30 protein-coding genes (1 of these 30 running past the window's edge) are annotated in these 115,343 nt (G+C 65.9%); 25 read left to right on the top strand and 5 right to left on the bottom strand.

Annotated elements, in window-relative coordinates; genetic code table 11:
- The 3 genes in view from mftC to mftD (DK926_RS06705) are tightly spaced (at most 13 nt apart) and all read left to right on the top strand, a layout consistent with a single transcriptional unit that may run on beyond the window.
- A protein-coding gene (gene mftC, locus DK926_RS06715; RefSeq protein WP_068432415.1) for a mycofactocin radical SAM maturase crosses the window boundary here: on the top strand, nt 1–918 show its 3' portion. It extends 315 nt beyond the left edge of the window; only the last 918 of its 1,233 coding nucleotides appear in the window; the start codon falls outside the window, past its left edge; the stop codon is at nt 916–918.
- Nucleotides 919–931: 13 nt separating this feature from the next.
- Nucleotides 932–2,110 (top strand): pre-mycofactocin synthase MftD, encoded by a 1,179-nt coding sequence (mftD, locus tag DK926_RS06710; RefSeq protein WP_114329774.1) that lies wholly within the window; start codon nt 932–934, stop codon nt 2,108–2,110.
- Nucleotides 2,107–3,282, top strand: a complete 1,176-nt coding sequence (mftD, locus tag DK926_RS06705) for a pre-mycofactocin synthase MftD (protein WP_114329894.1) — start codon at nt 2,107–2,109, stop codon at nt 3,280–3,282. The genes mftD (DK926_RS06710) and mftD (DK926_RS06705) overlap by 4 nt, the downstream gene beginning before the upstream one ends.
- An 18-nt stretch (nt 3,283–3,300) precedes the next feature.
- On the opposite strand, the gene DK926_RS06700 is transcribed toward mftD (DK926_RS06705), so the two are convergent.
- From DK926_RS06700 to DK926_RS06685, 4 genes are all read right to left on the bottom strand, one after another.
- Nucleotides 3,301–3,954 (bottom strand): nucleoside/nucleotide kinase family protein, encoded by a 654-nt coding sequence (locus DK926_RS06700; protein ID WP_279387065.1) that lies wholly within the window; start codon nt 3,952–3,954, stop codon nt 3,301–3,303.
- A gap of 6 nt (nt 3,955–3,960) precedes the next feature.
- Nucleotides 3,961–4,656: an aspartate/glutamate racemase family protein gene (locus tag DK926_RS06695; RefSeq protein ID WP_114329772.1), complete on the bottom strand. Its 696-nt coding sequence runs from the start codon at nt 4,654–4,656 to the stop codon at nt 3,961–3,963.
- Nucleotides 4,657–4,665: 9 nt separating this feature from the next.
- Complete coding sequence (locus DK926_RS06690; RefSeq protein ID WP_114329771.1) at nt 4,666–6,228, bottom strand: NCS1 family nucleobase:cation symporter-1; 1,563 nt, start codon at nt 6,226–6,228, stop codon at nt 4,666–4,668.
- Between the two features lie 142 nt (nt 6,229–6,370).
- The gene (locus DK926_RS06685; RefSeq protein WP_114329770.1) at nt 6,371–7,087 is read right to left on the bottom strand and encodes a GntR family transcriptional regulator; all 717 of its coding nucleotides are present in this window, start codon (nt 7,085–7,087) and stop codon (nt 6,371–6,373) included.
- A gap of 88 nt (nt 7,088–7,175) precedes the next feature.
- Here DK926_RS06685 and mftE point away from each other — a divergent pair, with 88 nt between their 5' ends.
- The 12 genes from mftE to DK926_RS06625 all read left to right on the top strand — a co-directional run bounded on the left by mftE (nt 7,176) and on the right by DK926_RS06625 (nt 22,974).
- Nucleotides 7,176–7,865 (top strand): mycofactocin biosynthesis peptidyl-dipeptidase MftE, encoded by a 690-nt coding sequence (gene mftE, locus DK926_RS06680; protein WP_114329769.1) that lies wholly within the window; start codon nt 7,176–7,178, stop codon nt 7,863–7,865.
- Nucleotides 7,866–7,968: 103 nt separating this feature from the next.
- Nucleotides 7,969–9,366: a mycofactocin biosynthesis glycosyltransferase MftF gene (mftF, locus tag DK926_RS06675; protein ID WP_114329768.1), complete on the top strand. Its 1,398-nt coding sequence runs from the start codon at nt 7,969–7,971 to the stop codon at nt 9,364–9,366.
- Nucleotides 9,363–10,847 carry a mycofactocin system GMC family oxidoreductase MftG gene (gene mftG / locus DK926_RS06670; protein ID WP_114329767.1) on the top strand — a complete coding sequence of 495 codons (1,485 nt, stop codon included), beginning with the start codon at nt 9,363–9,365 and terminating at the stop codon, nt 10,845–10,847. The genes mftF and mftG overlap by 4 nt, the downstream gene beginning before the upstream one ends.
- Before the next feature lie 138 nt (nt 10,848–10,985).
- Nucleotides 10,986–12,281, top strand: a complete 1,296-nt coding sequence (locus DK926_RS06665) for a transcriptional regulator (protein WP_114329766.1) — start codon at nt 10,986–10,988, stop codon at nt 12,279–12,281.
- Between the two features lie 95 nt (nt 12,282–12,376).
- Nucleotides 12,377–13,900 carry an aldehyde dehydrogenase gene (gene adh, locus DK926_RS06660; protein ID WP_068432382.1) on the top strand — a complete coding sequence of 508 codons (1,524 nt, stop codon included), beginning with the start codon at nt 12,377–12,379 and terminating at the stop codon, nt 13,898–13,900.
- On the top strand, nt 13,900–14,442 hold the full coding sequence (locus DK926_RS06655) for a DUF779 domain-containing protein (protein ID WP_174551508.1): 543 nt from the start codon (nt 13,900–13,902) through the stop codon (nt 14,440–14,442). Before adh ends, DK926_RS06655 begins: the two co-directional genes overlap by 1 nt.
- A 117-nt stretch (nt 14,443–14,559) precedes the next feature.
- A complete protein-coding gene (locus tag DK926_RS06650; RefSeq protein ID WP_114329765.1) occupies nt 14,560–15,531 on the top strand; it encodes a cation diffusion facilitator family transporter in 972 nt (323 codons plus the stop codon).
- 90 nt (nt 15,532–15,621) lie between these two features.
- Nucleotides 15,622–17,061 carry an ethanolamine permease gene (gene eat, locus DK926_RS06645; protein WP_114329764.1) on the top strand — a complete coding sequence of 480 codons (1,440 nt, stop codon included), beginning with the start codon at nt 15,622–15,624 and terminating at the stop codon, nt 17,059–17,061.
- Nucleotides 17,058–18,470 (top strand): ethanolamine ammonia-lyase subunit EutB, encoded by a 1,413-nt coding sequence (locus DK926_RS06640; RefSeq protein ID WP_114329763.1) that lies wholly within the window; start codon nt 17,058–17,060, stop codon nt 18,468–18,470. Before eat ends, DK926_RS06640 begins: the two co-directional genes overlap by 4 nt.
- Nucleotides 18,467–19,243 carry an ethanolamine ammonia-lyase subunit EutC gene (gene eutC / locus DK926_RS06635; RefSeq protein WP_114329762.1) on the top strand — a complete coding sequence of 259 codons (777 nt, stop codon included), beginning with the start codon at nt 18,467–18,469 and terminating at the stop codon, nt 19,241–19,243. The genes DK926_RS06640 and eutC overlap by 4 nt, the downstream gene beginning before the upstream one ends.
- A 49-nt stretch (nt 19,244–19,292) precedes the next feature.
- Nucleotides 19,293–20,918, top strand: a complete 1,626-nt coding sequence (locus DK926_RS06630) for an AMP-binding protein (protein ID WP_207890762.1) — start codon at nt 19,293–19,295, stop codon at nt 20,916–20,918.
- A gap of 124 nt (nt 20,919–21,042) precedes the next feature.
- Nucleotides 21,043–22,974, top strand: coding sequence for an acetoacetate--CoA ligase (locus DK926_RS06625; protein ID WP_114329760.1), 1,932 nt, complete (start codon nt 21,043–21,045; stop codon nt 22,972–22,974).
- Here the strand turns inward: DK926_RS06625 and DK926_RS06620 are convergent.
- On the bottom strand, nt 22,971–23,399 hold the full coding sequence (locus DK926_RS06620) for a thioesterase family protein (RefSeq protein WP_114329759.1): 429 nt from the start codon (nt 23,397–23,399) through the stop codon (nt 22,971–22,973). The genes DK926_RS06625 and DK926_RS06620 overlap by 4 nt on opposite strands.
- A gap of 41 nt (nt 23,400–23,440) precedes the next feature.
- Here DK926_RS06620 and DK926_RS06615 point away from each other — a divergent pair, with 41 nt between their 5' ends.
- The 10 genes from DK926_RS06615 to DK926_RS06560 all read left to right on the top strand — a co-directional run.
- Nucleotides 23,441–24,889 carry an amidohydrolase family protein gene (locus DK926_RS06615; protein ID WP_114329758.1) on the top strand — a complete coding sequence of 483 codons (1,449 nt, stop codon included), beginning with the start codon at nt 23,441–23,443 and terminating at the stop codon, nt 24,887–24,889.
- The gene (locus tag DK926_RS06610) at nt 24,886–25,494 is read left to right on the top strand and encodes a TetR/AcrR family transcriptional regulator (RefSeq protein WP_114329757.1); all 609 of its coding nucleotides are present in this window, start codon (nt 24,886–24,888) and stop codon (nt 25,492–25,494) included. Before DK926_RS06615 ends, DK926_RS06610 begins: the two co-directional genes overlap by 4 nt.
- Nucleotides 25,495–25,503: 9 nt before the next feature.
- Entirely contained in the window at nt 25,504–25,941 is a 438-nt protein-coding gene (locus DK926_RS06605; RefSeq protein WP_068432343.1) for a PPOX class F420-dependent oxidoreductase, read from the top strand.
- 419 nt (nt 25,942–26,360) lie between these two features.
- Nucleotides 26,361–56,561 (top strand): non-ribosomal peptide synthase/polyketide synthase, encoded by a 30,201-nt coding sequence (locus DK926_RS06600; RefSeq protein ID WP_125833383.1) that lies wholly within the window; start codon nt 26,361–26,363, stop codon nt 56,559–56,561.
- A 166-nt stretch (nt 56,562–56,727) separates the two neighbouring features.
- Nucleotides 56,728–70,590, top strand: coding sequence for a non-ribosomal peptide synthetase (locus DK926_RS06595; protein ID WP_114329755.1), 13,863 nt, complete (start codon nt 56,728–56,730; stop codon nt 70,588–70,590).
- Nucleotides 70,591–70,845: 255 nt separating this feature from the next.
- Entirely contained in the window at nt 70,846–84,414 is a 13,569-nt protein-coding gene (locus DK926_RS06585) for a non-ribosomal peptide synthetase (RefSeq protein WP_243636688.1), read from the top strand.
- Between the two features lie 288 nt (nt 84,415–84,702).
- A complete protein-coding gene (locus DK926_RS06580) occupies nt 84,703–90,510 on the top strand; it encodes a non-ribosomal peptide synthetase (RefSeq protein ID WP_243636687.1) in 5,808 nt (1,935 codons plus the stop codon).
- A gap of 298 nt (nt 90,511–90,808) precedes the next feature.
- Nucleotides 90,809–109,810, top strand: a complete 19,002-nt coding sequence (locus DK926_RS06575; RefSeq protein ID WP_114329752.1) for a non-ribosomal peptide synthase/polyketide synthase — start codon at nt 90,809–90,811, stop codon at nt 109,808–109,810.
- Between the two features lie 177 nt (nt 109,811–109,987).
- Entirely contained in the window at nt 109,988–111,007 is a 1,020-nt protein-coding gene (locus DK926_RS06570; RefSeq protein ID WP_114329751.1) for an alpha/beta hydrolase family protein, read from the top strand.
- A 190-nt stretch (nt 111,008–111,197) separates the two neighbouring features.
- Nucleotides 111,198–115,343, top strand: a 4,146-nt coding sequence (locus tag DK926_RS06560; RefSeq protein ID WP_125833382.1) for a non-ribosomal peptide synthetase, incomplete at its 3' end; no start/stop codon positions are given.

Here is a 115,343-nt window from a genome sequence, read left to right as displayed (position 1 = left end):
AAGTTCTCCACCAACGGCGTGAAGATCAACAAGGAGGTCGCCGCACGTCTCGCGGCGTCCGACTACGTCGATGTGCAGATCTCCATCGACGGTGCGACTGCCGAGGTCAACGACGCCGTTCGCGGTCCCGGTTCGTTCGACATGGCCTGCCGCGCATTGGAAAACCTGCGTGAAGCAGGCTTCAAGGACGCGAAGATTTCCGTCGTCGTCACCCGTCACAACGTCAGCCAGCTCGACGAGTTCAAAGCTCTCGCCGACAAGTACGGTGCGACGCTGCGCATCACGCGCCTGCGTCCCTCGGGGCGCGGCGCCGATGTGTGGGACGACCTGCACCCCACGTCCGCTCAGCAGCGCGAGCTCTACAACTGGCTCGTCGCCAACGGCGAGGGCGTGCTGACCGGCGATTCGTTCTTCCACCTGTCCGCGTTCGGTGACGCCCTTCCCGGTCTCAATCTGTGCGGTGCGGGGCGCGTGGTCTGCCTGATCGACCCGATCGGTGATGTCTACGCCTGCCCGTTCGCCATCCACGAGCAGTTCCTTGCCGGCAACATCGTCCGCGACGCGAAAGACGGTATGGGCGGATTCCAATCCGTCTGGCAGACATCGGAATTGTTCCAGGAATTGCGGTCGCCGCAGACTTCGGGCGCGTGCACCAAGTGCTCGCATTTCGACGCGTGCCGCGGCGGCTGCATGGCAGCGAAGTTCTTCACCGGCCTGCCCATGGACGGTCCGGATCCCGAATGCGTGATCGGCAACGGCGAATTGGCGTTGGCTGCGGCGGGGGAGATCCCCAAGTCGAGCGTCGACCATTCCCGTTCCGGAAACCGAAAGACACCCCGCAAGTCGGTGCCGCTCACGTTGATGATGCGGCCGCCGGCCAAGATCTGCGACGAAAACCCGCTCGCAGGAATGGAATAGGAAGCAATCAGCTATGGCCAAGAGTGCGTGGTTCGAGACCGTTGCCGAAGCGCAGCGGCGCGCCAAGAAGCGTCTGCCCAAGTCCGTGTATTCCGCTCTGGTGGCGGGCTCGGAACGTGGCATCACCGTCGACGACAACACCGCCGCGTTCGGCGAACTCGGATTCGCGCCGCATGTCGCGGGCCTGTCCGACAAGCGTGATCTCGCGACAACGGTCATGGGACAACCACTCTCGTTCCCGGTCATGATTTCGCCGACGGGTGTGCAGGCCGTGCACCCGGACGGGGAGGTCGCTGTCGCCAGGGCCGCGGCTGCACGCGGAATTCCGATCGGCCTGTCGTCGTTCGCGAGCAAATCCGTCGAGGAAGTCGCCGCAGCCAACCCTCAGACGTTCTTCCAGATGTACTGGGTGGGCTCGCGGGAGGTGCTGCTGCAACGGATGGAGCGTGCACGTGCGGCGGGCGCGGTCGGGTTGATCATGACGCTCGACTGGTCGTTCTCCAACGGCCGCGACTGGGGCTCACCGTCGATCCCGGAGAAGATGGATCTGAAAGCGATGGTCCAGTTCGCGCCCGAGGGCATCACGCGCCCGAAGTGGCTGTGGGAGTTCGCCAAGACGGGCAAGATTCCGGATCTCACGACCCCCAACCTGACTCCGCCGGAGGGCGGCGTCGCGCCCACGTTCTTCGGTGCATACGGCGAATGGATGGGTACCCCGCTCCCGACGTGGGACGACGTCGCCTGGCTGCGCGAGCAGTGGGGCGGACCGTTCATGCTCAAGGGCGTCATGCGTGTCGACGACGCGAAGAAGGCCGTCGACGCCGGCTGCACCGCCATCTCGGTGTCGAACCACGGCGGTAACAACCTCGACGGCACCCCGGCGCCGATCCGAGCTCTGCCTGCCATCGCCGAGGCCGTCGGCGATCAGATCGAGATCACGCTCGACGGCGGTGTCCGACGTGGCAGCGATGTGGTGAAGGCACTCGCACTCGGCGCTCGTGCCGTCCTGATCGGACGCGCCTACCTGTGGGGTCTGTCCGCGAACGGGCAGGCGGGTGTCGAGAACGTGCTCGACATCCTGCGTGGCGGCGTCGATTCCGCTGTTCTCGGTCTCGGTCACTCGTCGGTGCACGATCTGTCGCCGTCCGATGTCGTGATGCCGCTCGGTTTCGATCGGAGGCTCGGAGTCTGAGCAACAGCGTGTGGTTCGAGACCGTGGCGGAGGCGCAGCGGCGGGCCGAGAAGCGCCTGCCGAAGTCCGTCTACGCGGCGCTGCGGGCAGGCTCGGAGCGTGGAATCACGGTAGGGGACAACACGGCAGCGTTCGACGAACTCGGCTTCGCCCCTCGCGTCGCCGGGTTGTCCGATACGCGTGAGTTGTCGACAACCCTGATGGGACAACCGCTTTCGTTTCCCGTCATGATCTCGCCGACGGGTGTGCAGGCCGTGCACCCGGACGGTGAGGTCGCCGTCGCGCGGGCCGCTGCGTCGGGCGGAGTTTCGATGGGTCTGTCGCTGTTCGCGAGCAAGCCCATGGAAGAAGTCGTCGAGGCGAACCCGCAGACGTTCTTCCAGCTGCACTGGGTCGGATCCCGAGACGTCATGGGGCGTCTCGTCGAACGTGCCCGTCATGCGGGAGCGGTGGGCTTGATCCTGACGATGGACTGGTCGTTCTCCGAGGGGCGCGACTGGGGTTCACCGTCGATACCGGAGAAGGTCGATGCGAGGACGATGATCCGTTTCGCGCCGGAGGGGCTGTCGCGTCCGAAGTGGTTGTGGCAGTTCGTGAAATCGGGTGGCATTCCGGACCTGACTGCACCGAACATCGCGGGGCGCGACGGTTCGGCGCCGACGTTCTTCGGCGCGTACCGCGACTGGATGGCCACGCCGCTCCCGAGCTGGGACGACCTCGCCTGGCTACGCGAGCTGTGGGGTGGGCCGTTCATGCTGAAGGGCATCTCGCGCGTCGACGATGCCCACCGCGCAGTGAATATCGGATGCGACGCCCTGTCGGTGTCCAATCACGGCGGGAACAACCTGGACGGCACCCCGGCATCGATACGACTGTTGCCTGCCATCGTCGACGCCGTCGGCGATCAGGTCGAGATCACCTTGGACGGCGGGGTTCGTCGCGGAAGCGATGTGGCGAAGGCGCTCGCTCTCGGTGCCCGTGCGGTGTTGATCGGTCGTGCGTATCTGTGGGGTCTGGCGGCGAACGGTCAGGCGGGAGTGGAGAACGTTCTCGACATCCTGCGAGGGGGGCTCGATTCCGCGGTGCTCGGGCTGGGGCGGTCGTCGGTGCACGAGCTCACGCGATCGGATGTCGTGATGGCGGCTTCGCCGCCCGTGCGCGCGAATACATAGAGGGCTGTACATTTCTGCTCACGGGTGGCGGAACCGCCGGTCTGCGCGAGACGCCGTGGACGCGACGAGGCGTGCATTGGCCTCGTCGGTCCCGTGCACCCACGCGTGAGCGTCGTCCTCGCTTTTCCCGAACATGGTGTGCCGCTGCACGAGTCGTCGACGCCGCTCGTCGTCGTCGAGATCGATGTACCAGATCTCGGTCATGGCGGCGCGAGCCCGAGGCCAGCTTCCGTCGTCGAGCAGTAGGTAGTTGCCCTCGGTGACGACGAGCGGAACGTCGGCCGTGACCGGGATGCTGCCCGCGACGGGTTCTTCCAGAGTTCGGTCGAAGTGCGGTGCGTAGATCACTCCCGTCGTCTGCTCGGCGAGACGTTCGAGCAGATGGGCATAGCCGGCGTCGTCGAACGTGTCGGCAGCGCCCTTGCGAGCCGAGCGGCCCAGCCGTAGAAGTTCCGATTGCGCCAGATGGAATCCGTCCATCGGAACGACCACTGCGAGACCGCGGCCGAGCTGGTCGACGATAGCGTCTGCGACCGTCGATTTGCCTGCACCGGGTGGCCCGGTGATCCCCAGGACCGTCCGGCCGGGTCGTTCGGCGAGACTGCGCGCCCGTGAGATCAACTCGTTCATTCTTTGACGATAGGCGCTTCGCGCATGTGCGCGGAAATGTATAGCGGGCTATGTATTTTCGCGCACGTGCGACGGAGCCGCACTCGCGGTGCGCAGTCCCATCGTGACGAGCGATTGCACCGTCGTCGTCGCCGCGGCCACGCCGTCGACGACGGGCCTACCGATTTCCCTCTCGATGTGTGCGCGCAGATCGGCCATGCCTGCGCAGCCCAGGACGATGGCGTCGCTGCCGTCCTGCAGTGCCGCGCGCCGGCAGGCTTCGGTGATGATCGTGCGAGCGTCGGGATCGGTTTCGAGCTCGAGAACCGGAATCTCGCAGGCGTGAACGCCCCGGCACTGCCGCGCGAAACCGTAATTCTCCGCGAGATCCCATGCTCGTCCGGTCGTCCGCCCCACTGTGGTGACGACAGAAAAGCCGCGGCCGAGGAAGGTTGCCGCGTGCATGGCGGCCTCGGCGATTCCGACGACCGGACCGGACGCGGCTTCACGTGCCGCGTCGAGACCCGGGTCTCCGAAGCACGCGATGACGTAGCCGTCGGCACCCTGTTCCTCGCCGAGAGCAATCTGTTCGAGAATGCCGGGCACACAGAGGGCTTCGTCGATGTGAGACTCGATGGACGCAGGCCCCATCGTCGGACTGACCGCGTCGATCAGTGTGCCCGGGCTCGAGACGGCCCGGGCACACTGACCGATCAACGCGGTCATCGACCATGTGGTGTTCGGGTTGACGACCTTGATCAGCACTTGAAATTCCTAGACCTTCGCTGTGTCGTCGAGGTGGTTCGTCACTGCGAGCTTCGTCTTGGTGGCGAGCAGGAAGTACAGGCCGAATCCGATGCCGCATCCGATGAACCAGCTGTACTTCGACGCGGTGGCCATGCCAGCGATCTCCATGCCGTCGATCGCGCCGTTGAACAACACGGGGAACATCGCGGCCAGGGCGCCGACGACGGTGGCGTACACCGCAGCCGGGTTGTATCCCTTGGAGTACCAGTACTTTCCGGCCGGTGACATCGTGAACAGATCATCGACGACGACCTTCTGCTTGCGGACCAGGTAGTAGTCGGCGATGAGAACGCCGAACAGCGGGCCGATGAACGCACCGAGCGTTTCGAGTGTCAGGTGAATGACCTCCGGATTGTTGTACAGGTTCCACGGCGTGATGAGGACCGAGCCGACGGCGGCGATCATGCCGCCTGCACGCCAGCTGATGCGTTGCGGGCTGACGTTCGAGAAGTCGAACGCGGGTGAGATGAAGTTGGCGACGATGTTGATACCGATGGTGGCGATCGTGAACGTCAGCGCGCCGAGCACGATGGCGAACGTGCTGTCGATCCGGGCCACGGTCTCGACCGGATCGGTGATGAGCTCACCGAAGACAGGAAGAGTCAGCGACGCCGTGACGACGACCAGAATCGAGAACACGAGGAAGTTGAGGGGAAGTCCGAGAAAATTGCCTTTCTTGACGGCACCGTAGGACTTCCCGTAGCGGGAGAAGTCACCGAAGTTGAGCATCGGACCGGAGAAGTACGACACGACGAGGGCGATCGCCCCGAGCATGACCGGAACCGAGCTGAAGCCCGTGTACTCGACCTCGCCGAGGTTCAGATCGATTGCGCCCCAACCGGCTTTCCAGATCAGGTATCCGCACAGTAGGAACATGACGACGTAGACGGCCGGACCGCAGAAGTCGATGAACCTGCGAATCGACTCCATGCCGCGCCAGAACACCGCGGCCTGCAGCACCCACAGGAACAAGAAACTGGCCCACCCGAGCGCAGAAAGACCGGCGAATCCGTAATCGGCGGTCACGGCGTACGGCGCCAGCCCCGGGAACAGTTTGATGAGCACGATGTCGAGAGCAGCCGACGCGAGGAACGTCTGGATGCCGTACCACGCGACGGCGATGAGGCCACGGATGATGGCTGGGATGTTGGCGCCGAGTACGCCGAACGACACGCGGCAGATGACCGGGTAGGGAACGCCCGCAGCCTGGCTGGGCTTGGCGACGAGATTGCAGAAGAAGTAGACGATCGTGATGCCGACGAGGAGCGCGACGAGGACCTGCCAGCTCGCCAGTCCGAGAGCGAACAAGCTTCCCGCCGTGACGTATCCGCCGACCGAATGCACGTCGGACATCCAGAACGCGAACAGGTTGTACGAGGTCCACGACTGCTTCTTCAGCGGGGCGAGATCCTCGTTGGTCAGCCGTGGGTCGTACGAGTCCTTGATCAGGCCTCCGCCGACCGGGTGGCCCGCTGCTTCGACCACGTCACCTACCGGCGAAGTGCCTGGTCCGTGCACTGAATTTGTCATCGATGCTCCTGATGGGCGATGGGCTCCATGCGGACGAAATGCATGGCGAAGGCTCGACCACGACGATGGAGCGAACCTGCGACAAAAGGTAGCGAGCACGTGTTGCGTCCGCGTGACGGCAGGAATATATCTTTCGGGCCGCTCAATCCGTGGTGGGATCTGCGAGCAGACCGGTATCCGCGGGAATGGAAGAAATGACCGTGTTCAAACGTCCGTGATGATATTGCGCGATAGTCGACAGAGCAGCTGCGTCGCGGTCGAGAAATGCATCGAGCATCTGTCGATGATCGGAATGCAGTGTCACGCGATCCGAACCGGCGACGTGCACCATCGGCTGAACAGGCTCGGTGATGTTCCAGGCCGCTTCGAGTATGTGGAGAAGTCTTTTCATGCGTGACGGCCGCGTCAGCGCCATGTGGAATTCACGACTCCGACGGTGATACTCGCGTGGGTCGTCAGCTGTGATCGCTTGTTCCAGAACCTTGTTCGCGATGATCGCGCGCTCACGGTCGTCGTCGGTGGCCAACTCGACAGCAGTCGCGAGCGCGGCGCTTTCCAGGACTTCCCGCACGATGTACATTTCGCATAATTCCGCGGACGTCAATTGCGCGACGGTGTATCCGAGATTGGGCCGGTGATCCACCAATCCTTCACCGATCAGTGTTTTGAGCGACTCCCGAACAGGAATGGGACTGACGCCGAACATATCCGCGACGTCGTTCAATGGAATCGGGGTCGTGGGCGGTGCGTCGCCGGAAAGAATGACGCGTCGCAGCTCGTCGAGAATTGCGTGTTGCCGGCTTCCGGGGGCAGAGATGTTCAATCGATCGAGAAGCACGGATCTTCGACGAGGTGGCACGTCGCTCCCTTCGAAGATCCTCGGGTGAGAACGCTAACCGGTCGATGTTTCGTTCATGTGAAAAGTGCGCTGCACTAGCATCGGGCGAATGACGCACCCGACACCACTGGCCGACGTGGGGTGGCAGCACGTCGGTGGCGTGTCGACGGTCGTCGTTCCGGTGGGGGCGTTCGAACAGCACGGGCCGCACCTGCCGCTGGACACGGACACGCGCATCGCCGTCGCCGTGGCCTCCCGGTTGCCCGACGCGTCCCTGGCACCCGCCATCGGCTACGGCGCCAGCGGCGAGCACGAAGGTTTCCCGGGCACGGTGTCGATCGGCGCCGACGCGCTGCGGACTCTGCTCGTCGAGTACGGGAGGTCGGCGTGTCGGTGGGCGCCCCGCGTGCTGTTCGTCAACGGACACGGTGGCAACGTCCCCACCTTGGTCGACGCCACCACTCTGCTGCGGTACGAGGGACGCGACGTCGCCTGGGTGCCGTGTGCCGTCCCCGGCGCCGACGCCCATGCCGGACACACCGAAACCTCGCTGCTGCTGCATCTTTCACCCGAAGTCGTCGACATGGAACGCGTCGAGGTCGGAAACGTCGAAGCCCTCCCCGACCTGCTTCCGCGGCTACGGGAGGGCGGAACGCGCGCGGTGTCGGAGAACGGTGTGCTCGGCGATCCGCGTCGCGCCACGGCGGAGGAGGGGGCGTCCTTCCTGGACGACATGGTCCGTCGTGCGACGGTGGCGACGGCGCGCTGGATGCCGTCGGCTACGGGGATGTTGGTGTAGTGAAACGGCCGAAAGCCCAGGACGAAAACAGGCGCACGGTATGTTAGTGACTTTTTCGGGCCGTGGATGACACTTTCGTCCCGTGTCCGCTTACGATCACCAAATGGGTCAAGGTCGGTTGCCTGATGGTTTCGGGGTGCGCGTCGATCCGCGCGTACGCACATACTCGGACGGTCGCGTTCTGATCGGGGGATCCCCCACACGCATGCTGAAGTTGGCGCCCACGGCCGCCGCGATGATCGGCGACGGTTTTCTCGAGGTCACCGATTCACAGTCCGCTCTCGTCGCGCGGAAGCTGCTCGATTCGGGCGTGGCGAATCCGCGTCCGATGTCGATCCCGTCGCCCCGCGATGTCACCGTCGTGGTGCCGCTGAAGAACAACGCAGCCGGCCTCGGACGATTGCTGCCTGCGCTGCACGGCCTGAACGTCATCGTCGTCGACGACGGATCGGACGTGCCGGTGAAGCCTCCCGCGATGGAGTGGAGCGTCGGCGGGGTCACGGTTCTGCGGCACGAGACCTCACGCGGGCCGGCAGCGGCGCGCAACACGGGGTTACGCAGCGCCACAACCGATTTTGTCGCGTTCCTCGATTCCGACGTCGTTCCGCGCAAGGGCTGGCTCGAAGTGATGCTCGGGCACTTCTCCGATCCGGCGGTCGCTCTGGTCGCGCCGCGCATCGTGGCACTCGAACCGGAGGGCAACGCGCTCGCCCGGTACGAACACGCCCGGTCGTCCCTGGATCTGGGGCGTCGGGAGGCAGCGGTGCAGGCGGGGAGCTCGGTCTCCTACGTGCCGAGCGCAGCGATGTTGATTCGCCGCCGCGTCGCCGAGGAATGCAACGGCTTCGACGAGTCGATGCACGTCGCCGAGGACGTCGATCTGTGCTGGCGACTGCAGGAGGCCGGGTGGCGCCTGCGGTACGAGCCCGTCGCCAACGTGGCGCACGACCATCGTGTGACGTTCGGCCGCTGGTTCGGACGCAAGCTGTTCTACGGCACCGGTGCCAGCCCACTCGCCGACCGTCATCCCGGCATGGTGCCTCCGATCGCGATGTCCCCGTGGACGCTCGTCGCGTGCCTGCTGGCGGCCAGCCTGACCAAGATCGGGGTGATCGGTGCACTCGCCACGCTGGCCGTCACCATCGGACGCTTGCGCAAGATGTTCGTCGGACTCGACCAGCCGACTCGCATCGCGGCCATCCTCGCGACCGAAGGTTTCGTCGCGGGCCTGTGGCAATTGGCATCGGCGCTGTGCCGACATTATTGGCCGATCACTCTGCTGGCGGTGTTGCTGTCCAGTCGAATTCGCAAGATCGCGCTCGGGCTGGCGGTGGCAGAAGCCGTCGCCGATTGGTACAAGCACCGTGAGCTCGGCGGACTCGACCCGATCCGTTACGCGTTCTTCAAGCGCATGGACGACGTCGCGTACGGTGCTGGACTCTGGCGAGGTGCCGTCGAATCTCGGAGCTTCGGCGCGTTGACGCCTCGTATGGATTCGTGAGCGGTCCCGCCGTCGGCCGATCGGACGTCGTCGACGCGGATGTGATCGTCGTCGGTGGCGGCTCGTCCGGTTCGGTGGTGGCGTCTCGGCTCAGTGAGAACCCGGACTGCAGGGTTGTCGTCGTCGAGGCCGGGCAGGGCGTCTCCCGCGTCCAGGACTACCCACCGGACATCGCCGACGCCCATGTTCTGCCGGTCGGACCTGGCAGTCCGTGGACGTCGTCCTACCCGGCAGAGCTCGCTCCCGGCGTCGAGCGTGAGATCTCGCGCGGCCGAGTGCTCGGTGGATCGGGGGCCGTGAACGGCGCGTACTTCATCCGGGCCCGGCCGGACGACTTTCTGCACTGGCCGTCCAGATGGTCGTACGAGAACGTACTGCCGTACTTCACGGCGTCGGAGACCGATCACGATTACGCGAGTGACCGCCACGGCAGCAGCGGGCCCATCCCGGTGTGGAGAACAGCGCCGAAGGAGTGGAGTGGCGTTACTGCCGCGTTCGTCGACGCGAGCGAGTCGCTCGGGTTCCCGGCCGACCCGGACAAGAACGATCCAAGTCCGGTTGGAGGAACAGGGCCGGTTCCGCTCAACGTCTTTCGCGGAATGCGCATGAATGCTGCTGCGAGCTACCTGATCCCGCGTCTGAGTCGTCCCAATCTCGAGGTTCTCACGGAATCGACCGTTCTGAAGATACTGTTCGACGGCGACAAAGCATGCGGAGTTCGTATCCTCCGTCGCGGCGTGACAACCGACATGCGAGCGAGCCGCGTCGTCCTGTGCGCAGGTGCGGTGCGAACACCGCAGTTGTTGATGTTGTCCGGAGTCGGCCCAGCGGATTCGTTGCGGCACTGGGGAATCGACGTTCTTCTCGACCATCCCCGAGTGGGTCGAGGTTTTTCCGATCATCCCGAAATCGGTGTCTACTACCGTAGTTCGGTACCCTTTCGACCCTCGTCACCGATCGAGGTGGTTCTGCACGTCGGCGACCTCGAAATCCGGCCGTACACAGCGTCGTTCGGATACATGATCGCGGGCATCGGCCCGGTGGATCCCATGATCGGAATCGGATTGATGCGGGCCGACAGTCGGGGGGACATCACGCTGCGCTCGGCCGATCCGCTGGACTCGCCGTTCGTGCGCTATCGGTATCTGGACTCGGCGGCGGACCGTGCGGCGCTGCACGCAGGTCTCGACGTCGTCGACGCGTTGTTGTCGACGGCGCCGATGGCCGCTGTCGCTACGAAGCTCGAGGTAGCCGGCGACAGGTTGCTCGGCCGACTCGGCACGGCTCTGCACCTGTCGGGAAGTTGCGCGATGGGCGGCCCGGACGCGGTACTCGACGACCGATGCCGTGTCCGAGGTGTCGACGGTCTCGACGTCGTCGATACGTCGTCGTTCCCGGTCGTGCCCACGCGTGGTCCGCACGCGACCGTGATCATGCTGGCCGAACGCGCAGCGCGCGACATCGCCGAGGACCTGGGCTGAACGAGCGTCCGTCGATTATCGGCTACGGTCGGCAGCAGTGACCGTAGCGCTGCACCTCCCTCTGGGGGTGTGCGGCTGTACCTGCGTGTGTGAGCTGCGTTACAGTGGTGTGAACGCGTCTGAAAAGGGACTACGTAGATGACAGGAAGAGTGGCAGGACAGGGCAACCCGTGGGTAGCAGTTCGCCCCGGTGACGACGTCGATGTCCTGGCTCGCAAGATGTCGACCGCTCATCGGTCTTTCGTCGAGCACGAATGGCCTGCAGGGGATTCCGTCCGATCCGTCGTCCTCGATTCCTGGATGCGGAGTCGTACCAAGGGAGTCGACCCCAACGGTCGCGACGAGGCCCCGGTGCTGACGGGTGTCGAATTGGAGCGGTATCGCAACGGCCACCCCATGTCGATCATTCGGCCCGTCATTCGCAAACTCCTCGTCGAGGATGCCGCCGATACCGGTCTGCTCGTGGCGATCTCCGACGCGGAGGGCCGCCTCCTGTGGGTCGAAGGTGACACGTCCGCGAAAGACCGTGCACAGACGATGAACTTCGCCGAAGGGGCGGATTGGAGCGAGGAGAGCAAGGGCACCAACGCGCCGGGAACCGCGCTCGCCGTCGACCATTGTGTGCAGATCTTCGCCGCCGAGCACTTCACTCGTACCGTGCACGACTGGAGTTGTTCGGCCGCCCCCGTGCATCACCCGACGAGCGGGCACATCCTCGGCGCCATCGACATCACCGGAGGGCCGCGCGTCGCAGTCCCCGAGGTTCTCTCGTTGATTCGTGCGACCGTCGCCGCGGCCGAGTCCGAGCTCCGCGTGCATCTGATGAACTCGCCGAAGTCGTTGGGCGAGACCGCTCCTCGTCTCGAAGTGCTCGGTTCGGGCAGGCCGGGACTGGTCCGGGGCAGTGGTCGCACCGCATTGTCGCAGCGTCACGCCGAAATTCTGCTGCTGCTGGCGGATCATCCCGAAGGGCTCAGTTCCGATCATCTCGCGGTGCTGCTCGACGAGCAGGAACTCGACTCGGTGACCATCAGGGCCGAGATGTCGCGCCTGCGCAAGACGTTCGGCTCCTCCGGCCTGGCGTCGCGACCCTACCGGCTGGTGGGTGCGCTGACGTCCGACGTCGACGACGTTCGTCGGGCGCTCGATCGCGGCGACGTGGAAGCAGCGTTGCGTATCTATGCCGGCCCGGTGCTGCCCGGATCGGTGTCGCCCGGGATCGAGGAAATTCGCGACGAGCTGCGATCGCGGGTCCAGGCCGCATTACTGCGCGTCGGCGATCCGATGTTGCTGGCGCAATGGACGTCGTCGATCCACGGCAGGAGCGACCTCGTCGCGTGGGAGGCCTACCGGGCGACGCTGAGCACCGATTCCGCGTTGTACGGCCAGGTCAGCGCACGTATCGACCATCTGGATCGCCAGCTCGGCATGTAGTTTCTTTCTGCACGCAGTGCAGCAACGTAGTTGCAACGTTGCAGACTCTAGTGTTCTGAATCACATCAGTTGATGAACGACGAAGGAGTCACTAGATGTCCGTCTATGCCCGCCCAGGTACCGCAGATTCAGTCATGTCCTTCCAGCCGCGCTACGACAACTGGATCGGCGGCGAGTGGGTCCCGCCCGTCAAGGGCCAGTACTTCGAGAACCCGACTCCCGTCACCGGTGAGAACTTCTGCGAGGTAGCCCGCTCCACGTCCGAGGACATCGAGCTCGCGCTCGACGCCGCGCACGCCGCAGCACCCGCCTGGGGCAAGACCTCCGCCGCCGAGCGCGCAGTGCTCCTCAACAAGATCGCCGACCGCATGGCCGAGAACCTCGAGTCCATCGCACTCGCGGAGTCCTGGGACAACGGCAAGCCGATCCGTGAAACCCTCAACGCCGACATTCCGCTGGCGATCGACCACTTCCGCTACTTCGCCGGATGCATTCGCGCGCAGGAAGGTTCGCTGTCGGAGATCGACGACGACACCGTCGCCTATCACTTCCACGAGCCGCTCGGCGTCGTCGGACAGATCATTCCGTGGAACTTCCCGATCCTGATGGCCGTCTGGAAGCTCGCTCCCGCACTGGCGGCAGGCAACGCCGTCGTGCTGAAGCCTGCCGAGCAGACCCCGGCATCGATTCTTCATCTCATCTCGATCATCGGTGACCTTCTTCCTGCCGGAGTCGTCAACGTGGTCAACGGATTCGGCACCGAAGCGGGCAAGCCGCTCGCGTCGAGCCCGCGCATCGCCAAGATCGCGTTCACCGGTGAGACGACCACGGGACGCCTCATCATGCAGTACGCGTCGCAGAACTTGATCCCGGTCACCCTCGAACTCGGCGGCAAGAGCCCCAACGTCTTCTTCTCCGACGTCCTGTCGTCCGACGACGACTACCAGGACAAGGCTCTCGAGGGCTTCACGATGTTCGCGCTGAACCAGGGCGAGGTGTGCACGTGCCCGTCGCGCTCGCTCATCCAGGCCGACATCTACGACGAGTTCCTCGCACTGGCTGCGATCCGCACGAAGGCTGTGCGACAGGGCAATCCGCTCGACACCGAGACGATGATCGGTGCGCAGGCGTCGAACGATCAGCTCGAGAAGATTCTGTCGTACATCGAGATCGGCAAGGGCGAAGGCGCGCAGGTCGTCACCGGCGGCGAACGCGCACAGCTCGGCGGTGACCTGAACGGCGGCTACTACGTGCAGCCGACGATCTTCACCGGCAAGAACGACATGCGCATCTTCCAGGAAGAGATCTTCGGACCGGTCGTCTCCGTCACGTCCTTCAAGGACTACGACGACGCCATCTCCATCGCCAACGACACCCTCTACGGTCTCGGTGCAGGTGTCTGGTCGCGCGACGGTGGCGTCGCGTACCGCGCGGGCCGCGACATCAAGGCCGGCCGTGTCTGGACGAACACGTACCACCAGTACCCGGCACACGCGGCCTTCGGTGGTTACAAGCAGTCCGGCATCGGACGTGAGAACCACAAGATGATGCTCGACCACTACCAGCAGACGAAGAACCTCCTGGTCAGCTACGCCCAGAAGGCTCAGGGCTTCTTCTGATGCCTGCCGCAAGCCGGCCCCCGGCCCGGCTCAGAGCAACCGCCGGGGCGATGGAGCTTCTCCGTCGCCTCGGCGGTAACCACGGCGCGCTGATGATGCATCAGAGCGGTGGATGCTGCGACGGGTCGTCGCCGATGTGTTATCCCGCAGACGAATTCATCGTCGGTGACCGGGATGTCCTGCTGGGGCTGTTGGACCTTCGTCTGAACGTCGGCGACATCCCGACCGACCTTCCCGAGGGCGGCGACGCGGTTCCGGTGTGGATTTCGGGCTCGCAGTTCGAAGCCTGGAAGCACACTCAGATGGTGCTCGACGTCGTCCCGGGTCGCGGTTCGGGGTTCTCGCTGGAAACTCCGGAGGGACTTCGGTTCCTGAGTCGCGGCCGCGCGTTCACGCAGGACGAGTGGGACGTGCTGAAGGACGAGACTCCGTTCGTCGGAGTCGATTGGGAAGAGGGCCGCAGGCCGCCGGTGCCGGACGACGTCATCGTCGTCGCCGAGGCAGTGGACGCCTGTCCGGTGCCAGGGATGTTGCAGGGTTAGGCAGCTTCGCTGCACGTGCGTGGAAATGTATACCCGGCGGGAGCGGAGCCTGCGGAACGACCCGGCAGCACTGTACATTCCCACGCACGTGCGCCGAAGGCGCCTAGAGTCGATCCGGTGAAAAGTTCCACACCTTCGGACGCTCCCGGTGGCGAGAGCCTCCGTACGGTCGTCGTCGCATTCGGTGCCAATCTCGGCGTCGCCGTCGCCAAATCCGTTGCGGCCGTCGTGACCGGGTCGGCTTCGATGGTTGCCGAAGCGGCTCACTCGTGGGCCGACACCGGCAACGAGATATTCCTGCTCGTCGCGAACAAGCGCGGGTCACGCGGTCCCGACCGCCGTCGGCCCCTCGGCTACGGCCGCGAAGCGTACGTCTGGTCACTGCTCGCCGCCATCGGGCTGTTCGTGGCGGGCTCGGCGGTGTCGGTGTGGCACGGAATCACCTCGCTCCTCGGCGGCGAGTCGTCCGCCGAGAACTACACGATCAACTACGTGGTGCTCGCAGTCGCGTTCGTCCTCGAAGGAATCTCGTTCCTGCAGTCCGTCAAGCAGATTCGCGGGGAGGCGAACGCGTACGAGACGGACTTCCTCGACTACGCGCTGGAGACGTCCGACCCCACACTGCGTGCGGTGTTCGCCGAAGATGCCGCCGCGCTGATCGGTCTGGTCATCGCTGCAGCGGGTATCGGACTGCATCAGCTCACCGGCTCCGCCGTGTGGGACGCGCTCGGGTCGATCGCCGTCGGTGTGCTTCTCGGCGTCGTCGCGATCGTTCTCATCGATCGAAATCGTCGATTCCTCACCGGAGAACCCGGGCCCGGCGCATTATGGGACGCGGTGGTGAGTGGCATCGAGAAGTTCCCCGAGGTGGCGTCGGTTCGTTTCGTCCGCATCGAATTCGTCGGTCCGAAACAGATTTTCGTCGTTGCCAGCGTCGACCTTGTCGGTGACGCCGTCGAATCCTCGATCGCCCATGTGCTCCGTCGATTGGAGAGCCGTCTCGAGTCCAACGTAGCCGTCGTCGACGCGGTGTTCACCGTGTCCGATCCGGACGAGGGCGACACCGGAACCGTCTCGCACCGCACGTAATACAGCCGTCATCTGTTGATGACGCCCCGCTTACAGCGTCGGCCTATCTTCGCTGCAGCGAGAAGCGCATTCGATGAAAGAAGGCCACCCATGTCCGTCGCCGAACCGTCAGGCGCTCACCACGACGGGACCGAGTCCCACGTCGAGGGCGGGGATTACCTCGCCAAACGGCAGTTGAAGAAGGGCACCGCGGGCTGGATTCTTCTCGCAGGGCTCGGCGTCAGCTACGTCGTCTCCGGTGACTATTCGGGCTGGAATTTCGGGCTCGAACAGGGCGGGTTCGGTGGTCTGCTGATCGCCGGAATCCTGATCGCCGGGATGTACCTGGCGATGGTGCTGGGCATGGCGGAGATGTCGTCGGCGCTCCCCGCGGCAGGTGGCGGTTACACCTTCGCCCGCCGCGCGCTCGGCCCGTGGGGCGGATTCGCGACGGGCACAGCCATTCTCATCGAGTACGCCATCGCGCCCGCGGCCATCGCCACCTTCATCGGCGCCTACGTGGAGTCGCTCGGACTCTTCGGTATCACCGACGGATGGTGGGTGTACCTGGCGGTGTACGCGATCTTCATCGGCATCCATCTGGCTGGTGCGGGCGAAGCGCTCAAGATCATGTTCGTCATCACCGCGATCGCACTCGTCGGTCTCGTGGTGTTCGCCGTGTCGGCACTGGGACAGTTCGACGCGTCGAACCTCACCGACATCGCGCCGACGGATGCCGCAGGGGCGTCGAGCTTCCTCCCGTTCGGCTACCTGGGCATCTGGGCGGCGGTGCCGTTCGCGATCTGGTTCTTCCTGGCCATCGAGGGTGTTCCACTCGCCGCCGAAGAAGCCAAGGACCCGTCGAAGAACGTGCCGCGCGGCATCATCGCGGCCATGGGGGTGCTCCTCGTGACCGGGGCCGGCGTGTTGTTCCTGGTGACCGGCGCAGGCGGGGCCGAGGCGATGCAGTCATCGGGCAATCCGCTCGTCGAGGCGCTCGGTGACAACTCGGCCGCCAAGGTCGTCAACTACATCGGGCTCGCCGGTCTGATCGCCAGCTTCTTCTCGATCATGTACGCGTACTCCCGTCAGCTGTTCGCACTGTCGCGAGCCGGCTACCTTCCGAAGACGTTGTCGGTCACCAACTCTCGAAAGGCTCCGACGCTCGCGCTGATCGTGCCCGGCGTCATCGGCTTCCTGCTCTCGCTCACCGGCCAGGGTGCGATGTTGCTCAACATGGCAGTGTTCGGGGCCGCGCTGAGTTACGTTCTGATGATGGTCAGCCACATCGTGCTGCGTCGTAAGGAGCCGGCCATGGAGCGTCCGTACAGGACGCCCGGTGGCGTCGTCACCACCGGCTTCGCGCTCGTCGTCGCTGCACTGGCCGTCGTCGCGACGTTCCTCGTCGACAGCACGGCCGCGCTCTGGTGCCTCGGCGTGTTCGCCGCGTTCATGCTCTACTTCGGCATCTACAGCAGGCACCATCTCGTCGCGAACTCTCCCGACGAAGAATTCGCCGCCCTTGCCCGGGCCGAAGCCGAGCTCGAATGACCACCTACAGGCATCAGGTATCCGGCACCACCTACCAGTTCGACGGCCTCGTCGACTTGATGGCCAAGGCCACTCCGCAGCGATCCGGGGACGAACTCGCCGGATGCGCGGCACAGTCCGACGCCGAGCGTGCCGCGGCGCAATGGGCGCTGGCGGATGTCTCGCTCGATACCTTCCTGCACGACCTCCTCGTCCCGTACGAGACGGACGAAGTCACCCGGCTCATCATCGACTCGCACGACCGCGTCGCATTCGGGACGATCTCGCATCTCACCGTGGGCGGTCTTCGAGACTGGTTGCTCGACGCGGCCGCGCGGGAGGACTCGGTGCGAGTTCTGACATCGATCGCATCGGGGCTGTCACCGGAAATGGTTGCGGCCGTCAGCAAGATCATGCGCAATCAGGATCTGATCGCCGTCGCCAGGGCGACGGAGGTCACGTCTGCCTTTCGTACGACGGTCGGCTTGTCGGGAACACTGGCGACGCGGCTGCAGCCCAACCACCCGACGGACGATCCGAAAGGCATTGCCGCAGCGACGCTCGATGGGCTGTTGCTCGGATCCGGTGACGCCGTCATCGGAATCAACCCCGCGACCGACTCGCCGCACGCGACGTCGGACCTGCTGCACTTGCTCGACGAGATCCGTCAGCGCTTCGAGATCCCGACACAGTCCTGCGTGCTGTCCCACGTGACGACGACGATGGAACTGATCGAGAAGGGCGCACCCGTCGATCTGGTGTTCCAGTCCGTCGCCGGCACCGAGGGGGCCAATTCCGGTTTCGGCGTGCATGTCTCGCTGCTGCGGGAGGCCAACGAGGCGGGCCGATCGTTGCACCGCGGAACCGTCGGAAACAATGTCATGTACTTGGAGACCGGGCAGGGTTCGGCGCTGAGCGCGGGTGCTCACGTGGGCATGGACGGCAGACCTGTCGATCAACAGACGCTGGAGGCGCGCGCGTACGCCGTCTGTCGCGATCTCTCGCCGCTCCTGGTCAACACCGTCGTCGGGTTCATCGGTCCCGAATACCTGTACGACGGAAAGCAGATCGTCCGCGCTGGGCTCGAAGATCATTTCTGCGGCAAGCTACTCGGACTGCCGATGGGCGTCGACGTCTGCTACACCAACCACGCCGAAGCCGATCAGGACGACATGGACTCCTTGCTGACGCTGTTGGGAGCAGCCGGGGTTGCGTTCGTCATCGCAGTGCCGGGTGCCGACGACGTCATGCTCGGCTACCAGAGCCTGAGCTTCCACGATGTGCTCTATGTGCGACAGGTGTTGGGGCTGAAGCCTGCTCCCGAGTTCGCTGCGTGGCTCGACCGGTTGGGCATGGTCGACGGAACAGGTCGGCTCCTGGACATCGATGCAGCCGGGTCGCCGCTCCGAGCACTGACGAGCTCGCGATGAGCGGTGTCGAACGGCGGGACGACGAATTCTGGGACGGCTTGCGGCTGACCACACAGGCCCGAATCGGGTTGGGGCGCACCGGCGATGCGCTTCCGACGTCACGAGTGCTCGAGTTCAGGTCGGCGCACGCTGCGGCGCGCGACGCGGTCCACATGCCGTTGGACGTGGAGGCGTTCGCGGCCGAGGTCGAGGCGGTCGGCGTCGGAAAGCCTGTCGCCGTGACGTCGCGTGCGGAGTCCAGGGCCGAATATCTGCGACGGCCGGATCTCGGGCGGCAGCCGAAGGATCTGAGCGCGATCTCGGCAGGCGAATTCGACGTGGGTGTCGTTCTGAGCGACGGCTTGTCTCCGCGCGCACTGATGGATCACGGTACGCAGATGCTTCGCGCCCTCGTGAGCGAACTGTCCGGCGCGTATTCGATTGCGCCGCCGGTCATTGCGACCGAGGCGCGCGTCGCGCTGGGCGACCACATCGCCGAGGCGATGGGGGTGCGGACGGTGCTCGTGTTGATCGGGGAGAGGCCAGGGCTGTCCGTCGCCGACAGTCTCGGAATTTATCTGACGCATCTGCCTGCCCCGGGCAAGTCGGACGCCGATCGCAACTGCATCTCGAACATCCACCCACCGGAAGGCCTCGGCTACGAGCAGTCCGCGAAGATCGTCGCGAGCTTGATCGCGGGCGCCCGAAAGTTGGGTAGGTCGGGTGTCGCGCTGAAGGACACATCCAGGGCCGACGCGCTCGAGAACCTCGACGTGAAGGTGATCTCGGAGTAGCCCCGTTCGGGGGTGGTAGGTAGTGACGGGCGTCACTATCGTTGGTGAAATGGAAACTCTCAGCTACTCCTCCGGGGTGTCGTCCATACCGATGCTGGGCGACACCATCGGTGCCGACCTCGATCGAACTGCTGCCCGACACTCCGGCCGCGACGCTCTCGTGGACGTCGCCACGAACCGGAGGTGGACGTACTCCGAGTTCCTGGCCGACGTCGAGATCTTGGCTGCCGGCCTGCTGGTCAAAGGCGTCGTGAAGGGCGACCGGGTCGGGATATGGGCACCGAACTGCCCCGAATGGGTGCTCGCGCAGTATGCAACCGCCAAGATCGGTGCGATCCTCGTCAACATCAATCCGGCCTACCGGACGCACGAGCTGCAGTTCGTACTGAAGCAGGCAGGGGTGTCGCTTCTGCTTTCTGCGCCCGAATTCAAGGGCGCGGACTACGCGGCGATGATCGAGGAAGCGCGGACGGACTGCCCCGATCTACGCGAGGCCGTCTTCGTCGGCAGTTTCCCGTGGGAATTGATGACCGATCGCGGGCACAAGGCGCTCTCGGAGAACCCGTCGCTCGTGGCCGATGCGCAGAAGCTGTTGAGCGCCGACGATCCGATCAACATTCAGTACACCTCGGGCACAACGGGTTTCCCGAAGGGTGCGACGCTCAGTCACCACAACATCTTGAACAACGGATTCTTCGTCGGCGAACTGTGCCACTACACCGAGGTCGATCGCGTGTGCATTCCCGTGCCGTTCTACCACTGCTTCGGGATGGTGATGGGCAATCTTGCGTGTACGAGTCACGGTGCGGCCATGGTCATTCCGGGCCAGGCGTTCGATCCGGCAGCGGCGCTGAAGGCCGTCGCCCAGGAGAAGTGCACGTCGCTGTACGGGGTACCGACGATGTTCATCGCCGAACTCGCTTTGCCCGAATTCGATTCGTACGATCTGTCGTCGCTGCGGACGGGCATCATGGCGGGCTCGCCGTGCCCGACCGAAGTCATGAAGCAGGTCATCGAACGAATGGGCATGGCCGAGGTGTCGATCTGCTACGGCATGACCGAGACGTCACCGGTGTCCTTGCAGACCCGCAGCGACGACACCATCGACCAGCGCGTGTCGACGGTCGGAGCCGTCGGACCGCACCTCGAGGTCAAGATCGTCGATCCCGTCGACGGGCTGACCGTGCCACGCGGCGAGGCAGGGGAGCTGTGCACCCGCGGGTACTCGGTGATGCTCGGCTACTGGGAGCAGCCGCAGAAGACCGCCGAGGCGATCGACGCGGCCGGATGGATGCACACCGGCGACATCGGGATCATGGATTCGGACGGCTACGTATCCATCACCGGCCGCATCAAGGACATGGTGATTCGCGGCGGGGAGAACATCTACCCCAGGGAGATCGAAGAGTTCCTGTACACCCACCCCGACATCCTCGACGCCCAGGTGATCGGGGTTCCCGACGTCAAGTACGGCGAAGAACTCATGGTGTGGATTCGGATGCGCGAGGGTGCGGAACCGTTGGACGCCTCGGGGATTCGAGCCTTCAGTGAGGGGAAGCTCGCGCACTACAAGATTCCGCGGTACGTCCACGTCGTCGACGAATTCCCGATGACCGTCACCGGGAAGGTCCGAAAGGTCGAGATGCGGGAGAGGTCGCTGGATTTGCTGAGCTGAGATTTCCGCCGACTCGAGATCCTCACGGCGAATCGGGATCCTCCGTCGATGCATCGGCTGAGAATCTCGATTCGGCGTGAAGATTTGCGGGCCGGGTCGGATTTGCTCGAGGGATACTGGGCGCATGACCGAACCGCAGTGGACGCCGTCGTCGGAGGACATCGAGAACGCACGGATCACCGACTTCCAGCGCGTCGTCTCGGAGCGTCACGGGGTCGACACCGCCGACTATCGCGAACTCTGGGAGTGGTCGACGCAGAACGTCGAGCAGTTCTGGCGCACGGTGTGGGACTACTTCGACATCCAGTCGGACACCGAGCCGACCGAGGTGCTCGGAAATTCGAGTATGCCGGGAGCTCAGTGGTTTCCAGGTGTGCAGCTGAACTACGTCGACCAGGTGCGACGGCGCTCCGACAGTGACCGTACGGCGATCGTCCATGCACGGGAGGACGGCTCGCGCGCCGAGCTGTCGTGGCGAGAACTCGCCCGGCAGACGGCCGCGCTCGCTCGGACGCTGCGTGAGGCAGGCGTCGAGCCCGGGGATCGGGTCGTGGGGTACCTACCCAACATTCCCGAGGCCGTCGTCGCATTCCTCGCAAGCGCGAGTGTCGGCGCGGTGTGGTCGGCGTGCGGGCAGGACTATTCCGCGTCGGCGGCCCTCGACAGGCTGGGGCAGCTGGATCCGAAGGTGTTGATCGCCGCCGACGGCTACTCCTACGGCGGCAATCACCACGACAAGCGCGGCGATGTGGCGGTTCTCCTAGACGGATTGACGACGGTCGACACCGTGATTCGAGTCGGCGACGCGGTCGACGGCTCCCTCTCGTGGGAGGACGCGTCGTCCGGCGAGGGTGAGTGGGTATCGGTGCCGGTCGCGTTCGATCATCCACTGTGGGTCGTGTTCTCGTCGGGGACGACGGGTCTGCCGAAGGGTATCGTCCACGGGCACGGGGGAGTGTTGCTCGAACACCTCAAAGCTGTTGCGCTGCAATCGGACATCGGATCGGATGACACGTTCTTCTGGTACACGAGCCCGAGTTGGATGATGTGGAACTTCCAGGTGGCAGGACTGCTCGTCGGTGCGACGATCGTGTGCGCCGACGGCAGCCCTGCATACCCGACGCCCGATGCGCTGTGGGCGATCACTGCTCGGGAAGAGGTGACATTCCTGGGCACCAGTCCTGGCTACGTTCTGTCCTGCATCAAGGCGGAATCGCGCCCGTCGCGCGATCACGATCTGTCCGCATTGCGCGCGATCGGTATCACGGGGTCTGCGATGCCCGCGTCGTCGTCACTGTGGTTGTCCGACAACGTCGGTCGCGACGTGCCGGTGTTCTCGATCTCCGGCGGCACCGACGTCGTGTCGGCGTTCGCGGGTGGGGTCCGTACCGTGCCGGTGTGGCCGGGTGAGCTCTCGGCGCCGTTCCTCGGCGTCGCGCTGAAGGCATTCGACGTCGACGGCCGGCCGGTGACCGACGAGGTCGGCGAGTTGGTCGTCACCGAGCCCATGCCGTCGATGCCCGTGCGATTCTGGAACGACGACGGATCGCGTTACCGCGAAGCGTATTTCGACGCGTACCCGGGGGTGTGGCGACACGGCGACTGGATCACACTGACCGCGCACGGCAGCGTCGTCGTGCACGGTCGTTCGGATTCGACGCTGAACCGCAACGGCATTCGGATGGGTAGCGCCGATATCTACCAAGCCGTCGAAGAGCTGCCCGAGATCGTCGAATCACTCGTGCTCGGGGTCGAACGAGGCGACGGCGGGTATTGGATGCCGTTGTTCGTCGTACTCACCGACGGAACCGAACTGGACGACGCGCTGCGGGCGCGCATCAACACGGCGATTCGTGAGCACGCGTCACCGAGGCACGTGCCCGACGAGATCATCGCCGCGCCCGGCGTCCCGCACACCAGGACCGGTAAGAAGCTCGAGGTGCCGATCAAGCGTCTGTTCCAGGGCGGCGACGCGTCGCGAACTCTGGACCGAACCGCCGTCGACGCACCGGATCTCGTGGATTGGTACGTCGAGCAAGGCCGGGACAAGCGCTAGCGGGTCCACCGTGCGAGGTATGCCTTCTCGTCTGCGGTGATCCGGCGCAGCGACTCCGAGCCGACGTCGACCATCGCCATCTGAGTGGTCGCGACGACGGCAGGCGGTGAACCCGCAGGTGCGCCCGCGGCGCGGACCTCGTAGCCGATCGTGAAGTCGACCGACCGCACCCTCTCGAACCACAACGTGATGTCGAGCGGGCTGTCCGAATGCCGCAGCGGCTTCTTGTACGAGATGTTCACGTTCGCGATCAACGCGCTCTTGATCAGACTCTCGTTGGCCTCACCTGCACTCAGGAGCCACTCGATGCGCGCTTCCTCCAGCAGAGTCACCATGCGCGCGTGGTTGATGTGGTGGAAAGCGTCCATGTCGGACCAGCGCACGGTGACCCGCGCGTGATAGCCGATCTCGTTGTCGTCGGTCACCGCTACACGTTCTCATGACTTCGGTGTTCTAGAGTCCGGGTGTGCTGATCAGAAATGTCGTCCTCGCGCCGGGCGGGCCGGCCGTCGACGTCCAGACGGTCGGCGGCCGCGTCGCCGAGGTGACCGCGACTGTCGCGTCGTCGCGTCCGATCGAAGGCGATGTGTTCGACGGCGGCGGAGCAGCACTGGTTCCGTCGTTCGTCGACAGTCATGTGCATCTGACACAGTGGGCGGCGTCGCTGACGCGCATCGACGTCTCCGGTGCCGACTCCGCCGTCGATCTGGTGGATATTCTCGCCCGTTCCAACGAGCGCCACGGCACGTCCATTCTCCGCGCGCAGGGATTCCGCGACGCGCTGTGGCCCGACGAGCCGCACAAAGAGGTGCTGCAGAACGCGCTGCCCGGTCGCCGTGCAGCGATCACCAGCATGGACCTGCACACGCTGTGGCTGAGCCCGGCCCTGTTGGCGGAGTTGCACATCGACCATCCGACGGGTGTGCTGCGCGACATCGACTGCATGGAAGGGCTGAACGCCCTCGAGCGCTTGGTCGACACGGACGAGGGCGATCGCGTGGCCCTGGCCGCCACGGACGAACTGGCCAGGCGCGGCATCACCGCCGCCACCGATTTCGAGTACGCCGACAACAGGACCGTCTGGTCGCGGCGCAGTGAGATCGCCCGCCCCGCAGTCGACGTGCAGTTCGCGGTGTGGGCCGAATGGTTGGGGCACGAACTGACCCTCGGCGCGCACACCGGCGACCCTGTTGCCGACGGGATCGCACTCGGTCCGCTCAAGGTCATGTTCGACGGTTCGCTCAACACCAGAACGGCGTGCTGTCACGACCCCTACCCGGGCGGCGAGGGGTCGGGACTGCTGTTGGAGACGCCCGAGGATCTCGTCACGCTGATGCGTCGGGCCGCGAGTGGCGGGATCGTGCCCGCGATCCATGCGATCGGTGATCGAGCGAACACACTGGCGCTCGACGCGTTCGCCGCGGTCGGGTGCGGTGGCCGCATCGAACATGCGCAGCAGGTGATGCCCGCCGACATCGCGCGATTCGCGGCGAACGGCGTGACCGCTTCGGTTCAACCGCAGCATGCGATGAGCGATCGCGAGGTCGCCGACGAACTCTGGAGCGGCCGTGCATCGATCGCCTACCCCTATCTGTCGTTGCACAAGTCGGGCGCGCACGTCGTCTTCGGATCCGACGCCCCGGTCAGCCCGCCTTCTCCGCTCGACGCGATCGCCGACGCGGTGTGGCGTACCGACGACGAGCGTGCGCCGTGGCAGCCCCATGAGGCACTTCCGCTCGACGTGGCGTTGGCAGCGGCATCGGGTGGACGCGCATCGGTGGAGGTCGGAGCATCCGCCGATCTGGTGCTCCTGGCCGAGCACCCGGCGTCCCTCGGTAACCGAGACCTGCGTGCCGTCCCGATCGTGGCGACGGTCCGCGGCGGCGTCTGCACGTTCGACGGAAGGTCGCTGTGACCACTACACCGGGAAGCTGGCGCATCTACGAGGGGTCGACGCTGTCCGCACCGCTCGCGGCCGCGCTCGGCGCGTTCGTCGAGCAGGGTTATCACGGAACGTCGGTTCGGCAGATCGCCGGCCGCGCCGGGTTGTCCGTGCCGGGGCTCTATCACCACTACCCATCGAAACAGGCGTTGCTCGTCGGGCTGATGACGGCCGCGATGGACGAACTCCTCGCTCGGTCGAAGCAGGCCGACGCCGAGGCGGGCTCGTCGCCGTCGGCGCGGTTCGACGCCGTCGTCGAGTCGCTGTTGTTGTTCCACATGTATCGGAGCGACCAGGCGTTCATCGGGTCGACCGAGATCAGGAGCCTCGATCCGGAGAACCGGGCGCACTACGTGCAGCTTCGTGACGAGCAGCAGCGGCAACTCGACGGCATCGTGCTGGCAGGCATCGAGTCCGGAGAGTTCGACGCCGACCATCCGGCCGACGCGTCGCGAGCGGTGACGACGATGTGTGTCGGCGTCGCGGGCTGGTATCGGCCCGGCGGCCCGCTCTCGGCTCTCGAACTGACCGAGGTCTACCTGAACATCGCACGGCGAATTGTCGGTGGTGGGCGGTAGCCTCACGCCATGGACTCACCACCAGACCGTTCTCTGACCCCGGAGGTCCGCGAGTTCCTCGAGACAGGCACCAGAACCGGCAAGCTCGGCTGGGTGGCGCCCGACGGTAGGCCCCTGGTGGCTCCCGTCTGGTTCGTGGTCGACGACGATGTGGTCGTGTTCAACACCGGTAGTGGAACGGCCAAAGGAAAGGCCATCGCCAGGGACCCACGTGTCGTGTTGACTGTCGACCTCGAGGAGCCGCCGTACGGGTTCGTGCAGATCCAGGGGGTCGCCGAGACCTCCGAGGACCCGCAGGATCTGCTCGCGTCGGCAACGGCTATCGGCGGTCGCTACATGGGCCGGGACCGCGCCGAAGAGTTCGGTAGGCGCAACGGAGTCCCGGGTGAACTCGTCGTGCGGATCCGCGCAACGAAGGTGACCGCCGCGTTGAATGTCACCGCGTGAGCGTTCCGCGAGGTTCGATTCCGTCGTGTCCGGGAACACGATGACCTGTGCCACTTCCACAGCCCGTCGGTTTTGGATGACGGGGGAGTGTGCCCTGTAGATTGGTCCGGTGCTCAGCGAAGGATGTGGATTCTGAACCATCGTTTTAGTGACGTGTCACGAACCGCTGGCCCGGCATGGCCGGATGCCGAGTGTCGTACCCAGCGAAGGTGGGCAAAGTCCTCGGTCCTGTGTAACGGTGAAGGCTTGGCCGAGAGATGTACCGAGGGGTAACTTCGATCGGCTCCGTGCTGGTGCCAGTTTGTGTTCAAGATGCGTAGTTTCATTGTTTCGAGATCGATGTGTTCGGTGCCCAGAAGGAAAGTCGGTGCGTCCGACTTCTCGCTGGGGGCGTGTGAAAGTGGGAAGAGAGGATTCGATTGAACCCGCTAGGTTTGGGAGGATCGACCGATGGCGAATCCGAAGGGCTCGGGGCACACTCGTCGTTCCCTCTTTCTCCGGCACAGCTCGGAATGTGGTTCGCGCAACATGTCGATCCCTCCGTACCGGCCAACATCGCCCAGTACGTCGAGCTTCGCGGTGACCTCGATCTAGACCTTCTTCGTCGCTCGTCCGCCGCGGCTGCCCTCGAGATGCAGTCCGGCTACATCCGCATCGTCGAGGTCGACACCGAACCCCGTCAGTTCGTCGACCCGACCCTCGACGCGCCGCTCGGTTACGTCGACCTCCGCGAGGAGGACGATCCGGAGCGCGCCGCCCACGAGTGGATGCGGGCCGACTACAGCGCGCCGATCGACATCCTGCACGACCGTCTGATCGCGGCGACGGTCCTGCACCTGGACACCGACCGCTACTTCTGGTTCAACCGTGTCCACCACGTCGTGCTCGACGGGTTCGGCTCGGTCACGTTCATGAACCGCGTCGCCGAGCTCTACACGGCCGAGGTCGAGAAGGTCGAACCGAAACCCAACCAGTCGTCGGACCTGAAGAAGGTCTACGAGATCGACGCCGCGTACCGGGACTCCTCTCGCTTCGAGACCGACCGCCAGTACTGGGCCGATCGCATCGCGGGCATCGAGGAGGCAACCAGCATCGCCGGTCGCACAGCGCCTCCGGCTGCGATCAGCCAGATCGACACCGCGGCGCTCGGCGACAACACGGTCACCCGCTTCGAGGAACTGACGGCGGCGACCGAATCCACGATGGCCACCGTCGTCATCGCGGCGTTCGCCAGCTACCTCGCCCACATGACCGGCCGCGAGGACGTCGTACTGAGCCTTCCGGTCACCGCGCGCACCACAGCGGTCCTCCGCCGCTCCGGCGGCATGGTGTCCAACGTCGTACCGCTGCGCTTGACCGTGGCGCGGGACACCTCCGTCGAAGAGCTCTTGACCAAGGTCACAACCGAGGTGTCCGGAGCGCTTCGTCACCAGCGTTACCGCCACGAGGACATTCGGCGCGACGCAGGCGGGGCGAGCGGCCAGGCGTCGTTCTTCGGCCCGTGGGTCAACATCATGCTGTTCTTCACCGAGGTGCGCCTCGGGTCGATGGTGGGCGGCATCAACATTCTGTCCACCGGCCTGATCGAGGACTTCGGCCTCAATCTGTACCAGAGCGTCGGTGGACAGACGACGCACATCGACTTCGAGTCGAACCCGAACCTGTATTCGGCCGAGGAGTCCGCGCGTAACCACGAACGGTTCGTCGAGTTCCTCGACCGCTTCGTCGCGTCGGATCCATCGAGCCGCGTGTGGGACCTCGACGTCACCACGGGAGCCGAGAAGGCGCTCGTCGTCGACGCCTTCAATGCATCCGACCACCCGGTCGAGCAGCGAACCCTGCTGTCGGACTTCCATGCTCGCGTCGACACGGATCCTGACGCCACCGCGCTGATCTACGAGCAGTCGTCGCTCACGTACGGCCAACTCGGTGCGCGCGTCAGCGCAGTGGCGCGCCGGCTCGTCGAGATGGGCGTCGGTCCGGAAACCCTTGTCGGACTGTCGATTCGACGGTCGCTCGACCTCGTCGTCGCGATGTACGCCATCGTGGAGGCCGGCGGCGCATGGGTTCCGATCGATCCGGACCACCCGGCCGAGCGCACCGCATACATCCTCGAGTCGGCGAATCCGCTGTGCGTACTGGTCACGTCGTACGACGAGGTGGACCTCCCGGCGGGTATCGACGTGCTCGAGGTCGACCGCCTGGACTACGACGCGCTCGACGCCACCCGAGTCACCGACGCGGACCGCCTCGGCCCGGTGCGGCTCGACAACGTCGCCTACGTCATCTACACGTCGGGTTCGACGGGTCGTCCCAAGGGCGTGGCCGTCACGCACGAGGCCATCGACAACCAATTGCAGTGGATGCGTTCCGAGTACGGTCTCGAGCCGTCGGACGTGTACCTGCAGAAGACGGCGACGACGTTCGACGTCTCGCTGTGGGGATTCTTCCTGCCGCTGCAGGTGGGCGCGTCGATGGTGCTCGCGACCCCCGACGGCCACCGCGACCCGATCTACGTCGCCGACAAGATCGCCGAACACGGCGTCACGATCACCGACTTCGTACCGTCCATGCTGACGGTGTTCGTCGCGAACGCGCCGATCGGCACCTGCGGATCGCTGCGCCACGTCTTCGTGATCGGTGAGGCTCTGCCTGCCGAGACCGCCGCGGCGTTCCGTGAACTGAGCCCGGCGGGCCTGCACAACCTGTACGGACCCACCGAGGCCGCGGTGTCGGTGACGTACTACGAAAGCGGAATTCAGGACGTACGCACGGTTCCGATCGGTGTGCCCGAATGGAACGTCAAGGCCTATGTTCTCGACGCATCACTGCGTCCGACTCCGATCGGTGAGCCGGGTGAGCTCTTCCTCGCGGGCGTGCAGCTCGCGCGCGGCTACGTCGGCCGACCGGACCTGAGCTCCGATCGTTTCGTCGCGAACCCGTTCTCGGAGAACGGTTCTCGCATGTACCGCACCGGCGACCTCGTGAAGTGGCGCGCCGACGGCAACATCGACTACATCGGCCGCACCGACTTCCAGGTCAAATTCCGCGGTCAGCGCATCGAACTCGGCGAGATCGAGACCGTGCTGCTCGCGCACGAGGACATCTCGCAGGCCGTGACGCTCGTCGTGCCGACGGCAACCGGTGACCAGCTGGTCGCCTACGTCGTCGCGGCGCCGGGTCGAAACGTGGACCCCAGTGACGCAACGGAATTCGCGTCGCATGCACTGCCGTCGTACATGGTTCCGGCGTCCGTCATGGTTCTGGAGTCGTTGCCGCTCAACACGAGCGGCAAGCTCGACCGCAAGGCTCTGCCCGAGCCCGTGTTCGCCAGCGCGAAGGAGTACCGCGCACCGCAGAGCCACGTCGAATACGTCGTCGCGGGCGTGTTCGAGGACGTGCTCGGGGCCACCCGTGTCGGTCTCGACGAGGACTTCTTCGAACTCGGCGGAAACTCGCTCATCGCAACGCAACTGGTCACACGCGTCGGCACCGCACTCGGCATTCGGATCGGTGTACGCGAACTGTTCGAGGCGCCGACGGTGGGCGCTCTGGCTGCCCGGGCCGAGTCGGCGATGGAGCAGGGCACGAGCGGTCCCGAGCTGGTGGCCGGCCCGAGGCCCGACCTCGTACCGCTGTCGCTCGCGCAGCAGCGTATGTGGTTCCTCAACCGGTTCGATCCGGACACCGCGGCGTACAACCTGCCGTTCATGGTCCGGTTGACCGGTCGGGTCGACGAGAAGGCGTTGTCCACGGCCTTCGCCGACGTCGTCACTCGGCACGAGACGCTGCGAACCGTGTATCCGCTCGTCGACGATTCGCCTCAGCAGGTCGTTCTGCGCACCGAGGACGCGTTCACCGGTCTCAGCGCGACGCGGGTCGACGAGTCCGAGCTGACGTCGAAGCTGATCGATCTGGCACGGGAGAGCTTCGACGTCTCGATCGAGGTTCCGTTCCGCATCGCGCTGTTCCAGCTGGCCGAGGACTCGTTCGTGCTCGCGATGGTTCTGCACCACATCGCCGCCGACGGTTCGTCGTTCTCACCCCTCGCGCGCGACATCATGGTCGCCTACGAGGCGCGCACCAACGGTCGCGTTCCCGGGTGGGCTCCGCTGCCGGTCCAGTACGCGGATTACGCACTGTGGCAGCGCGCGATGCTGGGGTCGGAGAGCGATGTCGCATCGCTGTCGGCGCAGCAGATCGAGTTCTGGGTTCGCACCCTCGACGAGCTTCCCGATCAGCTCGATCTTCCGTCGGACCGGCCGCGGCCCGCGGTGGCAACGAACGCCGGCGCGAAGAGCCGGTTCGTCGTCGACGCTCGCATCCATCAGGGCCTGGCGGAAGTGGCTCGGACGCATCAGGCGTCGCTGTTCATGGTCGTCCAAGCGGCGTACGCCGTGCTGTTGTCACGCCTGTCCGGCACGACCGACATCGCGATCGGAGCACCGATCGCGGGCCGAGCGCACGAGAAGCTCGACGACATCATCGGCATGTTCGTCAACACGCTCGTGCTGCGCGCACACGTCGAGCCGAATGCGTCGTTCGACGAACTGCTCGACCAGGTGCGCAACACCAACCTGTCGGCCTTCGCACACGCCGACATTCCTTTCGAGCGTCTCGTCGAGGTCCTCAACCCGGCCCGGTCGCGGGCGCGTCACCCGCTGTTCCAGGTGGCTCTGTCGCTCGACGCCGCGCGCCAGAACGACATCGGCTTCGCCGGATTGCGCGCGTCCGCATCGGAACTCGACGTTCCGATCGCGAAGTTCGACCTGCAGCTGTGGCTCACCGAGCATCAGGACGAATCCGGTAGGCCCGATCGCATCGAAGCGGTCTTCGAGTACGCCACCGACCTGTTCGACGCAGCGACCGTCGAGGGATTCGCCGATCGGTTCCTGCGCATCCTCGACGCGATCGTCGCGGACGCGTCGGTGCCCGTGGGCGCCATGGACATCCTGGCCGCCGACGAACTCGACGCGCTCACCAGCGTGCACGGCGGCGAGGTTCCGTCGCACCGCACACTGCCCGAGTTCCTCGAGGCGGGAGTCGCCGCGAATCCCGACGGCGTCGCGGTGTACGCGTCGGGCGACGAGCTGACCTACCGTGAACTCGACGACATCACCGATCGCTACGCTCGGTACCTCATCGATCGTGGAATCGGCGCCGAAACGATTGTCGCACTGGCGTTTCCGCGCTCGATGGAGATGGTCGTGTCGATGTGGGCCGTCGCGAAGACGGGCGCAGCATGGGTGCCGGTCGACCCCGAGTATCCGGTCGACCGTGTCCGGCACATGCTCACCGATTCCGGTGCGGCCGTGGGTATCACGTCGTCGGAACGCATACACGAACTTCCCGACACGTGCGAGTGGTGGGCCGTCGACGATCCCGCGTTCGAGCGTGGCGTCGAGCAGTACACGAACGGAGCGGTCACCGACGCCGAGCGGATCGCTCCGCTCCACCTCGACAACCCGGCCTACGTGATCTACACGTCGGGTTCCACGGGCCTGCCCAAGGGTGTGGCCGTGACGCATCGAGGCCTGTCGGGTCTCGTCGACCAGTCGCGTGAGCTCTATCGGGTCACACCGGAATCGCGCTTCCTGCATGTCATTTCGCCGAGCTTCGACCCGTCGGTTCTCGAATGGGCATTGACCGCTTCGGCCGGTGCAACACTCGTCGTCGCGCCGCCGTCGGTGATCGGTGGACCCGAACTGCACCGGTTGTTCGCCGACACCGGTGTCACGCACGCGATCATCACGCCCGCGGTTCTCGGCTCGATGGACCCGTCCGGTCTCGACAGCCTCGAGCTGCTGTCCGTCGGCGGTGAGGCGTCTGCACAGGATCTGGTGTCCAGGTGGGCACGTGGACGACGGTTCTTCAATGCGTACGGTCCGACGGAGACCACCATCGTCTCCACGCGCGGCGAGCTGTTCGCCGGCGAGCCCATCACGGTCGGTGGACCGGTCCCCGGCGTCTCGGCGCTGATTCTCGACGCGCGCCTCCAGCCGGTCCCGGTCGGTGTCGCAGGTGAGCTCTATCTTGCGGGCGACGCCGTCGCACGTGGGTACTACAAGCGTGCAGGTCTGACGTCGGACCGTTTCGTCGCTGACCCCTTCGGTCCTACAGGCACTCGCATGTATCGCACCGGCGACGTCGTGCGCTGGACGAAGGACTTCGCGATCGAGTACGTCGGTCGGTCGGACTTCCAGGTCAAGGTCCGCGGTTTCCGTATCGAACTCGGCGAGATCGACGCCGCCCTCGAAACGTTCCCCGCCGTGACGTTCGCAGCGACGCTCGGGCACGAATTGCAGTCGGGCCAAACGGCTCTCGTGTCCTACGTGCACGGCAGCGACGAGATCGACAAGGCCGAACTGCTCGAGCACGTCGGACGGATGTTGCCGAGCTACATGGTGCCGTCGGTCGTCATGGTGCTCGACGAGGTGCCACTGACGCCGATCGGCAAGCTCGATCGTCGTGCGCTGCCCGAGCCCGAGGTCGGTATCAGCTTCCGCACGTTCCGCGCTCCGACGACTCCCATCGAGGAGACGGTCGCGACCGTGTTCAGCGACGTACTCGGTGCGCCCGTCGTCGGGCTGGACGACGACTTCTTCGAGCTCGGCGGTAACTCGCTCGTCGCCACCCAGGTGGTCGCGCGACTCGGTGCCGCGCTCGACGCGCAGGTTCCGGTGCGCGCCATCTTCGAATCGCCCACCGTCGCCCAGCTCGCCGTTCGCGTCGAGCAGGAGGCAGGCCGGGGCGCTCGGGTGGCGCTCGCACGCGGTGAGCGACCGAGCCGCATTCCGCTGTCGTTGGCGCAGCAGCGTATGTGGTTCCTCAACCGTTTCGACACCGAGTCGGCCACGTACAACCTGCCGATCGCGCTGCGGTTGACGGGCGTTCTCGACGTGCCCGCGCTGCAGGTCGCGATCCTCGACGTCATCGACCGCCACGAGTCGCTGCGGACGCTGTTCCCGGATTCGGCGGACGGCCCGCACCAGGTGGTCCTCGACGCCGCCCAGATCGTGCCGAACCTGATGCCCATCGACACCACCGTCGCCGAATTGCAAAGGGCAATACGGCAGTTGGCGTCGACCGGGTTCGACGTGACGGCCGATGTGCCGTTGCGTGCCCGTCTGTTCGAGATCAGCCCGACCGAACACGTGCTCACCATGGTCGTGCACCACATCTCGGCCGACGGATGGTCGATGGGGCCGTTGGCCCGCGACGTCATGGTCGCCTACGCGGCGCGTACCGAGTGGGAGTCGCCCGCGTGGGCCCCGCTTCCGGTCCAGTACGCCGACTACACGCTGTGGCAACGTGCGACGCTCGGCTCCGAGGACGATCCGACGTCGCTGATCTCCGAGCAGGTCGACTACTGGAAGAGCACCCTCGACGGGCTTCCCGATCAGCTGGATCTGCCCACCGACCGTCCGCGTCCTGCGCGGCAGTCGTTCGGCGGCGGCACGGTCGACTTCGAGATCGAGCCACGCGTGCACCGCGGCTTGCTCGACGTCGGACGCGAACGCAACGCGTCGCTGTTCATGGTCGTTCACGCTGCACTCGCCGTGCTGCTGTCACGGTTGTCGGGCACCGAGGACATCGCCGTCGGAACCCCGGTCGCGGGACGTGGCGAGCAGGCGCTCGACGACGTCGTCGGCATGTTCGTCAACACGTTGGTGCTGCGCACCGAGGTCGACGGACACTCCTCGTTCAACGACCTGTTGGCCCACGCGCGCGAAGCCGCTCTCGGCGCGTTCGCGCACTCGGACATTCCGTTCGAGCGGCTCGTCGAGGTGCTGAACCCGTCCCGTTCGACGGCACGGCACCCGTTGTTCCAGGTCATGCTGTCGTTCGAGAATCTCGGCCCGACGCATCTCGACCTGCCTGCGCTCAGCATCGACAGCGTCGACCTCGATGCGGCCGTCGCCAAGTTCGATCTGCAGCTGACTCTCACCGAACGCCTGACTCCCAGCGGCCAGGCCGACGGATTGTCCGCCGAGTTCACCTTCGCCACAGACCTTTTCGATCAGGCGACGGTCTCGTCGTTCGCGGATCGATTCCTGTACGTGCTCGATGCCGTCATCGAGGACTCCGCGGTCCGGGTCGGCGACATCGAACTGTTCGACGCCGTCGAGCGTGGGCTGATTCTCAAGTCGTGGAACAACACCGCACATGCGCTGGATGCGGGTGCGACGGTGTTGGATGCGTTCGACGCTCAGGTGGCGGCACGTCCGGATGCGACTGCGGTGGTGTTCGAGGGGACAGCTCTGTCCTTCGCCGAGTTCGATGCGCGCGTGAATCGTCTTGCGCGTTACCTGATCTCGGAGGGAGTGGGTCCGGAGCGGACGGTCGCGGTGGCGATGCGTCGTTCGACCGAGATGCTCGTGGCGCTGTATGCGGTGCTGCGGTCGGGTGCGGCGTACGTTCCGGTGGATCCGGACCAGCCTGCGGAGCGCAACCAGTACATTCTCGATACGGCCGGTGTGTCGGTGGTGTTGTCGACGTCGCGGGACGAGGTGGCGTTCGAACATGTTGCGGTGGATCGACTTCCGCTCGAGGGGTTCTCGGCCGGCGCGGTGAGCGACGTCGACCGTATGCAGCCGTTGCGTGCGTCGAATGCGGCGTATGTGCTGTTCACCTCGGGGTCGACGGGTCGGCCGAAGGGTGTGGCGGTGTCGCACGCGGCTGTGGTCAACCAGGTGTCGTGGCTGGTCGCCGAGTACGGTCTCGGCGTCGACGATGTGGTGTTGCAGAAGACTCCGTTCACGTTCGATGTGTCGGTGTGGGAATTGTTCGGTGCGCCCGCGTCGGGTGCCCGGTTGGTGATCGCGGAGCCCGATGGTCACCGCGACCCGCAGTACCTGGTGGCGGTCGTCGAATCCGAGGGCGTGACGGCGACGTCGTTCGTCCCGTCCGTGCTGTCGGAGTTTGTTTCGGCGATCGCGCCGGGCGGATGCAGCACACTGCGCGCGGTGCTGGTGGCCGGTGAAGCCCTGCCGGTGTCGGTGGTGGGGGCTGCCGCGGCAGCGCTACCCGGCGCAGGTATCCACAACCTGTACGGCCCGACCGAGTTCACGGTCCACGCGACGTCGCGGCCGGTGGCAGGCGTTGCGGGGTGGAACATCTCCGGCGTCTCGGTTCCGATGGGCTCGCCTGTCTGGAATTCCCGTGTCCTCGTTCTGGATTCGCGTCTGCGTCCCGTACCGATCGGTGTCGCGGGCGAGCTGTACCTGGCGGGCGAGCAGGTGGCGCGCGGCTACTTCGGCCGCGCCGATCTGACCGCAGACCGCTTCGTGGCATCGATGTTCGACGACGGTGCGCGCATGTACCGCACCGGTGACCTCGTGCGATGGACCGCCGCCGGAGAGCTGGAATACCTGGGCCGCACCGACTTCCAGGTCAAGTTGCGTGGTCTGCGTATCGAGCTCGGCGAAATCGAATCGGCACTCGTGGCACAGGACTCGGTGTCGGCGGCCGTGGTGTTGGTTCGATCCGAGCAATTGGTCGCCTACGTCGTGCCCGCCGCGGGTGCGACGGTGGATTCCGGTGTTCTGCAGTCGGTCGTCGCACGCTCGCTTCCGTCGTACATGGTGCCGTCGGCGTTCGTGGTGCTCGACACGCTTCCGGTCGGTGCGTCGGGCAAGCTCGACCGAAACGCGCTGCCGGAACCGGTCTTCGAGGCCCGAGCCTTCCGTGCCCCCACGACTCTCGTCGAGGAGATCGTCGCCGGAGTGTTCGCCGACGTCCTCGGACTCGATCGCGTCGGTCTCGACGACGACTTCTTCGAACTCGGCGGCAACTCGCTCATCGCGACCCAGGTCGTCTCCCGCGTCGGCTCCGCGTTGAACGCGCGCGTGCCGGTGCGCGTGCTGTTCGAAGCATCGACGGTCGAAAGCCTTGCTGCGCGGGCGGAGTCGCACGTCGGTGGAGACGGACGAGCGGCCCTCGTCGCCGGCCCGCGGCCGGACCACGTGCCGCTGTCGCTCGCGCAGCAGCGCATGTGGTTCCTCAACCGCTTCGACACCGAATCGGCGGTCAACAACCTGCCCGTCGCCATCAGGATGTCCGGTTCACTGGACGTGTCGGCGCTGCAGGCCGCCGTCGGCGATGTGCTGGACCGGCACGAATCGTTGCGCACCGTGTACCCGGAGACGGACGGTGTTGCCGCACAGGTGATTCTGCCGACGGAGAAGGCCGTTCCGGTGTTGACGCCGGTGGCGATCGCCGAGGACGAGTTGATGCCGCGCATCGCGGCCATCGTGGCGACCGGGTTCGACGTCACCACCGAGGTGCCGCTGCACGCAGAGCTCTTCGAACTGTCGGCGACCGAGTACGTTCTCGTCTTCGTCGCGCACCACATCAGTGCGGACGGCTGGTCGATGGGACCGCTCACCCGCGACGTCATGCTCGCGTACGCAGCACGGACCGTCGGCGAGGCGCCGGGATGGTCGCCGCTGCCGATCCAGTACGCGGACTTCACGTTGTGGCAACGCTCGGTTCTCGGTGACGAGAACGATCCGGCGTCGTTGATCGCCGCACAGGCCGACTACTGGAAGACGGCTCTGTACGACCTTCCCGAAGAACTGGTGCTTCCGTTCGACCGTCCTCGGCCCGCGGTGCAGTCGTTCGACGGCGGCACGTCGCGGTTCTTCGTCGACGCCGAATTGCACCGCGAGCTCGTCGCATTGGCTCGGACGACCGGAACGACGCTGTTCATGGTCATGCATTCGGCGCTCGCGGTGTTGCTCGCGCGGTTGTCGGGCACGTCCGACATCGCCATCGGTACGCCCATCGCAGGCCGCGGCGAGGCCGAACTCGACGACGTCATCGGCATGTTCGTCAACACGCTGGTGTTGCGCTCCGATGTCGACGCGTCCAAGGGATTCGTCGATCTGCTGCAGGCCAACCGCGACACCGATCTGAAGGCATTCGGCCACGCGGACATCCCGTTCGAGCGCTTGGTCGAGATTCTCAACCCCGAGCGTTCGACGGCACGGCACCCGCTGTTCCAGGTAGCGCTGTCCTTCCAGAACTTCCCGGAGACCAGCTTCGAGCTGCCCGGACTGAAGGTCAGCGCCGTCGACTTCGACATCGACGTGGCGAAGTTCGATCTGTCGCTGCTGCTGTCCGAGCACACCGATTCGACGGGGGCCAAGACCGGAATCTCCGCCGAATTCACCTACGCCGCATCGCTGTTCGACCACGACACCGTCGAGACGTTCGCGCGTCGTTTCGTGCGCATCCTGCGCGGCGTCGTCGACACACCCGAGCGCCCGGTCGGTGACCTGACCATCCTCGAGGACGACGAGTACGAATGGCTGACGCACGTCCACGGTGACGACGTCACCCACGGTGGAACGCTGCCGGAGATCTTCACCCGCGGAGTCGAGATCAACCCGGACGGCGTCGCAGTACGCGTCGACGGCCGGTCCGTCACGTATCGCGAGTTGGATGCCGAATCCAGCCGCATCGCACGCGTTCTCATCGACCGTGGCGCGGGACCCGACTCGATCGTCGCGCTGTCCTTCCCGCGTTCGTACGAGATGGTTCTGTCGGTGTGGGCGGTCGCCAAGGCCGGTGCCGCCCACTTGCCGGTCGATCCGACGTACCCGGTGGGACGCGTCGAACACATGCTCGGTGACTCCGGTGCCCTGTTCGGCATCACGTCGAGCGAATTCTCGGCACACCTGCCGACTGCGACCGAGTGGATCGAGATCGACGATCCGGCGTTCGCCGATACCGTGGCCGAGCAGTCCGACGCGCCGATCACCGATGCCGACCGGCTCGCGCCGCTCGCGATCGACCACGCCGCGTACATGATCTACACGTCCGGATCCACCGGTCTACCGAAGGGCGTCGTCGTGACGCACAGCGGTCTCGGTGGTGTCCTCGACGCCGCGACCGATCTGTACCACCTGGACTCGGACTCGCGCTTCCTCCACATCTGTTCACCGAGCTTCGATCCGTCCGTACTGGAATGGATGGCGGCGTTCTCCGAGGGGGCGACGCTCGTCGTCGTGCCCGCGTCGATCATCGGTGGCGAGGACCTCGCGGACCTTCTGAAGACCGAGCAGGTCACGCACACCATCATCACGCCTGCCGTACTGGGCACTGTCGACCCGACGGGAGTCGACAGCCTGAAGGTCGCGTCCGTCGGTGGCGACGTGACCACTCCCGATCTGCTGGCCCGGTGGGCGGTGGGACGCAAGTACTACAACGGGTACGGCCCGACCGAGACAACCATCATCTCGACGTTCGCCGAGTTGCGTCCCGGTATGCCGATCACCGTCGGCCGTCCGATTCACGGCATGTCGGCTCTGGTGCTCGACGCCCGGATGAACCCCGTTCCGGTGGGTGCCGCAGGTGAGCTCTATCTCGCGGGCGGCGCACTGGCCCGTGGTTACCACGAGCGCAGGGATCTGACGTCGACGCGCTTCGTCGCCAACCCGTACGGTGCCCCCGGCGCCCGCATGTACCGCACCGGAGACATCGTCCGTTGGACGTTCAATTCCGACGCGGTGTTGGAGGACCCGGCAGCAGTCAACATCGAATTCGTCGGCCGCTCGGACTTCCAGATCAAGATCCGTGGCTTCCGCGTCGAACTCGGCGAGATCGACACCGCTCTCGTCCAGCACGACAGCGTGTCGTTCGCCGCCACCGTCGGACACGAACAGGCCAACGGCACGATGGCTCTGGTCGCCTATGTCCTGCCTGCTCGGGATGCGGTCGTCGACGTCGACGAGCTGTCGGCCTTCGTTGCACGCTCGCTGCCGGCACACATGGTGCCCGCCGCCATCGTCGTGCTCGACCAGGTTCCGCTGACTCCGGTCGGCAAGTTGGACCGCGCGGCGCTGCCCGCGCCGGTGTTCGAGCAGCAGGCGTTCCGTGCTGCGGGCAACGAGGTCGAGAGGATCATCGCCGAGGTGTTCGCCGACGTCCTCGGCGTCGAGCAGGTCAGCGTAGACGAGTCGTTCTTCGCACTCGGCGGAGACAGCATCGTCTCCATTCAGCTGGTGTCGCGAGCACGTGCGCGTGGCATCTCGTTCACTCCGCGCGATGTGTTCGAGCGGCGCTCGGTGGCCGGGTTGGCCGAGGTGGCAACAGTTCTCGGCGACGCAGAAGAGCGTGAAGTCGTTGCCGAACTCCCCGGCGGCGGCGTCGGACTGCTCGCTCTGACGCCGATCATGCACTCGATCGTCGACGGTCCTGGCGGATTCTCCCGTTTCGCGCAGTCGGTCGCGGTGACGCTGCCGACCGGCATCGAACGCGAGTTGCTCGAGCGGTCCATCACTGCGGTGGTCGACCACCACGACGTCCTGCGTGCAGTCCTCGAACGTGCCGAAGGCGGAGAGTGGACGTTCCACACCCGTGAACCCGGCACCTGCGACGTCGACGGCATGATCACCCGCGTCGAGCTGGACGCGTCGATCTCGGACGACGACCTTCTCGCGCGCGCTGAGCACGAACTCGACGCCGCGAAGGACCGGCTCGATCCCGAGTCTGGATGCATGCTCGAGTTCGTCTGGTTCGACTTCGTGTCGGATGTCGACGAGACCCCACGACCCGGCATTCTGCTCATCGTCGCTCACCACTTCGTCGTCGACGGCGTCTCCTGGCGAATCCTGTTGCCGGACCTGGCCATTGCGTGGGGCCAGGCGGCTGCCGATCAGAACGTCGCGCTGGCACCGGTCGGCACGTCGATGCGTCGGTGGGCGCACGGCCTGGTCGACGCGGCACACGACAGTGCGCGCGAAGCCGAAGTCACGTGGTGGACCGAAGTTCTCGCCGGTTCGGATCCGATGCTCGGAAGTCGTCGATTCGATCCGACTGTCGACACGCTGTCGACGACCGATCGAGTCGACGTCGAACTGTCGGAGACGGTCACCGAAGCAACTCTCACGACGGTGCCCGCCCGATTCAACGGCGGTGTCAACGACGGCCTCCTCGCAGCACTCGTCCTGGCGCTGACCGAGTTCCGCGCACGTCGCGGCGTCGAATTGCCCGAAGCGCTCGTCAAGCTCGAAGGGCACGGACGCGAGGAATCGATCGTGCCCGGTGCAGACCTGTCTCGAACGGTCGGCTGGTTCACCAGTGCGTACCCCGTTCGCTTCGACGTCCGCGGGATCGACGTCGCGGCTGCGCTCGCCGCAGGCCCGTCGATGGGTGCCGTCGTCAAGGCAGTCAAGGAGCAGTTGCTCGCGGTCCCCGACAAGGGAATGGGCTACGGCCTTCTGCGCTACATCAACGGCGAGACGTCCCACGTCCTCGAATCTGCCTCTGCCGCACCGCAGGTCAGCTTCAACTACCTCGGTCGGGTCAGCACGGAGGGCATCTCCGAGGAGCTCACCGGTGGTGCGTGGTTGCCGAACCGCCTGCTCGCGGACGTCGGTGCGCCCGGCGACCCGGATATGCCTGCCAACGCGACGATCGACATCAACTCGGCCGTCGTCGACACTGCAGACGGTCCGCGCCTCACCGCGAGCTTCACGTACCCGCAGGGTGTGCTGTCGCGCTCGGACGTCGAGGAATTCGCGGCATTGTGGTCCGACGCTCTCGGCGCGTTGGCCGAACACGTGGCAGGTCCGGATGCAGGCGGCCTGACGCCCTCGGACATCTCGCTGGTGCCGGTGTCGCAGCGCGACATCGACGTCTGGGAGTCCGGCTTCGCAGGCGTCTCCGACATCTGGTCGCTGGCACCGCTGCAGTCCGGACTGTTGTTCCACGCACTCATCGCGACCCAGTCGCTCGACGTCTACACGATGCGGGTGTTGCTGGAGCTGACCGGCGACGTGGATGCGGACCGGCTTCGCGGCGCGTCGCAAGCACTGCTCGACAGGTACCCGAACCTTCGGACCGCGTTCGTTCAGAATGCAGACGGCACGTCCGTCCAACTCGTCCTCGACTCGGTCACGGTGCCGTGGCGTGAGCTGGATCTGAGCGATCGCCCCGCCGACGCGCGAGAGGCCGAATTCGAGGCCGTTCGTGCTCGCGACAAGGCGGAGCACTTCGAGCTGACGTCGGCGCCGCTGATGCGCTTCACGCTCGTGAAGATGGCCGAGGGCGATTACCGCTTCCTCGTGTCCAGCCACCACCTGCTGCTCGACGGCTGGTCCTCGCCGCTGCTGATGCGAGACCTGTTGGCGCTGTACGCACTTCGGGGTGACGCGTCGGCGCTCCCGCGGGTGCGCTCGTACCGCAACTTCCTGGCCTGGGTGGCAGAGCAGGACGCGTCGGTATCGCGGCAGAAGTGGGCCGAGACGCTCGACGGCGTCGAAGAACCCACGATGCTGTCGTCCGTCGACCAGAACCGTGCGGTGTCCGCGGACGCCGACGAGCTTTCCCTCGATCTGAGCCCGTCGTTGTCGTCGGCACTGCAATCCTCGGCCGCACGTCTCGGCGTCACGCTGAACACGATGGTGCAGGCAGCGTGGGGCATCCTGCTCGGACGCACCCTCGGCAGCGACGACGTCGTCTTCGGTGCAACGGTGTCGGGCCGCCCGGCAGGACTTGCCGGTGTCGAGTCGATGGTCGGGTTGTTCATCAACACCCTGCCGATCCGCGTTCGCGTCGACGGGCACGAATCCGTCGAGTCGTTGCTGACCAGACTTCAGGGTGAGCAGGCGGATCTCCTCGATCACCATTACGTGAGCCTGGGCGAGATTCAGCGTGACGCGAAGATCGGTGCGCTGTTCGACACGCTCACGGTCTTCGAGTCGTACCCGGTCGACGAAGCCGGACTTGCGGAGCAGGCGAAGAACATCGACGGCATGTCCGTCGCAGGAGTGGCTCTCGAGGACGCCACGCACTACCCGCTGACGCTGCTCATCGCCGTCGACAGCCAGGTGCACCTGAAGCTGAAGTACCTCACCGATGTGTTCGGCGCAGCCGACGTGGCATCGATGATGGGCAAGCTGGAGCGCATCTTCGAGGCCATCGCAGCCGATCAGACTCAGCCCGTCGGCGACATCGATCTGATCGACGATGCCGAGCGGGTGTTGTTGGCCGGGGTGAACGACACTGCACGCGTGGTGGATTCGGCGGCGACGTTGGTGTCGTTGTTCGATGCGCAGGTCGCGGCGTCGCCGGATGCGGTGGCGTTGGTGTTCGAGGGTGAGTCGCTGACGTACGCGGAGTTCGATGCTCGGGCGAATCGTGTTGCGAGATATTTGATTTCGCGGGGTGTGGGTCCGGAGTCGTTGGTGGCTGTGGCGATGCGCCGGTCGTTGGATTTGATGGTCGGTTTGTATGGCGTGATCAAGGCTGGTGCGGGGTATGTGCCGGTGGATCCGGATCAGCCTGGCGAGCGGGTGGCTTACATTCTGGAGACGGCGCGGGTGTCGACGGTGTTGTCGACGTCGCGGGATGGCTTCGCTGCTGATGGTGTGGATGTCGTTGTCGTGGACGAGGTCGAGCTGGGCGGGTTCTCCGATGAGCCTGTGTCGGATGCGGATCGGGTCCGGCCTCTGCGCCCTGAGCATGTGGCGTATGTGTTGTTCACTTCGGGGTCGACGGGTCGGCCGAAGGGTGTGGCAATCAGCCATGCGGCGATCGTGAATCGTCTGGTGTGGATGCAGGCGGAGTACGCGCTGACCGATTCCGATGTCGTCGTTCAGAAGACGCCGGTGACGTTCGATGTGTCGGTGTGGGAGTTGTTCTGGCCGTTGCAGGTCGGTGCGCGGTTGGTGATCGCGCGGCCGGATGGTCATCGGGATCCGGTGTATTTGGCGTCGTTGATGCGGGATGAGCGGGTGTCGGTGGCGCATTTCGTGCCGTCGATGTTGGCGGTGTTCGCGGGGGAGCCGTCGGCAGCCGAGGCGTCGGGTCTGCGGTGGGTGTTCGCCTCTGGTGAGGCGTTGCCGGTGGCGACGGCGCGGTCGTTCGCGGCGGTGTTGCCGTCGGCTCGGTTGGTGAATTTGTATGGTCCGACCGAGGCTGCGGTGGATGTGACGTTCCACGAGTACACCTCGGATGATGTTGCTGTTGTTCCGATCGGGCGGCCGGTGTTCAACACGCGGGTGCATGTGCTCGATGGCCGGCTGCGTGCGGTGTCGGTGGGCATGGTGGGTGAGTTGTATCTGGCGGGTGTGCAGTTGGCGCGCGGGTATTACGGTCGTCCGGATTTGTCGGCGGATCGGTTCGTGGCGGATCCGTTCGATGTCGGTGGTCGGTTGTATCGGACCGGGGACCTGGTGCGGTGGACTGCGTCGGGTGAACTCGAGTACATCGGTCGTAGTGATTTTCAGGTGAAGTTGCGTGGTTTGCGTATCGAGTTGGGGGAGATCGAGTCGGCGCTGTTGACCGATGATGCTGTCGCGCAGGCCGTCGTCCAGGTCCGACAGGATCAGCTGGTCGCCTACGTCGTGCCGACGTCGGGCGTCACCGTCGACGTGCCCTCGTTGCTGCAGTCGGTCGGTGCACTGGTGCCCGAATACATGGTGCCGGCGTTCGTGCTCGTGCTCGACGAGTTGCCGCTCGGACCGTCTGGCAAGCTCGACCGAAAAGCATTGCCGGACCCGGTCTTCGAGAGCACCGCAGAATTCCGCGACGCCGAGACGGATGTCGAGCGTGTACTGAGCGATGTGTTCGCCGAGGTTCTCGGACTCGACCGCGTGGGCATCGATGATTCGTTCTTTGCGCTCGGTGGCGACAGCATCGTCTCGATCCAGCTCGTCGCACGCGCCCGCGCCAGGGGAGTGGTCATCGCTCCTCGGGATGTGTTCGAGCAGAAGACCGTTGCCGGTTTGGCTTCGGTCGCGACGTCGGACGACGTCGTCGGCAAGGCCGTTCTGGAGGAGCTCGACGGCGGTGGCGTCGGCTCGATGCCGTTGATGCCGTTCGCGCAGTTGATGATCGAGCGGGCCGGGAGTGGAGCCCGCAGGAACGACCCAGAATCGGCCGGGAGTGGAGCCCGCAGGAACGACCCAGAATTAGGCGGTGCCCACGACCGGTTCGTGCAGACGGTCACGCTGGAGCTTCCCGCAGCGATCGACCGTCAGGGCATCGCTCGCACGGTCGCGGCCGTCATCGACAAGCACGATGGCCTGCGCGCGACGCTCGTCGAGAATTCCGAGGGGTGGAGTCTCGAGATTTCCGCACCCGGAACCGTCCCGGCCGACGGACTGATCGACCGCGTCGAGGTCGACCCGGACATCGACGAGGCAGCTGTGCTGTCCATCGCGTCCGATGCGGTGAACGAGTCGATGAGCCACCTCGATCCGCGTTCGGGCAGCATGCTGCGGTTCGTATGGATCGACTTCGGTCCGAGGCGATCCGGTCGACTCGTCGTCGTCGCACATCACCTCGTCGTCGACGGTGTGTCGTGGCGAATCCTCGTGCCGGACTTCGTCGCTGCGTGGGCGCAGGTGTCGCTCGGTAACGATCCGGTGCTTCCCGAGGTCGGTACGTCCGAGCGCCGATGGGCGCACGCCTTGCACGAGGAAGCGCACAGCGCCGATCGTATTGCGGAACTGTCTGTGTGGCAGGCGATTTCGAGTACCGATGATCCAGTGCTCGGCGACCGGCCGTTCGATCCCGTGATCGATGTGTCGTCCACCGTCGAGCGCGTCTCGGCGGTCGTTCCCGCAGACGTGACGAAGGCGTTGTTGACGGCGGTTCCCGACGCGTTCCGCGGCGGCGTGAACGACGGCCTGCTCACTGCCCTCGCGGTGGCGGTCAACCGGTGGCGCGCGGCACGTGGCGTCGACGCGCCGTCCACGCTCGTCCAGCTCGAAGGCCACGGCCGCGAGGAAGAGCTGGTGCCCGGAGCCGATCTGTCTCGCACGGTCGGCTGGTTCACGAGCGTGTACCCGGTTCGGCTGGACCTGACCGGTGTCGACACCGCCGAGGCGCTGGCCGTCGGTGGCGAGATGGCTCGTGCGGTCAAGGCCGTCAAGGAACAGCTGCTCGCCATTCCCGACAAGGGCATGGGGTACGGGCTGCTGCGTTACATGAACCGGGAAACCGGGGCGGAATTGGCGGCACTGTCGGACGGGCAGATCAGCTTCAACTACCTGGGCCGTATCTCGACGGGTGAACTGCCCGAGGGACTCGACGGCTGGGTTCCCGCATCGGATTTCGACGACCTCGTGGTCGTCGGCGACGCGGACATGCCTGCCAACAAGACGGTCGACATCAACGCCATCGTGCGCGGTGTCGGCGACGAATCCGAGCTCGCCGCGACGTTCGCGTTCCCCACGGGCGCGATCGGCCGAGGCGACGTCCAGGAATTGGCCGACCTGTGGGTCGCGGCTCTCGTTGCGCTCGCTGCGCACGTCACCGACGGTTCCGCCGGTGGTCTGACGCCGTCCGACGTCCCGCTCGCGCAGGTCACCCAGCGCGACATCGACGTCGTCGAAACGCAGTACCCGTCGACGACCGACATCTGGTCGCTGTCGCCGCTGCAGTCGGGCCTGCTGTTCCACGCGAAGCTCGCCGGATCCGACCTCGACGTCTACACCATGCAGATGGTGCTCACCCTGACCGGCGACGTGGACGCGCAGCGCCTTCGCGGTGCTGCACAGGCATTGCTGGACCGTTACGACAACCTGCGGACCGCGTTCGTGACGACGGCGGACGGTTCGTCGGTCCAGGTCGTCGTCCAGGATGTGACGGTGCCGTGGACCGAGCACGACCTCTCGGACGTCCCCGAGGCCGAGCGCACCGCGGCGTACGAGCGTCTGCGGGCCGAGGAACAGGCGACGCAATTCGACACGGCCGCAGCGCCTCTCGTGCGATTCACACTGGTGAAGCTGTCGGACGGTGAATTCAAGCTGCTGTTCGCCAACCACCACATCCTCATCGACGGTTGGTCCATGCCGCTGTTGATGAAGGATCTGCTCGTCCTGTATGCGGTCCACGGAGATGCAGGGACGCTGGCACGCGTCCCGTCGTACCGCACGTTCCTGTCGTGGATCGATCGTCGGAACCACGTGGAGTCGGCGGCGGTGTGGGCGCGTGCGCTCGAGGACGCGCCGGAGCCGACTCTGTTGGCGCCGTCGGCAGCGGGCCGGGAGATCTCGTCCCGTGCAGGCGCCGTCGAACTCGCGATACAGGCGGAACTGTCCGCGTCGCTGTCCGCGCTGGGTGCGCGTCTCGGCGTCACCGTCAACACGCTCGTCCAGGCGGCATGGGGAATGCTGCTGTCGGCGTCGACCGGGCGCGACGACGTCGTCTTCGGTGCGACGGTGTCCGGTCGGCCCGCATCGCTCCCCGGAGTCGAATCGATGGTCGGCCTGTTCATCAACACGCTGCCCGTCCGCGTCCGGATCGACTCGTCCGAATCGCTCGAGTCCGCACTGACTCGTCTGCAGAGCGAGCAGGCGGATCTGCTGGATCATCACTACCTCGGCCTGACGGACATCCAGCGTGCCGCAGGCGTCGGCACATTGTTCGACACGCTGACGGTGTTCGAGTCGTACCCGGTCGACGAAGCCGGTCTCGCGGCACAGGCGTCGGACATCGACGGCATGGCGGTCACGGGCGTCGAATCCAACGACAGCACGCACTACCCGCTGACGCTGCTGATCGTCTCCGACGACCGAATCCGATTGACGCTCAAGTACTTCGAGGACTTGTTCGACCGCGACCAGGTGACGGCCATGCTGGCACGGGTACAGCGGATCCTCGGAGCGATCGCCGCTGATCCGACGCGACGAGTCGGCGACGTCGATCTGTTGGATGCGGCTGAACGCGCACTCGTGCTGGACACCTGGAACGACACCGAGCATGACGTCGACGACGCGCTGCTTCTCGATGCGTTCCACGCGCAGGTCGAGCGCACACCCGACGCCGTGGCGCTCACGTTCGAGGGCGAGTCGCTGAGCTACCGCGAGTTCTCCGACCGTGTGGGTCGCCTGGCGCGGTACCTCGTCGGTGAAGGTGTCGGACCCGAGACGACGGTGGCGATCGGCATCCGTCGCTCGTTCGACCTGCTCGTGGCGATCTACGCGGTCGTCGAGGCAGGCGGCGCCTACGTTCCGGTCGATCCGGAACAGCCGACCGAACGCATCGAGTACATCGTCGACACTGCGGCAGCAGCACTGGTCCTGACCACCGGCCGGGATGGCCTCGACGTCGGCGCGGGCGTCCGCATCCGGCACCTGGATCAGCTGGATCTGGACGGATACGAGGGCGGCCGGCTGACGGAGTCCGAGCGTCCTGCGACGACGGACGGCAGCGCCTACGTGCTGTTCACGTCCGGATCGACGGGTCGGCCCAAGGGCGTGACGATCGGCCACCGGGCCATCGTCAACCGCCTGGAATGGATGCAGGCCGAGTACGCACTGACCGACTCCGACGTCGTCGTCCAGAAGACGCCGGTCACGTTCGACGTGTCGGTATGGGAGTTGTTCTGGCCGTTGCGTGTCGGTGCCCGCATGGTCATCGCACGTCCGGACGGACACCGTGATCCGGCGTACCTCGCACAGCTGATCGTGTCGGAGTCCGTGACGGTTGCGCACTTCGTGCCGTCGATGCTGGCCGTGTTCACCGCCGAACCCTCGGCGCGCACGGCGACGAGTTTGCGGTGGGTGTTCGCCTCGGGTGAGGCGCTTCCGTCGGCGACGGCAGCGAGCCTCACCCAGGCGGTGCCGTCGGCGCGCATGATCAACCTGTACGGACCGACCGAGGCAGCGGTCGACGTGACCTATCACGAGTTCACCTCGGCCGACGTCAGCGGTGTTCCCATCGGTAGGCCCGTCTACAACACCCGGGTCTACGTGCTGGACAACGCTTTGCGGCCGACACCTGTCGGTGCCGAGGGCGAGCTCTACCTCGGCGGCGTTCAGCTCGCACGTGGCTACGCGTCGCGTCCGGATCTGACCGCGGATCGTTTCGTGGCCAATCCGTTCGGCGAAGGGCGTCTGTACCGCACCGGTGACGTCGTGCGGTGGAACGGTGACGGCGAACTCGTCTATGTCGGACGCTCCGACTTCCAGGTGAAGCTGCGCGGTCAGCGCATCGAACTCGGTGAGATCGAGTCGGCGCTGGTGGCTGCCGATTCCGTCGCACACGCTGTCGTCGCGGTACGCGACGATCGACTCGTCGCGTGGATCGTGTTCGCGTCCGGACTCGACAGCGACTCCGGTGCAGTCGAATCCGTTCTCGCCGACGCCTCGGAGCGGCTGCCGTCGTACATGGTGCCGTCCGCGGTCGTCGTGTTGGACGATCTGCCGCTGACCTCGTCGGGCAAGCTCGATCGCAAGGCTCTGCCGGAGCCCGAGGTCGCGGCCGCCGAATACCGTGCCCCCGGAACGCCGATCGAGCAGGCCGTCGCGGACGTGTTCGCCGACGTGCTCGGCGCCGAGCGAGTCGGTCTCGACGACGACTTCTTCTCGCTCGGCGGCAACTCGCTCATCGCGACTCAGGTCGTCGCGCGCCTGAGTGCGGCGCTCGACGCCCAGGTTCCCGTCCGCGCGCTGTTCGACGCGACGACGGTCGGCGCGCTGGCGCGCCGGATCGAGGATCACGTGGGTGCCGGCGCACGGGCGGCGCTCGTCGCCGGTCCACGGCCGGAACGCATTCCGCTATCGCTGGCGCAGCAGCGCATGTGGTTCCTCAACCGGTTCGACACCGAGTCCTCGGTGAACAACATTCCGGTGGCGATCCGCTTGACCGGGTCGTTGGACCGGGACGCGCTGCGGCAGGCCATCTCGGATGTCGTCGCTCGCCACGAGACGATGCGGACGATCTATCCCGAGTACGACGGAGTCGGCCACCAGGTCGTGCTGCCGGCATCCGAGGTCGAGGTGGACCTCACTCCGGTGACGGTGTCGGAGCACGACGTTCTTCCCACCGTCGTCGACATCGTGTCGGGTGGGTTCGACGTCACGCGTGAGGTGCCGGTGCGGGTGCGGCTTCTGCAACTGAGCGGCAGCAACGACCACGTGCTCGTGTTCGTGGTACATCACATCGCGTCCGATGGTTTCTCGATGCGGCCGTTGACGACCGACGTGATGGTCGCGTACGCCTCTCGCGCGGCGGGTGATGTTCCGGCATGGGCGCCGTTGCCGGTGCAGTACGCGGATTACGCGGTGTGGCAGCGCGAGGTGCTCGGAACCGAGGACGACGCGTCGTCGATCGCGTCGCAGCAGGTCGCGTACTGGACTCGTCAGCTGTCGGGTCTGGCCGATCAAATCGAGTTGCCGTTCGACTACGCGCGGCCGACCGTCGCGACGAACCGTGGCCGGACGACGTCGTTCACGGTGTCGCCGGAGCTGCATCACGCATTGGATGTGGTTGCGCGCGAGAACAACTCGACGTTGTTCATGGTCGTGCACACCGCGCTCGCGGTGTTGATGTCGCGGCTGTCGGCGTCCGAGGACGTGGCCATCGGTACGCCTGTTGCAGGGCGCGGCGAAGCCGAACTGGACGATCTGATCGGCATGTTCGTCAACACGCTCGTGCTGCGCACGCAGGTCGAGCCGTCGACGAGTTTCCGTGACGTGCTGGCGCATGCTCGCGAGACGGATCTGTCGGCGTTCGCCAACGCGGACGTGCCGTTCGAGCGGCTCGTCGAGGTGCTCGATCCGGAGCGTTCGCAGTCCAGGCATCCGTTGGTGCAGGTGGTGCTGGCGTTCCAGAACCTGGGCCGTACCGCGTTGGAACTGCCGAACCTGTCGGTCGAAGCGCTCGAATTCGACGCGGGAATCGCCAAGTTCGATCTGCAGTTCACGTTCGAGGAGGCGACGGACTCTGCCGGCGCGTTGGGCGGCATGACCTGCTACATCAGCTACGCGACCGACCTGTTCGAGGAGTCGACCGTCGACCGTTTCGGCCGTCAGTTCCTGGCGGTGTTGAGCGGTGTGGTTGCGGATGCGTCGGCTGCGGTCGGCGACTTCGACATCGTCGATGCCGACACGCGTGATCGTGTTCTGACGCAGTGGAGTTCGTCGGGTCTGGACGTGTCGGTCGGTGCGGACACGTTGATCGATCGCTTCGACGCGGTCGTGGCGGCGCACCCGGAGTCGGTGGCGGTGCGTTTCGACGGGGTGTCGTCGACGTACGCGGAACTCGACGCTCGGGTCAACCGTCTGGCACGCCGGTTGATCGCGGCGGGCGCCTGCCCGGATTCGTTGGTGGCGGTGGCTCTTCCGCGTTCGGCCGATCTCGTCGTCGCGCTGTTGGCGGTGGTGAAATCCGGTGCGGGTTATCTGCCGGTCGATCCGACGTATCCGGCCGAGCGCATCGCATTCATGATGTCGGATGCGGCGCCGGTGGCTGTGGTGACGACGCCGGAGGTGTCGGCTGCGGAGTCGATGGCGGGTGTGCGCGGGGCGGACATTCCGGTCGTGGATGTGACGCAGGACGATCCGGATGCCTGGTCCTCGAAGCCGGTCACCGATGCCGAGCGCCGTGCGCCGTTGTCTGCGGACAATTTGGCGTACGTGATCTACACGTCGGGTTCGACGGGTCGGCCGAAGGGCGTGTTGATTCCACACAGCACTGTGGTGCGGTTGATGGACAACACGGATGGTTCGTTCGGTTTCGAAGAGAACGACGTGTGGACGATGTTCCATTCGTATGCGTTCGACTTCTCGGTGTGGGAGCTGTGGGGGCCGCTGCTGTACGGCGGCACGTTGGTGATGGTGGATTACTTCACCTCGCGGTCGCCCGAGGCGTTCCGTGAGCTGCTGGTCGCCGAGGGTGTGACGGTGCTGAACCAGACGCCGTCGGCGTTCTACCAGTTGGCCGAGCTCGATCGGGCCGGTGCGGCGAACGCGGGCGAGTTGTCGCTGCGGTACGTGGTGTTCGGTGGTGAGGCGCTCGAGCCTCGTCGTCTCGAGGGCTGGTTCGCGCGTCACGGTGACGGCAGCGAGTCCGGGCCCCTTCTCGTCAACATGTACGGCATCACCGAGACGACGGTGCACGTGTCGTTCCGTGCGCTCTCGGCTGCGTCGGCCGGTTCGGCGTCGGTCATCGGTGCGCCGATCTCGGGTCTGGGTGTCTACGTCCTCGACACACGTCTGCAGCCGGTTCCGGTCGGTGTTGCGGGTGAGCTGTACGTGTCGGGTGGGCAGTTGGCGCGTGGGTATCTCGGGCGTGCGGATCTGTCGTCGGTTCGTTTCGTGGCGAACCCGTTCGGTGAAGGTCGGCTGTATCGGACCGGTGACGTCGCGCGTTGGGTCGAGAAGGCTGACTCGTCTGCAGAACTGGTCTACCTCGGTCGTGCTGATGATCAGGTGAAGGTGCGTGGTTTCCGGATCGAGCTCGGTGAGGTCGAGGCGGCGGTGTCGGCGCAGCCGGGTGTGACCGCGGCTGCGGTGATCGTGCGCGAGGACACCCCGGGTGCGACGCGTCTGGTCGCCTACCTCGTCGGCACGGCCGACGTCGAGGCAGTGCGGTCGGGTGTGGCGACGTTGGTGCCGGAGTACATGGTGCCGTCGGCGTTCGTGGTGCTCGGGGCGATTCCGTTGACGGTCAACGGCAAGCTCGATCGTCGTGCGCTTCCGGTGCCGACGACCGCGGCGGTGGAGTTCCGTGCACCGTCGACGCCGTTGGAAGAGATCGTTGCGGGTGTGTTCGCGGACGTGCTGGGTGTGGGCCGGGTCGGTGTCGACGACGATTTCTTCGCGCTCGGTGGTAACTCGTTGATCGCGACGCAGGTCGTGTCGCGGCTCGGGGCAGCGCTCGACACGCAGGTTCCGGTTCGGCTTCTGTTCGAGGCATCCTCGGTCGGTGACCTGGCCGGACGGGTCGAGTCGTCGGTCGGTGCCGGCGGTCGTCAGGAACTGGTGGCGCGCGAGCGTCCGCAGCATGTGCCTCTGTCCCTCGCGCAGCGCCGCATGTGGTTCCTCAACCGATTCGACAGTGCGTCGACCGCGTACAACATTCCGATGGCTCTGCGTCTGTCGGGCGAGCTCGACGAGGATGCGTTCGCCGAGGCGATCGGCGACCTCGTCGCACGCCACGAAACGCTGCGCACGGTCTACCCGAACACCGATTCCGGTCCGGCGCAGAAGGTTCTGACGCCGGAGCAGGCAGGCATCGCGCTGACCGTCGAGTCGGTCGACGCGGCAGCGGTCACCGAGAAGGTGCTCGCGCTCGCGGCGACGCAGTTCGACGTGACCAGCGAAGTGCCGGTGCGCATCACGCTGTTCCGCATCGACGGCGAGGCACCGGAGTACGTCCTCGCGATGGTCGTGCACCACATCTCGGCCGACGGCTCGTCGGCAGTGCCGGTCATGACCGATCTGATGACGGCGTACGGCGCCCGCACTCACGGGCAGTCCCCGGATTGGGCACCCCTGCCGGTGCAGTACGCGGACTACGCGCTGTGGCAACGGGACGTGCTCGGTGACGAGGACGATCCGACATCGGTCGGTGCACGCCAGCTCGAGTACTGGAAGAGCGAACTCGCCGATCTGCCCGACCAGCTGACGCTTCCGATCGACAAGCCGCGGCCTGCAGATCAGAGCTTCCGGGGCGATCGCGTCGAATTCGCGGTGCCGGCGACAACCCATGCGGCACTGCAGGATCTGGCACGCGAGAACAACGCGACGGTGTTCATGGCCGTCCACGCGGCGTTCTCGGTGCTGCTGTCGCGCCTGTCCGGCATGACGGACATCGCTGTCGGAACGCCGATCGCAGGCCGCGGTGAGGCCGTGCTCGACAACCTCGTCGGCATGTTCGTCAACACGTTGGTCTTCCGACTCGACGTGACAGGCGAGCGCAGCTTCGTGGACCTGCTCGCGACGGCTCGCGAGACGGATCTGCAGGCGTTCGCCAACGCGGACGTGCCGTTCGAGCGTCTCGTCGAGGTGCTCAACCCGGCACGGTCGACGGCGCGTCATCCGCTGTTCCAGGTGGGCTTCTCGTTCCAGAACGTGGCACGAAGCAGCCTGGAGCTCGGCGACCTGACGGTCTCGGCAGTCGACGCGGACTCCGGCAACTCGCAGTTCGATCTGCATCTCATCCTCGCCGATCATTACGACGACGACGGTGCGCCGGCAGGTTTCGAGGCGATCATGACGTACGCGACGGATCTGTTCGAACGCGGAACGGTCGAAACGATCGTCGAGCGTTTCGTGCGCGTGTTGGAGTCCGTGACGCAGGCGCCGTCGACGGCAATCGGCGACATCGCGATCCTCGACGACGACGAACGTGACGCGTTGGTGTCCGGCTGGAACGACACCGGTCACGACACGGATTCGAGCGCAACACTCGTCGACCTGTTCGACGCACAGGTGCGTCGCGATCCGGCGGCAACGGCGTTGGTGTACGAGGGCGAGTCGCTGTCGTACGGAGATTTCGATGCCCGTGTCAACCGTGTCGCACGCGCACTCGTCGAACGTGGCGTCGGACCGGAGTCGTTGGTCGGCTTGGCCATTCGACGGTCGGTGGACCTGCTCGTCGGCATGTACGCCATCGTGAAGTCAGGTGGCGCGTATGTGCCGATCGATCCGGATCAGCCAGCCGAGCGGGTCGAGTACATCCTCGACGTCGCCGATCCGGTCTGCGTGATCACCGCAGGCGAGGACATCGGCTCGGGTTCGGTCGCGCTCTCGGAGCTCGAGAACGCCTGCTCCGACGCGTCGCCGATCGCACCGGAGGAGCGGCGTGCGCCGCTGCGTCCGCAGAACACCGCATACGTGATCTTCACGTCCGGTTCGACGGGCAAGCCCAAGGGTGTTGCGGTGACGCACGGCGCCATCGTCAATCAGCTGCTGTGGAAGCACGCCGAGTTCGGTATGGATGCAACGGATTCGGTGCTGCTGAAGACGGTTGCGACCTTCGACCTGTCGGTGTGGGAGTTCTGGTCCGCGCTGACGTCGGGCGGAAGCATCGTCGTCGCCACGGCAGACGGACACCGCGATCCGGACTACCTGCTCGCGTTGATGCGCGATCATGCAGTCACGACCCTGCATGCCGTGCCGTCGATGTTGTCGATGTTGACGACCGTCGCCGGTGGCACGTTGCCGACTACGTTGCGACGCGTCCTCGCGATCGGTGAGGCGCTCCCGCCTGCAACCGCTCGTGCATTCCGCCGGAACAACTCGGCAGAACTGTTCAACCTGTACGGACCGACCGAGGCGGCGGTGTCGATCACGTCGCACCTCGTCACCGATGCGGACGTGACGTCCGTTCCGATCGGCCGGCCCGAATGGAACAGCGAGGTGCTGGTCCTCGACAGTCGCCTGCAGCCGGTTCCGGTCGGGGTCAGCGGCGAGCTGTATCTGGCCGGTGCGCAGTTGGCGCGCGGATACCACGGCCGGGCAGACCTGACGTCGGATCGGTTCGTCGCGAACCCGTTCTCGAGTGGCCAGGAGCGTAGCCTGCGGAGTGACCAGACCGACGGCACGCGTATGTACCGCACGGGTGACGTCGTGAAGTGGACTGCCGCAGGCGAACTCGACTATGTCGAGCGCGCGGACTTCCAGGTCAAGGTGCGCGGTTACCGTATCGAGCTCGGTGAGATCGAGACGGCGCTGCGCGATCAGAACGCCGTCCGCGAGGCGGCGGTGACCGTGCACAACGACGGCCGTACCGGTGATCAGCTCGTGGCGTACGTCGTGCCTGCTGCCGACGAGTTCGATGTCGCGTCGTCTCGTGCGGCACTGACGTCGAGCCTGCCGTCGTACATGGTGCCGTCGGCCTACGTCGTGCTGGATGCGTTGCCGCTGAACACGAACGGAAAGCTCGATCGCAAGGCGCTGCCGAAGCCGGAGGTCGTCGCTCGAGAATTCCGAGCGCCGACCAACCCGGTCGAGGAAGTGGTGGTCCGGACGCTGGCCGATGTGCTCGGACTGGATCGGATCGGACTGGACGACGACTTCTTCGAGCTCGGCGGCAACTCGCTGATCGCGACGCAGGTCGTGTCCCGGCTCGGTGCCGCACTGGACACGCAGATCCCGGTGCGCGCGCTGTTCGAGGCGTCGACCGTCGAGGCATTGGCCGCGCGGATCCAGCCCCTCGTCGGCGGTGGCGCTCGTGTGCCGCTCGTCGCGCGGGAACGGCCTGCGGCGGTTCCGCTGTCGCTCGCGCAGCAGCGCATGTGGACGCTGAACCAGGTCGATCCCGAGTCGGCGGCGTACAACATCCCTGCGGCCGTTCGATTCTCGGGCGCGCTCGACACCGACGCGTTCGCGGCTGCGATGGCCGACGTCGTCGAGCGTCACGAGGTACTGCGCACGACGTACCCCGACAGCGAGACCGGCCCGATCCAGGTCATCGGTCCCGTCGCCGACGCGCTTCCGGATCTGACACCGATTCCGGTGTCCGAGTCGGAGGTCTACGAACGGGTCGGTGCCGTACTGGGCGCCGGGTTCGACGTGACGACCGAGGTCCCGGTGCGAGCGGCGCTGTTCTCGCTCGGCGAGAGCGAGTACGTGTTCGCACTCGTCGCGCATCACATCACGGCCGACGGATTCTCGATGCGTCCGTTGATCCGCGACGTCATGCTCGCCTACACCTCGCGAGCGGCAGGGGATGCTCCGCAGTGGGCGCCGTTGCCGGTGCAGTACGCGGACTTCACGTTGTGGCAGCGCGAAGTTCTCGGAAGCGAGGACGATCCGGACAGCGCCATCTCCACTCAGTTGGCGTACTGGAACCGCGAACTCGCGGGTCTACCGGAACTGCTGCCGCTGCCGACCGATCATCCGCGTCCGCCGCGTCAGTCCACGATCGGTGCCGCGTACGAGTTCTCGTTCGGTCCGGAAATCGCATACCGCCTCGAGAAGACGGCGCGCGAGCACAATGCGACGGTCTTCATGGTCGTGCACAGTGCGCTCGCCGTGCTGCTCGCTCGACTCAGCGGCACCGACGACATCGCCATCGGTACACCGACGGCGGGTCGTGGTGAAGAGGCGCTCGACGACCTCGTCGGCATGTTCGTCAACACGTTGGTGCTGCGCACCCACGTCGACGGTGGAATCTCGTTCGCGGACTTGCTGTCTCGGACGAAGGACACCGATCTCGCGGCCTTCGGTCACGCGGACGTACCGTTCGAGCGACTCGTGGAGTCCATGGGACGCACGGCCGGTGGCCGGTCGGGCTCGAGTGCGTTCTCGCCACTGTTCCAGGTGATGCTGACGTTCCAGAACGCGGTGAGCGGAACGTTCGCGCTGCCGGGACTCGAAGTGTCGACGCTGGCGGCGGACGAGGATCAGGCGAAGTTCGATCTGCAGCTCACGGCGATCGAGCAGTTCGACGACTCGGGTGCGCTCACGGATGTGAAGGCGCTGTTCAACTACGCCACGGCGCTGTTCACGCGCTCGACGGTCGAGAAGTTCGCGGACAGGTTCCTGCGGATTCTCGACGCGGTCACGCAGGATCCGTCGGTGACACTGCGATCGATCGACATCCTGTCGGAAGCCGAGCGTGCGGCGTTCGCGCCGAAGCGGGCGGCCAAGACGGTCGACGACCTGCCGGGGCTGGTGTCGGAGGCGGCCGCTGCCTCGCCGGCGTCCGTCGCACTGACCCACGACGGAACCGAGGTCACGTTCGAGGAACTGAACACCAAGATCGGTGCGGTGTCGAAGGCGATGGGCGCCACGCTCAAGCCGGAGGCACTGATCACGGTCGCACTGTCGCAGTTGGTTCCCGGAATCCTGCCCGCACTCGGTGCCGAAGGGTATGCGTCGCTGATCGCCTCGATGATCGAGACCGCGTCGACCGTGGTCGAGAGCTGAGGCGGCGGGTACGGGGAGTTTGCCGACGGATCATTCGGATGCCGACCTGATCAGGTGGGTATCGGAACAATCCGTCGGCGAACTGGGCGGTGGTCCGTTCGTCAGTAGGCTTCGTACGGCTGCGATAATCGAGGTTTCGCGAGTGGTGATTGGGAGGACGAGGTAGATGGTGTCTGGTGGGTCCGGTTCGCAGTCGACGGCGATCGAAGATCTACCGGGGTTGGTCGGACGGGTCGCCGCAGGTCAGGCCGACCGTGTCGCCGTCGCTGTCGGTAGTTCGACGATCACGTACGGAGACCTGCACCGCGAGATCGGCAACCTCGACACCGCCATGGGCGGAGTGCTCGGCGCCGACGCTCTCGTCCCGCTCGCATTGTCGACAGTGGCACCGGGTGCCGTCGAAGCGGCCGACGGTGGGCTGGAGGGGATCGTCGCGACCGTCGTCGCCGACGCCCGAGAGGTGCTCGGCGAGGTCGCTGCGGCCCCCGTCGCCGAGACGCTCGTCAGTCGTTTTCGCGACCAGGTCGAGCGCACCCCCGACGCGGTCGCGGTGACCTTCGACGGGACCGAACTCACGTATGCCGAATTCGACGGCCGGGTCAATCGTCTGGCCCGTCGCCTCGTCGAGCTCGGAGTCGGCCCTGACGTTCGCGTCGGTCTGTCGATCTCGCGGTCGCTCGACCTGCTCGTCGCGATGTACGCGATCAGTGCTGCGGGAGGCGCGTACGTTCCCATCGACCCCGGACATCCCGCCGATCGCATCGGCTACGTCGTCGACATCGCCGAGCCCATTCTCGTGCTCACCACGTCGACCGAGAACGTCGCGCTACCGGGCGACGTTCGTGCGCTGAACGTGGACACCGAAGATCTGGCGCAGTATGCGTCGCAACCGCTCGTCGACGACGAACGCAACGGTGCGCTCGATCCGGCGAACACCGCGTACGTCATCTTCACGTCGGGTTCGACGGGACGCCCGAAGGGTGTTGCAGTCTCGCACGAGGCCATCGTCGCGAACCTCGACTGGCGGCAGGCCGACTACCCGCTGACCGCCGACGACGTCGTTCTGCAGAAGACTCCCTTCACGTTCGACGTGTCGGTGTGGGAATTCTTCTGGCCGCTGCAAGCGGGCGCACGGCTCGTCGTCGCCGCGCCCGACGGCCACCGCGATCCGGCGTACATCGCCGAGACGATGAGCACGCACGGTGTGACGACCGCACATTTCGTGCCGTCGATGCTGTCGGTGTTCCTCGGCCAGTTCGACTCGGACCAGGCGCCGACGATTCCGAGCCTGCGGCAGGTGTTCGCGTCGGGCGAGGCACTGCCTGCGTCGACGACGGCTCGTTTCCACGAGGTGTTCGACGCCGAACTGCACAATCTCTACGGCCCGACCGAGGCTGCCGTCGACGTCACGTACCACCGCACCGACAGCTCCGACCTCGTGTCGGTACCGATCGGCGTCGCGGTGCCCCGCACCGGACTGCACGTGCTTGGGGAGGGCCTCGACCGCACTCCGCCCGGCGTGCCCGGCGAGCTCTACCTGTCGGGTGTGCAGCTGGCGCGCGGATACATCGCGCGACCCGATCTGACCGCCGACCGGTTCGTCGCCGACCCGTACAGCGACTCCGGCGAGAGGATGTACCGCACCGGCGACCTCGTGCGCTGGAACGCCGCAGGTGTCTTGGAATACTTGGGCCGCACCGACTTTCAGGTGAAGCTTCGTGGTCTGCGCATCGAACTCGGTGAGATCGAAGCGGCGCTTCTCACTCAGGAGACGGTCCGCCAGGCTGTGGTCGTCGTCCGTTCCGACGACTCGGATTCCGGGGTCGACGATCAGTTGGTGGCGTATCTGGTCACGACGACCGGTGAAGCCGACTCCGCTGCACTGGCCGCCGGTATCCGCGGCACGCTGCCGGACTACATGGTTCCGGCCGTGTTCGTCGTGCTCGACGAGTTCCCGCTGAACGCGAGCGGAAAGCTCGACCGCAAGGCCCTCCCGAAGCCCGACGTCACCCTCGCGGCCGCCGAATACCGTGCTCCGGCAACCGATGTCGAGCGCACCCTGGTCGCCGTCTTCGAGGACATCCTCGGAGTCGAACGCGTCGGCGTCGACGACGACTTCTTCGCACTCGGTGGTAACTCGCTCAGCGCGACCCGCGCGATCGCTCGCGTCGGAGCCGAACTGTCGATCAAGCTCGACGTGCGTGCGTTCTTCGACGCACCGACCGTCGCCGGTCTCGCGAAGTCGGTCGACGCCGCGCAGGCCGACGGTTCGTCGGCGCGTGAGCCGCTGACGAAGCGTGAACGTCCCGACGTCGTTCCTCTGTCCATGGCGCAGCAGCGCATGTGGTTCCTCAACCGCCTCGACCCGAACTCGGCCGTCGACAACATTCCGGTCGCGATCAGGCTGTCCGGGCTGCTGGACGTCGACGCGTTGCAGGCTGCGATCTACGACGTCGTCGACAGGCACGAAGCGTTGCGCACCGTGTACCCGGAGGTCGACGGCGTCGGCCGCCAGGTCGTGCGTGAGACGGACGACGCCGCGCCCGATCTGCTTCCCGAACGCGTCGACGAAACGGCGTTGCACGGCCGCGTCGTCGATGTCGTGTCGCAGGGATTCGACGTGACAGCCGAGGTGCCGGTTCGACTGCGCCTGCTGCAGGTGTCACCCACCGAACACGTGTTGATTCTCGTCGCGCATCACATTGCGGCGGACGGTTTTTCGATGCTTCCGCTGACGCGAGATGTCGTCACCGCGTACGCCGCCCGCAGCGACGGCAACGCTCCAGGATGGGCGCCCTTGGCTGTGCAGTACGCGGACTTCGCGCTGTGGCAGCGCGCGGTCCTCGGCTCGGAAGACGATCCACGATCGTTGATCTCCGCGCAGGAACGATTCTGGCGCGGCGCGTTGGCGGACCTGCCCGAACAACTGGACCTGCCGTCGGACAGGCGACGTCCCGCCGTGGCGTCGGGACGGGGTGCGACGTACGCGACGGACATCGACGCGTCGCTGCGCAGGTCCATCGAGGCGCTGGCAACGACGCAGTCCGCGACGCCGTTCATGGTGGTGCACGCCGCGCTGTCGGTGCTGCTGGCCCGGCTGTCGGGAACCGAGGACATCGCGGTCGGAACACCCGTCGCGGGTCGTGGCGAGGAAGCTCTCGACGACCTCGTCGGCATGTTCGTCAACACGTTGGTCCTGCGCGCCGTCGTGGACCCGGCCGACTCGTTCACCGACCTGCTCGCCGCCGTGCGTCGCTCCGATCTCGACGCGTTCGGTAACGCCGACGTGCCGTTCGAACGTCTCGTCGAGGTACTCGATCCACCGCGATCGAGGGCGCACCACCCGCTGTTCCAGGTGCTGCTCGTGTTCCAGAACCTCGGGACCACCAGCCTGGAGTTGCCGGGCTTGACCGTGTCCGGAGTCGAGTTCGACACTGCCGTCGCGAAGACCGACCTTCAGGTCACCGTCTCCGAGAACGACGCGCAATGGAAGCTCGAATTCACCTATGCCACCGACCTGTTCGACGAATCGACGATCGCGACTCTGGCGTCGCGGTTGATCGGTGTCCTCGGCGCCGTGACCAGAGATGCCGGGACGGTCGTCGGCGACATCGAGCTGATCGACAGCGCCGAGCGCACGACGGTGCTGGAGACCTGGAACGTCACGAGCCACGACGTGGCCGACGAGTTCGTGCTCGACGCGTTCCACCGGATGGCGTCGACCACGCCGGACGCGGTGGCGCTGTCCTTCGACGACGAGACCGTCACCTACCGCGAGTTCCGTTCGCGTGTGACGACTCTCGCGCGCCATCTCGTCACACTCGGTGTCGGGCCCGACGTCCTGACGGCCGTCGCGATTCGCCGGTCCGTGGACATGGTCGTCGCGCTGTATGCGGTGATCGAGGCGGGCGGCGCCTACGTACCGATCGATCCCGACCAGCCGGCCGAGCGCAACGACTACATTCTCGACGTGTCCGAGGCTCCCGTCGTGCTGACGACGACTCGCGACGATTTCGTCGCGCCGCGAACGAGCGTCGTCCGGATCGACACGCTCGACCTGTCCGACTACCGGGCCGAGCCATTGATGGACGCCGATCGTCGCGGGTCGACGCACCCGAATCAACTTGCGTACGTGATCTTCACGTCCGGCTCGACCGGTCGTCCCAAGGGTGTCGCGGTACCGCACCGCGCGGTGGTCAACCAGATCGCGTGGATCGTGAACGAATACGGACTCGGCGGGCACGATGTCGTCCTGCAGAAGACGCCGTTCACGTTCGACGTGTCGGTCTGGGAACTGTTCGGTGCACCGGCGTCCGGTGCTCGAATGGTCATCGCGCGTCCCGACGGTCACCGCGACGCGACCTACCTGGCCGACGTCGTCGAGCAGAAGGCGGTCACCGCCACCTCGTTCGTACCGTCGATGGTGCCCGTGTTCACCGCCGAGATGGCCGCGCGGGACGCGTCGTCGCTGCGATTGATTCAGCTTGCGGGAGAAGCGCTTCCGGCGTCGGTCGTCACCGGGCTCGCCCGAGCGACCGATGCGCAGGTTCACAATCTGTACGGGCCGACCGAATTCACCGTGCACGCGACGAGCAGGCCGGTGGCAGGCGTCGACGGCCACGCGCTGCACGACACCACGGCACCCATGGGCACCCCGGTGTGGAACACCGCCGCGTACGTTCTCGACGGTCGGCTGAACCCGACGCCCGTCGGAGTGGCCGGCGAGCTCTACCTGGCGGGTGTGCAGACCGCGCGCGGGTACCACGGACGATCGACGTTGACCGCCGAGCGGTTCGTCGCCGACCCGTTCGGTGGCGGACGGATGTACCGGACCGGCGATCTCGTGCGGTGGAACGCGTCCGGCGAACTCGAATACATCGGACGCACCGACTTCCAGGTCAAGCTCCGTGGTCTCCGTATCGAGCTCGGCGAGATCGAATCGGTCGCGCGCACAGCACCTTCGGTGACCGACGCGGTTGCCGTGGTCAAGAGCGATCGCCTCGTGCTGTACGTCGTCGCCGGTACACCGGTCGACCTCGAGGAGCTGCGCCGGACGCTGGCGGCGGAGTTGCCGTCGTACATGGTTCCGGCAGCGTTCGTCGTGCTCGACGCCCTTCCGACCAATGCGGCGGGCAAGCTCGACCGTGCGAAATTGCCGGAGCCAGAACTTCAGGTGCGCGCCTTCCGTGCGCCGTCGACTCCTGTCGAGGAGATCATCGCGTCCGTGTTCGGCGACGTGCTCGGTGTCGAACGCGTCGGCGCGGACGACGACTTCTTCGCGCTCGGCGGTAACTCGCTGATCGCGACGCAGGTCGTCTCCCGCCTCGGTGCTGCGCTGGACACGACCGTCCCGGTTCGTCTGTTGTTCGAGGTGTCGACCGTCGCCTCGCTCGCGGTGCGCATCGAATCCGAGGTGGGCAGGGGCGCTCGTGTCCCGCTGACTCCGCAGCAACGACCGGATCACGTTCCACTGTCGATGGCGCAGCAGCGCATGTGGTTCCTCAACCGCCTGGATCCGGACTCCGCGGTCAACAACATTCCCGTCGCGATTCGGTTGTCGGGCTTGCTCGATCGGCATGCGTTGCACGTCGCGGTCGCCGACGTGCTGTCCCGTCACGAATCGTTGCGGACGGTGTATCCGGAGATCGACGGCGTCGGCTATCAGGAGGTGGTGTCGACTCGGTCGGTCATTCCCGACCTGGCACCGATTCCAGTGGACGCCCAGCAACTGGCCGCGTCGATCGAGGAGACGGTGCTCGCCGGATTCGACGTCACGACGCGTGCCCCGTTCCGTGCGAGCCTGTTCGAGGTGTCGTCCACCGAGCATGTTCTGGTGTTCGTCGCCCATCACATCGCGGCCGACGGCTACTCGCTCGGCCCGCTGACGCGTGACGTCGTGCGTGCCTACACCGCTCGCGCGGCCGGGCTCGACCTCGACTGGGAGCCATTGCCGGTTCAGTACGCCGATTACGCGCTGTGGCAACGCGAGGTACTCGGCTCGGAGGACGATCCCGAATCGATCATCTCCGCGCAGAAGGCGTTCTGGCAGAAGACACTTGCCGGCGTACCGGAACAATTGGACCTGCCGTTCGATCGGCCGCGTCCGGCTGTTGCGTCGGGACGCGGCACGACGCATCGGTTCGACATCGACGCGTCGCTGCGAAGTGCAGTCGAGGATCTGGCGTCCGCGGAACGGGCCACGCCGTTCATGGTGGTTCACGCCGCGCTGTCCGTGCTGCTCGCGCGCCTGTCGGGCACCGACGACATCGCCGTCGGCGCTCCGATCGCCGGCCGCGGTGATGCTGCACTCGACGACATGATCGGCATGTTCGTCAACACGCTCGTGCTGCGGACACGTGTCGACGCACCAGCTCGTTTCGACGAGGTGCTGGCTCAGGTCAGAGAGTCCGACCTCGCGGCGTTCGTCAACGCCGACATCCCGTTCGAACGACTCGTCGAGATCCTCGATCCGGCTCGATCGACGGCACGGCACCCGCTGTTCCAGGTGGCGTTGTTCTTCCAGAATCTCGGTCGCTCCGAACTCGACCTTCCGAACCTCAGCGTCTCCGCAGTCGACTTCGATGCGGGCACCGCCAAGTTCGATCTTCAGGTTGCAGTGTCGGAGCCGACTGAAGGTGACGGCTGGTCGGTCGAATTCACTTATGCGACAGATCTGTTCGACCCGTCGGGCATCGAGCTGCTGCAATCGCGATTCCTCGCCGTCCTCGAGGCGGTGACGACGAACCCGGCATCGGTCGTCGGCGACATCGACGTCACGACCGAACCGGAACGCGACGCCCTGCTGCGCGCATGGAATGCGACGGATCACGAGCTGCCGGCTGCGTTGCTTCTCGACGGATTCGACGCCGTCGCCGCCGAACGTCCCGACGCAACGGCGCTCGTGTACGAGGGCGTGTCGCTCACGTACGGCGAGTTGTCCGAGCGCGTCGACTCGTTGGCGGCAGTGCTCACGGCGTCGGGGGCAGGACCGGAAACACGTGTCGCTCTTGCTGTTCGACGGTCCGTCGATCTGGTCGTGGCGATGTACGCGGTGCTGCGTTCCGGCGCCGCGTACGTTCCGATCGACCCCGACCACCCGGCCGAGCGCATCGGCTACATCCTCGACGCCGCGGCACCCGTCTGTGTGCTGACCAGGTCCGAGGACGAGTTCACGCCGCCGGTGGACGTTCCGGTCGTCGACGTGCACGCTCGTCCCGAATCCGACGCAATGTTCACCCCGCCGCGGGTCTCGCCGGACTCCGTCGCGTACGTCATCTTCACGTCCGGATCGACGGGCAGGCCGAAGGGCGTTGCCGTCAGCCACCGGGCGATCGTAAATCAGATGCAGTGGATGCAGTCGGAATATCGACTGGGCGCAGCGGACGTCTATCTGCAGAAGACCGCGACGACGTTCGACGTGTCCCTGTGGGGATTCTTCCTGCCTCTGCGCGTGGGCGCGACTCTCGTCCTCGCGACGCCGGACGGACATCGTGACCCCGCCTATCTCGCCGACGTCATCGCACGACATGCGGTGACCGTCACGGACTTCGTGCCGACCATGCTGTCGGTGTTCGCAGCAGCGGTGACACGGGCATCGATCGCGAGCCTGCGCCAGATCTTCGTCATCGGCGAGGCACTGCCCGGCGAGGCCGTCCGAGACTTCGCCCGCGTCTCCTCGGCGCGCGTCCACAACCTGTACGGCCCGACCGAAGCGGCAGTGTCGATCACCTACGCCGACGTGACCGACACCGCGGCAGGTACAGCCGTGACCATCGGTGTCCCCGAATGGAATTCGGCGGTCTACGTTCTCGACTCGCGACTGCATCCGGTACCCGTCGGTGTTCCCGGTGAGCTGTATCTGGCAGGCGTTCAGCTTGCTCGTGGCTACCACGGGCGCGTCGACCTGACGTCGGATCGGTTCGTCGCGAACCCGTTCTCCAAGCACGGCGCTCGCATGTACCGCACGGGTGACCTCGTGGAGTGGCGTGCCGACGGCACGATCGACTACATCGGTCGCACCGACTTCCAGGTCAAGTTCCGCGGACAGCGCATCGAGCTCGGCGAGATCGAGGCTGCCTTGGCCGCGCATCCGTCCGTCGGTCTGTCCGCGGCTGCTGTCGTCGCCACCGATGCCGGTGATCAACTCGTCGGTTATGTCGTTCCTGCGGGTACCGACACCGTGGACACGGACGCACTGCGCGCGGCGCTGGGGCAGACGCTGCCGACGTACATGGTCCCCGGCGCGATCGTGGTACTCGCCGAGTTCCCGCTCAACACGTCGGGCAAGCTCGACCGAAAAGCGCTTCCCGCACCGGAATTCGCTGCCCGACAGTTCCGTGCACCGTCCACGCCGGTCGAGGAGATCGTCGCGGGAATCTTCGCCGAGGTACTCGGTGTCGAACGCGTCGGTCTGGACGACGACTTCTTCGCGCTCGGCGGCAACTCGCTCGTCGCAACGCAGGTGGTGTCGAGACTGGGTGCGGCACTTGACTCGTCGGTTCCGGTCCGGACGCTGTTCGAGGCGCCGACCGTCGAGGCGCTGGCGGCAGGCGTCGAATCGCACACCGGCGGACGCGTCGCACTGACGGCGATGCCGCGACCGGACCGGATCCCGCTGTCGCTCGCACAGCAGCGCATGTGGTTCCTCAACCGGCTCGACCCGGCATCGGCCGTCAACAACATTCCGGCAGCGGTGCGGTTGACGGGAACGCTCGACGTCGACGCGCTGACGGCGGCGATCGACGACGTCGTCGCACGGCACGAGATCCTGCGCACCGTGTATCCGGAGTCGGACGGCACCGGCATCCAGGTCGTCATGCCGGTGGCCTCGGGGCGCGCCGACTTCCGCGTGGAGGCCGTCGCCGAGACCGATCTGTTCGACGCGGTGACGACGATCGTCACCGAGGGCTTCGACGTCACACGGCGAGCACCGCTGCGGATCAGGCTCCTCGAGGTCGGCGACAGCGAGTACGTACTCGTCGTCGTCGCGTATCACATTGCCGCAGATGGGTTCTCGATGATTCCGCTGATGCGTGACGTGATCACCGCGTACGTCTCGCGAAGCCGCGGCGAGGAACCCGGCTGGACGCCGTTGCCCGTGCAGTACGCCGATTACACGCTGTGGCAGCGCGAGGTCCTCGGATCGCCGGACGACGCGTCGTCGATCGTCAGCAAGCAGGAGGCCTACTGGAAGACGGCGCTGGCCGGGCTCGACGACGAGATCGAACTGCCGGCGGACCGTGCCCGGCCCTCCGCGTCGAGCGGTAGAGGTGCGGCGCACTCGCTGACGCTCGACGAGACCACGACCGCAGCAATCGACCGGGTGGCTGCCGAGCGGGGCGTGACCCCGTTCATGGTCGTGCACGCGGCGCTGGCCGTCTTGCTGTCGCGCGTGTCCGGCAGCGAGGACGTCGCCGTCGGCACACCGGTCGCCGGTCGCGGTGAGGCCGCACTCGACGACGTCATCGGCATGTTCGTCAACACCCTGGTCCTGCGGACGCAGATCGACGGCTCGCAGAGCTTCGGTGACGTTCTGGCTCAGGCACGCGAAGTGGATCTGTCCGCGTTCGCGCATGCGGATCTGCCGTTCGAGCGTGTCGTCGAGGTCCTCGATCCGCCGCGTGTGCAGGGACGCCACCCTCTCGTGCAGGTCCTGCTGACGTTCCAGAACTTCTCGTCGTCGTCCTTCGAACTGCCGGGGTTGACGGCAGCCGCGGTCGATTTCGATTCGGCCGTCGCGAAGATGGATCTGCAGGTCACGGTCTCCGAGCCGCACGAGCAGTCGGACGGTGCGCGTGGTCGATCCGTCGAAATGGTGTACGCCACAGATCTGTTCGACGCGGACACGATCACGGAGCTGGGTCGCCAGTTCGTCGCGGTTCTGCACGCCGTCACGGCCGACGTCGAGACCGCCGTCGGCGACATCGAGTTGGTCGACGCCGGCGAACTTCACTGGTTGGTGCGTGGGGTCAACGCGACCGACCACGCCGTCGACCCGTCGGCGACCCTGGTGTCGATGTTCGACGCGCAGGTGGCGCGGACACCGGACGCCCCCGCCTTGACGTTCGACGGCCGGACAATCACCTACGCGCAGTTCGACGCCCGCGCGAACCGACTCGCCCGGTACCTGATCGGTCGCGGGGTCGGTCCCGAGTCGACGGTCGCCGTTGCCATCGGGCGATCCTTCGAGCTGATGGTCGGCATCTACGCGGTACTGAAGGCCGGCGCCGCCTACGTGCCGGTCGATCCGTCGCAGCCGACGGAGCGCATCGCCTACATCTTGGACACCGCACGCGTCGCGCTGACGCTCACCACGTCGCGCGATCGCGGCGATTTCGCCTCCGAACTGCCGATTGTGATCGACGACCTCGATGTCGCCGAGTTCTCGGACGCGCCGGTGACGGACGCGGAACGCAGGAGGCCGGTGAGCGCGTCGGATGCGGCGTACGTACTCTTCACGTCCGGATCGACGGGCAAGCCGAAGGGTGTGACGATCGAGCATCGCGCGATCGTCAACCGACTGGTGTGGATGCAGGCCGAGTACGCACTGACGCCTGCCGATCACGTCGTTCAGAAGACACCTACCACGTTCGACGTGTCGGTGTGGGAGTTGTTCTGGCCGTTGCAGATCGGTGCGCGTCTCGTGATCGCCCGCCCCGACGGCCACCGCGATCCGGTGTATATGGCACGTCTGATCGAGGCCGAAGGCGTGACCGTGGCGCACTTCGTGCCGTCGATGCTCGGTGTGTTCGCGTCGGAGCCGGCGGCGTCGGCGGCCGGGTCGTTGCGCTGGGTGTTCGCGTCCGGCGAGGCGTTGCCGTACTCGACCGCGAAAGCCTTGTCCGACGTGCTGCCGTCGACGACTCTGGTGAACCTGTACGGCCCGACCGAAGCGGCCGTCGACGTGACGTATCACGAGGTCACCGATGCGGACACCGCAGGCGTTCCCATCGGCCGACCCGTGTTCAACACGCAGGTCTACGTGCTCGACGCCAGGCTGCGTCCCGTGGCGGTCGGCGCGGTGGGCGAGCTCTACCTCGGCGGTGTCCAGCTGGCTCGTGGGTACGCGTCGCGTCCTGACCTGACGGCCGATCGGTTCGTCGCCGATCCGTTCGGCGACGTAGGCGAAAGGCTGTACCGCACAGGCGACTTGGTGCGCTGGAACCGCGAAAGCGAGCTCGAGTACATCGGGCGTTCGGACTTCCAGGTCAAGCTGCGCGGTCTCCGCATCGAGCTCGGGGAGATCGAATCCGCGGTACTGGCGGACGAGTCGGTGGCGCAGGCGGTCGTCCTGGTGCGTGGTGAGCGTCTGGTCGGATACGTGGTGCCCGCTGCCGGGGCGTCCATCGACGTGGACGCGGTGCTGACGTCGGCGGCCGAGGTGCTGCCGGAGTACATGGTGCCGTCGGTGCTGCTGGTACTCGACGCGCTTCCGCTGGGTCCGTCGGGCAAGCTGGATCGAAAGGCGCTGCCGGAGCCCGTCTTCGAGGCTGCGGAATTCCGCGCCCCGACCACCGATGTCGAACGCATCGTGGCCGAGGTCTTCGCAGAGGTTCTCGGTGTTCCGCAGGTGGGACTCGACGACGACTTCTTCGCGCTCGGCGGCAACTCGTTGATCGCGACGCAGGTGGTCTCACGCGTCGGTGCGGCTCTCGATGCCGAGATCCCGGTGCGGACCATGTTCGACGCGACCACCGTCGCGGCGTTCGCGGCAACGGTCTCCGAACTGGCAGGCACGGGTGTTCGCCCGGCCCTCACCGCGGGGCCGCGACCGGAACGTATCCCGCTGTCGCTTGCGCAGCAACGTATGTGGGTGCTGAACCACCTCGACCCCGAGTCCGGCGCATACAACATCCCGCTGGCAGTGAAGCTCTCCGGTGATCTCGACACCGACGCGCTCGGACATGCGGTGGCAGACGTCGTCGCCCGGCACGAGTCGCTGCGCACGATCTATCCGTCCGACGCCGACGGCCCGCAGCAGCGGATTCTGGCTCCGGCCGACGTTGCGTTCGATCTGACGCCACGCGCGGTCGACAGCGAAGCCGACGCGACCCGCGTCGTGGCCGAGCTCGTTCTCGGCGGGTTCGACGTCGCCGACGCAGTACCGGTCCGCGTCGGTCTCGTTCGGCTGTCGCCGCGGGAGCACGTTCTCGCGCTCGTCGTGCATCACATCTCGGCCGACGGTGCGTCGATCGCCCCGTTGGCACGCGACGTCATGGTCGCGTACTCGGCGAGGGTCGCCGGTCAGGCGCCGGAATGGACAGAACTGCCGATCCAGTACGCGGACTTCGCGTTGTGGCAGCGGGCCGTCCTCGGAGCCGTCGACGACGCCGATTCGGTTGCGGCGGAACAGCTGAGCTATTGGACGAAGACGCTCGCAGGCATTCCGGACGCACTCGATCTGCCGACCGATCGGCCACGTCCGGCCACGCAGTCGATGCAGGGTCGATCCGTCGACTTCGACCTCGACGCCGAATCCCATGCGCAGCTGGCCGCATTCGCACGTGACCGCGGCGCATCGCTGTTCATGGTCGTGCACGCCGCACTCGCGGTCCTGCTCGGGCGTCTCAGCGGCAGCAGCGACGTCGTCGTCGGTACGCCGGTGGCGGGTCGAGGGGCAGCCGAGTTGGACGAGCTCGTCGGCATGTTCGTCAACACGCTTGCGTTGCGCACCGAGATCGATCTGGGTGGAACTTTCTCCGGGCTCGTCGACGAGGCGCGGACGGCCGATCTCGGTGCCTTCGGTAATGCCGACGTACCGTTCGAGAACGTCGTCGACGCCGTGGTGCCCGCGCGTTCGCAGGCGCGTCATCCGATCTTCCAGGTAGCGCTGTCGTTCCAGAACCTCGAGCGCGTGCGCCTGGATCTGCCGGGCCTGACGGTCGAGGGTCTCGATGCGGGGGAGTTGGGCGCCAAGTTCGACCTGCAGTTCACCGTCGAACCACGGACGGACGCAGACGGCCACCCTGCGGGGTTGTTCGGATCCCTGCTCTACGCAACGGATCTGTTCGACGAGCCGACCGCTCGAACGTTCGGTGACCGGTTCACGCGCATTCTGCGTTCCGTGGCTGCGGACCCGTTCGTCATCGTCGGCGACATCGACATCATGAGCGAACAGGAACGGGCCCTCACCCAGGCGCATGCCGCGCCGGAGGCCGAGACCGCCCCTGCCTCGTCGGTGTCGCTGGACAGGTCCCTGCCGCAGGTGATCGGTTCTGTCGTCGAGCTGGATCCCGACGCTCCCGCCGTCGCGGTCGACGGTGAGGAACTGTCGTACCTCACCGTCGAGGGTCGCGCTGCCCGATTGGCACGAGTGCTCATCGGTCGCGGTGTCGGACCGGGAGACAAAGTCGTCGTCACGGTGCCCGTGTCGGTGGATTGGGCAGTCGCCGTGCTCGCGACGACGTTCACCGGAGCGGCCGTCGTCGTGGGTGAAAGCGACTGCGACGCACAGGCACTCGTCGAAGCCGTGGGTGTTCGGCTGGTCCTCGGACGAGACGGATCGGACGTGCCCGAGGGGCCGGAGGTGCTCTCGATCGACGACGCGTCCGTCGTCGGTGCCGTCTCCGATGCATCGCCCAGGCCGATCGCGTACTCCGAGCGCACACGCTTGCTCGATCCGTCGGACCCTGCGGTCGTCGTCGTGACGGGTGACGGAACCGTCGAGGAGATCGGACAGAGCACGCTCGTGGCTGCGCTGACCGAAGCGAACGGGCGATACGGAGTGACGTTCGAGTCACGGCTTCTCGCTGCGTCCGACGCCGGCGATGCCTGGCAACTGTCGGCCCTGTTGGCCGCAGGTGTCGTCGGAGCGGCGTGGGTCGTGCCGAGCGGGGACGGCGAGCTCGCGGACCTCGTCCTCGACGAGTGGGTCACGCATGCGTTCGTACCGGCGGCCGACACAGGCGAACTCGGCGGTGACGACTTCGAGGATCTCGACGCCGTAGTGGTCACCGACGGCGGTTCGGCCGACGAACCGGACGGCGTGACGCTGTTCGTCGGCGGGAAGTCGTTCGGCCGAATGCAATAGTCGGACCGATACCGGGCAGAGCCAGGAACGACACCATTCGAACGGTGTAAAAACTGCAAATAGCTTGAAATTTGCGGTTTGAACCAACCGAATGGTTTACAGTGATCGGCGTTGTCATCCAGCAGCGCGGTGTCGGCATGTGGACGCGCGTGCGCTGGATCAGTCGAGTTCGGGGTGAATGGCTGTGGTACCGGTGTCTTCAGTGTGCGTTTTTTTCGTATGCGTCCTGTCCGATCATGCTGAAAGTCGAACCGCGTGAGCGTCGACTCGGCGGGATCCGAATCGACACGCAGGCGCACACCTCGAAGCGGTAGGGAACGGCCGACCCGGGCGACACGGCACCGGGCGGCGCGCTCCGCGACGCTCCCGCAGCTTCTCGCGGCGGCGGTGGACGCGCGACCGCACGGGATCGCCGTCCACACCGACGACGGTTCGATCACGTACGCGGACCTCGACCGTCGATCATCGAGGCTCGCGCGCGTTCTGATCCAGCGTGGTCTCGGCCCGGAGGATCTCGTCGCCATCGCCGTCACCCGCTCGTTGGAATCTGTCCTGTTCGTGTGGGCAGTCGCGAAATCGGGCGCGGCCTTCGTTCCGATCGACCCGGACTACCCGGCCGAGCGTGTGCGCTACATGCTCGACGATTCGGGTGCGAAGACCGGTCTGACGACCCGGCGCGCCATCGACGTCCTGCCCGGCAGCGTGCCGTGGATCGTGCTGGAGGACATCGAGCGCGATGCGTCGGCGATGTCGTCGGAACCCGTTGCGGCGGTGGAGCGTACGTCGGTTCTGCGCGCGTCTAACCTCGCCTACCTCATCTACACGTCGGGGTCGACCGGTAAGCCCAAAGGTGTCGCCGTCACCCACACGGGCCTGCAGAATCTCGCCGACTCGCAGCGCGTGACGTTCGGCATCTCGGCCGAGTCCCGTACCCTTCACTTCGCGTCGCCGAGCTTCGACGCCGCGGTGCTCGAGCTGTTGCTCGCCGTCGGCGCGGCCGCCACGATGGTCGTCGTGCCGACCGGAATCGTCGGGGGCGACGAATTCGCCGACGTGTTGAGGCGGCACCGCGTCACCCATGCGTTCGTGACGCCGGCGGCACTGGCGTCCGCTCCGAACAACGACCTGCCCGATCTGGAAGCCGTGATGGTCGGCGGTGAGGCGTACACGTCGGAACTGGTGGCGCGATGGGCTGTCGGCCGACGCTTTCACAACGTGTACGGGCCGACGGAAACGACGTGCATCACCACCAGCAGCGCGCCCCTCGACCCGTCCGGGCCGATGCCGATCGGTACGCCGCTGACCGGCGTGCGCGCCTACGTCGTCGACTCCCGTCTTCGGGCCGTCCCCGTCGGCGTGGTCGGCGAGCTGTATCTCGCCGGGCCCGCCGTGGCCCGGGCGTATCACCGGCGCGGCGGATTGTCGGCGTCGCGGTTCGTGGCCGATCCGTGGGCTCCCGACGGTGGCGCGGGGAGGATGTATCGCACCGGTGACACCGTGCGTGTACGTCCCGACGGCTCGATCGACTACGTGGGACGCAACGACTCCCAGGTCAAGGTCCGGGGCTTCCGTATCGAACTAGGGGAGATCGACGCTGCGCTGGGGGCACACGACACCGTCGACTTCGCAGCCTCTGCGGTACATGCGGGGGCGGACGGCGTCGACGCGCTGGTCGGGTACGTGCTTCCCGCCGAGGGGCACACCGTCGAGCCGCGAGCATTGCTCGACTTCCTCGGGCAGTCGCTGGCACGCCACATGGTTCCCGCGGCCATCGTGGTCCTGGACCGCATCCCGCTCACCCCGGTCGGCAAGCTCGACCGGAAGGCGCTTCCCGCACCCGTGTTCGACACTGCCACGTTCCGTGAGCCGGTCACCGACATGGAACGAGCCGTGGCCGAGACGTTCGCCGAGGTGCTCGGCGTGCCGAGGGTCGGCCTGGACGATCACTTCTTCGAAATCGGCGGCAACTCCCTCAGCGCGACGCAGGTCGCGTCGCGGCTAGGGGCAAGGTTGAACGCCCGAGTCTCCGCACGCGTGGTGTTCGAGGCGTCGACAGTCGCCGGACTGGCCTCGCGGGTGGAAGGGGAACTCGGCGGCGGAGATGCGCTGCCGCTCGGACCCGAGGTGCGCCCCGACGTCATCCCGCTGTCGTTGGCGCAGCAGCGCATGTGGTTCCTCCAGAAATTCGATCCGACGTCGCCTGCCAGCAACGTTCCGGCAGCTCTGAGCCTCGACGGGCCGGTCGACGTCGACGCGCTTCGCGACGCCGTCGTCGATCTGCAGCGACGACACGAGTCGCTGCGGACCGTCTATCCCGATCGCGACGGTGTCGGCTTCCAGGTCGTCGTTCCGGTCGAACGCACCGGCGTCGAATTGAAGTATCTGTCGATGACCGACAGCGCCGTCGCGTCGCACCTCACCGACGTCGCACTGCAACCGTTCGATCTGTCCACGTCGGTACCACTACGCGTCGAGCTGATCTCCCTCGGCGGTGACAGGCACGTGCTGGTGGTCGTCCTACACCACATCTGCGCCGACGGTGCTTCGGTGGCGCCGCTCGTCACGGATCTGGTGACGGCGTACCTCGCTCGCGCCGAAGGCCGCGAGCCCGGGTGGGCGCCGCTGCGTGTCCAATACGCGGATTACAGCCTGTGGCAACGGAAATTGCTCGGTTCCGAGTCCGATCCGGCGTCGCTGGCGTCGCGGCAGCTCGAATACTGGACGACGGCACTTGCCGACATCGAAGATCGCATCGAGTTGCCGACGGACAGAGCACGACCTGCGGAGGCATCCGGCGTCGGCGACACGGTCGAGTTCGAGGTGAGCGCGGCCGTCCATGCAGCACTGACCGAACTGGCTCGACGGTGCGACGCGACGCCGTTCATGGCGATGCACACCGCCTTCGCGATCATGCTGTCGAAGATCGCAGCGACGAACGACGTCGTCGTCGGAACTCCCGTCGCGGGTCGCGGCGAGCAAGACCTCGACGCGCTCGTCGGAATGTTCGTCAACACCTTGGCACTGCGCACCCAGGTCGATCCGTCGATGACGTTCGTCGAACTGCTGGGGCGCGTCCGCGAGGCGGACCTCGGCGCGTTCGCGCACGCCGAGCTGCCGTTCGAGCGGCTGGTCGAGGTGCTCGACCCGGTTCGCTCCGCCGGCCATCACCCGTTGTTCCAGGTCGCTCTCTTCTTCCAGAATCTGCAACAGAGCAGCTTCGAGCTTCCCGGCACGTCCGTGACATTGCTGGATCTCGATGTGGCCGTCGCGAAATTCGATCTGCAGCTGACGATCACGCCCCGGATCGACGAGGCCGGTGAGCCCGCGGGCATGTCCGCCACGTTCACCTACGCGACCGACCTGTTCGAGCGGCGCACGGTGCGCACGTTGGCCGATCGGCTCGGTGCCGTGCTGAGCGCGGCCGTCGCCGATCCACACGTCGTCGTCGGTGACATCGACGTGTTGACCGACGCCGAACGCACCGACGTGATGCTGGCGTGGAACGACACCGCGCATGCGATGCCGGAGCGAACACTGCTCGATCTCTACGACGCACGCGTTCGGCGAACCCCCGACGCAGTCGCGATCGTGTCCGATCGAGAGAGCCTGACCTACGCCGAGTTCGACGACCGTGTGCAACGCCTGGCCCGGGTTCTCGTCGATCGTGGAGTGGGTCCCGACGTGCTCGTCGGGCTCGCGGTGCGCCGCTCCACCGAGTTGGTCGTCGGTATGTACGCGGTACTCGCGGCAGGCGGCGCGTTCGTTCCGCTGGACCCCGCGCATCCCGCCGATCGATTGGCCCACATCCTCGATACGGCGCGACCGCTCTGCGTGTTGACCACCTCCGCCGACCGCCCAGCGCTTCCCACCGAGGCCGGTGGCGTCGGCGTCGATGCCGTCGAGATCGACACCATCCTGGCCGACGGGGACGTCACCGCTACCGCACGGGTTCTCCGCGCACACGTTCGCCGGGACAACCTGGCGTACGTCATCTTCACGTCGGGCTCGACCGGGCGACCCAAGGGCGTCGCTGTGTCGCATCGCGCGATCGAGAACCAGATGTCCTGGATGACGGCCTATTACGACCTGGACAGCGACGACGTCTACCTGCAGAAGACCGCGACGACGTTCGACGTGTCGCTCTGGGGATTCTTCCTGCCGTTGCGCACCGGCGCGTCGATGGTCCTGATGTCACCCGACGGGCACCGCGACCCAGTGCTGGTGGCCGACATCGTCGATCGCGAACAGGTGACCGTCACCGATTTCGTCCCGTCGATGCTCGGTGTGTTCGCGGCGCACGCGGCTGCCGATCGGCTGACGTCTCTGCGTCACGTGTTCGTCATCGGGGAGGCGCTGCCTCCCGAGACCGTCGACGCGTTCGCGGCGGTGTCGTCCGCGCGTCTGCACAATCTGTACGGTCCGACCGAAGCAGCGGTGTCGGTGACCCAGTGGGAAGCGACTTCGGTCAGGTCGCTGCAGCGACAGACGGTACCGATCGGAGTGCCGCAGTGGAACGTTCGCGTGCACGTGCTCGATGCACGGTTGCGACCCGTCGCGCCAGGGGTGGCCGGCGAACTCTACCTCTCGGGAGTGCAGCTCGCGCGGGGTTACGTGGGTCGACCCGATCTGACGGCCGACCGGTTCGTCGCGGACCCCAACGGCTTCGTCGGGGAACTCATGTATCGCACCGGCGACCTCGTTCGGTGGATCCCAGGTGGACAGGGTGCGCTGGAGTACATCGGTCGCACCGACTTCCAGGTCAAGTTCCGTGGCCAGCGCATCGAATTGGGTGACATCGAATCGGCATTGTTGTCACATCCGTCGGTCAGTCAGGCCGTCGTGCTCGTCGCGGAGACGTCGACCGGAGATCAGCTGGCCGGGTACGTCGTGCTCGCGCCGGGAGCCGACGCCGACAGCTCGGAACTGACCACGTTCGTACGTGACATCCTGCCGTCGTACATGGTGCCGACCGCGATCATCGTTCTCGACGCACTGCCGTTGGGCACGAGCGGCAAGCTCGACCGAAAAGCGTTGCCGTCACCGGAGTTCCGGGTCAACGAATATCTACCGCCGACGACTGCAGCGGAGGAGATCGTCGCAGAGGTCTACTCGCAGGTACTGGGGCTTCCTCGCGTCGGAACCGACGACAACTTCTTCGACCTCGGCGGAAACTCTCTGGTGGCAACGCAAGTCGTGGCACGCATCGGCGCCGCGCTCGATACCAGGGTGCCGGTCCGAGTGTTGTTCGAAGCACCGACCGTCGCCGCGTTGGCGCTGCGCCTCGACTCCGCGTCGGACGACGGACGCACTCCGCTCGTCGCCCGTGTGCGTCCGTCGGTGGTGCCACTGTCGCTCGCCCAGCAGCGCATGTGGTTCCTCAACCGATTCGACACCACGTCGTTCGCGGACAACTTGCCGATCGCGATGAAGCTGGTCGGTGACCTGGACACGGACGCGCTCGCGGCGGCCGTCACCGACGTGGTGTGGCGTCACGAGCCGCTCCGCACCCGATACCCGGAGCACGACGGGGTGCCACGCCAGCTCGTACTCTCCGCCGATCGTGTCGATCTCGATCTCGAACCGCGGTTTTTGAACGCGTCCGATGTGACGGCCGATCTCGCGACCTTCGTGTCGATGGGTTTCGACGTCGCAGAACAAGTTCCACTCCGAGTCCGGCTGTACGCGATCGGTGAGGACGACTACGTGCTGGCCGTCGTGCTGCATCACATCGCGGGCGACGGGTTCTCGATGCGTCCTCTCGCGCGCGACCTGATGACGGCGTACGTCGCACGGACGGCCGGGCAACCGCCGTCGTGGTCACCGCTCGACGTGCAGTACGCAGATTTCGCGCTGTGGCAGCGCGCAGTGCTGGGCGACCAGAACGACTCGAACTCCGTCCTGAGCACCCAGGCCGAGTACTGGACCGCTGCACTCGCCGGTCTGCCGGACCGCCTCGAACTGCCGACCGATCACCCGCGTCCGCGGGTCGCGTCCCACCGTGGTGCGACGCTCGAATTCTCGGTCGCGGGTTCGGTACATGCCGGGCTCAATCAGCTTGCGCGCGAACGCAACGGCACTCTGTTCATGGTGTTGCATGCGGCGCTCGCGGTGCTGCTCGGGCGACTGTCGACCGCGTCCGACATCGCCATCGGTACACCTGTCGCGGGTCGAGGTGAGCAAGCCCTGGACGACCTCATCGGAATGTTCGTCAACACGTTGGTACTTCGCACCGAACTGGATCGCGCGGACGAGCCGTTCGTCGAACTGCTGGATCGGGTGCGATCCGCGGACCTCGCGGCGTTCGGCCACGCGGATCTGCCGTTCGAACAGCTCGTCGACATTCTCGCGCCGGAGCGCACGACCGATCGCACTCCGCTGTTCCAGGTAGCACTCGTGTTCCAGAATCTCGGTGAAGAAACGCTCGACCTGCCGGGGCTGCAGGTCTCTCGACTCGAACTGGAATCGAACACGTCCAAGTTCGACCTGCAGTTCACGGTGTCCGAAACGATCGGCGTGAACGGCGAATCCGCCGGCCTCGCGGGTGCGTTGACGTACGCCACCGACCTGTTCGACGCGGACACCGCCCGCACGCTCGCGAGACGGTTCGAAACCATCCTCGGTGCAGTCGTCCACGGACCGGCGACGCCGATCGGCGACCTCGACATCCTCGACGACTTCGAACTGGAGACGCTCGTCCGGGCACCCTCGACTCCGGAACCGCCCGTCGTGCTGACCGAGCTCCTCGCCGCAGCGGTTGCCGCCGCACCCGACGGCGACGCCGTTTCGTACGGCGGCTCCTCGATGACCTACACCGAACTGGACCGGCGTTCGTCGCGTCTCGCGCGGGTACTTCTCGACGCGGGTGTGGGGCCGGGCGACCTCGTCGCGATCGCGATTCCGCGGTCCTTCGACTCGATCGTCGCGCTGTGGGGCGTCGCGAAGTCGGGCGCCGCGTTCGTGAGTGTCGACCCGAACTATCCGGCGGACCGCGTCGCGCACATGATCGACGACGCACAGCCCGCGTTGGGTCTGACCGTGGCGAGCGCGAAAGAGTCTCTCCCAGAGGCGATCTCATGGCAGGTGTTGGACGACGACGAGTTCCGGGGGTTGCTGGCCTCGCGCTCCGCCGAGCCGGTTGCACGAGAGGAACTGCGACGGCCGCTGCACGCGAGCCATCCCGCGTACGTCATCTACACGTCGGGTTCCACCGGACGGCCCAAGGGTGTGGTGGTGACCCACTCGGGACTCGCCAATTTCGCTGCGGAGCAACGAGATCGATACCGATTGGGCCGCGACGACCGTGCGTTGCACTTCGCGTCGCCGAGCTTCGACGCGTCGATCCTGGAACTGCTGCTGGCGCTGGCATCGTCGTCGACGCTGGTCGTGGCACCGACAGATATCTACGGAGGCGAGGAACTGACGTCGCTGTTGCGCGGCGAACGCGTCACACACGCCTTCATCACGCCTGCCGCGCTCGCGACTGTCGACCCCGATGGGCTCGACGATCTGCGCGTACTCGTCGCAGGCGGCGAGGCATGCCCGCCGGAACTCGTTGCGAGGTGGACGGATTCGCGACGTGACCGCGAGTTCTTCAACGGGTACGGCCCCACCGAGACCACGATCATGACGAACATCTCGGCGCCGCTCGAGGCCGGAGACCGCATCACTATCGGTGGACCGATCAGAGGAATGTCGTCGTTGGTGCTCGACGACCGCCTGCGGCCGGTTCCGGTCGGTGTCAGCGGCGAGCACTACATCGCAGGCATCCAGCTCGCACAGGGCTACCACCGCAGGCCCGGCCTGAGCGCCGAACGATTCGTCGCCGATCCGTACGGTGCCCACGGAACGCGGATGTACCGAACCGGAGACGTCGTGCGGTGGACGCCCGACCGCGAGATCGAGTACGTCGGCCGCTCGGATTTCCAGGTGAAGATCCGTGGGTTCCGTATCGAACTCGGCGAGATCGACGCGGTGCTCGCATCGCATCCGGACGTCGAATTCGCCACGACTGCAGTACGCGAGCTGGCGTCGGGAAGCGCTGCCATCGTCGGCTACGTTCTTCCCGCCGCGGAGCGGACGGTCGAGCCGCGGGAGCTTCTGGGGTTCGCCTCCGGTTCGCTTCCAGCGCACATGGTTCCGTCGTCGATCGTCGTACTCGACTCGGTGCCGTTGACACCGGTGGGCAAGCTGGATCGAAAGGCGCTGCCGGAGCCGGTGTTCCGCGCGGCGGACCGAACCGAACCGGTCGACGCCACGGAGACGGTGCTCGCCGAGCTGTTCGCGGACGTGCTCGGACTGGACACGGTCGGCACCACGGATTCGTTCTTCGCACTCGGGGGCGACAGCATCGTCTCGATCCAGTTGGTGTCCCGAGCGAAAGCCCGCGGACTGCGCATCTCGCCGCGGCAGGTGTTCGAACACAAGACGGTCCAGGCGCTCGCGCGGGTTGCGGTGCTGAGCGCGGACACCGACGTGGCGGGCCTCGCGGAACTCCCCGGTGGGGGCGTCGGCGAGATGCCGTCGACTCCGGCCGTTCGGTTCATGACGTCGCGTGGTGGGTCCTTCGATCGGTTCGAGCAGACGCTCGGGCTAGAGCTGCCTGTCGGAATCGAGCGCGCGCAGCTCGTCGCGGTCGTGCGTGCCGTGATCGATCGGCACGACATGCTGCGTGCGACGCTCGTCGCGGACGGCGACGCACCGATCCTGCGGACATCGGAGCCAGGATCCGTCGACGTCGAGGCGCTCGTCGAGCGCACCGCGTTCGACGAGAACGTCGATGCGGACGGCCTTGTCGCGCTCGCGGACGACGCGCTGGAACACGCACTCGCCGGGCTCGATCCGTCGGCGGGTCGTGTCATCCGGTTCGCGTGGCTCGACCCGGTGACGGCCGACGGCGCGTCGTCGCGTCGCACGGGACGACTGATCGTCGCGGCACACCACATGGTCGTCGACGGTGTGTCGTGGCGAATTCTGATCCCCGATTTCGTCTCGGCGTGGCTGGCGGTGTCGGTAGGACAGAAGCCGCATCTGGACGCGGCAGGTACGTCGTTCCGCACGTGGGCACATGCGCTGCAGGACCGCGCGTCACGCGCCGACGAGGTGGAACTGTGGGAGACGGTGCTGGGCGGACCGGACCCGCTGATGTCGCCGCGCCCGTTCGATCCGTCGATCGATCTCGCATCGGCGGTGGAGAAGGTGACGGTACGGCTGTCGCAGGACGTGACCGACGCCGTCGTCACGACGATCCCGACGATGTACCGAACGGGTGCGGGCGATGCGTTGATCGCGGCGCTCGCGATGTCCGTGGCGCGCTGGCGACGCGATCGCGGCGTCGACGAGATGTCGTCACTGATCGGTCTCGAGGGACACGGCCGTGAGGAATCCGTGGTTCCCGGCGCCGACCTCTCTCGGACTGTCGGCTGGTTCACGTCGATGTTCCCGGCGCGTGTGGATCTGAGCGGAATCGACCTCGACGACGCGTTCCGCGGCGGCCCGTCGGCCGGGGCCGTGGTCAAGCGGGTCAAGGAGCAGTTGCTTGCGTTGCCGAACAAGGGGATCGGATACGGCATCCTGCGTTACCTCGGCAGCGCCGACGTCTCCGCGCGGCTTGCCGGCGGGCCTCGGCAGGTGAGCTTCAACTACCTCGGACGACTCTCGCACGGTGACATCCCCGAGGCGATGCAGGGCATCGGGTGGCTGCCCGCGTCCGATCTCGGTGAACTCGACGGACGGCACGATCCCGACATGCCCGCGATGGCGACGGTGGACATCAACGCGATCGTGCTCGGCGGAGAACTCAGCGCGGGCTTCGGATTCCCGACGACGTTGATGAACCGCGACGACGTCCAGGAACTCGCCGACACGTGGGTCGACGCTCTGACCGCAGTTGCACGACATGCGCATTCGTCGAACGGCGGGCTCACCCCGTCGGACGTCGAACTGGTACGTACGACGCAGTCGGACATCGACGGGTGGGAGGCCGCGTACGGCTCGGTCCTCGACGTGTGGCCGCTGACGCCGTTGCAGCAGGGGCTGGCATTTCACGCGCTGCTCGCCGGCGGTGGCGGTGGTGTGTACACCACGCAGATGGTGCTGCACCTGGAAGGGCACGTCGATGTCGACCGTTTACGCGGCGCGGCCGAGGCTCTGCTGTCGCGGCACCCCAATCTGCGCACTGCATTCGTTGCCGACTCGACGGGGTCGCCGGTTCAGGTGGTTCTCGACGACGTCGCACTGCCGTGGTGCGCGATCGATGCCCGCCCCGACGAGGTCGAGAGGGTACTGCGTGACGATCAGGAGGCGGGCTTCGACCTCGGCGCTCCTCCTCTGATCAGGTTCGTCTGCATCCGGACCGCTTCGGACCGAGTGACTCTGGGCGTCACGTGCGAACACGTCCTGCTCGACGGTTGGTCGATGCCGATCCTTCTGCAGGACCTGCTGGTGCTCTACGCGGTGTCGGGTGAGACCTCGGCGTTGCCCGCTGTGAGACCGTTCTCCGACTACCTCAGGTGGCTGGTCGGCCTGGACGCGAACACGTCCCGCGACGCATGGGCAACCGCCCTGGCCGACTTCGACGAACCGACCCTGCTGACGACGGTGTTCGAATCCGAGACGCGTCGAACAGGATTCGGGGACCATCGCTTCGCCCTCTCCGCCGAGACCACGATGGCGCTGACCGAGGTGGCCTCGTCCGCCGGCGTCACTCCGAACACCGTCGTTCAGGCTGCGTGGGCGATCGTGCTCGGGTCGCTCACCGACCGGGACGACGTGGTGTTCGGAACGACGGTCTCCGGACGGCCCGCGGACCTCGACGGCGTCGAGTCGATGGTCGGACTGTTCATCAACACGATTCCCGTTCGCGTTCGACTCCCACGCACGTCCTCGGTAACGGCAGTACTGCAGGAGTTGCAGGCGACGTCCGCGGGTCTGCTCGATCACCATCACGTCGGGCTCGCCGAACTGCACCAGCTCACCGATGTCGGGACGCTGTTCGACACCTTGGTGGTGTTCGAGTCGTATCCCGTCGACCGCACGGCGATCGAGCAAGCCAGCTCGATCGACGGGATGTCCGTCGTAGGGATCGACACGGTCGATGCCACCCACTACCCGTTGTCGATCGTCGCCGTCGCCGGAGACGTGCTACATCTCGACTTCAAGTACGCGCACAGTATGTTCGACGAGGTCTCGATCGGTGACCTCGCGTCGCGGTATGTCCGCGTGTTGGAAGCAGTCGTCACTCGCCCCGATTCGCTCGTCGGCGACGTCGACGTCACGAGGGACCACGAGCGGATCGCGCGCACCGGGCCGCCGGACGTCGGCCCGATGGTGCTGTCGGACATGCTCGTTCGCGGCGCGACTATTTCTCCCGACGCGGTGGCCGTGGAGTGCGAGGATCGCATTCTCACCTACCGAGATCTCGACGAGCGGTCGAATCGCCTCGCTCGCGTCATCGTCGGCAGGGGTGTCGGCCCCGACGGTGTCGTCGCAGTCGGAATGCGGCGTTCGCTCGAGTCGGTAACCGCCGTGTGGGCCGTCGCCAAGTCCGGTGCCGCGTTCCTCCCGGTGGACCCGTCCTACCCGCAGGCACGTATCGCACACATGATGAACGATTCTGGCGCGGTTCTGGGACTCACGGTCGCGCAGGATGCCGAGGCGCTGCCGTCGTCGACCGAATGGATTGTCCTCGACGATCGGGATACGGCTCGCGAGACCGACCGTGTAAGTGCCGATCCGATGACAGACGACGACCGCCTGTCGGCTGTTCGGACGTCGCACGCCGCGTACGTCATCTACACATCGGGGTCGACCGGTGTGCCGAAGGGTGTCGTGGTCACCCACGCAGGACTGTCGAATCTTGCTGCTGCACAGTCGGAGAAGTTCGGCACCGACTCCACCAGCCGGACTCTCCACTTCGCGTCGCCAAGTTTCGACGCGTCCGTTCTGGAGCTGTTGCTCGCGGCTCCGGTCGGCGCGACGATGGTCGTCGTACCGACGTCGATCGTCGGCGGCGACGAACTCACGGAGTATGTGCAGGCCCACCGCGTCACGCATGCATTCGTCACACCCGGCGCTCTCGCCACGATGGATCCCGGCGTGCTGCCCGACCTCGGCACCGTCGCTGTCGGTGGTGAGGCGTGGCCGCCCGAGCTTCTCGAGAAGTGGGCTCCGGGCCGGCGGTTCCTCAACGCCTACGGACCCACCGAGGCGACGGTCGCCACGACCATCAGTGACCCGTTGACCGCACGCGAACCGATCACCATCGGCGGCCCGATTCACGGTGTGCAGGCGTTCGTCCTCGACTCACGTCTACGGCCTGTCCCAGAGGGAGTCGTCGGGGAGGTCTACTTCGCCGGTCGAGGGCTGGCGCGTGGCTACGCGGCGCTACCCGGACGAACGGCGTCGGCGTTCGTCGCCGATCCGTTCGGCGAAGGGGGTCGCCTGTACCGGACCGGAGACCGTGCGCGGTGGCGAGACGGTGCACTTCGCTACGTCGGAAGAATCGATTCCCAGGTCAAGATCCGTGGTTTCCGAATCGAGCCGGGTGAGATCGATGCGGCACTGTCGGCGATTCCGGGCGTCGACTACGCGGTGACGACGGTGCGTCACGACGACGGCAAGCCGTACCTCGCTTCCTACGTCGTGTGCTCGCCGTCGAGCACGGCGACGGTCGGGGATCTACGCGCTCGGCTGAGGCAGACGCTTCCCGCACACATGATTCCCCTCGCGATCGTTCGTCTCGACGAGATGCCGCTGACCGGATCGGGCAAGCTCGACGTGGACGCGCTACCGGCGCCGGAGATCGGCACTCGGGTCTTCGTCGAACCGACGACCGATCTCGAACGGCTCGTCGCGACGGTGTTCTCGGAAACGTTGTCGGTCGAACGGGTCGGTCTCGGCGAGGACTTCGTGGAACTGGGCGGCGACTCTCTTGCGGCCACGCAGGTGGTCTCGGCGTTACGTCGACGAACCGGCCGGAAGGTCATGGTGCAGTGGATTCTGGAGTCGAGGACGGTGGAAGGGCTGGCGGCGAGAATCGGTGCCGGCGACGTTGTCGACCACGATCATTCGTTGGACGTCATCGTCGCGCTGCGCGCATCGGGTAGTGGAACCCCGGTGTTCTGCATCCACCCGATGCTGGGCCTCGCATGGGGATACGTGCCTCTTCTTCGAATCATGGATGCCGACGTTCCGGTATACGGAGTGCAGACGCCGGCGTTGCGGGAGCCGGACTTCGACGCTCGATCGATCGTCGACCTGGCAGCGCGTTATGCGTCGGAGATCGAGAGGACAAGACCGGACGGCCCCGTATCTCTACTGGGCTGGTCGCTGGGGGGTGTACTCGCACACGCCGTCGGCGTGGAGCTACAGCGTCGAGGTCGTACCGTCGAGGCGTTGACGCTGCTGGATTCGTTCACACGTGTCGACGCGTCCGCGTTCGACTCGGAGGTGCGGGCGCTACTGACGGCGGCCGAAGCCGCTCTCGACCCCGACGTCGCGGTGACGTCGCCGAACAGTGCAATCGTTCGTGCCCTCACATCGATCGTGCCCGACGATGTCATCACCCTGGACGAGGATCGGATTTCGCGGATGTTCGCGGCCGCGTCGTCGGCGCCCGATTCGATCAACGCCTACGAACCCGGCGTGTTCTCGGGCGGTGTCACGGTCGTCAGTGCAGGCATCGATCGTTCGGACGACCACGACACCGTTGCGACCTGGGGTCCCTACGTGTCGGATGTCGTGCTGGAGCTCGTTGCGCCTGTCACACACGCCGACATGCTGTCGCCCCTCGCCTTGGACGTGATCGGACGTGCGCTGCGCCACTGAACGAAGCTCCCGGGCTACTCTCGGGTAACGGACGTCGAACAGGAGCCGATACTGTTTCGGGTTGCGAACGAACGTCTGTGATCGGTAACTGACTTCTCGTCGTGCCGTCCGGCGGGACGATTGGTTCGAATACCCTGTACGGGCTCGGCAGCACGGCCGAGTCGGCCAGGCTGCCGTGATCGACGGTGGTGAAGACCGATCTCGAGGGGCGATGAACGAAGTGCGCAGGAATGCCGTGGACAATGCAGACATGGACTACTCGGTTCGACAAGGATGAGCCCCGACCGCGTGACGGGTCGCTCCGACGAAGAATCGACTGGACGTCCCCGAGTTCGTCGTACACGGCCGCGCCGCCCACGTCCTCGGCGCAACACGACGGCTCTGCTGCCTCAGCTGCTGTCGGCTGCAGTCGAGATCGACCCCTCCGCCGACGCGCTGGTGTCCGGAGACCGCACGGTCTCGTACAGCGAACTCGACCGTCTGTCGTCGAAGATCGCGCGCGTCCTCATCGGTCGTGGCGTCGGTCCCGAAGACATCGTGGCAATCGCGATCACGCGGTCCATCGACTCCGTCGTCGCGCTGTGGTCGATCGCGAAGACCGGTGCCGCGTTCGTGCCCGTCGATCCGACGTACCCCGTCGACCGCGTGCAGCACATGTTGACCGATTCCGGCGCGCGGATCGGCGTCACGACGTCCGCATACCGTGGAGATCTTCCGGATACATGCGAGTGGACCGTGCTCGACGATGCGGTCTTCCGATCGTCGCTCACCGAGGTCCCCGACGACAGAGTCGCGGCGGTCGATCGCGTCTCACCGTTGCGGGCCGACAATCCCGCCTACGTCATCTACACGTCGGGATCGACAGGCCTGCCGAAGGGCGTCGTCGTCACGCACACCGGCCTGGCCGACCTTGCCGGTGAACAGCTCGAGCGCTACGGACTGACGGCCCGGTCGCGCACGCTCCACTTCGCGTCGCCGAGCTTCGACGCGTCGATCCTCGAACTGATGCTGGCGGTCGCGTCCGGGTCGACGATGGTTATCGCACCGACCGACATCTACGGCGGCGACGAACTCGGCCGATTCCTGCACGACAACAAAGTCACTCACGCGTTCGTCACTCCGGCCGCACTCGCGTCGGTCGATCCGGCGGGTCTCGACGCGCTCGAGGTCGTCGTCGTCGGCGGTGAGAGTTGTCCTCCGGAACTCGTCGACAGGTGGGGTCGCGACCGTCGTTTCTTCAATGCGTACGGTCCGACGGAATCGACTGTGGCGAGCAACATCTCGGTGCCGCTGACGCCGGGAGACTCCGTGTCCATCGGTGACGCCATCACGGGTACGAGTGCGTACGTGCTCGATCGTCGGCTGCGTCCCGTCCCGACCGGTGTCGCGGGTGAGTTGTACCTCGCGGGAGCCGGTCTGGCTCGCGGATATCGGTGGAAGTCTGCGCTGACGGCGGATCGGTTCGTTGCGAGCCCCTTTTCCGATTCCGGACTCCGCATGTATCGCACCGGAGATGTCGTGCGGCGGAACTCATCCGGATCGCTGGAATTCGTGGCGCGAAACGACTCGCAGGTCAAGGTTCGCGGATTCCGCATCGAGCTCGGTGAAGTCGACACCGCGTTGACTGCGCACCCGTCGATTGCATTCGCGGTCACGGTCGGTCACGACGGTCCTGCCGGTGACACGGTGCTCGTGTCGTATGTTCGCGCCGTCGACGACGCGGTGCCGAACGTCGACGACCTGACTGCGTTCGCCGGAAAATCTCTGCCCAAGCACATGATTCCGTCGTCGATCATGGTCATCGACAAGATTCCGCTGACGCCGTCGGGCAAGCTCGACCGGGATCAGCTGCCCGAACCGATCTTCGTGACGAAGGACTATCGCGCGCCGCAGACCGATGCGGAAATCGCGGTGGCCGGGGTGTTCGCCGACATTCTCGGCGCCGAACGAGTCGGGGTCGACGACGACTTCTTCGAGCTCGGTGGAAATTCGTTGTCGGCCACCCGCTTGGCGGCACGCATCGGCGCATCGCTCGACGTGAGTTTCGGTGCGAAGGAAGTGTTCGCGGACTCGACCGTCGGAGGATTGGCCGCGGCGGCCGAGCGTCTGTTCGGCGGAACCGAACGCGTGGCGCTCGGCGCCGAACCTCGGCCGCAGCGGGTTCCGCTGTCGCTAGCGCAGCAACGCATGTGGTTCCTGAACAGGTTCGACGCCGAATCCGCTGCCTACAACATCCCGATCGCGATCCGGTTGACCGGTGAATTGAACGTCGATGCGCTGCGCGCGGCGATCGACGACGTCGTCGCACGACACGAATCCTTGCGCACCGTCTACCCGGCCGATACGGACGGCCCGATGCAGGTCGTTCTGCCCGACACCGAAACCGCCGACGTGCAGGTGCTCGACGTGGCCCCGGAGAATGTCGTCGGTGCGGTGCAGGAGTTGGCCGCGACGTCGTTCGACGTCACGACCGAAGTGCCCCTTCGGGTTCGGATCTACCGCATCGGCGGCGACGACTACGTTCTCGCGCTCGTCGTTCAGCACATCTCGGCGGACGGCAGCTCGATGGGTCCGCTGACGCGGGACGTGATGACGGCATACGTGGCGCGAGCCGCCGGTGCTGCTCCCGGGTGGGCGCCGTTGAGCGTTCAGTACGCCGACTTCGCGGTGTGGCAACGTCGCTCGCTCGGTTCGGAGGACGATCCGACGTCGACTGCGTCCGAGCAGCTTTCGTTCTGGAAGTCCGAACTGGCCGGTCTTCCGGATCAGATCGAATTGCCGACGGATCGTCCGCGTCCGGCGATGCAGTCGTTCGCCGGCGGAAAGGTCGATTTCAGTGTCGACGCGGCCGTGCAGGCGGCGCTCGTGGATCTGGCTCGTGGCGTGAACGCGACGTTGTTCATGGCGGTGCATGCGGCATGGGCCGCGGTGTTGTCGCGGTTGTCGGGTTCGACGGACATCGCGATCGGGTCGCCGATCGCGGGCAGGGGCGAGGCTGCTCTGGACGACCTGATCGGTATGTTCGCCAATACGTTGTTGTTTCGTACCGAGGTGGATCCGGCTGCGGGTTTCGCCGATCTGTTGTCGTCGGTGCGTGCGGCGGATGTGCGTGCCCTCGCCAACGCGGACGTTCCGTTCGAGCGTCTGGTCGAGGTGCTCAATCCGGCGCGGTCGACGGCTCGCCATCCGCTGTTCCAGGTCGGTCTGTCGTTCCAGAACCTGGACAAGGTCGAGCTCGAACTCCCCGGGCTGACCGTCGCGGCCGTCGACGCCGATGCCGACGTGGCGCAATTCGATCTGCATCTGATCCTCTCCGATCAGTACGACGAACACGGAACGCCGACGGGCATCGGAGGCACTCTGAAGTTCGCGACGGCGTTGTTCGACGCGGCGACCGCGGAGACCGTCGCGCGGCGGTTCGTCGCGTTCCTGACTGCGGTGGCGCACGACCCCGCGCTCGCGGTGGGTGATGTCGACATCGTCGATGCCACCGAGCGCGACATGGTGGTGCGGTCGTGGAACGCCACCGACCACGTCGTGGATGCGGACGCGACGCTCGTGTCGCTGTTCGATGCGAGTGCAGCGTCGGATCCGAATTCGGTTGCGTTGGTGTTCGAGTCGGGGTCGTGGACATACGGCGAGTTCGCCGATCGGGTGCATCGTCTTGCGCGGTATCTCGTGTCGCAGGGTGTGGGTCCTGAGTCGTCGGTCGCGGTGGCGATGCGGCGTTCGCCGTCGATGGTGTTGGCGATGTACGCGATCGTCGCCGCGGGTGGTGCGTATGTACCGGTCGATCCGGATCAGCCTGCCGATCGCACCCACTACATCTTGTCGACCGCCGATCCGGTGGTGGTGTTGACGTCGAGTCGCGACGGCGCGGTGGTGTCGGCGCCCGGTCCCGTGGTGGACGTCGACGCGGTCGACTTGAACGGGTTTTCCGGTGATCCGATCACCGACGCCGATCGTTCGGGCTCGTTGCGTGCGGACAACACCGCGTACGTGATCTTCACGTCGGGGTCGACGGGACGGCCGAAGGGTGTCGCTGTGTCGCACCGGGCAGTGGTGAACCAGTTGGAGTGGATGCGCTCGGAATACGGGCTGGACGGGTCGGATGTGTCGCTGCTCAAGACGGCGGCGACGTTCGACCTGTCGGTGTGGGAACTGTGGTCGTGGGCGACGGTAGGCGGTCGACTCGTGATCGCGTCGGCCGATGGTCATCGTGATCCTGCTTATCTGGTGGACGTGATCCGCCGTGAATCGGTGACGACACTGCACGTGGTGCCGTCGGTGCTGGGTGCGATCACCGCGGCTTCGGGTGGTGTTCTTCCGAATTCGGTCCGCCGGGTTCTGGCGATCGGTGAGGCGCTGCCCGCGTCGACGGCCGCGGCGGTGCTGCGCGGCGGCGGGGTCCGTCTGGACAACGTCTACGGTCCGACCGAGGCTGCGGTGTCGGTGACGTCGAACGAGGTCGTGTTGCCGGTGGGGTCGACGGTGCCCATCGGTCGCCCGGAATGGAATTGTCGTGTCTTCGTACTGGATTCGCGTCTGAATCCGGTGCCTGCGGGTGTTGTGGGCGAGCTGTATCTGGCCGGTGTGCAGTTGGCGCGCGGCTATCACGGCCGGTTCGATCTGACGTCGGAGCGTTTCGTGGCGGATCCGTTCTCCGCGGGTGAGCGCATGTATCGCACGGGTGATCTGGTGCGGTGGACACCGGATGGCGTCCTCGACTACGTGGGCCGATCGGACTTCCAGGTCAAGGTGCGCGGATTTCGTATCGAACTCGGTGAGATCGAGTCCGTTCTCTCTGCGGCGGCGGGCGTCCGCGACGCAGTCGTGCTTGCGCGTCGGGACGAGCGTGTGGGGGACAGGCTGGTGGCGTACGTCGTCGGCGAGGCGGGTGCCGACGTCGACGTCGCGGTGTTGAGAAATGCTGTGGCGGAGAGTCTTCCGTCGTACATGGTGCCGTCGGCGTTCGTGGTGTTGGATGCGTTGCCGTTGACGGTGAACGGGAAGTTGGATCGGAAGGCGTTGCCGGATCCCGAATTCGAGGCACGCGTGTTCCGCGCGCCGACGACGGAGATCGAACGGACCGTCGCCGACGTGTTCGCCGATGTGCTGGGTCAGCCTCGCGTCGGACTGGACGACGACTTCTTCGAGCTCGGTGGCAACTCGTTGATCGCGACCCAGGTGGTCGCGCGCCTGAGCGAGTCCATCGGGTTCGCGGTGCCGGTGCCGTGGATCTTCACCGACTCGACGGTCGAGGGGCTGTCCCGCCGACTCGCGAGCGGGGCGGACAGTGGCGTGGGCGGCGCACTCGATCCGGTGCTGCGCTTCCGTGAACCGTCGAACGGCCGGATTCTGTGGTGCGTGCACCCCATCGTCGGCATCTCGTGGCAGTTCGCGGGTCTCGCGGGACACATAGACCGTGATCAAGGGCTGTACGCGCTGCAGTCTCCCGCGTTGACCGAATCGGACTGGTCGCCGGCCGACATCGAGGAATGGGCTGCACGCTACGCCGACGAGATTCGTCGTGCGCAGCCGGTCGGGCCGTACGAGCTGCTGGGCTGGTCGCTGGGTGGCGTTCTGGCACATGCGATCTCGGTGCAATTGCAGGCGCAGGGCGAGACGGTGTCGCTGTTGGCGATGATGGACAGTGTCGTGGGAACGGCTGCGGCGACGGACGAACGGTTCGAGGGTTCCGGCGCATCGCCTGCCACGCCTGCCGACCTGTTCGGCGGACTGCTTCCCGACGGAGCAGACGCCGATGGCGTCGACCTGTCACCCGAAGGCATCGCACGGCTGTTGTCGGGGATTCCGTCTCTCGGCGATATGACGCCCGCGCGCGTCGAGCGCCTCTTCGCGGAAGCCGAACGTGCGATCGCTCTGATCGATGGACACGTTCCCGGCCGTTTCGACGGCGACCTCGTGTACTTCACTGCCGGGACCGACGACGAGTCGGGTCGGCGCGGAGCAGACGGGTGGCAGTCGGCTGTCACGGGTGACGTCGAGAACCATGTCCTGCCGTTCACCCACTGGACGATGGCGGCTCCCGATGCTCTGCAGAAGATCGGCGCAATCCTGCTTCGTCCGAATTAATCGGCAATGAGCCGAATTCGGCCCGATAAAGCAATTCATTCAGCCGAGTTCTTACGTCGAATAAACCTGGGGTCGGACGGTAATCGACAGACACACTGGAATCGAAAGAGCAGGTCAAGGGGGTTGTCGTCCATTACCTTGCAGGTCACATGGCGTTCGCAGGAAATTAGCAGAATCGTGTTGTAATTGACCGTTGTGCCGGGAAGAAGGGCGATCGGAACGTTCGGTTTTCGCTCGGTGCGACGGGTGAGGTGAACCGACCTCGCTGAAAAGTCGAGCACCCGGGGGTTTTGCACGTATGAGTTCACGGTCGTCCAAGGAATCGCCCTCCACACGGACGGACGGAACCCGGGAGAAACGGACGCCACGAACGCGCAAGCCCCGTCGAACGCGCGCGACACTTCTTCCTGCACTGCTCGCCACGGCAGTCGAGCGCGATCCGTCGGCTGTCGCCCTGGTCGACGGCGATCGCACGGTGACCTACGCCGAACTCGATACACGCTCGTCGACACTCGCGCGGGCGTTGATCGCCGACGGTGCGGGTCCCGAATCGATCGTCGCCGTTGCACTCACCCGCTCGCTCGAATCCATCACCGCCATCTGGGCCGTGATCAAGTCAGGGGCGGCGTTCCTCCCCGTCGACCCGTCGTATCCCGCTGAACGAATCCGGCACTTGCTGACGGACTCGGGTGCCTCGCTGGGCGTCACGGTCGGTATCCATCGCGACGTGCTGCCGTCGTCGTGCACGTGGTCGGTTCTGGACGACGACGCCTTCGTGCGTAGTCTCGAGCAGTACTCGGGCGACCCGGTGTCGACGGCGGACAGGACCGGCACGCTGCGCGCGACGAATCCGGCCTACGTCATCTACACGTCCGGCTCGACGGGCACACCGAAGGGCGTCGTCGTGTCTCACGCGGGACTCGCCGATCTGTGCGGTCATTCCGTGCGGACGCTCGGTGTCACCGCCGAATCTCGCACCCTGCACTTCACGTCGCCGAGCTTCGACGTCTCGATCTTCGACTACCTGATCGCGATCGGATCCGGGGCGACGATGGTGATCGCGCCCCCGGACAACTACGGCGGTGCCGAACTGAAGGACCTGCTGAAGCGAGAGCGCGTCACGCACGGCTTCAGCACTCCCGCCGCACTGACGTCGATAGACGGTGACGGGTTGCCCGATCTGCAGGCCCTCGTCGTCGGCGGTGAGGCGTTCGGTGCCGACCTCGTCGCCCGATGGGCGCCAGGTCGGGCCGTATTCAACGGGTACGGACCGACCGAGGCCACCATCTTCGCGACCATGTCGTCGGCCTTGGTCGTCGGCGAGCGCATTCCTCTCGGCGACCCCGTCGACGGCATGCGTGCGTACGTGCTCGACACCCGTCTGTCGCCCGTTCCACCGGGTGTCGCGGGCGAGCTGTATCTGGCAGGCGGCGGTGTCGCGCGTGGGTATCACGGGCGCCTGGCTCTGACGTCGGAGCGTTTCGTCGCAGATCCGCACGACCCCGCAGGTGGCCGGATGTACCGTACCGGCGACGTGGTGCGCCGGGACGCGTCGGGCGCCCTGGAATACATGGGCCGCAACGACTTCCAGGTCAAGATCCGCGGCTTCCGCATCGAGCTGGGTGAGATCGACGCAGCGCTTGCCACGCACCCCGACGTCGAATTCGCGTTGACGATGGGCAGTGACGCAGGGGCAGGGGGCACCGCGCTGGTGTCGTATGCGCTTGTGGCAGAGGGCTCTTCGGCGGACAGCGCGGCACTGCTCGCCTGGCTGCGGGAATCGCTGCCGAAGCACATGGTGCCGTCGGCGATGATGCTGATCGACCACGTTCCGCTGACCGGTGCCGGCAAGGTGGACCGCTCGAAGTTGCCCGCCCCCGCGTTCGAGTCACGCGAGTATCGCGCGCCGTCGACACCGACCGAGGATGCCGTCGCCGCCGTGTTCGGCGAGTTGCTCTCGCGCGACACCGTCGGCGCCGACGACGACTTCTTCGAGCTCGGAGGAAACTCCCTCATCGGCACGCAGGTGGCCGCGCGCGTCGGAGCGCGTCTGCACAAGCGTGTGCCGGCGCGCCTCCTGTTCGACGCGCCGTCGGTGTCGGCACTGGCTGCCGCGATCGACAATCAGGAGGACGTGGGCCAACGCGTGGAACTCGGTGCGCGGGAGCGGCCCGAACGCATTCCGCTGTCGCTCGCGCAGCAGCGCATGTGGTTCCTCAATCGCTTCGACCCGACGTCGTCGGCCTACAACATCACTGTCGCCGTGCGGCTTTCGGGTGCACTCGACACCGATGCGCTCACTGCAGCCGTGACCGACGTCGTCGAGCGCCACGAAACGCTCCGGACCATCTATCCCAGCGACGAGCAAGGGCCGCATCAGGTCGTGCTGACCGAGACGGACGCGTCGGTCGCTCTGGAACGCCGTCGTACCACCGAGAGCGACGTCACCGCCGACGTGCTCGCGAGCATCGACACCGCGTTCGACGTGGAAACCGAGGTGCCGCTGCGTATCTCGTTGTTCGCGCTGTCCGAGACCGAACACGTCCTCGTCGTCGTCGTCCACCACATCGCTGCCGACGGTTCCTCTGTCGTACCGCTCACGCGAGACGTCATGATCGCGTACTCGGCGCGGACGCAGGGGACCGCACCGCAGTGGACGCCACTGGATGTCCAGTACGTGGATTACACGTTGTGGCAGCGCGATACGCTGGGCGACGCCGAGGATTCGACGTCGACGGCCTACACGCAGATCGAGTTCTGGAAGTCCGAGTTGGCCGGCATACCCGATCAGCTCGACCTACCGTTCGACCGGCCTCGCCCGCCCGTCCAATCTCTTGCAGGCGGCGAGATTCCGTTGGAGTTGGACGCCGACCTGCACGCAGCCTTGACCGAGACAGCGCGCGCATCGAACGCGTCGCTGTTCATGATCATGCACGCGGCGTGGGCGGTGACGCTGTCGCGCCTGTCTCAGCGCGGTGACATCGCCGTCGGTTCCCCGATCGCGGGACGCGGCGAAGCGCAACTGGACGACCTGATCGGAATGTTCGCCAACACCATCGTGTTTCGAACACACGTCCGCTGGGGCGAGAAGTTCGAGACCTTTCTTCGCTCGGTCCGCGACTCCGACCTCGAGGCGTTCGCGCACGCCGACGTTCCGTTCGAAACCCTCGTCGACGCTCTCGGGACCGTCCGCAGCACCGCACGCCACCCGCTGTTCCAAGTCGGGTTGTCGTTCCAGAACATCGCTCGCACCGCACTGGAGCTTCCCGACCTGATCGTCACCGGTCTCGATGCCGACGGAGGAGTCTCGAAGTTCGACCTGCATCTGGTCGTGTCCGACACCTACGAACCCGACGGCGCACCAGCGGGTATGGCCGTCGTTCTCACCTACGCGTCGGCACTCTTCGACCGCTCGACGGCGGCCGCGACGCTCGACCGATACGTGCGCGTACTACGAACGATCGTCGCCGACCCGCGCATCGTGATCGGAGACATCGATCTTCTCGACGCGGCCGAGCGCAGTCTCGCGTTGGAGGCACGCAACGACACTGCCTCGCCGGTGGATTCGTCGGCGACTCTGGTCTCGCTGTTCGACGCGGCCGTCGCTGCCGGACCCGAGAGGACGGCCGTCGTCTTCGGTGACGAGCGGTGGACGTACCGCAGGTTCGACGCGCAGGTGAATCGACTTGCACGGCACCTGATCTCGCTCGGTATCGGCCCGGAAGCCTCGGTCGCGCTTGCCTTCCCGCGGTCCGTCGATCTGCTCGTGGCCATGTACGCCGTCGTCAAGGCAGGCGCGGCGTACGTGCCGGTGGACCCTGCGCAACCTGCGTCACGCACCGATCACATCCTGCGGACCGCGGACGTAGCTGCAGTACTGACGTCGTCGGCCACCGAATTCACCACCGAGGTGCTTTGCCCGGTAGTGGCGGTGGACGGGCTCGACCTCGATCGTCGTGCGAACACGACGATCACCGACGTCGATCGCCTGTCTCCGCTGCGGCCGTCGAACACGGCGTACGTCATCTTCACCTCCGGTTCCACGGGCACGCCGAAAGGCGTTGCGGTCGAGCATCGTTCGGTGGTCAATCAGCTGGAGTGGCTGCGTCACGAGTACCAGCTGAGTGCGTCGGATGCGGCTGTACTGAAGACGCCGGTGACGTTCGACCTGTCGGTGTGGGAGCTGTGGTCGATGCCCACCGTGGGTGGTCGCCTCGTCGTTGCCGAACCGGAACGCCACCGCGAGCCCGAATACCTGAATGCGCTGATGGCGGCCGAATCCGTCACCACCCTTCACGTCGTCCCCTCGATGCTGGCGGCGCTGATCGCCGGCGAGGCAGACGGGTTGCCGTCGACTGTGCAGCGCGCCCTGGTGATCGGCGAGGCGTTCCCGCCGCGGACCGCGTCGGCCGCCGCACGAGGACACGATCTTCGTCTCGACAATCTGTACGGCCCGACCGAAGCGGCCGTATCGGTGACGCGGCACACCGTTACGGAACCGTCGGAGGAGATCGGATCCATCCCGATCGGTCTGCCGCAGTGGAACACACAGGTATTCGTGCTGGACGCTCGGTTGTCGCCGGTGCCCGACGGTGTCGTCGGCGAGCTGTACCTCGCGGGCGTGCAACTGGCGCGTGGCTATCGAGGACGCGGTGACCTGACGGCGGAGCGGTTCTTGGCGAATCCCTACAGTGCCGACGGGTCCAGGATGTACCGCACAGGCGACCTCGTGCGGTGGGTGGCAGGCGAACTCGACTACGTCGGCCGCGTCGACCATCAGGTGAAAGTTCGGGGTTTCCGTATCGAACTGGGCGACATCGAGGCCGCGCTGCGTGCTGTGGACGGCATCGGCGACGTCGTCGTCGTGGATCACGTCGATCGGCACATGGGCACCACGCTCGTCGGGTACGTCGTCGGAGACGTCGAACCGGCATCGGTGAAGAAGGCTCTGTCGCAGGAACTTCCGTCGTACATGGTCCCCTCGTCGATCGTGGTGCTGGACACGATTCCGCTGACGGTCAACGGCAAGGTCGATCGTGCGGCCCTTCCCGCCCCGGTCTTCGAGACCACCGCTTATCGCGCGCCGACGACGCCCGTCGAGGAAACTGTCGCCGCCATCATCGGAGATGTCCTCGGTCCCGATCGGGTGGGGGCGGACGACGACTTCTTCGCGCTCGGTGGCAACTCTCTGCTCGCGACTCAGGTCGTCGCCCGCCTCGGTGCTGCTCTCGACACGCAGGTGCCCGTCCGGGCGATCTTCGAGGACCCGACGGTGGCCGCTCTGGCGGCTCGGGTCGAGGAACACGCAGGAAGTGGGGCGGCGATCCCGCTGGTGCCTGCGGATCGTCCCGACGTCGTTCCGCTGTCGCTCGCTCAGCGGCGCATGTGGTTCCTGAACCGCCTGAACCCGGAGTCGACGACGGAGAACATCCCGGTCGCGGTCCGGTTGAGCGGATCCCTCGATCTCGAGGCGTTGGCCGCTGCGGTGCACGACGTCATCACTCGGCACGAAGTACTGCGCACGGTTTACCCCGAGATCGACGGAGTCGGAACCCAATCGGTTCTCGGCGCCGACGAGGTCCACGTGGACCTCGAGCCGCGTCGGATCGCCGAGGATGCTCTGGCGTCCGAGGTCGTAGCCGTCGTCGGAGCAGCGTTCGACGTGCAATCGCAGGTCCCGCTGCGCACCCGCGTCCTCCGCGTGGCCGACGACGAGCACGTTCTCGTCCTCGTCACCCATCACATCGCCGCGGACGGTTCGTCGATGGCACCTCTCGCCCGCGACGTCATGATTGCCTACGCGGCGCGCGCCGAGGGTGCCGCGCCGACATGGCCGCCTCTGCCCGTGCAGTATGCCGACTTCGCGTTGTGGCAACACCGCGTACTCGGCGACTCGAACGACCCGGAATCCGTCGGTGCCGTCCAGGAACGGTTCTGGCGTGACGAGTTGCACGGGCTGCCGGAACAGCTCGAACTGCCGACCGACCGGCCACGTCCCCGCACCGCGTCGGGTCTCGGCGCGTCGGTCACCGTGGACGTCGCGTCCGAGTTGCACACGCGCATAAGACGCTTCGCGCGCGAGCACCGTGCGACGCCGTTCATGGTCGTTCACGGCGCACTGGCCGTGCTGCTGTCGAGGCTGTCCGCGACCGCCGACATCGCAATCGGAACGCCGACCGCAGGACGTGGCGACGCCGCACTCGACGATCTCGTGGGCATGTTCGTCAATACACTGGTCCTCCGGACACCCATCGACCCCGCAGCATCGTTCGATTCCGTGCTCGCCGATGTCGCGCGCATCGACCTCGCTGCCTTCGGCCACGCAGACGTGCCCTTCGAGCGAGTGGTGGAGGTCGTCGATCCGCCGCGATCGCAGGGCAGGCACCCGCTCGTCCAGGTGCTTCTCGCGTTCCAGAACACCCCGCGCACGACGTTCGAACTGCCCGGTCTGACCGTGTCCGCCGTCGACATCGGCACGACGACCGCCAAGATGGACCTGCAGGTCACCGTCGTCGAACAATTTTCGGCCGACGGTTCGAACAACGGGTACAGCATCGCATTCACGTACGCGACGGACCTGTTCGACGAGAGTACCGTCGCCGGATTCGCTGCCGGGCTCGTTCGTGTTCTCGAGGCCGTGACGTCGGGTTCGGACGCCTCGGTGGGGGATATCGATCTGTTGGATTCGAGCGAGCAGCAGCGAATCCTGTTGTCTTGGAACGACACCGCATGTGCGTTGGACGCGGGTGCGACAGTGTTGGATGCGTTCGATGCGCAGGTGGCGGCACGTCCGGATGCGACTGCGGTGGTGTTCGAGGGGACGGCTCTGTCGTTCGCGGAGTTCGATGCGCGGGTGAATCGTCTTGCGCGTTACCTGATCTCGGAGGGAGTGGGTCCGGAGCGGACGGTCGCGGTGGCGATGCGTCGTTCGACCTCGATGCTCGTGGCGCTGTACGCGGTGCTGCGGTCAGGTGCGGCGTATGTTCCGGTGGATCCGGACCAGCCTGCGGAGCGCAACAAGTACATTCTCGATACGGCCGGTGTGTCGGTGGTGTTGTCGACGTCGCGGGACGAGGTGGCGTTCGAGCATGTTGCGGTGGATCGACTCCCGCTCGAGGGGTTCTCGGCCGGCGCGGTGAGCGACGTCGACCGTATGCAGCCGTTGCGTGCGTCGAATGCGGCGTATGTGTTGTTCACCTCGGGGTCGACGGGTCGGCCGAAGGGTGTGGCGGTGCCGCATGCGGCTGTGGTGAATCAGGTGTCGTGGCTGGTCGACGAGTATGGTCTCGGCGTCGACGATGTGGTGTTGCAGAAGACTCCGTTCACGTTCGATGTGTCGGTGTGGGAGTTGTTCGGCACGTTGGCTTCTGGCGGCACGCTCGTCGTCGCCGAACCGGACGGACATCGGGATCCGGAGTATCTGGGGTCGGTGATCGAGTCGGAGGGTGTGACGGCGACGTCGTTCGTGCCGTCGATGCTGTCGGTGTTCCTTGCCCAGGTCGATTCGTCACGGCTGCAGTCGCTTCGGCATGTGTTGGTGGCGGGTGAGGCGTTCCCTGCTGCCGTCGCCGATGCGGTGCGGACGGCGTTGCCTGCTGCAGGTGTGCACAACTTGTACGGCCCGACGGAGTTCGCGGTGCATGCGACGGCCTATACGCTCCGGGCCGGCGATGTGGTGCCCTCGGGTGTCCCGATGGGCCGACCTGTGTGGAATTGTGCTGTGTACGTTCTGGATTCGCGGTTGCATCCGGTGCCGGTGGGTGTGGTGGGTGAGTTGTACCTGAGTGGTGTCCAGTTGGCTCGGGGGTATTTCGGTCGCGCGGATCTGACGGCGGATCGGTTCGTGGCGAGTCCCGTGGGGAACGGGGATCGCCTCTTTCGCACGGGTGACCTGGTGCGCTGGACCGCTGATGGGGTACTGGCGTACGTCGGTCGCTCGGACTTCCAGGTGAAGTTGCGCGGTCAGCGGATCGAGTTGGGTGAGATCGACGCGGCTCTGGACCGGCTGCCGTCGATCGCTCGGGCAACGGTCGCGGTGCGCTCGGATCGCCTGGTTGCGTACGTTGTCCCGGCCGTCGAGGCGATCGACGTCGATGTGGTGAAAGCGTCTGTGGCCGAGGTGTTGCCGTCGTACATGGTGCCGTCGGTGTTCGTGGTGCTCGACGAGTTGCCGGTGGGTGCGTCGGGCAAGTTGGATCGGAGGGCGTTGCCGGAGCCGGTGTTCGAGGTGCGTGAGTTCCGAGCTCCGCAGACGCCCGTTGAGGAGATCGTCGCTGACGTTTTCGCGGACTTGTTGGGCGCCCCGCGCGTCGGAGTGGACGACGACTTCTTCGAACTCGGCGGCAACTCGCTGATCGCGACACAGGCACTGTCACGTATCGGTGCTGCGCTGGGACGACGAATCCCCGTCCGTGTCATGTTCGAAGCGTCCTCGGTGGAGGCGCTGGCTGCGCGTGCCGAAACACTGGCCGGGGAGGAGCATGCACCGCTGGTATCGCGTCCGATGCCCGCGCGCGTGCCGTTGTCGCTCGCCCAGCAACGTATGTGGTTCCTGAACCGTCTCGACCCGGACTCTGCGACGGACAACATCCCGGTGGCGGTGCGCCTGCGCGGTGACCTCGACGTCGCTGCGTTGCGTGTCGCGGTGACCGATGTGCTTGCGCGTCACGACATTCTGCGCACCGTGTATCCCGACGTCGACGGAGTCGGCTATCAGCACGTGCTCGCCCTCGCCGACGTGGAGGTCGATCTCGAGCCGCGTGGCGTCACCGAAGACGACGTTCTCGGCTCCGCGTTCGAGCTGTTCGCGCGCGGATTCGACGTGACGACGGAGCCGCCCGTGCGTACGCGGCTGCTACGGGTCGAAGACGACGACCATGTGCTACTCGTGGTCGTGCATCACATTGCGGCGGACGGTTTCTCGGTCGGGCCGTTGACCCGGGACATCATGATCGCCTATTCGGCGCGGGTGAACGGAGGCGTTCCTGCGTGGACTCCGCTACCGGTGCAGTACGCCGATTACACGCTGTGGCAGCGGGACGTGCTGGGGTCCGAGGACGATGCACGCTCACTGCTGTCGCGCCAGCAGAGCTACTGGGTCGACCAGCTGGCCGATCTGCCCGAACAATTCGACATTCCCACCAGCCGACCGCGGCCACGCGCCGCGTCGGGACTGGGTGCGATGCACACGTTCTCGATCGGTGCCGATCTGCGCGCCGGCATCGACACGATCGCCGGTGACCAGAGAGCTACGCCGTTCATGGTCGTGCACGCAGCGTTGGCCGTGGTGCTGTCCCGGTTGGCAGGCACGTCCGACGTCGCGATCGGTACACCGGTCGCGGGACGCGGTGACGTGGCCCTCGACGACCTGATCGGAATGTTCGTCAACACGCTTGTGCTGCGCTCACGGGTGGACGAGGGATCGCGTTTCACCGACATCCTCGCCGCAGTGCGACACAGCGACATCGAAGCATTCGAGCACGCGGACATTCCGTTCGAGCGTCTCGTCGAGGTGCTCGATCCGCCTCGCTCGCGGGGTCGGCATCCGCTGGTGCAGGTCCTTCTCGCGTTCCAGAACATCGGCGCAGGCACGTTCGAGCTGCCCGGATTGACCATCAGCGGAGTCGAATTCGACGCCACCGTGGCCAAAATGGATCTGCAGCTGACCGTGTCGGACAGCGTGGATGCCGGCGGCGCGTCGGCGTATCGCGTCGACGTCACCTACGCCACCGATCTGTTCGACGCCTCCGCGATCGAAGACCTGGGTACGCGTCTTCTGTCGGTGCTGGGTGCAATCACCACGGATGTGGACGTCGTCGTCGGTGACATCGACCTGGTCGACGAAGCCGAGCGCGAAACGTTGCTGGCTTCGTCCGTCGGTGCGGTGGTCGACATCGATTCGGACGCAACAGTTCTCGCTGCGTTCGCTCGGCGGGTGGCGGAGCGACCGGACGCGGTGGCCGTACGGTTCGGTGACTCGTCGTGGACGTATGCCGAATTCGACGCGCGAGTGACGGCGATCGCGTCGGGATTGCGTGCTGCGGGTGTCGAAGTCGGCAGCACCGTGGCCGTGGCGATGCGGCGGTCGAACGACATGCTGGCTGCACTGTACGGCGTGATTCGTGCGGGTGCCGCCTACGTACCGATCGATCCGGATCATCCGGTGGAGCGCAGGGAATACATTCTCGATCTGGTGCGCCCGAATCTGGTGTTGACGGAGGAGGTGCTGGGGAGCCTCGCTTCCGACGGTGCGACGCTACCGCTTCCTAACCGCGACGATGCAGCGTACGTGATCTTCACGTCGGGCTCGACGGGTCGGCCGAAGGGTGTGACGGTGTCGCATGCGGCCGTGGTCAACCAGGTGTCGTGGCTGGTCGCCGAGTACGGCCTGGGTTCCGACGATGTGGTGTTGCAGAAGACTCCGTTCACGTTCGATGTGTCGGTGTGGGAGTTGTTCGGCACGTTGGCTGCCGGCGGCACGCTCGTCGTCGCCGAACCGGACGGACATCGGGATCCGCAGTATCTGGAGTCGGTGATCGAGTCGGAGGGTGTGACGGCGACGTCGTTCGTTCCGTCGATGCTCGCGGCATTCGCATCCCAGGTGTCGCCCGAGGCGGTTCGCTCGCTGCGACACGTGTTGGTGGCAGGTGAGGCGTTCGGATCGTCGGTCGCGAACGCTGCTCGGCAAGTGATGCCGTCGGCGCAGCTGCACAATCTGTACGGGCCTACCGAGTTCACGGTGCACGCCACCGCCTACTCGCTCGACGGAAACGCCACTGCTTCCGATGTTCCGATCGGTACGGCTGTGTCGAATTCGGCTGCGTACGTCTTGGATTCGCGACTACATCTCGCACCGGTCGGCGTCGTGGGTGAGCTGTACCTCGCGGGTATGCAGTTGGCGCAGGGCTATTTCGGTCGCGCGGATCTGACGGCGGATCGGTTCGTGGCGAGTCCGTTCAGCGCTGGGGAGCGTATGTATCGCACGGGAGACCTCGTGCGGTGGGATGCGTCGGGCCGGCTCCTGTACGTGGGCCGCTCGGACTTCCAGGTGAAGTTGCGCGGTCAGCGGATCGAGTTGGGTGAGATCGAAGCGGCTGTTGTGCAGTGTGATTCGGTGTCGCGTGCGGTGGCCGATATTCGTGGTGATCAGCTGGTGGCGTACGTCGTGGCTGGCGGTGCGGTAGATGTCGACGAGCTGAGAACCGCGGTGGCGCGGACGCTGCCGTCGTACATGGTGCCGTCGGTGTTCGTGGTGCTCGACGAGTTGCCGGTGGGTGCGTCGGGCAAGTTGGATCGGAAGGCGTTGCCGGAGCCGGTGTTCGAGGTGCGTGAGTTCCGAGCTCCGCAGACGCCCGTTGAGGAGATCGTCGCTGACGTTTTCGCGGACTTGTTGGGCGCCCCGCGCGTCGGAGTGGACGACGACTACTTCGAACTCGGTGGTAACTCGCTGATCGCGACACAGGTCGTTGCCCGTCTGGGTGCGGCGTTGGACACGAGGGTTCCGGTTCGAATGCTGTTCGACGCATCCTCGGTCGGTGACCTCGCTGCACGGGTCGAGTCGTCGGTCGGTGCCGGCGGGCGACAGCAATTGGTGGCACGTGAGCGTCCAGAGCACGTGCTGCTCTCCCTCGCGCAGCAGCGCATGTGGTTCCTCAACCGGCTCGATCCGCAATCGGCCGTCTACAACGTGCCCATGGCTGTTCGTCTCGTCGGTGAAATGAACGTCGATGCGTTGAAGGGTGCCGTACTCGATGTCGTGGGCCGGCACGAGGCGCTGCGGACGTACTATCCGACGGTCGACGGAACTCCTGTCCAGCGCGTCGTCTCGGTGGACGAAGTCGCGTTGGACCTGAATCCGATCGCGGTGTCCGAAACGGGTCTTCTCGAGGTCGTCTCGGACACAGTCGGTAGGGGATTCGACGTCGCGTCAGCCGTCCCACTCCGTGCGGCGCTGATCGAAGTGGGGCGAAACGACCGAGTTCTCGTTGTAGTCGTTCATCACATTTCCGCAGACGGATCGTCGATCGCGCCGTTGGCGCGTGATGTCATGACGGCGTACGCCGCACGCAGCATCGGCCAGGAACCCGACTGGGTTCCCTTGCCGATTCAGTACGCGGATTACGCCCTGTGGCAGCGAGACATTCTCGGCGAGCTCGATGACCCCGCCTCGATCGCGCGTCGGCAATTGGACTATTGGCGCGGACATCTCGCCGATTCACCCGAGGTGCTCGATCTGCCGACCGACCGGCCGCGTCCCGCCGTTCAGTCCTTGGCAGGTGCGTCCGCGACATTCGAGATCGACCGCTCGGTACATGTGGCGCTCGATGCACTTGCCCGGCGTTGTGGGGCAACGCGTTTCATGGTTGTGCACGCTGTCCTCGCTGCACTGCTGGCGCGTTGGGCAGGTTCGTCCGACATCAGCATCGGCACACCCGTTGCCGGTCGTGGGGACGCGGCCCTCGACGATCTGATCGGTATGTTCGTCAACACGCTCGTCCTGCGCACACAGGTCGACTCCGCGGCCTCCTTCGACGAGTTGGTGGAATCGGTGCGGCGCACCGATATCGAGGCCTTCGGCCATGCAGACCTGCCATTCGAGTGGCTGGTCGACGAACTGTCGCCGGCGCGTTCGACGGCGCATTCGCCGCTGTTCCAAGTCCTTCTGGTGTTCCAGAACTTCGCGCGAGAACACTTCGAACTGGGCGGCCTGACAGTATCGGGTGTCGACGCCGACACTCGTACAGCGAAATACGACCTTCAGTTCAGCTTCGTCGAAAAATTCGACACGGCGGGGTCCGTCGACGGGGTCGCCGTATCGATCATGTACGCGACTGCATTGTTCGACGACACCACCATCGACGCGGTCGGACGCCGGTTCGTACGAATGCTGACCGCGGCCGTGTCGACTCCGAACATGGTGGTCGGCGACATCGACGTTCTGGATTCCGTCGAACGCTGCGACATCGTCGACCGATGGAATGCGACGGACCATTGGATCGATCCTGCGACCCACCTGGTCGAGTTGTTCGACCGACAGGTTCGACGCACGCCGGACGCAGTTGCGGTGGTCGAGGGGGACCGGTCCTGGACCTACTCGGAATTCGACGCTGTCGTCAACAGTACTGCGCGGCAGTTGATGTCGATGGGCGCTCAGCCCGAGGTGACCGTCGCCGTGGCCATGGCGCGGTCGTTCGATGCGCTCGTGGCCGTGTACGCGGTGATGAAGGCCGGCGCTGCGTATGTTCCGGTGGATCCGGAACAGCCGATGGAGCGCAACGAGCGGATCATCTCCGTTGCCGGCCCGGCGATCGTCCTGACCAGACGGTGTGACGACTTCATTCCATCCGATGACGGCCCTCGAACGACCTACTTCGAAGACTTGGACTGCTCGTCGCAGCCGAATTCGACGGTGACGGACATGGACAGGGCTCGGCCTCTTCGTGCGACGGACGCGGCCTACTTGATCTTCACGTCAGGTTCGACCGGATTGCCGAAGGGTATGGAAATCACCCATGCCGCCACGGTGAACCAGTTGTCCTGGGCTCAGGCGCACTATCCCCTCGACGAGACCGATGTGGTGCTGCACAAGACACCCACGACGTTCGACATCTCGGTGTGGGAGATGTTCTGGACGTTGCACACCGGCGCACGCATCGTCGTCGCCGAACCCGGTGGGCATCGGGATCCCGAGTACCTACGCGAGGTGATTCAACGGTGTGGCGTCACGACGATCCACTTCGTTCCGTCCATGCTGGTCGCGTACAGCCACGCCGCGGGTGCGCTCGGGTCTTCGATTCGACGTGTTTTCGTGGCGGGCGAGGCGCTGACGCCGTCGACCATCGAGCTGTTCCGTGCGAACAACGATGCAGATCTGCACAATTGGTACGGACCCGCCGAGGTTCAGGTCGTCACGGCATCCCGAGCAGACAACACAGATGGCCCCGTGTCCATCGGTGCGCCGGTGTGGAACACGAAACTGCGAGTTCTCGACGCTCGTCTGCAGCCTGTGCCCGTCGGCGTGTCGGGTGAGCTGTACGTGTCGGGTATGCAGTTGGCGCGCGGATACCGACGTCGGCCCGGATTGACGGCAGATCGATTCGTCGCTGATCCGTTCGGTGCCGGATCGCGCATGTATCGTACCGGCGACCTCGTGCAGTGGACACGCGACGGCGAGCTGATCTACAAGGGGCGCACCGACTTCCAGGTCAAATTGCGTGGCCAACGGATAGAACCGGGGGAGATCGAAGCGGTGCTCACGCGCCACCCCGACATCGAATCCGCCGCGGTCGTTCTGCATCGCGACGCCACACTCGGTGACCGTTTGGTCGCCTACGTTGCGTCGTCCACCGACATCTCGCCGGCCGATGTGACGACGTTCGTGTCCGAGGCCGTGCCGTCGTACATGGTGCCGTCGGCGGTCATCGTGATGGACGTTCTGCCGTTGGGCGCGACCGGGAAGATCGACCGCAAGGCCCTACCCGAACCGGAGTTCGCTGCAACCGAATACAGGGCGCCGGTCACCGACACCGAACTCGCCGTGGCCGACATCTTCGGCGCAGTGATCGGTGTGGAGAAGATCGGACTGGACGACGACTTCTTCGCGCTCGGCGGAAACTCGCTGATCGCAACGCAGGTCGTCGCCCGGGCGTCGGAGCGCTTCGACCGACAGGTCCCGCTTCGGTTGCTGTTCGAGGCGTCGACGGTCGGCAGTTTCGCGGCCAAGGTCGAGACGTTGGTGGATTCCTGCCGCCGATCGGCGCCAGTTCCGCGGAGTCGCCCGGATCGGATCCCGTTGTCCCTTGCCCAGCAGCGGCTGTGGGTCCTGAACCGTCTGTATCCCGGCTCCGGAGTCCGTAACATTCCGGTGGCAGTTCGGCTGTCCGGACCGTTGAACGAGGACGCCCTCCGAGCGTCCGTTCGCGACTTGTTGGCGCGGCACGAGTCCTTGCGCACCATGTATCCCGAGGCGGACGGTGTTGGGTATCAGTTGATTTGCGACGTGGACGATGTCGTCCTCGACCTCACGCCGGCCGTAGTCGACGAAGCGAACCTTCGAGCTACCGTGGAGGACATCGCAACTCGCGGCTTCGACGTCTCGTCCGAGGTACCGCTCCGGACCGGACTGCTCCGAATCGCCGACGACGACCACGTGCTGGTGTTCGTCGCGCATCACATCGCGGCGGATGGATTCTCGATGCGCCCGCTCACTGCAGATGTCATGGTGTCGTACGCCGCGAGGTCGGAAGGTCGGTCGCCCGACCGTCCACCGCTCGCGGTCCAGTACGCCGACTACACACTGTGGCAGCGAGACGTCCTCGGCGTTCCGGAAGATCCGCAGTCGCTTGCGGCGCGACAACTGGACTACTGGCGGAAACAGCTGGACGGTTTGTCGGAGGGGATCGATCTCCCGTTCGACAGACCGAAATCCGGTCCTGCCAGCTATTCCGGAGCGACCGTGACGTTCGCCGTGTCCTCGAATCTCCGCGCGAGAGCCGAGGCTCTTGCACGCGCGAACAATGCAACGTTGTTCATGGTGTTCCATGCTGCCCTCGCGGTCCTGCTCGGACGATTGGCCGCAACCGAGGATGTTGCGATCAGTTCACCTACAGCAGGCCGAGGCGCCGCCGAGTTGGACGACCTGATCGGAATGTTCGTCAACTCGATGGTTCTCCGGACCCGAGCGACGTCGTCGACGACGTTCGCCGAGATGCTCGCGCACACCCGTGACATCGATCTCGACGCATTTGCGCACTCGGATGTCCCGTTCGAACGCGTTCTCGAGGAAATCGACTCCGAGCGTCGGTGGATCAACGGTGCGCGAGTGCCGGTGGCGTTGAGCTTCCAGAACCTGGGATGGGGCACGCTCGAGCTGTCGGGGTTGCGCGTCGACACCGTCGACTTCGACCCGGGATCGGCCAAGTACGACTTGCATTTCGTGGTTCAGGAGGCGACGGACACGGAGGGGCGGCCGGGTCTGATCGGATCGATCACCTACGCAACGGACCTGTTCGACGAGTCGACTGTGCGCGAGATCGGCGAACAGTGGATACGGGTACTGGAGGAAGGTACGTCGGATCCGTCCGTGGCGGTGGGCGACATCGGTCTTGTCAGCGCGACGGAACTCAGCCGCACCATCTCCGAGTGGAACGACACGACGACCGTGGTTCCGTTCGTCCACACGCTGCCCGAGTTGTTGGATCGGCAGGCAACCCGAACTCCCGACGCCGTCGCGGTGGTCGAGGGGGACGCACTGCTGACCTACGGTGAGTTCGCCGCGACGGTGGCGCGCACAGCGAGATGGTTGATCTCGTGCGGCGTCGGACCCGAGGACCGGGTGGCCGTCGCGATGCACAGGTCGATGGATCTCGTTGTCGCCGTGCACGCGATCGTGGCCGCAGGTGGCACCTACGTGCCGATCGACCCCGATCAGCCGACGACCCGGACCGAGCAGGTGTTGGCCGCGGCGCGTCCGGTCGTGGTGCTGTCGGAGCTCCAGAACGACGTGATCGGCGCGTACTCCGGTGACCCGGTCACCGACTCAGATCGCATTCGACCGCTGCGTTCCGACAACACCGCGTACGTGATGTTCACATCCGGGTCGACGGGGCGACCGAAGGGCGTCGCGGTGTCGCATGCGGCAGTGGTCAACCAAGTGTCCTGGCTCGCTGCCGAATACGGAATCGATGCCGACGACGTCGTGCTGCACAAGACTCCGCTCACGTTCGACGTGTCGGTGTGGGAATTGTTCGGGGCGACCGCAGGTGGTGCCCGTCTCGTGATCGCCGCGCACGACGGTCACCGTGACCCGCAGTATCTCGCGTCGACGATCGAGTCGGAGGGTGTCACGGCGGTATCTTTCGTTCCGTCCATGCTGTCCGTCTTCGCAGCTCAGGTGAATCCGGCCCGGCTGCACTCTCTTCGACACGTGCTGGCAGCCGGTGAGGAGCTGGGACGGGCCGCGGCGCGAACGGCGTCGGCGTCTCTGCCGTCGGCGACGCTGCACAACCTGTACGGTCCGACCGAATGTGCAGTCCATGCGACGGCGCACCGCTACGACCCGAGCGAGTCGTCTCCGACGGGCCCAGGCGAGGGAGTTCCGATCGGAAGCCCTGTCTGGAATTGCGGTGCCTACGTGCTGAATTCACGTCTGCAGCCGTCGCCCGTCGGTGTCGTCGGCGAGCTGTATCTGGCCGGTGTCCAAGTGGCGCGCGGCTACGAGAATCGACCGGACCTGACGGCCGAACGATTCGTCGCGCACCCGTTCCGTACGACAGGGGAACGGTTGTACCGGACCGGTGATCTGGTTCGACGTACTCGGTCGGGACAGCTGGTCTACGTGGCGCGTGTCGACTCCCAAGTGAAGCTGCGTGGCCAGCGCGTCGAACTCGGGGAGATCGAAACGGTTCTGCTGCAGCACGATTCTGTGGGCGGCGCTGCGGTCGATGTCCGCGGCGACCGGCTCGTCGGATACGTGACGCCAGCCGGACCCGGGACCGATGTCGCCAGGGACGCAGTGCGAACGCTGATGAAGGAGACGCTGCCGAAGCACATGGTTCCCGCCGTCCTGATCGTCGTCGACGCCATTCCGACGACTGCGACCGGCAAGTTGGACCGGGCGGCCTTGCCCGATCCGGTCGTGTCGGTCGCGGAGCGCCGTGCGCCGACCACGCGTGTCGAGGAGGCTGTTGCGACGGTGTTCGCGGACGTCATGAACCTGCCGCAGGTGGGACTCGACGACGACTTCTTCGAACTCGGCGGCAATTCACTGCTCGCGACGAAAGTGGTGTCGCGACTCGGCGACGCACTCGACGCCTCCGTTCCTCTTCGACTGCTGTTCGATGCGTCGTCGGTTGCCGAACTGGCCTCGGCCTTGGACGAATACGTGGGCGACGGTCGGCGACTGCCGCTGATCGGCAGGCCGAGGCCCGACATGATCCCACTGTCGGTGCAGCAGCAGAGGACGTGGTCGTTGGCGCAATGGATTCCGAAGTCGCCGTATTTCAATATTCCGGTCGCGGTTCGCATCACCGGAGCGATCGACGCGGACGCGTTGGCCGTGGCCGCGCGCGACGTCGTCGAGCGTCACGAATCACTTCGGACCGTGTATCCCAAAGTCGACGATGTTCCCGTGCAGGACATTCTGCCCGCCGAGGCGGTATCACTCGACCTGTCACCGATCGACGTGACGGAGGACGATCTGCCCGACCGCATGGCCGGATTGCTCGCCGTCGGATTCGACACCGGGTGCGAGCCGCCGATCAGAATGACGCTGTTCCGGCTGGGGGCGTCGGAGCACGTGGTTGTCGTCGTGTTCCACCACATCGCGGCAGACGGATCGTCTTTCGGCCCGTTCGCGCGCGACCTCACGCAGGCATATTCCGCTCGAGCTGCGGGGGAGGTACCCGGTTGGGAACCGTTGAAGGTTCAGTACGCGGACTACGCACTGTGGCAACGGGAGAGACTCGGCGAGCTGTCCGACCCGGCGTCGCTCGCCAGTCGTCAGTTGCAGTTCTGGCGTGAGACCCTCGCAGACCAGCCGGATCTGCTGAACGTCGAACTGGACCGTCCTCGTCCGGAGGTACGCACGATGGCGGGAAGCTCGGTGAGTGTTGCGCTGGACCGGGATGTACACGCCGCGATCGATCGGTGTGCGCGAGCGGCGGGAACGACACGCTTCATGGTCGTGCACGCGGCGATGGCTGTGGTACTGGCTCGGTGGTCGCGTAACACCGACGTCACCGTCGGAGCGCCCACTGCAGGCCGCGGTAACGAACTGCTCGACGGGTTGGTCGGAATGTTCGTCAGCACGGTCGTGCTTCGCACCGTCGTCGACACCTCGATGTCGTTCGCGGAGCTGCTCTCCGACGTCCGTAGCCGAGACATAGCGGCGTTCGAGAACACCGACATTCCGTTCGACTGGCTGCTGAACGAACTGCTACCAGCTCGGCCGGTGTCGCAGGTGCCGTTCTTCCAGGTCATGATGGCGTTCCAGAACTACGAGCAGCGGGTGGCCGAACTCGGCGGGGTGACGATGGAGGCGATGGGAACGGACGTCGACACCGCAAAACTGGACCTGCACTTCGTGTTCGTCGAGGCGACCGAACCCGATGGATCGTGCGCCGGCATGTCGATCGAGATCGCGTACGCGACCGAACTGTTCGACGAGTCGACCGTCGTCGCTCTCGGTCATGCTCTTCGCCGGGTACTGACGGCCGCGGTATTCGATCCGACGTCGACAGTGGGAGACTTGCCGATGGAAGAGGCTGTGGGTTCGGTACATCTCACGAACACGAATCGGTAACGGATAACGGAAGTATGTCGATTAGGGGTCGGCAGGTACGGTACGTCCGGATGGACACCCGAGTCGTTCGAGCGAGTGGGAAGCCACGAAGCCGAGCGAGTGAAACCTCACAGAATGGTGGAAGTAGAACTTATGCGTCGAACGAAGCCGCGCACGTTGTCCTCCGTGTTCACACGGATGGCGGTCGTGTCCGTCGCACTGGTGGTGCCCTTCGCGGGCCTTGCAGGGACGGCGTCCGCCGATCCCGTCGTCGACAACGCTGCGCCTCTGGCATCCGCGACGTCTGCCGACGGTTCCAAGGTCACCCGCATCGAGACCAAGAACGACCGAGAGCTGACGATGTACGTCTACTCGGCCGCGATGGACGAGGAGATCCCGCTCGACGTTCTGCGTCCCGGTGACACGAGCGTTCCTCGACCGACGCTCTACATGCTGAACGGAGCTGGTGGCGGCGAGGATTCCGCTACCTGGCGAGCGCGAACGGACGCGTACGAGTTCTTCGGCGACAAGAACATCAACGTCGTCTCGCCGATCGGTGGAAAGTGGAGCTACTACACCGACTGGAAGCAGGCCGACCCCGTCCTCGGTGTCAACAAGTGGAAGACGTTCCTGACCGAGGAGATCCCGCCGTTGGTCGACGCGGCCCTCGGAACCAACGGCGTCAATGCCATCGCCGGACTGTCCTCGTCGGGCACCTCCGTCCTGCAGCTCGCGATCGCCAAGCCCGACCTCTACCGCGGCGTCGCTGCGTACAGTGGCTGCGCGCAGACGTCCGACCCGATCGGCCAGACCTTCGTCAAGCAGGTCGTCGAGCTGTACGGCGGCGGCAGCACCCTCAACATGTACGGGCCGGACAACGACCCGACGTGGGCCGAGAACGATCCGTACGTCAACGCAGAGAAGCTGCGTGGGCTGGATCTGTACATCTCCAACGGCAACGGCTTGCCTGGCATGTACGACAACCTGAACGGCCCGGACATCAACGGCCGAGTGCCAACCCTGGCCAACCAGATCATCGTCGGCGGTGTCATCGAGGCCGCGACCAACTACTGCTCGCACAATCTGCAGAACAAGCTCAACCAGCTCGGTATCCCGGCCACGTACAACTTCCGTGACAGTGGCACGCACTCGTGGGGTTACTGGGATGACGACCTGAAGAACTCGTGGCCCGTGCTCGCACGCGCGCTCGGAATCTGACGGACACCGCTCGAGAATTTTCACAAATGCCTCCCTCCGAACTGGAGGGAGGCATTTGTTTCAGTAGCCTGGAGTTTGCCGTCGCCCGACGGCGCACCATCCGATAGCTCAGCATCGACGTACAGCCCGAACCGGTCTCGGCACATCGTCTGTTCGTTGCCGTCGAGAATGGGGATGAGAGGACTGTCGCGTGGCTGACGAACGACCACCTGCCGGTGTGCTGTCGATCAGCGACGTCCCGTCACTGATCGCGCGCGCGGCGCAGGTCGCACCCGATCGCACGGCCGTGACATTGGGCGACGTCAGTCCTACGCTCGCCCGCGTCGACTCCGAGTTGCGTGCTCTCGACGAGGCCATGGGCGGCGTCCTCGGACCCGAATCACTCGTACCTCTGGTCTTGTCCGCGCTGGCTCCCGACAGTGCGTCGACCGATGGCGGCGCGCTCGAGCGTGCAGTGGATGCGTTGCTCGTGACGGCGGCCGACGTTCTCGGTCTCGATCCGGCGCCGCAACCGAACGACAGGCCGCGGACACTGATCGAGGCATTCGAAGCACGCGTCGCACTCACTCCGGACCGTATTGCCGTCGAGCATCGCGCAGACGCACTCACCTACGCCGAGCTGAACCGTCGGGCAACCGTTGTCGCGCAGACGCTCCGTGCCCACGGTGCGCGGGCCGACACCACCGTCGGACTGGCCCTCCACCGATCCGTCGATCTCGTCGTCGGCATGTACGCGATCCTGAAGACCGGCGCGGCCTACGTTTCACTCGACCCCGACCATCCGGTCGACCGACTCGCGTACGTGCTGTCGGTGGCCACACCGGTCGTCGTGCTGACCGACAGCAGGATCGCCCCCGGACTGCAGGCCGAGACGCTGACGATCGACGACATCGACATCGACATCGACGTCGACCGAGACAACGACGGCATGGCGGGTCAGGCTAGTCCCGACGACTTGGCCTACGTGCTGTTCACGTCCGGATCCACCGGCCGCCCCAAGGGCGTCGCCGTGTCACACCGGGCGATTCTGGCCAATATCGCCTGGCGTCAACGCCGCTACGTACTCACCGAGAACGACGTCGTCCTGCAGAAGACGCCGTTCACGTTCGACGTGTCGGTGTGGGAGTTCTTCTGGCCGCTGCAGGTGGGCGCCCGTCTGGTGCTCGCAGACCCGGGGGCGCACGGCGATCCGGACCATCTCGCCGATATCGTTCGTCGATCGAGCGTGACGGTCGTGCATTTCGTGCCGTCCATGCTCGCGGCCTTCGTCGACGCGCCGACGACGAGTGAATTGCCGACGCTGCGCTACGTGTTCGCGTCGGGCGAGGAGCTACCGGCCGCGACTGCGGCTCGATTCCGCGTCGAACATGCTGCAGCACTGCACAATCTGTACGGCCCGACGGAAGCAGCCGTCGACGTCACGCACCACGAGGTGACCGACGCCGACGACGTGGTCGTGCCTATCGGCACGGCAGTCGACGACACCGAACTGTACGTCCTCGACGCCGGGCTCGGCCGTGTGCCGCCTGACGTCGTCGGCGAGTTGTACATCGCCGGAGTGCAACTCGCGCGTGGCTATCTGTCCGCGCCCGCGAGAACAGCCGAGCGATTCGTCGCCGATCCGTTCCGTCCGGGCGAGAGGATGTACCGCACCGGCGACCTCGTCAGACGAGCCGCGGGCGGCGAATTGATCTATCTCGGTCGGACCGACTTTCAGGTCAAGCTCCGAGGGCTCCGTATCGAGCTCGGAGAGATCGAAGCCGTCCTGCAGGCGCACGACTACGTCGCGGACAGCGCTGCCGTCGTTCGTGGTGATCGACTCGTCGGGTACGTGGTGCCGTCTCGTCGAGCAGAATCGAACTTCGACGTCGACGCGCTACGGGCGGAACTGCGACGCACGCTGCCGGCGTACATGGTGCCGTCGCAGCTGGTGGTTCTGGACCGGATGCCCGTCGGGACGTCGGGAAAGCTCGACCGCGCGGCCTTGCCGGAACCGTCGGAACAACGCGAAGAATTCGCAGAACCCGTCGGCGATACCGAAAGTGCTGTCGCCGCAGTGTTCTCGGAGATTCTCGGCGTGCGTCGAGTCGGACGCACCGACGACTACTTCGCACTCGGTGGCAATTCCCTCAGTGCCACGCGGGTCGTTGCGCGGCTGAACAGTCGGTTCGGAGTCCGGATCGGAGTTCGAGAATTCTTCGACGCGTCGACGGTGGCCGAGTGGGCTCGCCTGATCGACGACGCCGAACCAGCAGGTCGGTCGCCCGACTCGGTTCTCTCACCGCGCACATGGCCGGAGCGGATACCGCTGTCGTTGGCGCAGCAACGCATGTGGTTTCTGAACCGTCTCGATCCAGGGTCGTTCGTGAACACCATCTCGGTCGCTCTACGGCTCAGCGGAGACCTTCGCGAATGGGCACTCGAGAACGCGGTCGGTGACGTGATCAGACGGCATGCGTCACTCCGGACGACCTATCCCGAGCAGGACGGCATCGGATACCAGCTTGTCCACGCAGCCTCGGACATCGACATCGATTGGCGTGCATCGTCGGTCGACGTCGCCGACCTCCGACGTCACATCGTGACTGCGGTGACCGAACCCTTCGACATCACCGCCGCCCCGCCGTTGCGAGTTCGACTGCTACAGATCGACGCACGCGAGCACGTACTCGTCGTGGCCGTGCATCACATTGCGGCGGACGGGTTCTCGATGATTCCGCTGACACGCGACATCATGGAGGCCTACGCGGCGCGTAGCGCCGGTCACGCACCCGGGTGGCAGCCTCTGCCGGTGCAGTACGCGGACTACACGCTGTGGCAACGAGAGGTACTCGGGCTGTCGGAGGAGCCCGCGTCGCCGATCGCGGTCCAGGAGCGCTACTGGATCGACACGCTTGCCGAACGAACCGACCAGCTGCAGTTGCCGACGGATCGACGTCATCCGCCGATTCCCTCCGGAGCCGGCGCGCGGCACACGACGATGGTCGACGCGGCGACTCACGCCGGGCTCGTGTCGATCGCCCGCGAGCACGGAGTCACCGTGTTCATGGTGGTGCACGCGGCGTTGGCAGTCCTGCTGGCACGGCTGTCCGGCACCGGCGACATCGCGATCGGAACGCCGGTGGCCGGTCGCGGCGAGGCCGTTCTCGACGACGTCATCGGCATGTTCGTCAACACACTGGTCCTACGGACCCAGGTCGACGGGGCGTCGCACTTCGGTGAACTCGTGGGGCATGCACGCGAAGTGGATCTCGCCGCGTTCACGCACGCGGATGTGCCGTTCGAACGCGTCGTGGAACTGGTGGACCCGCCGCGGGAGACGTCACGGCATCCGCTGTACCAGGTGATGCTGACCTTCGGTGACGTCGGTGACATCGACCTGCAGCTCGACGGTCTCACCGCGCGTGCGCTCGAAACCGACGTCGCGACAGCCAAAGTCGACCTCGAGTTCTCCGTTCTCGAGCGCAGCACCGTGGTCGAGCAGAGCACCGGCCTGTCGATCGGCATCACGTACGCGACCGACATCTTCGACGCGTCGACCGTCGAACTGATCGGTCGCCGGTTCGTGCGAATACTTGCTGCAGTGGCATCCGACGCGACGGTGCGGGTCGGCGACATCGATCTGGCGGACGATGCTGAGCGGGTGTTGTTGGCCGGGGTGAACGACACTGCACGCGTGGTGGATTCGGCGGCGACGTTGGTGTCGTTGTTCGATGCGCAGGTCGCGGCGTCGCCGGATGCGGTGGCGTTGGTGTTCGAGGGTGAGTCGCTGACGTACGCGGAGTTCGATGCTCGGGCGAATCGTGTTGCGAGATACTTGATTTCGCGGGGTGTGGGTCCGGAGTCGTTGGTGGCTGTGGCGATGCGCCGGTCGTTGGATTTGATGGTCGGTTTGTATGGCGTGATCAAGGCTGGTGCGGGGTATGTGCCGGTGGATCCGGATCAGCCTGGCGAGCGGGTGGCTTACATTCTGGAGACGGCGCGGGTGTCGACGGTGTTGTCGACGTCGCGGGATGGCTTCGCTGCTGATGGTGTGGATGTCGTTGTCGTGGACGAGGTCGAGCTGGGCGGGTTCTCCGATGAGCCTGTGTCGGATGCGGATCGGGTCCGGCCTCTGCGCCCTGAGCATGTGGCGTATGTGTTGTTCACGTCGGGGTCGACGGGTCGGCCGAAGGGTGTGGCGATTTCGCATGCGGCGATCGTGAACCGTCTGGTGTGGATGCAGGCGGAGTACGCGCTGACCGATTCCGATGTCGTCGTTCAGAAGACGCCGGTGACGTTCGATGTGTCGGTGTGGGAGTTGTTCTGGCCGTTGCAGGTCGGTGCGCGGTTGGTG

This window comes from Rhodococcus sp. Eu-32 (genome assembly GCF_003336925.1).
Classification (GTDB): domain Bacteria; phylum Actinomycetota; class Actinomycetes; order Mycobacteriales; family Mycobacteriaceae; genus Rhodococcoides; species Rhodococcoides kyotonensis_B.
The sequence above is the reverse complement of the archived record's forward strand: the minus strand, read 5'-3'. Positions and strand labels throughout refer to the sequence as shown.

What these genes read in the sequence shown, in the direction of transcription:
- DK926_RS06630 (WP_207890762.1), top strand. Translation starts at nt 19,293, where the DNA reads ATGGAAACTCTCAGCTACTCCTCCGGGGTGTCGTCCATACCGATGCTG.
- DK926_RS06690 (WP_114329771.1), bottom strand. Translation starts at nt 6,228, where the DNA reads ATGACAAATTCAGTGCACGGACCAGGCACTTCGCCGGTAGGTGACGTG.
- mftE (WP_114329769.1), top strand. Translation starts at nt 7,176, where the DNA reads ATGACGCACCCGACACCACTGGCCGACGTGGGGTGGCAGCACGTCGGT.
- DK926_RS06640 (WP_114329763.1), top strand. Translation starts at nt 17,058, where the DNA reads ATGACCACCTACAGGCATCAGGTATCCGGCACCACCTACCAGTTCGAC.
- DK926_RS06655 (WP_174551508.1), top strand. Translation starts at nt 13,900, where the DNA reads ATGCCTGCCGCAAGCCGGCCCCCGGCCCGGCTCAGAGCAACCGCCGGG.
- DK926_RS06605 (WP_068432343.1), top strand. Translation starts at nt 25,504, where the DNA reads ATGGACTCACCACCAGACCGTTCTCTGACCCCGGAGGTCCGCGAGTTC.
- eutC (WP_114329762.1), top strand. Translation starts at nt 18,467, where the DNA reads ATGAGCGGTGTCGAACGGCGGGACGACGAATTCTGGGACGGCTTGCGG.
- DK926_RS06570 (WP_114329751.1), top strand. Translation starts at nt 109,988, where the DNA reads ATGGCGGTCGTGTCCGTCGCACTGGTGGTGCCCTTCGCGGGCCTTGCA.
- mftF (WP_114329768.1), top strand. Translation starts at nt 7,969, where the DNA reads ATGGGTCAAGGTCGGTTGCCTGATGGTTTCGGGGTGCGCGTCGATCCG.
- eat (WP_114329764.1), top strand. Translation starts at nt 15,622, where the DNA reads ATGTCCGTCGCCGAACCGTCAGGCGCTCACCACGACGGGACCGAGTCC.
- DK926_RS06595 (WP_114329755.1), top strand. Translation starts at nt 56,728, where the DNA reads ATGGTGTCTGGTGGGTCCGGTTCGCAGTCGACGGCGATCGAAGATCTA.
- DK926_RS06575 (WP_114329752.1), top strand. Translation starts at nt 90,809, where the DNA reads ATGAGTTCACGGTCGTCCAAGGAATCGCCCTCCACACGGACGGACGGA.
- DK926_RS06665 (WP_114329766.1), top strand. Translation starts at nt 10,986, where the DNA reads ATGACAGGAAGAGTGGCAGGACAGGGCAACCCGTGGGTAGCAGTTCGC.
- adh (WP_068432382.1), top strand. Translation starts at nt 12,377, where the DNA reads ATGTCCGTCTATGCCCGCCCAGGTACCGCAGATTCAGTCATGTCCTTC.
- mftD (WP_114329774.1), top strand. Translation starts at nt 932, where the DNA reads ATGGCCAAGAGTGCGTGGTTCGAGACCGTTGCCGAAGCGCAGCGGCGC.
- DK926_RS06625 (WP_114329760.1), top strand. Translation starts at nt 21,043, where the DNA reads ATGACCGAACCGCAGTGGACGCCGTCGTCGGAGGACATCGAGAACGCA.